At 56.1% G+C, this 90,714-nt stretch carries 67 protein-coding genes and 12 pseudogenes; 47 read left to right on the top strand and 32 right to left on the bottom strand.

The features are described 5' to 3' along the window. The first annotated feature begins 129 nt into the window (after window positions 1-129). The 17 genes from NL64_RS27255 to NL64_RS27175 all read left to right on the top strand — a co-directional run bounded on the left by NL64_RS27255 (window position 130) and on the right by NL64_RS27175 (window position 21,845). A complete protein-coding gene (locus NL64_RS27255) occupies window positions 130-777 on the top strand; it encodes a TetR family transcriptional regulator C-terminal domain-containing protein (RefSeq protein ID WP_034151160.1) in 648 nt (215 codons plus the stop codon). Between the two features lie 92 nt (window positions 778-869). Further along, window positions 870-1,586 (top strand): response regulator, encoded by a 717-nt coding sequence (locus NL64_RS27250; protein ID WP_034151159.1) that lies wholly within the window; start codon window positions 870-872, stop codon window positions 1,584-1,586. 5 nt (window positions 1,587-1,591) lie between these two features. Next, window positions 1,592-2,365 (top strand): substrate-binding periplasmic protein, encoded by a 774-nt coding sequence (locus tag NL64_RS27245; protein WP_034151168.1) that lies wholly within the window; start codon window positions 1,592-1,594, stop codon window positions 2,363-2,365. After that, window positions 2,362-4,623, top strand: coding sequence for a hybrid sensor histidine kinase/response regulator (locus tag NL64_RS27240; RefSeq protein ID WP_034151158.1), 2,262 nt, complete (start codon window positions 2,362-2,364; stop codon window positions 4,621-4,623). The genes NL64_RS27245 and NL64_RS27240 overlap by 4 nt, the downstream gene beginning before the upstream one ends. Before the next feature lie 208 nt (window positions 4,624-4,831). Next, complete coding sequence (locus NL64_RS27235) at window positions 4,832-6,244, top strand: amino acid permease (protein WP_034151157.1); 1,413 nt, start codon at window positions 4,832-4,834, stop codon at window positions 6,242-6,244. A gap of 363 nt (window positions 6,245-6,607) precedes the next feature. After that, entirely contained in the window at window positions 6,608-7,399 is a 792-nt protein-coding gene (locus tag NL64_RS27230) for an enoyl-CoA hydratase/isomerase family protein (protein WP_034151156.1), read from the top strand. A gap of 44 nt (window positions 7,400-7,443) precedes the next feature. Next, a complete protein-coding gene (locus NL64_RS27225; protein WP_034151155.1) occupies window positions 7,444-8,604 on the top strand; it encodes an acyl-CoA dehydrogenase family protein in 1,161 nt (386 codons plus the stop codon). A 17-nt stretch (window positions 8,605-8,621) separates the two neighbouring features. Continuing rightward, window positions 8,622-10,721, top strand: a complete 2,100-nt coding sequence (locus NL64_RS27220) for an acetate--CoA ligase family protein (protein WP_034151154.1) — start codon at window positions 8,622-8,624, stop codon at window positions 10,719-10,721. Between the two features lie 10 nt (window positions 10,722-10,731). Continuing rightward, window positions 10,732-12,339 (top strand): 5-guanidino-2-oxopentanoate decarboxylase, encoded by a 1,608-nt coding sequence (locus NL64_RS27215; RefSeq protein ID WP_034151153.1) that lies wholly within the window; start codon window positions 10,732-10,734, stop codon window positions 12,337-12,339. 30 nt (window positions 12,340-12,369) lie between these two features. After that, entirely contained in the window at window positions 12,370-13,560 is a 1,191-nt protein-coding gene (locus tag NL64_RS27210; protein ID WP_034151152.1) for a pyridoxal phosphate-dependent aminotransferase, read from the top strand. Then, the gene (locus tag NL64_RS27205) at window positions 13,553-14,968 is read left to right on the top strand and encodes an aldehyde dehydrogenase family protein (RefSeq protein WP_034151151.1); all 1,416 of its coding nucleotides are present in this window, start codon (window positions 13,553-13,555) and stop codon (window positions 14,966-14,968) included. The genes NL64_RS27210 and NL64_RS27205 overlap by 8 nt, the downstream gene beginning before the upstream one ends. A 97-nt stretch (window positions 14,969-15,065) precedes the next feature. Further along, a complete protein-coding gene (locus NL64_RS27200) occupies window positions 15,066-16,667 on the top strand; it encodes an ABC transporter substrate-binding protein (RefSeq protein ID WP_034151150.1) in 1,602 nt (533 codons plus the stop codon). A 170-nt stretch (window positions 16,668-16,837) separates the two neighbouring features. Continuing rightward, a complete protein-coding gene (locus NL64_RS30275) occupies window positions 16,838-17,797 on the top strand; it encodes an ABC transporter permease (RefSeq protein WP_034151149.1) in 960 nt (319 codons plus the stop codon). Between the two features lie 3 nt (window positions 17,798-17,800). Continuing rightward, a complete protein-coding gene (locus NL64_RS30270) occupies window positions 17,801-18,628 on the top strand; it encodes an ABC transporter permease (RefSeq protein ID WP_034151148.1) in 828 nt (275 codons plus the stop codon). A 2-nt stretch (window positions 18,629-18,630) separates the two neighbouring features. Next, window positions 18,631-20,277, top strand: coding sequence for an ABC transporter ATP-binding protein (locus NL64_RS27185; protein WP_155292796.1), 1,647 nt, complete (start codon window positions 18,631-18,633; stop codon window positions 20,275-20,277). A gap of 9 nt (window positions 20,278-20,286) precedes the next feature. After that, on the top strand, window positions 20,287-20,997 hold the full coding sequence (locus tag NL64_RS27180; protein ID WP_034151146.1) for an NAD(P)H-dependent oxidoreductase: 711 nt from the start codon (window positions 20,287-20,289) through the stop codon (window positions 20,995-20,997). Between the two features lie 395 nt (window positions 20,998-21,392). Beyond that, the gene (locus NL64_RS27175; RefSeq protein WP_034151145.1) at window positions 21,393-21,845 is read left to right on the top strand and encodes a YMGG-like glycine zipper-containing protein; all 453 of its coding nucleotides are present in this window, start codon (window positions 21,393-21,395) and stop codon (window positions 21,843-21,845) included. A gap of 116 nt (window positions 21,846-21,961) precedes the next feature. On the opposite strand, the gene NL64_RS27170 is transcribed toward NL64_RS27175, so the two are convergent. From NL64_RS27170 to NL64_RS27160, 3 genes are read right to left on the bottom strand one after another with little or no spacing between them, the layout of a single operon-like run. After that, window positions 21,962-22,993 (bottom strand): DUF2955 domain-containing protein, encoded by a 1,032-nt coding sequence (locus NL64_RS27170; protein ID WP_034151144.1) that lies wholly within the window; start codon window positions 22,991-22,993, stop codon window positions 21,962-21,964. Next, window positions 22,983-24,104 carry an HlyD family secretion protein gene (locus NL64_RS27165; RefSeq protein WP_034151143.1) on the bottom strand — a complete coding sequence of 374 codons (1,122 nt, stop codon included), beginning with the start codon at window positions 24,102-24,104 and terminating at the stop codon, window positions 22,983-22,985. Before NL64_RS27165 ends, NL64_RS27170 begins: the two co-directional genes overlap by 11 nt. Beyond that, entirely contained in the window at window positions 24,101-25,630 is a 1,530-nt protein-coding gene (locus NL64_RS27160; RefSeq protein ID WP_034151142.1) for an efflux transporter outer membrane subunit, read from the bottom strand. The genes NL64_RS27165 and NL64_RS27160 overlap by 4 nt, the downstream gene beginning before the upstream one ends. Window positions 25,631-25,894: 264 nt before the next feature. On the opposite strand from NL64_RS27160, the gene NL64_RS30930 reads away from it, so the two are divergent. From NL64_RS30930 to NL64_RS30795, 5 genes are all read left to right on the top strand, one after another. Continuing rightward, entirely contained in the window at window positions 25,895-27,898 is a 2,004-nt protein-coding gene (locus tag NL64_RS30930) for an aminotransferase class I/II-fold pyridoxal phosphate-dependent enzyme (RefSeq protein WP_034151141.1), read from the top strand. Window positions 27,899-27,924: 26 nt separating this feature from the next. After that, the gene (locus NL64_RS27150; RefSeq protein ID WP_034151140.1) at window positions 27,925-28,713 is read left to right on the top strand and encodes a transporter substrate-binding domain-containing protein; all 789 of its coding nucleotides are present in this window, start codon (window positions 27,925-27,927) and stop codon (window positions 28,711-28,713) included. 152 nt (window positions 28,714-28,865) lie between these two features. Further along, complete coding sequence (locus NL64_RS27145) at window positions 28,866-29,579, top strand: ABC transporter permease (RefSeq protein ID WP_034151139.1); 714 nt, start codon at window positions 28,866-28,868, stop codon at window positions 29,577-29,579. A 5-nt stretch (window positions 29,580-29,584) separates the two neighbouring features. Further along, window positions 29,585-30,283: an ABC transporter permease subunit gene (locus tag NL64_RS27140; RefSeq protein ID WP_034151167.1), complete on the top strand. Its 699-nt coding sequence runs from the start codon at window positions 29,585-29,587 to the stop codon at window positions 30,281-30,283. Then, the gene (locus tag NL64_RS30795; RefSeq protein WP_052321319.1) at window positions 30,283-31,290 is read left to right on the top strand and encodes a DMT family transporter; all 1,008 of its coding nucleotides are present in this window, start codon (window positions 30,283-30,285) and stop codon (window positions 31,288-31,290) included. Before NL64_RS27140 ends, NL64_RS30795 begins: the two co-directional genes overlap by 1 nt. Here NL64_RS30795 and NL64_RS29920 read toward each other — a convergent pair. Further along, window positions 31,246-31,674 (bottom strand): annotated as a pseudogene (locus NL64_RS29920) (TetR family transcriptional regulator C-terminal domain-containing protein); the annotation flags it as partial. The gene NL64_RS30795 and the pseudogene NL64_RS29920 sit on opposite strands and share 45 nt — an antisense overlap. 222 nt (window positions 31,675-31,896) lie before the next feature. Here NL64_RS29920 and NL64_RS27125 point away from each other — a divergent pair. Continuing rightward, a complete protein-coding gene (locus tag NL64_RS27125) occupies window positions 31,897-32,913 on the top strand; it encodes a succinylglutamate desuccinylase/aspartoacylase domain-containing protein (protein WP_034151137.1) in 1,017 nt (338 codons plus the stop codon). 120 nt (window positions 32,914-33,033) lie between these two features. Further along, entirely contained in the window at window positions 33,034-33,657 is a 624-nt protein-coding gene (locus NL64_RS27120; RefSeq protein ID WP_034151136.1) for an NIPSNAP family protein, read from the top strand. A 1,929-nt stretch (window positions 33,658-35,586) separates the two neighbouring features. Here NL64_RS27120 and NL64_RS27115 read toward each other — a convergent pair. From NL64_RS27115 to NL64_RS27090, 5 genes are all read right to left on the bottom strand, one after another. Next, window positions 35,587-36,045, bottom strand: a complete 459-nt coding sequence (locus NL64_RS27115; RefSeq protein WP_034151135.1) for an RES family NAD+ phosphorylase — start codon at window positions 36,043-36,045, stop codon at window positions 35,587-35,589. Further along, complete coding sequence (parS, locus tag NL64_RS27110; RefSeq protein ID WP_034151134.1) at window positions 36,045-36,521, bottom strand: type II RES/Xre toxin-antitoxin system antitoxin; 477 nt, start codon at window positions 36,519-36,521, stop codon at window positions 36,045-36,047. The genes NL64_RS27115 and parS overlap by 1 nt, the downstream gene beginning before the upstream one ends. A gap of 150 nt (window positions 36,522-36,671) precedes the next feature. Then, window positions 36,672-37,607, bottom strand: coding sequence for a DNA-binding protein (locus tag NL64_RS27105; RefSeq protein WP_253277120.1), 936 nt, complete (start codon window positions 37,605-37,607; stop codon window positions 36,672-36,674). A gap of 541 nt (window positions 37,608-38,148) precedes the next feature. Continuing rightward, window positions 38,149-38,376: a type II toxin-antitoxin system Phd/YefM family antitoxin gene (locus NL64_RS27095; protein WP_034151131.1), complete on the bottom strand. Its 228-nt coding sequence runs from the start codon at window positions 38,374-38,376 to the stop codon at window positions 38,149-38,151. Between the two features lie 477 nt (window positions 38,377-38,853). Beyond that, window positions 38,854-39,381, bottom strand: coding sequence for a hypothetical protein (locus tag NL64_RS27090; protein WP_253277119.1), 528 nt, complete (start codon window positions 39,379-39,381; stop codon window positions 38,854-38,856). Between the two features lie 84 nt (window positions 39,382-39,465). Between NL64_RS27090 and NL64_RS27085 the strand changes: the two genes are divergently transcribed. Both NL64_RS27085 and NL64_RS27080 read left to right on the top strand, forming a co-directional pair. Next, complete coding sequence (locus NL64_RS27085) at window positions 39,466-39,756, top strand: helix-turn-helix domain-containing protein (protein WP_034151130.1); 291 nt, start codon at window positions 39,466-39,468, stop codon at window positions 39,754-39,756. 109 nt (window positions 39,757-39,865) lie between these two features. After that, on the top strand, window positions 39,866-40,315 hold the full coding sequence (locus NL64_RS27080; RefSeq protein WP_034151129.1) for an antitoxin Xre/MbcA/ParS toxin-binding domain-containing protein: 450 nt from the start codon (window positions 39,866-39,868) through the stop codon (window positions 40,313-40,315). Window positions 40,316-40,630: 315 nt separating this feature from the next. Here the strand turns inward: NL64_RS27080 and NL64_RS27075 are convergent, their stop codons facing one another. Next, window positions 40,631-41,386: a hypothetical protein gene (locus NL64_RS27075; protein ID WP_155292795.1), complete on the bottom strand. Its 756-nt coding sequence runs from the start codon at window positions 41,384-41,386 to the stop codon at window positions 40,631-40,633. Window positions 41,387-42,038: 652 nt separating this feature from the next. Here NL64_RS27075 and NL64_RS27065 point away from each other — a divergent pair. After that, on the top strand, window positions 42,039-42,371 hold the full coding sequence (locus NL64_RS27065; RefSeq protein WP_034151127.1) for a hypothetical protein: 333 nt from the start codon (window positions 42,039-42,041) through the stop codon (window positions 42,369-42,371). Between the two features lie 76 nt (window positions 42,372-42,447). Here the strand turns inward: NL64_RS27065 and NL64_RS27060 are convergent, their stop codons facing one another. The 6 genes from NL64_RS27060 to NL64_RS27030 form a co-directional block, all read right to left on the bottom strand. Then, a complete protein-coding gene (locus NL64_RS27060) occupies window positions 42,448-43,683 on the bottom strand; it encodes a Zn-dependent hydrolase (protein ID WP_034151126.1) in 1,236 nt (411 codons plus the stop codon). Further along, window positions 43,680-44,171, bottom strand: coding sequence for an L-2-amino-thiazoline-4-carboxylic acid hydrolase (locus NL64_RS27055; protein ID WP_034151125.1), 492 nt, complete (start codon window positions 44,169-44,171; stop codon window positions 43,680-43,682). Before NL64_RS27055 ends, NL64_RS27060 begins: the two co-directional genes overlap by 4 nt. A 52-nt stretch (window positions 44,172-44,223) precedes the next feature. Beyond that, a complete protein-coding gene (locus NL64_RS27050) occupies window positions 44,224-44,541 on the bottom strand; it encodes an ABC transporter substrate-binding protein (protein WP_301281653.1) in 318 nt (105 codons plus the stop codon). 259 nt (window positions 44,542-44,800) lie between these two features. Next, window positions 44,801-45,022 carry a hypothetical protein gene (locus tag NL64_RS27045; RefSeq protein ID WP_034151123.1) on the bottom strand — a complete coding sequence of 74 codons (222 nt, stop codon included), beginning with the start codon at window positions 45,020-45,022 and terminating at the stop codon, window positions 44,801-44,803. Continuing rightward, entirely contained in the window at window positions 45,022-46,449 is a 1,428-nt protein-coding gene (gene ccoN / locus NL64_RS27040; RefSeq protein WP_034151122.1) for a cytochrome-c oxidase, cbb3-type subunit I, read from the bottom strand. Before ccoN ends, NL64_RS27045 begins: the two co-directional genes overlap by 1 nt. A 1,585-nt stretch (window positions 46,450-48,034) precedes the next feature. Beyond that, window positions 48,035-48,901, bottom strand: a complete 867-nt coding sequence (locus NL64_RS27030) for a LysR family transcriptional regulator (RefSeq protein ID WP_034151120.1) — start codon at window positions 48,899-48,901, stop codon at window positions 48,035-48,037. Between the two features lie 103 nt (window positions 48,902-49,004). Here NL64_RS27030 and NL64_RS27025 point away from each other — a divergent pair, with 103 nt between their 5' ends. Next, window positions 49,005-50,549: an MFS transporter gene (locus tag NL64_RS27025; protein ID WP_034151119.1), complete on the top strand. Its 1,545-nt coding sequence runs from the start codon at window positions 49,005-49,007 to the stop codon at window positions 50,547-50,549. Between the two features lie 53 nt (window positions 50,550-50,602). Here the strand turns inward: NL64_RS27025 and NL64_RS27020 are convergent. The 5 genes and pseudogenes from NL64_RS27020 to NL64_RS27005 form a co-directional block, all read right to left on the bottom strand. Beyond that, window positions 50,603-50,794 (bottom strand): annotated as a pseudogene (locus NL64_RS27020) (response regulator); the annotation flags it as partial. A gap of 471 nt (window positions 50,795-51,265) precedes the next feature. After that, window positions 51,266-51,916 (bottom strand): response regulator transcription factor, encoded by a 651-nt coding sequence (locus NL64_RS27015; RefSeq protein ID WP_034151117.1) that lies wholly within the window; start codon window positions 51,914-51,916, stop codon window positions 51,266-51,268. Between the two features lie 173 nt (window positions 51,917-52,089). Further along, a pseudogene (locus tag NL64_RS31245) lies at window positions 52,090-52,362 on the bottom strand (lecithin retinol acyltransferase family protein). Window positions 52,363-52,707: 345 nt separating this feature from the next. Then, complete coding sequence (locus NL64_RS27010; RefSeq protein ID WP_034151116.1) at window positions 52,708-58,191, bottom strand: trifunctional serine/threonine-protein kinase/ATP-binding protein/sensor histidine kinase; 5,484 nt, start codon at window positions 58,189-58,191, stop codon at window positions 52,708-52,710. Between the two features lie 266 nt (window positions 58,192-58,457). Continuing rightward, window positions 58,458-59,380 (bottom strand): annotated as a pseudogene (locus NL64_RS27005) (LysR substrate-binding domain-containing protein). A gap of 376 nt (window positions 59,381-59,756) precedes the next feature. Here NL64_RS27005 and NL64_RS27000 point away from each other — a divergent pair. Both NL64_RS27000 and NL64_RS26995 read left to right on the top strand, forming a co-directional pair. After that, window positions 59,757-60,149 carry a response regulator transcription factor gene (locus NL64_RS27000; protein ID WP_034151115.1) on the top strand — a complete coding sequence of 131 codons (393 nt, stop codon included), beginning with the start codon at window positions 59,757-59,759 and terminating at the stop codon, window positions 60,147-60,149. Between the two features lie 230 nt (window positions 60,150-60,379). Further along, on the top strand, window positions 60,380-61,579 hold the full coding sequence (locus NL64_RS26995; RefSeq protein WP_034151114.1) for an NAD(P)/FAD-dependent oxidoreductase: 1,200 nt from the start codon (window positions 60,380-60,382) through the stop codon (window positions 61,577-61,579). Window positions 61,580-61,954: 375 nt separating this feature from the next. On the opposite strand, the pseudogene NL64_RS26990 reads toward NL64_RS26995, so the two are convergent. Next, window positions 61,955-62,158: pseudogene (locus NL64_RS26990) on the bottom strand (group II intron reverse transcriptase/maturase); the annotation flags it as partial. A 338-nt stretch (window positions 62,159-62,496) separates the two neighbouring features. Between NL64_RS26990 and NL64_RS31240 the strand changes: the two are divergent. Together NL64_RS31240 and NL64_RS26985 are read left to right on the top strand one after the other, a co-directional pair. Beyond that, a pseudogene (locus tag NL64_RS31240) lies at window positions 62,497-62,618 on the top strand (hypothetical protein); the annotation flags it as partial. Window positions 62,619-62,829: 211 nt separating this feature from the next. Further along, window positions 62,830-64,263 carry a catalase gene (locus NL64_RS26985; protein WP_034151112.1) on the top strand — a complete coding sequence of 478 codons (1,434 nt, stop codon included), beginning with the start codon at window positions 62,830-62,832 and terminating at the stop codon, window positions 64,261-64,263. Between the two features lie 417 nt (window positions 64,264-64,680). On the opposite strand, the pseudogene tnpC reads toward NL64_RS26985, so the two are convergent. Together tnpC and tnpB are read right to left on the bottom strand one after the other, a co-directional pair. Then, window positions 64,681-65,865, bottom strand: a pseudogene (gene tnpC / locus NL64_RS26980) (IS66 family transposase); the annotation flags it as partial. 16 nt (window positions 65,866-65,881) lie between these two features. Beyond that, window positions 65,882-66,289 carry an IS66 family insertion sequence element accessory protein TnpB gene (tnpB, locus tag NL64_RS26975; protein ID WP_253277118.1) on the bottom strand — a complete coding sequence of 136 codons (408 nt, stop codon included), beginning with the start codon at window positions 66,287-66,289 and terminating at the stop codon, window positions 65,882-65,884. Between the two features lie 34 nt (window positions 66,290-66,323). Between tnpB and NL64_RS26970 the strand changes: the two are divergent. Continuing rightward, a pseudogene (locus NL64_RS26970) lies at window positions 66,324-66,713 on the top strand (IS630 family transposase); the annotation flags it as partial. Between the two features lie 364 nt (window positions 66,714-67,077). On the opposite strand, the gene NL64_RS26965 reads toward NL64_RS26970, so the two are convergent. Both NL64_RS26965 and NL64_RS26960 read right to left on the bottom strand, forming a co-directional pair. Next, the gene (locus tag NL64_RS26965) at window positions 67,078-68,334 is read right to left on the bottom strand and encodes an OprD family porin (RefSeq protein WP_034151110.1); all 1,257 of its coding nucleotides are present in this window, start codon (window positions 68,332-68,334) and stop codon (window positions 67,078-67,080) included. A gap of 297 nt (window positions 68,335-68,631) precedes the next feature. Continuing rightward, window positions 68,632-69,609 (bottom strand): IS5 family transposase, encoded by a 978-nt coding sequence (locus NL64_RS26960; protein WP_034151109.1) that lies wholly within the window; start codon window positions 69,607-69,609, stop codon window positions 68,632-68,634. A 342-nt stretch (window positions 69,610-69,951) separates the two neighbouring features. Between NL64_RS26960 and NL64_RS26955 the strand changes: the two genes are divergently transcribed. The 8 genes and pseudogenes from NL64_RS26955 to NL64_RS31235 all read left to right on the top strand — a co-directional run. Then, window positions 69,952-70,149, top strand: a complete 198-nt coding sequence (locus NL64_RS26955) for a hypothetical protein (RefSeq protein ID WP_034151108.1) — start codon at window positions 69,952-69,954, stop codon at window positions 70,147-70,149. An 850-nt stretch (window positions 70,150-70,999) separates the two neighbouring features. Next, window positions 71,000-71,275 (top strand): ABC transporter permease subunit, encoded by a 276-nt coding sequence (locus NL64_RS26945; RefSeq protein WP_080758150.1) that lies wholly within the window; start codon window positions 71,000-71,002, stop codon window positions 71,273-71,275. Window positions 71,276-71,281: 6 nt separating this feature from the next. Further along, complete coding sequence (locus NL64_RS29905; protein WP_080758148.1) at window positions 71,282-73,087, top strand: dipeptide/oligopeptide/nickel ABC transporter permease/ATP-binding protein; 1,806 nt, start codon at window positions 71,282-71,284, stop codon at window positions 73,085-73,087. Continuing rightward, window positions 73,084-74,064 carry an ABC transporter ATP-binding protein gene (locus tag NL64_RS26935; RefSeq protein ID WP_034151106.1) on the top strand — a complete coding sequence of 327 codons (981 nt, stop codon included), beginning with the start codon at window positions 73,084-73,086 and terminating at the stop codon, window positions 74,062-74,064. Before NL64_RS29905 ends, NL64_RS26935 begins: the two co-directional genes overlap by 4 nt. Beyond that, on the top strand, window positions 74,065-74,811 hold the full coding sequence (locus tag NL64_RS30525) for a M81 family metallopeptidase (protein ID WP_216594586.1): 747 nt from the start codon (window positions 74,065-74,067) through the stop codon (window positions 74,809-74,811). It begins immediately after the preceding gene. Next, on the top strand, window positions 74,705-75,565 hold the full coding sequence (locus NL64_RS30520) for an MlrC C-terminal domain-containing protein (RefSeq protein ID WP_216594585.1): 861 nt from the start codon (window positions 74,705-74,707) through the stop codon (window positions 75,563-75,565). The genes NL64_RS30525 and NL64_RS30520 overlap by 107 nt, the downstream gene beginning before the upstream one ends. A 1-nt stretch (window position 75,566) precedes the next feature. Next, window positions 75,567-76,700, top strand: coding sequence for an NAD(P)/FAD-dependent oxidoreductase (locus NL64_RS26925; protein ID WP_034151105.1), 1,134 nt, complete (start codon window positions 75,567-75,569; stop codon window positions 76,698-76,700). 253 nt (window positions 76,701-76,953) lie between these two features. Beyond that, a pseudogene (locus NL64_RS31235) lies at window positions 76,954-77,133 on the top strand (phage infection protein); the annotation flags it as partial. Window positions 77,134-77,477: 344 nt separating this feature from the next. Here the strand turns inward: NL64_RS31235 and NL64_RS26915 are convergent. The 3 genes from NL64_RS26915 to NL64_RS26905 form a co-directional block, all read right to left on the bottom strand. Next, window positions 77,478-78,368, bottom strand: coding sequence for a LysR substrate-binding domain-containing protein (locus NL64_RS26915; protein WP_034151103.1), 891 nt, complete (start codon window positions 78,366-78,368; stop codon window positions 77,478-77,480). Window positions 78,369-78,805: 437 nt separating this feature from the next. Next, on the bottom strand, window positions 78,806-79,768 hold the full coding sequence (locus tag NL64_RS26910) for a PDR/VanB family oxidoreductase (protein ID WP_034151102.1): 963 nt from the start codon (window positions 79,766-79,768) through the stop codon (window positions 78,806-78,808). A gap of 188 nt (window positions 79,769-79,956) precedes the next feature. Continuing rightward, complete coding sequence (locus tag NL64_RS26905; RefSeq protein ID WP_034151101.1) at window positions 79,957-81,633, bottom strand: cytochrome b5 domain-containing protein; 1,677 nt, start codon at window positions 81,631-81,633, stop codon at window positions 79,957-79,959. A gap of 1,383 nt (window positions 81,634-83,016) precedes the next feature. Between NL64_RS26905 and NL64_RS26900 the strand changes: the two genes are divergently transcribed. From NL64_RS26900 to NL64_RS26885, 4 genes and pseudogenes are all read left to right on the top strand, one after another. Then, a complete protein-coding gene (locus NL64_RS26900) occupies window positions 83,017-83,898 on the top strand; it encodes a SphA family protein (protein WP_034151100.1) in 882 nt (293 codons plus the stop codon). 554 nt (window positions 83,899-84,452) lie between these two features. Further along, a pseudogene (locus tag NL64_RS26895) lies at window positions 84,453-85,208 on the top strand (DODA-type extradiol aromatic ring-opening family dioxygenase). Next, window positions 85,201-85,875, top strand: coding sequence for an alpha/beta hydrolase (locus NL64_RS26890; protein ID WP_034151099.1), 675 nt, complete (start codon window positions 85,201-85,203; stop codon window positions 85,873-85,875). Before NL64_RS26895 ends, NL64_RS26890 begins: the two are co-directional and overlap by 8 nt. A gap of 461 nt (window positions 85,876-86,336) precedes the next feature. After that, window positions 86,337-86,807, top strand: coding sequence for a hypothetical protein (locus tag NL64_RS26885; protein ID WP_034151098.1), 471 nt, complete (start codon window positions 86,337-86,339; stop codon window positions 86,805-86,807). A 701-nt stretch (window positions 86,808-87,508) separates the two neighbouring features. On the opposite strand, the gene catA is transcribed toward NL64_RS26885, so the two are convergent. The 3 genes and pseudogenes from catA to NL64_RS29895 form a co-directional block, all read right to left on the bottom strand. Then, window positions 87,509-88,438: a catechol 1,2-dioxygenase gene (gene catA, locus NL64_RS26880; RefSeq protein ID WP_034151097.1), complete on the bottom strand. Its 930-nt coding sequence runs from the start codon at window positions 88,436-88,438 to the stop codon at window positions 87,509-87,511. A gap of 41 nt (window positions 88,439-88,479) precedes the next feature. Further along, window positions 88,480-88,662: pseudogene (locus tag NL64_RS29900) on the bottom strand (muconolactone Delta-isomerase family protein); the annotation flags it as partial. A 7-nt stretch (window positions 88,663-88,669) separates the two neighbouring features. Next, window positions 88,670-88,885 (bottom strand): annotated as a pseudogene (locus NL64_RS29895) (muconate cycloisomerase); the annotation flags it as partial. Window positions 88,886-89,833: 948 nt separating this feature from the next. On the opposite strand from NL64_RS29895, the gene NL64_RS30920 reads away from it, so the two are divergent. Both NL64_RS30920 and NL64_RS29235 read left to right on the top strand, forming a co-directional pair. Then, window positions 89,834-89,959: a hypothetical protein gene (locus NL64_RS30920; protein ID WP_301281652.1), complete on the top strand. Its 126-nt coding sequence runs from the start codon at window positions 89,834-89,836 to the stop codon at window positions 89,957-89,959. A gap of 153 nt (window positions 89,960-90,112) precedes the next feature. Further along, entirely contained in the window at window positions 90,113-90,400 is a 288-nt protein-coding gene (locus NL64_RS29235; protein ID WP_301281651.1) for a methyl-accepting chemotaxis protein, read from the top strand. Window positions 90,401-90,714 lie beyond the last annotated feature (314 nt).

Genomic DNA, 90,714 nt, shown 5'->3' with positions numbered 1-90,714 from the left:
CAAGCGAGCTTGCTCGCGATGCAGGCGACGCGGTTTTCAGGCTTACGCCACGCCACGTTCTTGCTGTACAGTCGTTCAGCTCGCCCGCACAACGCGAGCCCCATGATCGAATCCAGGAGCGAGTCGCCGATGAATCAGGAAGCCCGTTTTTCCCGCATGGAACCGGAGTTGCGCAAGGCCAATCTGATCGAGGCGACGTTGGTGTGCCTCAAACGCCACGGTTTCCAGGGGGCGTCGATCCGCAAGATATCCGCCGAAGCCGGCGTTTCGGTGGGGCTGATCAGCCATCACTATTCCGGCAAGGACGAACTGGTGGCCGAAGCCTACATGGCAATCACCGGGCGGGTCATGACCCTGCTGCGCGACGCCATGGAACAAGCCGCACCGAACGCCCGGGAACGTCTTTCTGCGTTTTTCCGCGGTTCGTTCTCCGCCGAATTGCTCGACCCGCAACTGATCGATGCCTGGCTGGCGTTCTGGGGCGCGGTGAAAACTGCCGAGGCGATCAACCAGGCGCACGATCATTCCTATGGCGAGTACCGCGGCATCTTGCGCAAAGTGCTGACGGAATTGGCGCAGGAGGAGGGCTGGGAAAACTTCGACGCCGATCTCGCCGCCATCAGTCTCAGCGCCTTGCTTGATGGTTTGTGGCTGGAGTCCGGACTCAACCCCGGCACGTTCACTCCGGAACAGGGCATGCAGATTTGCGAGGCCTGGGTCGACGGTTTGCAGGCCGGTGGACGGCAGCGCTTTTGCGTGCAGACGAGCAGCTGTTGATCGCCCGTTCAACAGTGGCTACTCTCTGGCGCTGACGCAGCAAAACACTCTAATAAGAAATGCGCCTTCGGGCATTTGCAGGACTCCAAGTAATGACGCCTCGGGTACTGATCGTCGATGACGATCCGCTGATTCGTGAACTGTTGCAGGCCTATTTGTCCCAGGAAGGCTACGAGGTGCATTGTGCCGCCACGGCGGAACTGGCCGAAAGCTTCCTGGCGAGCCAGACCGTGGACCTGGTCATGCTCGATATCCGCTTGCCGGGCAAGGACGGCCTGACCCTTACTCGCGAACTGCGCGTTCGTTCCGAAGTCGGAATCATCCTGATCACCGGACGCAATGATGAAATCGACCGCATCGTCGGCCTCGAATGCGGCGCCGATGACTACGTGATCAAACCCCTCAACCCACGCGAACTGGTGTCCCGGGCGAAAAACCTGATCCGCCGGGTTCGTCACGCGCAGACACCGCAACCGGTCGCAGCTGTCTCCAAACCAGTCAAACAGTTTGCCGGTTGGGCGCTGGACACCGACCGTCGCCGCCTGATTGATCCCGACGGTAGCGAGACCCTGCTGACCCACGGCGAATACCAGTTGCTCAGCGTGTTCCTGCGCAACAGCGGCCACACCCTCAGTCGCGACCAGTTGATGGACCAGATCCGCAACCGCGAATGGGTGCCTAACGACCGCTCCATCGACGTCCTGGTGGGTCGATTGCGCCGCAAGTTACACGACGACCCGGCCGAGCCGCAGTTGATCATCACCATCCACGGCGCCGGTTACCTGTTCACCGCCAGCCTGGCGGCGTGACGATTGTGGGGCGATGGCTCTGGCTGATGTTGGTGCTGCTGGCGGGCAGCACCTCGGCGGCAGAAAAGGTCCGCTATTGCGACTATCCGGTGTACCCACCGATATCCTGGAGCGACGGCAAGCAGGTGCGTGGCCTGGCGCCCAGTGTGGTGCAAAAACTGTTTGGCGAACTGGGCTACGACGTCGAGATCGTGGTGCTGGGCAACTGGAAGCGTTGCTTGCTTGACGCGGCCGAAGGTCGAGTCGATGTGGTGCTGGCCTACAGCAGCGCACAACGGGAACAAAGCATGCTGTTTTCCACGGTACCGGTGCTGCGCGAAGAGGTCGCGCTGTTCATCAATCGCCAGCATCCGGTGCAGTTCGAACGTCTTGAAGACCTGGCCAAGTACCGTGGTGGACTGCTGTTTGGGGAAAGCTATGGCGTGGAGTTCGATCGCATGGTCGCGCAAAACAACAACATCGAATGGGTTTCCGACAGCCGCCAGAACTTCGGAAAACTGATTCGCGGGCGCATCGATTTCATCACCCAGGAACGCCGCACAGGGCAGTTGTACATTGAAAGCCTGGCAGGGGCGCAAGACATCGTGGCGCTGCCCAAGGCATTGAGCGTGGACTATCTACGGGTGGCGGTGTCGCGCCTTTCGCCACTGGCCACCCGAATGCCGGAAATCAATGCGAAATTGCAGCGCATGGTCGATGCCGGCGACATCGAGCGCCTGCTCAATGAAAGCGAGGTCACCTACCGCGACATGATCAACCTGCCGGCGAACGCGCCATGATCCGCGCTCGCCCCGGTGGACTGTTGCGGCGTCTGCTGCTGTTCATTCTGTTGTTCAGCCTGTGCTTCACCGTGCTCGCCAGCACCGTGCAGTTGTACATCGAGTATCGTCGGGAAATGCGCGAGATCGATTCGCGCATGGAGCTGATCCGCGCCGGGTATCTGGCGAGCCTGGAGCGCAGTCTATGGGATCTGAACCAGGAGCAATTGAATGTTCAGTTGCGTGGTCTGGTGGATTTTTCCGACGTGGCGCGGGTGCACTTGACCAGCCCTGATTTTGACCTGCTGCAGGGTAATCCGGACCCGGTCGGCCCTTTACGCATCGAGCGATTCGCCTTGGACTACCAACCGCCGTCCGGTCCGTTGCGGCATCTGGGCGAGCTGGAAGTCAGCACCGATCTGGGCGCGGTGTATCAGCGCCTGTACACCACGGGGTTGACCAGCCTGCTGTGGATGAGCGTTTTCCTCTGTGGCCTGGCGGTGGCGCTGTCCGGGTTGTTTTACCGTTTGGTCACCCGTCACCTGCAAGTCATGGCCGACTTTGCCCGACGCATCGCCGCCGGTGAATGGCACGAGCCGTTGCGCCTGGAGAAGCGTCGTGGCGTCTTTCAGGACGAAATCGACACCGTGGCCCACGCCCTCGACGACATGCGTCGGGCGATCCTCAGCGATATCGACCGCCGGGAAACCGATCGCCTGGCCTTGCAGGACAACCGCGATGAATTGGTGCGCATGGTCGAGCGCCGCACCGCCAGCCTGATGCGCGCCAAGGATGAAGCGGAAGCGGCGAACCAGGCCAAGTCGAGGTTCCTGGCAACCATGAGCCATGAATTGCGCACGCCGCTCAATGGCATCCTCGGCATGGCCGAGTTATTGCGCGGTGCGAGCCTGGACCGACAAGACAGTAAACGCCTGGACGCCCTGCACAAGGCCGGCGAAGGCTTGCTCTCGATCCTCAATGAAGTGTTGTATTTCGCCAAACTGGAGGAGGGCGTCAGTCAGCCGGAGCCGGTGGATTTTTCGCTGCGTCAGTTGCTCGATGAGGTTCTCACGCTGCTGGAACCCAAGGCGCTGGACAACGACACGATCCTGCTTTGTCGGGTCGATCAGCGAGTGGCCGGGCATCACCATGGCGCGGAGCAGTTCTTGCGCCAGGTCTTGAGCAACCTGTTGGCCAACGCGATCAAATTCACCGAGGGCGGGGAAGTCAGCGTCGAAGTGGCGTTGCTCGCGCAGTCCGAAGGTCAGAACGGGCAATGCCTGCGGGTGAGTATCACCGACAACGGCATCGGCATTGCGCCGGCCATGCAAGCGAAGATTTTCGAACGCTTCACCCAGGCTAGCGAAGCAGTCGCACAGCGCTTTGGCGGCACGGGATTGGGGTTGGCGATCTGCAAGCATCTGGTGCAGAAGATGGGCGGCAGCATCGGCGTCAGCAGTGAAGTGGGGCGCGGCAGTTGTTTCTGGTTCGAACTGACGTTGCAGCCGGCCAGCGGCGTCGTTGAGGTGGAGCCGGTGCGTACGGCGGGGCCGGCGCTGGACATTCTGGTGGTTGAAGACGTGGCGCTCAATCGCGAAGTGGCCGAGGGCCTGCTACAACGGGACGGGCATCAGGTGTGTCTGGTTGAAGACGCTGAACAAGCGTTGGCGCAATGCGCTGTGCGGACTTTCGATCTGATTCTGCTGGATGTGCATTTGCCGGGCATGAGTGGCGTCGAGTTGTGCAAACAGATCCGCAACCACCACGGGCCGAACCAGCAAACGCGCATCTTCGCCCTGACCGCCAGCGTGCAACCGGCGCTGGTGCGCGGGTATCTGGACGCGGGCATGGATGGCATCCTGGCCAAACCGTTGAAGCTGGCTAATCTGCGTCAGGTGTTGGCGGGGCAGGCGACTGCCGCCGAGTTGGAGCCGGGCGACGACGCGGTGGACTGGCCGCTGCTGCAAACCCATCGCACCTTGCTTGGCGAGCAAAAAGTACAGGGGCTGCTGGCGGTGTTGCGCGACTCGATCCTGCAACACCGTGACGCACTGAGCGAAGCCATAGAAGCCGACGATTACACTGAAGTCGCACAACTGGCGCATCGCTTGGCCGGCAGCAGCGATTCGCTGGGGTTTCGTGCATTGGCGTCGGTGTTGCGATCGCTGGAAGCGGCGGCGTTACTCAACGATGAATCGGCTATCCGCTCGTTGCTGCCGTCCGTTCAAGCGCAAATAAATCGCTCGCTGCACACCCTCAAAGGCCTGTTGCAGAGCTGACGTACAGTTTTGTTACGACTTTCTACAATTTCGATCTTTACGTACAACGTGACCTTACATGGCTTTCCAATAATCGACGCAACCGCCGCAGCGCGGTCTTCGAAGCTTATTGGAGATAATAATAATGAATTGCCGTAAAGCTGATCCTTCCCTGCGCCGTGACGACCTGTCATGCGCTGCTCACCTCACCGACTGCTGAGGTGCCGACATGAGCGAAAACATTGACCGTAAAGGCATCCAACTGACCCGAGCCCTGAAGAGCCGGCACATTTTCATGCTGTCGCTGGGTGGGGTGATTGGTACTGGCCTGTTCATGGGCTCCGGCGTCACCATCAATCAGGGCGGTCCGGTGGGGGCGATTCTGGCCTATCTGGTCGCCGGGTTCCTGATGTATCTGGTGATGGTCTGCCTCGGCGAACTGTCGGTGCAAATGCCGGTGTCCGGTTCGTTCCAGACCCACGCCACCAAATTCATCGGCCCGGCCACTGGCTTCATGATTGGTTGGGTTTACTGGATGAGCTGGGCCACCACCGTGGGCCTGGAATTTACCGCCGCGGGCATGCTGATGACGCGTTGGTTTCCTGCAGTGCCGATCTGGTACTGGTCGGCGTTGTTCGTGGTGGTGCTGTTCGGCATCAACGCGATGGCGACCCGTGCTTTCGGTGAGGCGGAATACTGGTTTTCCGGGATCAAGGTTGCGGCGATTCTCGGGTTTATCGTGGTCGGTGTGCTGGTGATCTTCGGCGCAATCCCGCTGACCAGCGGCGCACCGGCGCCGATGATGACCAACCTGATCGGCGACTCGTTGTTCCCCAACGGCCTGTCCGCCGTGTTCGCGGTGATGATGACCGTGGTCTACGCCTTCCAGGGCTGCGAGATCATGGGCGTGGCGGCCGGCGAGACCGATCAACCGGAAAAAAGCATCCCGCGTGCCGTGCGCAACGTGGTGTTCCGCGTGCTGATTTTCTACGTGCTGGCGATCATCGTGCTGTCGGCCATCGTGCCGTGGCAGCAGGCGGGCCTGATGGAAAGTCCGTTCGTGCAGGTGTTCGACATGGTCGGCATCCCGTTCGCCGCCGACCTGATGAACTTTGTGATCCTCACGGCGATCCTGTCGGTGGGTAACTCCGGGCTGTACGCCTCGACCCGCATCCTCTGGGCGATGTCGAAAACCGGCATGGCGCCGAAGAGTCTTTCGCCACTGAGCAAGCGCGGCGTGCCGTTGCGCGCCTTGAGCATCACCTTGTGCTTCGCCTTGGTGTCGCTGATGACCAGTTTCGTCGCTGCGGACACCTTGTTCATGGTGTTGATGGCGGTCAGCGGCATGTCCGGCACGGTGACCTGGATTGTCATCGCATTGGCGCAGTACAAATTCCGCAAGGCCTACTTGCGCGATGGCGGCAAACTCAGCGATCTGAAATATCGCGCGCCGTGGTTCCCGGTGTTGCCGCTGATGTGCATCACCCTGTGCTGCTCGTTGTTCGTGTTCCTGGCGCTGGATGAAACCCAACGGCCATCGCTGTACTGGGGCTTCGGGTTTATTGCGCTGTGCTATGGCGCGTACTTCCTGGTCCATCGCAAGCGTGAGGTCGAGTTGGCGCCGAGCTTGCCGACTGCTTAAACGCCAATGCAAAGAGAAAACGCGGCAGGTGACTGTCGCGTTTTTTTATGCCTGCGAAAAATCGACAAGATCAAAAGATTGCAGCCTCTGTAGGAGCCGCCTTGCTGGCAATGGCGCCCTTGTGATCGCCATCGCCAGCAAACCGGCTCCTACAGTTCGAATGTCGGCGTTTGTTCGAAGTTGTAACAACCAATCCTTCGCCAAACCTAAATCAGTCAATTAAGTCAATAAAATCAACGTGTTATCGAATTATGTAGCTTGTTACAGCTCATTTATTCCACGATTGCCGCCTTACTGAACACTCGTTTAGTATGGCCGCAAGTCGCATCACCTCAAGACAAGCAAAATAATTCGAGGACCCGCATGACTACTCACGATTCTCTGCTCAGCCAGGTCGAAGCAGGCGTTGCCTGGATCACCCTCAATCGCACCGCTCAGCGCAATGCGCTGGACATCCCGACGCTGAAAAATCTTCACGCTTTGCTCGACGCGTTCAACGCCGATCCTGCGGTACGGGTGGTGGTGTTGACTGGCAGCGGCTGCAGCTTCTGCGCCGGCGCCGACCTGGCTGAATGGGCCGAAGCCGAAGCCCGTGGCGCACTGGAAACCTACGGCTGGACCGAAACCGCCCACGCCCTGATGACGCGCCTGCACAGCCTGGACAAACCAACCATCGCCGCCATCAATGGCACCGCCGTCGGCGCGGGGATGGACCTGACGCTGTGCTGCGACTTGCGCATCGCCGCGCAATCGGCACGCTTCAAGGCCGGCTACACCAGCATGGCCTATTCGCCAGACGCTGGCGCCAGTTGGCACTTGCCACGGCTGATCGGCAGCGAACAAGCCAAGCGTCTGTTGTTCCTCGACGAATTGTGGGGCGCCGACCGCGCATTGGACGCCGGCCTGGTTGGCGACGTTTGCGCCGACGATCAATTGTTGAGCGTCACCGGCGAACTCGCCGCACGCCTGGCTGCCGGACCGACCTTTGCCTTTGCCCAAACCAAGAAACTCATGCGTGAAGGCGCAGACCGCAGCTTGCCCGAGCAACTGCAAGCGGAACTGGCCGCCGGCCTGTTGTGCGGTCGCAGCGAAGACGGCAAAGAAGCCTTGCGCGCCGCCATGGAAAAACGCCCGGCACGTTTTATCGGTCGCTAAGCCCCGGCAAAACCTCTATCCGCACACGAACACAGGTAGCACCCATGAATTTCCAACTGACCCAAGAACAAGAAATGTTGGTGGACTCGGTACACAGCTTCGTCGAGAAGGAACTGCTGCCCTATGAAACCGAGGTGGATCGCGCCGACGAAGTCTCCCCGGAACTGGCCGCGCAGATTCGCGGCAAGGCGATTGCCGCCGGTTTCTACGCCTTCAACATGCCGGAAGAGGTGGGTGGTGGTGGCCTGGATTACCTGTCCCAGGCGCTGATCGAGCGTGAGTTGTCGAAAGTGTCATGGGCACTGCACGTGTTTGTCGCGCGGCCTTCGAAAATCCTCATGGCCTGCACCGGCGACCAGATCAACGACTACCTGTTGCCATGCATCCAGGGCGAGAAAATCGACTGCTTCGCCCTCACCGAACCGGGCGCCGGCTCCGACGCCAATGCGATCAAGACCCGCGCCGTGCGTGAGGGCGACGACTTTGTGCTCAACGGCAGCAAGCACTTCATCAGCCACGCCGGTCATGCCGATTTCGCCATTGTCTTCGCCGTGACCGACACCTACGAACACAACGGCCGCAAACGCAACGCCGTGACTTCGTTCCTGGTCGACCGCAACACGCCCGGCATGACCATTCGCCGTGGGCCGAAGTGCGTGAGCAACCGTGGTTACCACACCTTCGAAATGTTCTTCGACGACTGCCGCGTACCAGCCTCCAAAGTGCTCGGTGAAGTCGGCAAGGGTTGGGAAGTGGCCAACGCCTGGCTCACTGCCGGACGTGTCATGGTCGCCGCCAACTGTGTCGGTCAGGCGCAACGCGCACTCGATTGCTCGCTGCAATGGGCGGCGGACCGCAAACAGTTTGGTCAGGCCATCGGCAACTTTCAGGGTGTGTCGTTCAAGCTCGCCGACATGGCCACGCAAATCCGCGCGGCGGAACTGCTGACCCTGCACACCGCCTGGAAAATGGATCAGGGCACCATGACTGATGGCGAGGCCGGCATGGCCAAACTGTTCGCCAGTGAAGTGTTGGGTAGAGCGGCGGACGAGGCCGTGCAGATCTTTGGCGGCATGGGCCTGATGGATGAAAGCCCGGTGGAACGCATCTGGCGTAACGCGCGGATCGAGCGGGTCTGGGAAGGCACCTCGGAAATCCAGCGTCACATCATTTCCCGCGAACTGCTGCGGCCGCTGTTGCGCTGATTGCCCGGAGAATTCCTATGTCGCAGTCGATTCGTGACAACCTCAAACGCATGCTCGCGCCACGCCACGTCGCGTTTGTCGGTGGCCGCAGCATGGCCCGCGCGCTCAAGCGCTGTGCCGAGGGCGGTTACCTTGGGCAAATGTGGCTGGTCAATCCGCAGCACGACAACCTTGAAGGCGTGCCGTGCGTACGCAGCATCGCCGAACTGCCGTGCGGGCCGGACGCGGTGTTCATCGCGACCAATCGTGACCTGACCCTGACCTGTGTCGCCGAACTCGCTGCCATCGGCACCGGCGGCGCCATTTGCTACGCCTCGGGGTTCGCTGAAACCGGCGCCGAAGGCCAGGCCCTGCAACAGCAACTGCTCGAAGCGGCCGGCGACATGGCGCTGCTCGGCCCCAACTGTTATGGCCTGCTCGACTACCTGCACAGCGCCGCGCTGTGGCCGGTGGCCCACGGCGGCAAAGCGGTGGAGAAGGGCGTCGCGGTGCTGACCCAGAGCGGCAACTTCGCCTACAACCTGTCCATGAGCGACCGCTCGCTGCCGGTGGCCTACATGGCTTCGGTGGGCAATCAGGCGCAACTGGGCGTGGCCGAATTGATGGACGTGTTGCTCGACGAGCCACGGGTTACCGCCATCGGCCTGCACCTTGAAGGCCTGAAAAATGTCCCGGGTTTCGCCCGAGCCGCACACAAGGCGCTGGAGAAGGGCATTCCGATCATTGCCCTAAAAACCGGCGTGTCGCAGATCGGCGCTGAACTGGCGTTGAGTCACACCAGCTCGCTTTCCGGTTCCGATGCGTTGTACGACGCGTTGTTTGATCGGCTCGGTGTAATTCGCGTCAGTGGCCCGGTGAGCTTCGTCGAAACCTTGAAAGCCGCGGCGTGTGGAAATCTTCCAGCCGGCAACAGCCTGATCGCACTGGCCTGTTCCGGTGGCGATGCCGGGTTGATTGCCGACTACGCCGAACGCAATGACTTGAGCCTGCCGAAACTCGACGACGGACAAATCGGCGAACTGGCCCAGGTGCTGCCGAGCTACGCCAACCTGGTCAACCCGCTGGATTTCACCACCGCCATTTGGGGCGACGCTGAAGCCTTGGACCGCATGCTCGACAGCGCCCTGCGCACCGAAGCCGATGCGGCGATGCTGGTACTCGATTACCCGGCGGAATTCACCGGTGAGCGCAAGGAATGCGACCTGCTGCTGGACCTGTACTGCAAGGCGCTGGAGCGTCATGGCAAGACCGGTTTCGTCACGTCAGCGTTCCCGGAACTGTTGCCGGCCCACGCCCGTGAGCGTCTGCATGCTCAAGGCGTGGCGGCCTTGCAAGGCGTCGAAGACGGTTTGGCGGCCTGGGGCCGCATTGCCGGTTATCAGCGCAACCGTCAGGCCTTGTTGGCGCTGGGCGAATCGGCCTTGGTGCCGCTGTGCCCGCAAGCGCTGGAAGGTGAAGGTCAGTTGCTCAACGAATGGGATTCCAAGCAGGCCTTGCGTGCGTTTGGCCTGCCAACCCCCAACGGCAAACTGAGTACGCTGGACAACGCGCTGCAGGATGCTCAAGCACTGGGTTATCCGCTGGTCCTCAAAGCCGTCAGCGCGCAACTGCCGCACAAGACTGAAGCGGGCGCCGTGGCCCTGAACCTCAAGGACGGCTCGGCACTGAGTGCTGCCCTGGAAAAAATGCGCACGAGCATTGCCGCGTATGCGCCCGACGTGTCTTTCGATCAATTGCTGCTGGAACCGATGGCCAAGCCACCGCTGGCCGAACTGATTGTCGGCATCAAGCGCGAAAACGATTTCGGCCTGGCCCTGGTGATTGGTGCGGGCGGCATTCTGGTCGAGTTGCTCAAGGACAGCCGCAGTCTGTTGCTGCCGACCACCGACGGCGCCATTCGCAATGCCTTGCTCAGCCTGCGCAGCGCCCCCTTGCTGCAAGGTTTTCGCGGTCGCGAGGCGGCGGATCTGGATGCGTTGGTAGCGGCAATCCGCGCCGTGGCCGACTACGCCTGCGAAAACGCCGCGCAGTTGCTCGAACTCGATGTGAACCCATTGTTGGTCGGTGCCGATGGCACGACGGCGGTCGATGCGTTGATTCGCCTCGGCCATGAATGAGGAACTGAACATGCAAAGCAAACCCTTGACCGGTGGCCAGGCGCTGGTGCGCCTGCTGGCCAATTACGGCGTCGATACCGTGTTCGGCATTCCCGGCGTGCACACCCTTGAGTTGTATCGCGGCTTGCCCGGCAGCGGTATCCGCCACGTGCTGACCCGTCATGAACAAGGCGCCAGTTTCATGGCCGACGGTTATGCGCGGGTCAGCGGCAAACCCGGCGTGTGCTTCGTCATCACCGGCCCCGGCGTGACCAACGCCGCCACGGGTATTGGCCAGGCTTACGCTGACTCGATTCCGATGCTGGTGATTTCCAGCGTCAACCACACGGCCAGCCTCGGCAAGGGTTGGGGCATCCTGCACGAGTGCCAGGATCAGCGCGCCATGACCGCGCCGATCACCGCGTTCTCGGCCGTGGCCCTGACCGCTGAAGACCTGCCGGAACTGATCGCCCGTGCCTACGCGGTGTTCGACAGCGAACGCCCGCGCCCGGTGCATATCTCGGTGCCGCTGGACGTGCTGTCGGCACCGGTCGCCCGCGACTGGAGCAACGACGTGGTGCGCCGCCCTGGTCGCGGCACGCCTGCTGTCAGCGAGTTGGATCAGGCAGTCGCCAAGCTGCACGGCGCCAAACGGCCAATGATCATTGCTGGCGGCGGCGCACTTAATGCCGCTTCAGAGCTGCAAGAACTCAGTACTCGACTCGCAGCGCCCCTGTTCACCAGCGTCGCCGGCAAAGGCTTGCTACCACCGGACGCACCGCTGAACGCCGGTTCGTCGCTGTGCGTGGAGCCGGGCTGGAACCTGATCGCCGAAGCCGACGTGGTACTGGCGGTCGGCACCGAAATGGCCGACACCGATTTCTGGCGCGAGCGTTTGCCGCTCAACGCCGAGCTGCTACGGGTGGACATCGATCCGCGCAAGTTCAACGACTTCTATCCGTGCGCCGTGGCGTTGCACGGTGACGCGCAGCAGACGCTGGCGGCCTTGCTGGATCGCCTGTCATCGGATGTGCGTGACGCCGGCGCCGCCATCGGCAAAGTGGCCGCATTGCATGACGCCATTCAGTCGGGCCATGGTCCGTTGCAGTCGATTCATCAAGCGATTCTGCAACGCATTGCCGCCGAACTGCCGGCCGACGCATTCATCAGCACCGACATGACCCAACTGGCCTACACCGGCAACTATGCCTTCGCCAGCCAGGCCACCCGCAGCTGGTTGCACCCGACCGGCTACGGCACTTTGGGCTACGGCTTGCCGGCCGGGATCGGCGCCAAGTTCGGCGCGCCGCAACGGCCGGGCCTGGTGTTGGTGGGCGATGGCGGTTTCCTCTACACCGCGCAGGAACTGGCGACGGCGGTCGAGGAACTGGACAGTCCGCTGGTGGTGTTGCTGTGGAACAACGACGCCTTGGGGCAGATTCGCGACGACATGATCGGCCTGGATATCGAGCCCATTGGCGTGCTGCCGCGCAATCCGGATTTCGCTGCACTGGGTCGCGCCTTCGGTTGCACCGTGACGCAGCCGCAGAACCTCGCGGAACTGCAGACTGACTTGCGCCACGGCTTCAATCGCAACGGCGTCACCCTGATCGAACTCAAGCATGCCTGCGTTCGCTGACGTTCAACCTTCATTACGGGGAATAGGGCCATGCGCTTTTCCGATCTGACTCAACGTATTGCCGGTGACGGCGCTGCCGCCTGGGACATTCACTACCGCGCGTTGGCCTTGCGCGAGCAGGGCCAGGATATTTTGCTGCTATCGGTGGGCGACCCGGATTTCGACACGCCGCAACCGATCATCCAGGGCGCCATCGACAGTCTGCTGTCCGGTAACACTCACTACGCCGAGGTGCGTGGCAAACGTGCCTTGCGTGAAGCCATCGCCCAGCGCCACCGGCAACGCAGCGGCCAACTGGTTTCGGCCGACCAAGTCACGGTACTGGCCGGTGCGCAATGCGCGCTATTCAGCGTGGCCCAGTGCGTGCTCAATCCGGGCGATGAAGTGATCGTCGCCGAACCGATGTACGTCACCTACGAAGCCGTATTCGGCGCGTGTGGCGCCAAAGTGGTGCCAGTGCCGGTGCGTTCGGAAAACGGATTCCGCGTGCTGCCCGAAGAGGTCGCCGCCCGCATCACCCCGCGTACCCGCGCACTGGCACTGAACAGTCCGCACAACCCATCGGGTGCGAGCCTGCCGCGAAGCACTTGGGAAGCCTTGGCCGAACTGTGCATCGCCCATGATCTGTGGCTGATTTCCGACGAGGTCTACAGCGAGCTGCTGTTTGACGGCGAACACGTCAGCCCGGCGAGTTTGCCGGGCATGGCTGAACGCACCGCGACGCTCAACAGCCTGTCGAAATCCCACGCCATGACCGGTTGGCGCGTCGGTTGGGTGGTGGCGCCGCCATCACTGTCCGCGCACCTGGAAAACCTCGCGCTGTGCATGTTGTACGGCTCGCCGGACTTTATTCAGGACGCCGCCGTGGTGGCGCTGGAAAGCAATTTGCCGGAACTTGAAGCCATGCGCGAAGCCTATCGCCAACGCCGAGACCTGGTGTGCGAGAGCCTGGAGGATGTTCCCGGCGTATGTGCGTTGAAGCCCGATGGCGGCATGTTCGTGATGGTCGATATCCGCGAAACCGGGCTCAGCGCCCAGGCGTTTGCCGATCGGCTGCTTGATCGCCACGGCGTCTCGGTATTGGCCGGTGAGGCCTTTGGTCCGAGCGCGGCCGGGCACATTCGCCTCGGGTTGGTGGTGGGGGCTGCGCCGCTGCGTGAGGCCTGCCAGCGCATCGCCCGTTGCGCCGAAGAATTGATGGAGGCTCAGGTACATGCTTAATCACACCGCACTGTTTATTGATGGTCGCTGGCAGATCCCGTCGGGACAGGGCATCGCCGAGGTGATCAACCCGGCCACCGAAGAAGTGGCCGGCAGCGTGCCGTTGGGCGATGAGCGCGATGTCGACAACGCTGTGGCCGCGGCGCGCAAGGCTTTCGCTTCATGGTCACGCACGCCATCCAGCGTGCGCGCCGGTTTCATCCGCGCGTTGGCGGAACAACTGAAATTCCGAGCCGATGAAATGGCCACCGTGATCACCACCGAACTGGGCATGCCGGTGCAGTGGTGCCGTTCGGTGCAAGTGGACGGGCCGATCATAGGCCTGGAGCAGTACGTCGAACTCGCCGGTTTGATGGACGAAGTGCGTGAAGTCGGCAACTCGCTGGTGATCCGCGAGGCCGTCGGTGTCTGTGCCTTCATCAACCCGTGGAATTACCCGTTGCACCAGTTGATCGGCAAACTCGCTCCAGCCTTGGCGGCGGGTTGCACGGTGGTGGTCAAGCCGAGCCAGGAAACGCCACTGCATGCGTTCCTGTTGGCCGAAATGATCGAAGCGATCGGCTTGCCCGCCGGGGTCTTCAACCTGGTCAGTGGTCCGGGCTCGAAGGTCGGCGAAGCGTTGGCCAGGCACCCGGACGTGGACATGGTGTCGTTCACCGGTTCCACCGGCGCCGGGGTGCGCGTTGCGCAGGCGGCGGCTCCGTCAGTGAAACGCGTGTGCCTGGAACTGGGCGGCAAGTCGCCGCTGCTGATTGCCGAAGACGCGGATCTGGCGGCCGCTGTGCGTTATGGCGTGCAGGACGTGATGATCAACTCCGGGCAGACCTGCACCGCGTTGACCCGCATGTTGCTGCCGGCCAGCCGTTATGCCGAAGCACTGGATATCGCACTGGAAGAAACCCTGAGCCTGCGCATGGGCGATCCGCTCGATCCGCAAAGCTTCCTTGGCCCGATGTGTTCGGCGGGGCAACGCCGCACGGTACAGGATTACATTCGTGTGGGTCAGTCCGAAGGCGCACGCCTGCTGTGCGGCGGCGATTCGGCGCTGGCTTTCGAACGCGGCTTTTACGTCAGCCCGACGCTGTTCGCCGACGTCGACAACCGTATGCGCATCGCCCAGGAAGAAATCTTCGGCCCGGTGCTGTGCCTGATTCCCTACGCCGATGAGGCGCAAGCGATCCAGATCGCCAATGACTCGCCATTCGGCCTGTCCAGCGGTGTCTGGGCCGGCAGTGCCGAGCGCGCCTTGCAATTGGGGCGACAACTGCGCGCGGGCCAATGCTTCCTCAACGGCGCGGCGTTCAATTATCAGGCGCCATTCGGCGGCTACAAACAATCCGGCAATGGACGTGAATGGGGGGAAGAGGGGCTCAGCGAATTCATCGAAGTGAAGGCGATCCAGGTGTGACGGTTAACGATTCAAGGGTTGTTCGCACCGGGCCATGGCCCGGTGTCTTGCGTGGTTTTGAACGGGTATTTCCTTAGGTTTTCACAGGGGCAATGCAATGAGCGATAACAAAAACAAGATTACTCAAGCGAACCATGAATTCAGCTTTCCGCGTCGCGACTTCTTGAAGTACAGCGCAGCGGCAGCAGCGTTGGCAGGCGCGTTTTCCATAGGCCTGCCGTTTGGCGCGATGGCTGCCGAAGCGACGCCAAAACCAGGTGGCGTGCTGCGATTGGGGCTGGCCGGCGGCAGCACCACCGACTCGAAAGACCCCGGTTCCTGGGTCGATACGTTCACCTTCGTCGGGTTCTCGGCGATCTATAACACCCTGACCGAAATCGCCGTCGATGGCACGGCGATCCCCGAACTGGCTGAAAGCTGGACCTCGACCCCAGACGCGCGTGTCTGGACCTTCAAACTGCGCCAGGGCGTGACCTTCCACAACGGCAAGACCCTGACCGCCGACGATGTGGTCGCCTCGATCCAGCATCACCTTGGCGATAAATCCAGCTCGGCGGCCAAAACCGTGTTGGGCGATGTGGCCAAGGTCAGCGCCAACGGCAGCGACAGCGTGGTGTTCGAGCTGAAATCCGGCAACGCCGATTTCACCTACGTGGTCGCCGATTACCATCTGGTGATCATGCCGAGCAAGGACGGCGTGCCCGACTGGCAGGCCGGTGTCGGCACGGGTGGTTATCGTCTCAAAGACTTCGAGCCGGGTGTGCGCATGACCCTGGAACGCAGTCCGGATTACTGGAAAGCGGGGCGGGCGCACTTCGCCGGCGCCGAGCTGATCGCCATTGGCGATGGTGCCGCGCGCATCAATGCGTTGGTCACCGGGCAAGTGGACGTGATCAACAAGGTCGACCTGAAAACCGTGGCGCTGCTCAAGCGCAACCCGAACCTGGTCATCGAAGAAACCAAGGGCGCGCAGCACTACACCTTCCCGATGCTCACCGACAGCCAGGTGTTCCAGAACAACGACGTGCGCCTGGCGATGAAGCACGCGATCAATCGTGAAACCCTGCTGGCCTCGGTGCTGTACGGCTATGGACTGGTCGGCAACGATCACCCGATTCAGCCGGGCAGCCGTTTCATCAACACCGCCCTTGAACAACGTACCTACGATCCGGACAAGTCGCGCTTCCACCTGAAAAAGGCTGGCCTGGATTCGCTCAAGGTGCGCCTGCAAGCCTCCGATGCGGCGTACAGCGGCGCGGTGGATGCGTCGGTGCTGTTCAAGGAACAGGCGCGAGCGGCGGGGATCGACATCGATGTGGTGCGCGAACCGGCCGACGGTTTCTTCACCAACGTCTGGATGAAGCAACCCTTCACCACGTCGTTCTGGTACAGCAGCCTGACCGCCGACCGCATGTTCAGCATCGGTTATGCCAAGGGTGCTGCATGGAACGAAACCCACTGGGACAACCCGCGCTTCAATCAACTGCTCAACGCCGCCAGAGGTGAGATGAACGACCCGCTGCGCCGCGAGATGTACAACGAAATGCAGTCGCTGTGCCGCGATGACGGCGGGGCGATCGTGCCGTTGTTTGCCAGTTCGGTGGCGGCGCGTTCCAACAAGGTCGCTCACGGTGGGCAGACCGCGCCGTATGGCGAACTGGATGGATTGCGGGTGATTGAGCGGTGGTGGCAGGCCTGACACCGGGATCTATCAAACAATGAAGACCCACTGTAGGAGCGAGCCTGCTCGCGATGGCGGCGGCACAGTCAAAATTGATGTTGGCTGATCCACCGCCATCGCGAGCAGGCTCACTCCTACAGGAGTAGTACGCAGTCTTAAAAGGCGTGCCCAATTCAAGGAACTGCACGATGAGAAGTATTTTCAAGCTGTTGGGGCAGCGTCTGGCCCTGGGCCTGCTGTCCCTGTTCGCCGTTTCAGTGATCATCTTCCTCGCGGTCGGCCTGCTCCCGGGCGACATCGCCCAGGCCATGCTCGGCCAGTCCGCCACCCCGGAAACCGTGGCGGCCTATCGCGCTCAACTAGGCCTGGACTTGCCGCCGCTCACCCGTTTCGGGCACTGGATCTGGAACCTGCTGCAAGGCGACCTCGGTGTGTCGCTGGCCAACCAGCGGCCGATTTCCGATCTGGTCGGCGCGCGACTGGGCAACACCTTCAGCCTGGCGCTGCTGGCGGCACTGGTGTCGGTGCCTTTGGCATTGTTGCTGGGGATGCTCGCCGCGTTGTACCGCAATAGCTGGTTCGACCGCTTGCTCAACACCTCGGCGCTGAGTGCAGTGTCGTTCCCGGAGTTTTTCGTCGCCTACATCCTGATTCTGGTGTTCGCGGTGAAGCTCAACTGGTTCCCGAGCATCTCCAATCTTTCACCGAACGCCACGCTGGGTGAAGTACTGGAACGCTCGGTGCTGCCGGTGGCGACCCTGAGCCTGGTGGTGATCGCGCAGATGATGCGCATGACTCGTGTCTCACTGATCAATCTGCTGGCCAGTCCGTACATCGAAATGGCTCGACTCAAGGGCATCAGCCAGTCGCGAATCATCTTCCGTCACGCCTTGCCTAACGCCCTTGCACCGATCGTCAACGTGGTGGCGCTGAACCTCGCGTACCTGGTGGTGGGCGTGGTGGTGGTTGAAGTGGTGTTCGTCTATCCGGGCCTCGGTCAGTTGCTGGTGGACTCGGTGGCCAAGCGCGATATCCCGGTGGTGCAGGCCTGCAGCCTGATCTTTGCCGCGACCTACATCCTGCTCAATACCAGCGCCGATGTGCTGTCGATTGCCAGCAACCCACGCCTGATGCATCCAAAGGGGTAGACCATGAGCCTGCTTAAACAATTGCTCCGGGCGCCGCTGAGTGCCAAGTTCGGATTGCTGGTGATCGTTGCGTACATTTTGGTGGCGCTATTCGCCCCGGTGTTGGCGCCGTTCGGCGAAACCCAGGTGGTGGGCGAGGGTTTCGCGCCGTGGGGCGGGCAGTTCCTGTTGGGCACCGATAACCTCGGGCGCGACATGTTCAGCCGTCTCGTTTACGGCGCGCGCAATACCCTGGGCATTGCCTTCCTGACCACGGTGTTGGCGTTCCTGCTCGGCGGATTGAGCGGTCTGGTCGCAGCGATCAAGGGCGGTTGGGTCGATCAGGGTTTGTCGCGGGTGGTGGACATCCTGATGGCGATTCCGCAATTGATCTTTGCCTTGCTGATTCTCAGCGTGGTCGGCACTACTGCCACTTCGCTGGTGTTGGTGATCGCGCTGTTGGACGCGACTCGGGTGTTTCGCCTGTCTCGGGCGGTGGCGATGAACGTCGTGGTGCAGGACTTCGTCGAAGCGGCGCGCCTGCGCGGTGAAGGCCTGTGGTGGCTGGTGACCCGCGAAGTGTTGCCGAACGCGGCGGCGCCGTTGATTGCCGAGTTCGGCCTGCGTTTCTGCTTCGTGTTCCTGTTCATCAGTGCGCTGTCGTTTCTCGGCCTGGGCATCCAGCCGCCCACCGCCGATTGGGGCAGCATGGTGCGCGACAACGCCGTACTGATCACCTTTGGCGACATCAGCCCGTTGCTGCCCGCCCTGGCCGTGGCGTTGATCACGGTCAGCGTCAACTTCGTCGTCGACTGGATGCTGCACAAATCCAGCGGCCTCAAGGAATGCTGAACATGACGACATCAAAACCATTGCTGGAAATTCGCAATCTGCACATTGAAGGTCACTACGAAGACGCGTGGCATCCGCTGATCAAGGGCATTGACCTGACGCTGCAACGCGGTGAGGTGCTGGGGCTGATCGGTGAGTCCGGCGCGGGCAAATCGACCCTCGGTTTGTCCGCCATGGGCTACACCCGTGACGGCTGCAAAATCACCGGCGGCTCGGTGCATTTTGACGGGATCGACCTGCTGAACGCCAAACCTGAAGCCCTGCGCAAGTTGCGTGGCTTGCGTATTGCCTACGTGGCGCAGAGTGCAGCCGCTTCGTTCAACCCGGCCCATCGGTTGATTGATCAGCACGTGGAAACGGCAGTGAAGAACGGCGGCATGAGCCGCGCCCAGGCCATGGCCGAAGCGGTGGCGTTGTATCGCGTTTTGCGCCTGCCCAATCCCGAGCAGATCGGCCAGCGTTACCCGCATCAAGTGTCTGGCGGTCAGTTGCAGCGCGTAATGACGGCCATGGCGATGGCCTGCCATCCGGACCTGATTATCTTCGACGAACCGACCACGGCGCTGGACGTCACCACCCAGATCGAAGTGCTGGCGGCGATTCGCGATGCGGTGAAGACCTACGGCAGCGCGGCGATCTACATCAGCCACGACCTGGCGGTGGTGGCGCAAATGGCCGACCGGATCATGGTGCTGCGCCACGGCAAACTGGTGGAAGAAGCCGAGACCCGCAAGATGCTCGGCGATCCGCAGGAGGAATACACCAAGTCGTTGTGGGCGGTGCGCAGTTTCCGCACCGAACCCAAGGCGTGTCCGCAGCAGGAACAGCCACTACTTGAACTGCGCAAAAGTTGCGCCAGTTACGGTCAACAACCGGTGCTGCATGACGTTTCGCTGAAGCTCTATCGCGGTCAGACCTTGGCGGTGATCGGCGAATCGGGTAGCGGCAAAAGCTCCACGGCGCGGCTGATCACCGGTTTGCTGCCACCGACTTATGGTGAGGTGCTGTACGACGGCCAGCCACTGCCGGCGGACTTTCGTCAACGCAGCAAGGAGCAACTGCGGCGCATTCAGATGATCTACCAGATCCCCGACACGGCGCTGAACCCGCGCCAGCGCATCGTCGATATCATTGGCCGACCGCTAACGTTTTATCTGGGGCTCAAGGGCAAGGCCATGCGCGCGCGGGTGGCCGAATTGCTGGAGATGATCGAGCTCGACCCGGCGACGTTCATGGAGCGTCAGCCGCGGGAATTGTCTGGTGGGCAGAAACAGCGGGTTTGCATCGCGCGGGCGTTGGCCGCCGACCCGCAGTTGATCATCTGCGACGAAGTCACCTCGGCCCTCGATCAACTGGTGGCCGAAGGCGTACTCAAGTTGCTCAACCGTATCCAGCAACAACTCGGCGTCGCCTACCTGTTCATTACACACGACGTTGCCACGGTGCGGGCGATTGCCGATGAAGTGCTGGTGATGCAACGGGGCAGGGTGGTCGACCATGGTTCGCGCAGCGCCATTTTCACCCCGCCGCACCAGGATTACACCGGACTGCTGTTCTCCTCCGAACCGCAAATGGACCCGGACTGGCTCGACCGCTTGCTGGCGAGCCGCGCCATCCCGAATTCAAACCCTACGCTGGAAAAAGTCTAAGGAATCACCATGAAAGTACTGATCGTCCACGCTCATCCAGAGCCACAATCCTTTACCGCTGCCTTGCGTGATCAGGCGATTGCGACGCTTGAAGCCCAGGGTCACGAAGTCCAGGTCAGCGACCTGTACAAAATGAACTGGAACCCGGTGGCCAGCGCTGATGACTTCTCTTCGCGGGAAAACCCCGAGTATCTGGTCTATGCACTGGAACAACGTTTGGGTGTGAAGAGTCAGTCGCTAGCGGCAGACATTCAGGCCGAACTGGACAAACTGCTGTGGGCCGACCTGCTGATCCTCAACTTCCCGATCTTCTGGTTCTCGGCACCGGCGATGCTCAAGGGCTGGATTGATCGGGTGCTGGTGTCGGGCATCTGCTATGGCGGCAAGCGTTTCTATGATCAGGGTGGTTTGGCCGGCAAAAAGGCATTGGTGACCGTGACGTTGGGTGGGCGTGAACACATGTTTGGCGAGGAAGCGATCCATGGCCCGTTAGAGGACATGTTGCGGCCGATATTGCGTGGGACGTTGGCGTATGTTGGCTTCGACGTGCTGGAGCCGTTTGTGGCGTGGCATGTGCCGTATATCAGTGACGAGGCGCGTCGGCAGTTTCTGGTTGATTACAGCCAGCGGCTGCAGCATCTGAGTGATGATCAGCCGTTGGTGTTTCCGAAGCTGGCGCAGTTTGATGACAAGCTCTATCCGCTGCCTACGTATGCCTGATTACCACCACAAAACTTGTAGGAGCAAGCTTGCTCGCGATGAGGCCAGCACATTCAACATTGATGTTGCCTGACCAACCGCCTTCGCGGGCAAGCCACGCTCCTACAGGGGATTGGGGCATACCCCCAATCGCGAACCGGCACAAAAATCATTTGGGAGCGGGCTTGCTAGCGATTCGGCCTGCACATTCAACATCAATGTTGCCTGATCCGACGTCATCGCGAGCAGGCTCGCTCCTACAGTTTGGACTCCAACACATTCGAATCCCCGCGACATTGTTCTGAATGCGCAAACACGGAAATCGCTGAGGGTAGAAAACTGTCTGGTGATGGAAGTGGACGAGTAGGGCTGATCTACACTCTTTCAGGGTGAACCACGCCCATCAGGAGGTCATCATGAAAAGGTTGTCGCCCATCGGGCTGTGCGTCGCATTGTCGGTTGTCAGTGTCCAGGGATGGGCGCAAACCGTGGTGCCGATGAAAGGCCAGACTTCGCAACAGACTCAACTCGACATCAACGAATGCAACAGCATCGCCGCCAGCAGTGCATCGACCAGCTCGACACCGTCGGGCGGACGGGTGAAGGGTGCCGCCGTGGGCGCTGCTGCCGGTGCGGCCGGGGCCCAGGTGCGCGGGCGCCAGCACGACGAGTTTTACGATCGCGCCGACGAAGATAACAAACAGGACTACCGCCAGGACCGCGCCAAAGAAACCGCTGCGGTGGGCGTGGTAGTGGGCGGTTCGCGCCAACGCCAGGATAGACGCGAACAGGAGAAAACCAGCGCCTCGACCACTTCGACGGCGTACATCAGTTGCTTGCAGGGCAAGGGTTATCAGGTCAATCCATAAACCCATCACGCAACCCTTTGTGGCGAGGGAGCTTGCTCCCGCTGGACTGCGCAGCAGTCCCTTTAAAGAAGGGGGGCGCTTCGCGACCCAGCGGGAGCAAGCTCCCTCGCCACGGGTTATTCGGTGATCACAGTGGATCGTGCCGATTGCCGCTGCTCAAGGAGATAAACCATCAGGCAGGCATACAACGTCACTGCAATGAACAGCCCCATGCGCACCGCAAACGCGGTGTAGACGTCTTTGCCCGCCAGACTGTCCTGGACCGATTGGCCCAACAGGATAATCAGCGTGACCAGGGTGTTGAGCCAAAAACCAGGGCTGAACCGGCCTGGGCTCAGGCCATAGAGCTTGCGTGCAATGATCAGGGTAAACAGCAACATCCACAGGAAGAACATCCACAGGTGCACAAACAATGTCAGTGCGGTCCAGAACAGGATCGCCAACAGGCCGCCGAGCAAGGTCGAGCCAATCAACTCGCGGGCGGCATCACGTGCGTTAGTGGTGGAGCTCTGTTGGCCGAGGCTCACGGCTTTTAGCACGATGGGCATATAGCTGGCCGGATCGATCAGTGCCAACAGAAACGTCGGCATCACGATCAGGGTTGCCCGTAGCGCCACCCGGTCGACGTTTTCCACCGATAATGCCGGGGCGGGCGGAGGCGTCGGCGCATTGTCCGGCTCCGGGAACAGCCAGTGACTCAATCGGCCGATCAGGATTGCCAGCAGCAACCCGCTGGTCAACGCCTTGATTACCGTCGCCGCCAGACCGAAATCGGCGACCCCGGCGGCAGGGATCATGGTCAACCCGATCACCAGAAAGGTGACGACCAGGTTGTTGCCGCCACGCTGGCCGTATCGAAAAACCATCAGCAGGCAGAGGCCGATCAAGAGCACGCCGCTGAAAGCGTAGTAACGCAGAAACGGGATCAGCAGCAGGCCGATGCCAGTGGTGAGCATCGCGGTCAGGGCCAGCACCAGGGTGGCCTTGAATGGCAACGGACGATTTACGCTGATCAGCAACAACGCACCCAGCACCGGTGCCAGAAACGGGATCGGCATCCCCATCCCGAAACTGGCGGCCAGGCACAGCGCTGTGCCGCTGGCCAGACGCAGTGCGCGCTGTACCCTCGGCGAGCGCTTAGTAGGCATACGACAGCCAGCTCATCAGCCACAAAAATAGCCGGCCCAGCGGGTTCAGCACGTTGCCTTCGGAAGGGAAGGCCATGACTTCGGCCTGGCCACCGGAACGGATGGCGCGGTTATCCTTGAGGATGGACACGGACTCCGGCGAGAACTCGATGATTACCGGAAAGCGTTGCGCCGGACGCAGCCAGTCCCGGCTGTTCTGCACTGTAGGCAGGCTGCCGGGAGCGGCGGGTTGGCCGACGCTGACACCGTAGCCGACACTGCGCACGCGTCCTTGGAACACTTCGCCGGGCAGCGCATCGAGGGCAATGGACACCGGGGTTTCGGGTTTGACCAAGGCGAGGTTGTTCTCGGTCATGTCGGCGCTGATCCACACATCGTGGATCGCAATCAGGGTCATGACCGGGTTGCCGGCCGCGGCGAATTGGCCAACATCCGTACGCAAGTCGGTGATCAGACCGGCAGAGCGTGCGCGGACCTGCGTGTTGGAAAGATCCAGCTCGGCTTTCGACAACGCTGTGGCAGCGCTGCGCAGCAGGGCGTTGTCTTCCTCTTTGCCACCTTCCTGCTCCTTCGCACGCTGAACTTCGGCACGGGCTGCGGCGACCTGGCTGATGGCCGCATCGCGGCTGGCGCGGGAGACCTCGAGCAGGCGTACGGAAACGGTTCCAGGGTCTTCGCGGTACAAACCTTCAAGCCGCTGATTGTCCTGCCGCGCCTTGAGTTCGTTGGCTTGCGCCGCGCGTAAACTGGCTTGCGCCGAGGCGATACCCGCGGTGCTGGCGCCGATCTGCCGGCGGGTGGATTCCAGGTCGGCTCGCGCCCGGTCAACCGCGATCTGGTAGGGCTGCGGGTCGACTTCGAAAATCACCTCGCCGGCCTTCACATCCTGGTTGTTGCGCACGTTGACGCGGATCACCCGGCCCGCCACTTCCGCGGCCACCGGAATCACAAACGCACCCACGCGTGCCTGTTGGGTGTACGGGGTAAAACGGTCAGCCAACAAGTACCAGGCCAGGCTGAACACAATCAACACTAAAACCCACGTGATGCCTTTTTTCGCTGGATCGGCGGCAGGCTGCGCTGGCTGAGGGGAGGGCGCGGCTTCAGTCATGGTTTTTTCACCTGATTGGGCAATGGGGAGGCGGGCTGCTCAGCGGTCGGGTCGTTGAGCAGGTCGCCCCAGTCAGTCCGTTGTTCCATCTGCTGGCGCGTGGCGGAATCAACCTTGGGCTGGGCGCTGTACCAACCGCCACCCAACGCCTTGTAAAGAGCAATCACATTGCTCACCGCGTCGCCACGGCTGAGCAGGTAACTGTCCTGAAGTTCGAGCAGCGCTCGCTGGGCATCCAGCACCCGCTGGAAGTCTGAATAACCTTCGCGGTAGAGCGTGTTGGCCAGCGCCAGCGAGCGTTTCGCGGCGTTTTCGGCCTCGCGCAGGATGCGTTCCCGTTGCAAGGAGCGGGTCAGGCCGTTGGCGGCGTCATCTGCCTCGCGTGCGGCCTGGCGCACTTTGTCGCGATAGGCTTCGATCAATTGCTGCAAGCGCGCGTCCTGCACGCGCACGTTGTTGCTGATGCGGCCATAGTCGAACACGTTCCAGCGCAGGCTCGGACCACCGATCAGGTCGAGGCTGCGGGAGGTTCCGCTCAAGGAATCGGTGGACCAGACAATGCTGCCCAGCAACGTCAACGCCGGGTAAAAATCGGTTTCGGCCACGCCGACCAACGCCCCCTGCGCCGCGACATTCAACTCCGCAGCACGAACATCCGGCCGGCGCAGCAAAAGATTGGCCGGAACATCCTGAAGCACGGCGCGATCCACCAGCGGGATCAATGCGGTGTTGTCGACCACCAGTGGCAGCGCACCGGGTGGCTGGCCGATCAACACGGCTATCGCATTGCGGGTGCGAGACAGCTGGTCTTCCAGGCCGGGGATGGTGCTCAACGTGCCCAGGTATTGAGTCTTGGCTTGTTGCAGGTCGAGTTCGGCGGTCTGGCCACTGTTGAACAGCTTCTCGGTGATCTCGTAGTTGCGATATTGCTGCTTGGCGTTTTCATTGGCGACGCGCAGGCGCGCCTCGGTGGTGCGCAGGAAAAAATAGCTGTCGGCGACCTGCGCCCGCAGCAGGACCAGCACGTCGTCATAGTTGGCTTCAGAGGCGAAATAACTCGCATCGGCAGCCTCGATGGCACGGCTGAAACGGCCCCAGAAGTCCAGTTCCCAGCCGATATCGAACCCGGCGCTGTGTTGCCACAAATGGCTGTCCACCGGGTTGTCCCCGCCGGATTGATGGCGGTCGATGTACACACTGTCAGCGGCGATCTGTTGCAGCTGCGGGTAGCGCCCGCTCTCGGCGATGCCCAATTGCGCGCGGGCTTCCATGACGCGCAGGCCGGCGATCTTCAGGCTGGAGTTGTGCGCATCCGACTCGGCGATTAACCGGTCGAGCACCGGGTCATTGAAGATATGCCACCACTGACGAATATCCGGGTACTGCGCGCGTTGACTGGCGTGTTCGAGGGCGGGGGTGTTCCAGTGGTCGATCCAAGGCTCAGCGGGCGGCTGAAAGTCCGGCCCGAGCCGTACACAACCGCCGAGGACCACTGCGCCGAGCAGCAGTATCCGGTTGCACCGCATCCGTGTGGATGTACCTGATTGCATTGGGCGCGTTCCAACCAAAAGGACATCACAGCAGCATAGCCGTCCGTATGCCTTCTGCATGGTCTGGCGTAGCAAAACGCAAAAACGCCGCGACTGTCGTAAAAACGACCTGTTTACGCTGAACACGCACCTTCATCAGTTTTCTGTTGAACGAGTGTTCAGCTTGGATTATGTTTCGTTCCACCTTCTCTCCCGGCTGGTTGCGGGCTTGCGTTTCTTCATTTCGAACGAGGCACTGGCATGCGGTTTTCACCCTTTGTTGAGCGGATCTCAGGTCAAGGCGTTGCGGCTTGGGATATTCACAATGCGGCGTTTGAAGCGAGGCGCGGTGGCGAGGATGTGATCATTCTCAGCGTTGGCGATCCGGATTTTCCAACGCCCGACTTCATCACCGACGCCGCCATCGAGGCGCTGCGCGAAGGGGATACCCACTACACCGAGATCGCCGGTCGCCTGGCACTGCGCGAAGCCATCGCAGCACGTTACGGCAATCTGTTCGACCGCGAGTTGCAAGCCTCCAATGTAATCACCGTTGCCGGCGCGCAGAACGCGTTGTTCGTCACTTCGATGTGCCTGCTCAGCGCGGGCGACGAAGTGATTGCGCTTGATCCGATGTACGTCACCTATGAGGCAACGCTAAAGGCCTCCGGCGCCACGCTGGTACGAGTGCCGTGCTCGGCGGACGATGATTTTCGCGTCGACGCAGCGGTGCTGGCGAAAGCTATTACCCCGCGCACCAAAGCGATTTTCCTCTCCAACCCCAACAATCCAACCGGCGTGGTGCTCAACCGCGAAGAGCTGCAAGCCATCGCCGACCTCGCCATCGCCCATGACCTGTGGGTGGTGGTGGACGAAGTCTATGAAAGCCTGGCGTTCGAACGCGAGCACCTAAGCCTGGCGGCATTGCCGGGCATGGCCGAGCGTTGCGTGGTGATCGGCAGTCTGTCGAAATCCCATGCCATGACCGGTTGGCGCACCGGCTGGATCGTCGCCGACCCGACGTTGGTAGCGCATGCCGAAACCCTGGTACTGAGCATGCTTTACGGCTTGCCGGGGTTTGTCATGGAAGCCGCACTGAAAGCGGTGGAAGCCCACGACGAAGTCACCCACGGCATGCGCGACATTTATCGGCGTCGGCGTGATCTGGTGGTGGCGGGGCTGTCGGACTGTGCGGGGATTTCAGTGCTCAAACCCGACGCCGGCATGTTCGTGCTGGTGGACGTGCGCGGCACTGGCCTGACGTCGCTGGAGTTCGCCTGGCGGTTGTTGCGCGAAGCGCGGGTGTCGGTGCTGGATGCCGCCGCATTCGGTGAACCGGCCCAGGGTTTTGTGCGGCTGTCGTTCACCCTCAGTGAAGAGCGGTTGGCCGAAGCGTGTCAGCGGATTCGCGATTTTGTTTTGGTGCTGAAAGGCGAAGCGCCACGGCCTGTGATCAGCCGCGTCACCAGCGAAGCGACGGTTCAGCCGAATGCCGCCCGGACCATGATCGAAGTCGATCGCCTGCACAAACGCTTCGGCAATATAGAAGTGCTCAAAGGCGTGTCCCTGACGGCCCGCGAAGGCGAGGTGATCTCGCTGATCGGCGCCAGCGGCTCGGGCAAAAGTACCTTGCTGCGCTGCATCAACATGCTCGAAGTCCCGGACCAGGGGCGGATTCTGGTGGACGGCGAAAGCATCCACCTGAACCACACCCGACCCGGCGCGCCGCTGGTGTCCGATGCCAAGCAGCTGGTGCGCATCCGTTCGAGCCTGGGCATGGTGTTCCAGAACTTCAATCTCTGGCCCCATCGCACGGTGCTGGAAAACCTCATCGAAGCGCCGACCCAGGTCCTGCGCGAGAGCAAAGCGGAGGCCACTGAACGGGCCGAAGCGTTGCTCGAACGCGTGGGGCTGGCGGCAAAGCGCAACGAATACCCGGCGTTTCTTTCCGGGGGACAGCAACAACGGGTGGCCATCGCCCGGGCTTTGGCCATGCGGCCCAAAGTCATGCTGTTCGATGAACCCACCTCGGCACTCGACCCGGAACTGGTCGGGGAAGTGCTGCGGGTGATCCGCTCTCTCGCCGAAGAAGGCCGGACCATGATCCTGGTGACCCATGAAATGGCTTTCGCACGTGATGTCTCTTCCAAAGTCGCCTTCCTGCATCAAGGCCTGATCGAGGAAACCGGTTCGCCGGACGAAGTGTTCGTACACCCACGCAGCGAGCGTTGCCGGCAATTCGTCAACGCTCATCAAACTCGCTAACACCAATAAAAAGACGGGAAAACAACATGGGAAATCGACGTTTTGCACACTGGTTGACTGGCGCCGCTTGCGTATTGCTGGCTGGCATGAGCGCGGCCCAAGCCCAACCGATCCGCTTCGCGGTCGCCGCCGAACCCTATCCGCCGTACACCGAGAAACAGGCCAACGGTGAGTGGAAGGGCTTTGAAGTCGACCTGATCCACAAGCTGTGCAGCGAAATGAAAGCCGAATGCGAGATCAAGGAAGTGGCGTGGGACGGGATCATTCCGTCGTTGCTGGCGAAGAAGATCGACGTGATTTTTTCCTCGATGTCGGTGACTGAAGAACGGGAAAAACAGATCGCCTTCAGCAAGGCTTATTACGATTCGGTGATTGCGATTGTCGGCCCCAAAGGCACTTCCGTGACCAAATATCCGGATGATCTCAAGGGCAAAACCATCGGCGTGCAGAACTCGACGGTGAGCGCCAGCTACCTGAAGACCTACTACGAGAAAATTGCCGACGTTAAGTATTACGACACCCAGGATTCGGCCAACGCCGACCTGATTGCCGGCCGCATCGACCTGATGATGGCGGATGGCACGGCCATGGCGGCCTTCGTCAAAACCCCAGATGCCACCAACAGCAACCTCGAATACCTCGGCGCCGTGCCATACGACCCGATCTTCGGCAAGGGTGTGGGCGCGGGCCTGCGCAAGGGCGACACCGAACTCAAGGCCAAACTCGACAAGGCGATCCAGGAACTGCTGGCGAGCAAGGACTATGACGACCTCTCCCAGAGCTATTTCGGTACCAGCGTGAAACCGGCGTTCTGAGTAGGAGCCAGCTCCTTCAAGGTGAGACGGTGTTTTCACAAAATGTAGGAGCCGGCTTGCTGGCGATGGCCACGACGCGGTGCGTCTGACACACCGCGATCGCTAGCAAGCCAGCTCCTAAAAGGGATCGCGTTTGCCAACTGGAGATTCTAATGCCAGCAATGTTCGATTTGATCAATTTCAGCGAACAAGGGTGGGGCGGGGCGCTGTTGAAAGGGCTCTTGATGACCCTGCAGATATCGGCCGGGGCCTTTGTGGTCGGGTTGGCCATTGGATTGGTGGTGGCCTGTCTCAAACTGAGTGCACCGAAACCGATTGCGGCCGTGGCCCGTGGTTACACCACACTGTTTCGCGCCGTACCGGAGCTGCTGCTGATCCTGCTGCTTTATTACGTCGGTTCCATGCTGCTCAACTCGTTCATGGCCTGGCTCGGTTACGACACGATCAATGTCAGCGGCCCACTGGCGGCGATCGTGGTGCTCGGTCTGGTGCAGGGCGCCTACGCCTCGGAGATTTTCCGCGCTGCGATCCAGGCGATTCCCTACGGCCAGATCGAAGCGGCCAAGGCTTTCGGCCTGCACGGTTTCGGCCTGTTTCGCCGCGTTACGCTGCCGATCATGGCGCCTTACGCGATCGCGGGGATGGCCAACCTGTGGATCAACCTGATCAAGGACAGTGCGTTGATCAGCGTGGTCGGCACCAACGAACTGTTGTACACCGCCAAGCAAGGCGCGGGTTCGACGCGTCATTATCTGTTGTTCTACCTCACGGCTGCTGCGCTGTATTACGCAGTGACGTTGGCGTCGAACTATCTGTCGGGAAGGCTTGAGCGACGCATTCGTCGCTGGATGCCTTTGGCTGAGTGAGCGAAATGATTCCAACGTGGATAGTTGAATATGCGTCGCTGTTGGGCCGAGGGTTGCAGACCACCGTCGTCATTCTGTTGATTTCCAGCGTCTTCGGTTTTGCATTGGCGGTGTTGGTGGCGTTGGCGCGTATCTCCAAAAACAAGGTGATCGCCAAGGTCAGCCTGTTCTACACCAGCGTGACCCGTGGCACGCCGCTGCTGATCCAGATCTACATTTTCTACTACGGCCTCGGCAGCCTGTTTGCGCAGTTCCCGCTGATCCGTGGCAGTTTCCTCTGGCCGTATCTGCGCGACGGTTACTGGTACATCGTCTTCGCCCTGGTTGTGTCGGTGGGCGCCTATGTCGGCGAAGTGATTCGCGGTGGCCTGCTGGCGGTGCCCAAAGGTGAAATGGAAGCGGCCTCGGCGTTCGGCATGACTGCGCGCCAATCACTGTTTCGAGTGAGATTGCCCCGGGCGTTGCGATTGCTGCTACCGACCTTGGCCGGGGAGACCGTAATGCTGCTCAAGTCCACGGCGCTGGCGTCGACCATCGCCGTGATCGACTTGCTGGGCGCAGCCAACGTCGTTCGGGCCCAGACCCTGCAAGTCTATGAGCCGTTGCTGCTGGTGGCGGGGGTGTATGTGTGCCTGACATTCCTGATCGAGGCGCTGTTTGCCTTCTTCGAGCGGCGCGGCACGCCCGTGCGCAGGTCGGCGTAATGAGCACGCCACGGACGGTTGACCGCTCGTTGCAAGGCATTGGCCTGTGCACTTTGGGATACGCGTTCCTGTCCTTGCAGGACGCGGGCATCAAGTGGCTGGTGGCTGATTATTCAGTGTTCACCATCCTGTTCTGGCGCGCGCTCGTGGTGGTGATCGCGTGTTTGCTGGCGGGACGTTTGCAACTGGTGCAGCGCGCCTGGCGTTCGTCCAGTCGGCGTTTGTTGGTAGTGCGCGGCTTGCTGTCGATTGCCGCGTGGCTGCTGTACTACACCGCGGCCCGGGACCTGACCTTGGCGGAAATGACGACGCTGTATTTCTCAGCGCCGATAATGGTCACGGTGCTGGCGACGGTCATTCTCAAGGAACAGGTCAGCGGTTGGCAGTGGTTGGCCTTGATCATCGGTTTTGTCGGCGTGGTGATTGCCTGCCGGCCCAACAACATGAGCGATCCGCTGCCGATTGCGCTGACGCTGCTGGCCGCGATGTGCTGGGCGTTCACCTACATCCAGTTGCGCCAGGTCGATAACCAGACCTCGGTGCTGGAGCAAATGCTGATTAGCAACGTGGTGTTTGTCATCTGCATGATGGTGGCGCTGCCCTGGACCCACACACCGGCACCCACGCCTGCCTGGCTGGGCATGCTCGTCGCCGGGGTGATGGGCGGCGCTGGTCAGTTCCTGTTGTTCGCCAGTTTCCAGCGCGCCACGGCCACGGTGCTGGCGCCGTTCGAATACACGGGATTGATCTGGGCGTTCCTGCTGTCGAGCCTGATCTGGGGCACGCTGATGGATGTGTCGTTGATGATCGGTGCCGGTTTGATCGCGGTCAGCGGCACCCTGGCGATGATCTTCGGTCGGCATCCATCACAGGATGTCGTGGGTGCTGAATGCTCCGTGTCGCAATCCCTTTACCCAGCAACGGCAGATATGGAGCCCGTTGGCGGGGCTGAAGGTCTCGGGGTTGAGGCACCACTCGATCCAGAGCCCGTCGAGCATCGCCGATAAGCCGATGGCGGCGAGCCGGGTGTCGTGGATCACGAAGTCTTCGCTGGCCGCCAGGTCATCGAGCAACTGACGCAGCAGATCGAGGTAGGCACCGTAGCTTTTTTCATGGGACTGGCTGACGTGTTCGGAATGGCGGATCAGGCTCCAGAACACCACCCAGGCACCGAGCAATTGCGGATCCATGACCCGCGGCGAAAAAGAACCAACCAGAAATGCATCTATTTTTTCCGCTGGTGTGCCGACCTGCTGGATTTCGTGGAGGAGGGCAGTGGTGAGTTCGCTGGCGAGCTTTTGGTACGTGTCGGCGATCAAGGCATCGATGCTGCCGAAATGATGATTGAGCAGGCCAACCGAAACCCCGGCTTCGGTGGCGATGCGCCGCACGGAGATACCGGCATGGCCGTCACGGACCAGGCAACGCAGCGTCGCGGCAACTAGCAGTTCGCGGCGCTCATCCGGTTCGGCGCGGCGGTTTTTCGGGGCATTGCTTGTCACAGGCGTTTCCTTGGCTGCGGTTCCACGTTGGCGAGCTTAGTTGAACAGATGTTCAATCTCCAGTCTCGACAGCGACGACGTTTTTAACGCTCATGAAGGGAGGGGAAGCAGATGGCGCAGGATGTTTCGTTCAACGTTCGTAATAACAACGGCGATTCGGTGCAGGTCGGTGCCTGGCGTTTCGAAGGCGATGCTCGCGGGCCGAACGTGCATTTGCAGGCGGGGGTGCATGCCGATGAGATCGCCGGGATGCTGGTCCTGCATCTATTAATGCAGCGTCTTCAGGTGGCTGAGGCTGAGGGTCGACTCAACGGCAGTGTGACCGTGGTACCGCAGGCGAATCCATTGGGCATCGGCCAGTTTCGCCAGGGGCGGATCCTTGGGCGTTACCACGATGCGACCGGGCACAATTTCAACCGTGGCTTCGACCAGTCCGCCGCAATGGTGCGACCTTCAACCAACGTTCAGCAATGGCAAAAAAGCCTGGTGCAACTGGCGGCTCCCGCAGATGTGATGCTCGACCTGCACACCGATGACGAAGCACTGCCATATGTTTATGTGCATCGCAGCTTTTGGCCCCGTGGGCGCGAACTGGCCGCGGCGATGAAAATGGACGTGGCAATCATCTGGGACGACGGCGGTGACGGCTCGTTCGAAGAAACCATCATCGCGCCGTGGCTTCGCGACGGCGCGACCGAGCAACGCATGGCAGCGACCCTGGAGCTTAGAGGGCAGGGCGACGTCAACGATCGGTTCGCCGAACAGGATGCCGAAGGACTGTATGCCTGGCTGTGCCGCTATGGCGTCATCAACGAGGCGCGGTCGCTGGCAGACTGGCCTGTCGAAGCGGTGGAGATGGGCCACATGGAGACCATTCTCGCGCCGCAGCCCGGCGTGCTGATCTTTGAAAAAGAACTCGGTGATGTCGTCGAAGAAGGACAACGCTTCGCACGGATTCTGCGCCGGCCGGGTGACCCGTCATCTGAAGTGGTGCTGCATGCCGAGCAAACCGGGCGACTGGTCACGCGGTATCGGGATCGATTGATCTCCCAAGGCATGGGCGTGGCGAAGTTTACCGGCAGTCGTTTGTCGCGTAACTGGAGCGGTGGTTTGCTCGACCCGAACTAAAACGCAGCCATAAAGAAACTACCTAGCGCGATGGTGATCGCTTGAATAGCTCGCGGCTCGACGCTGCCATAGGCTTCAAGCTACGAAGCCTATGTTGGCTGAAAACAGCCGGAGTCACTCATGCGGTTTTTTGAAATGATCACCTTCACCGTGCGGGTTCGCACTGTTGCGCAGGCATTGGCACGCATCGAGAAAGCCCTGGCCGCGCCAGAGGTCGGAGGCGAGCTGATGGGCTGCTGGGCCTCGGAAATCGGCCAGTTGAATCAGATTGCGCTGTTGCGTGGTTATGCTGATGAAGTCCAGCGGCAAGCGGAGCGCGAGCGCTTCCTGCTGGGTGGCGAAGCATTCGGCATCAACGAGTTCATTACTGACCTGCGGATTGAGAACTACAGTTTGTTTCCGTTCCTCAAGCCCTTGAGCGCCGGCAAACTCGGACCGTTCTACGAGATGCGTGTTTACGACCTGGTCAGCGCAGGGTTGCAACCGACGCTCGATGGTTGGGCCAAGGCGATAGAAGCGCGAACAGCCGAGCAGTACTCACCGGTTTACGCGGCGTTTTATGCCACTGACGGAGCGTTGCCGCGTTACCTCCACATCTGGCCGTGGGCAACCCTGGAGCAGCGATTGGAAGTGCGAACCCAAGCGGTAATGGATGGCGTCTGGCCTCCGGAAAACTCCGGTCCGCAACTGTGTGACATGCGATCGACGATCTATTTGCCTGCGGGATTTTCGCCATTGCAGTGATTTTTTGACTGACGGGAAGGGTGTGGAAGGACATTTTATAGATGCTAACATTATAACTACGCTAAATGACTGTTTAGTTGAGTTGTAGGTTTCGAGTTACCAATTTGCACCTTGAAGAGACCTAAAGTTCCGGTTTGCAAGCGATGGTATCGCTAAAGCGCACGTTATCACCAGCATGGAACTCACAGCTAAGAGCTTTCTTGCTGGCTTCAAAGGCGTCGATCTCTAGCATCCTGTAAACCTGTTTTTTGATCTGTTAACTACAGTGGTTAACAAGTCAAAAAACAGGTTTACAACGCTAACCGCACTTCTGGGCCTACGTGATGAGGCCGGACGTGTGGATGCGGTTTTGGGGCGGGGACAGGCCGAGGACCAGCGCACGTTACTGAGCTTTTCAACAAACCAAATTCTGGAGCAGCTCCCAGGGAAGCTAGTGGCCGCAGAAGCTCTACGGCCTATCGGCATGTAAATCAGCCGGACTGTTCATTTCCGCGAATGGCAGCCCTTGAAATCCGTGCACCAACTCCATGCTGAACGCTGTAGATTTCACACAGCGTCGTGCTAGTAGGTGGACGCTGCAATACCAGTAATACCGTAAACGAACAAGCTGTCTCCAAAAAAATTACTCAAATCAAACGAATAGGCGAATTCGTATACGGTGCACGATCAGCCGATCAAGGGTGACATATCTGGATTCGCTGCTCATGACGTAAAATCGGGCAAGATAGCGGCCGCAAAGGCCTCGCCAGAGCCTGTAGCGCGCAGATGATTGCCGGACAGGTGATCTGTAAGCAAATCCGTGAACGTGAGGCGAAAGGCATGATTTACACGATTACTTCCCATTTTTTTACACGATTACTTCTGAGAACTGCTGTTGCACAGATTGAAAACCACCTCGGCAGAGCCCGCCATTGATTATATCGCGCTACGTGTAATGTATATTATGTTAAACCAGATGTGTAAAAGCTGTTTAGCTGTTCTTGTGTGACTCTCTAGCTCTCCGAACTAGTTCTGTGAATTTTTGCGAACTAATTTGTAGATTTTCGACCGATGCTTCAAAGGCTAATTTTTAGTTCTCGCGGTGCGCCCACAGAAAGCACGCCGAAGGAGATCTTTAAATAAAACTGGAAGGAAGTTGAAGCCTTACAACCCCGCGGAATTGAACTTTTTGCCCCCAAATCGCCTTTGGACATCCTGTTGTGAAGGTAAACTTGATACTCCCGCGTGGATTGGTATGTAAATATGAAATTTTTTGGATTCGCTCCTACCTTTCGGCCGTACAGTAGCCCTGCATCGTAGCTTGCGAATCGCTAGATGTCGGAACTCCTGCAGTACAGAGATGGTTGCTAGTCGTCATACGCCGGCAACCAGCCGTCCTTTATATCTTTCAGAACGCCCGTTGCTTGCTGCTCTGGACTTTGATTTTGGTTCGAGAACCGCTTCTCGATCTGCAGCGCTTCGATGCCGATTTCAAATTTTTCTTAACTAGGTTGGCCGCTCTAGAACAAGCATGTCTGAGATTTTTAGCGAGGGTTCCTCACATATTTATTCATTTAATCTCAGAATGTAGTCTCGACCTTTTTTGGCGAATATTGCATAGCTAGAACTGGAGAGTTCTTGTTTAGAAGGCCGACTGAAATAGCTGAACCTTTCAGACCTCTCAGGTAATCACTCGTACATCGTCGGGTCAACAACCCAACACCATGGGTGTCCTTACAGGTATGACCGGTCCCCTCCCCCAGTCAGTCTCTGGCCATGGCCATGATGCAACCCGAAGAAAAAATCAGCCCGATACAAGCGCCTGGTTCCAGCGAACGGGATGCGGCGATGTGTATTGCGAAAAACGTTGATCTGACGCGAGGCGTTGAACCGTTACACCTTGCGCCCCATCAGTCATTGAAGTGATTGCCTAGCGATTTCAGAACAGTTTTATTTGAACATGCGTGGGTCGTACATGAAGTCAAACACATCCACCACCTTGATCTCCTTGACGGCCGGGTGACTGGGATTGATTACGACATTGCGCTCCAGCACCATCACAGCGGAAGGCACGATCAATCCCAGGTGGGTGTTCGCCTTTAACCAATAGGTTCCGAAATCCATGCTAGGCCGGTCAGCAGGGAGACTTGCCCAACCCTCTGGCAAGGTTTTCGGATCAGGCTCCAAATAAAGCGTTGGATCAGCAGGCAGTTCGAAACAGGTGATCTTCATCGGGAACGTGGGCTCGCCCCCGGCATGTACGAAGGTTTCCAAGCAGCAAATCGCAGGTGTCAGCCCCATGTAAACGGCTGCTACATCCTGATCACTCCACCTCCCGCCTTCGATTGCCGCGCCCATTCCTGACAGATCGTTCGCACGTTTAGCCTTCGCGATTCGCCACGCCTTCATCAGGCAGCGCCTCCCCACTCAAGCGCATGAAGGACACGGCGGACTTGTTTGGCGCCTATCTCAGTTTCGCAGAGCATAATCGGCGCGCTTCCACCGAGCGCTTTATTGGCCGTCGACATCCAATGAGCAGCATTCTCTTGGCTTTCAAAAACCTCTTCGGCCAGGTGACTGACTGTAGCAATCCGATCCAGGCGTTCAGACGCAACGGGATCAAGATTCTTTTGCTCACGCCGCCGTCTTTCGAGCGTGGAGATGGATGCATTTAGCAGCGTCTCAACGTTACGCTCTTGAAGATCGAAGGTCAGACGAATGGCGTGCACTAGATGGGCAGGAAACCCTTCCTTGATCTGGTGAATACGTTCAGAGTCCTTGAGTGAGTCCCGACCGTAACTAAAATGCCAAAATGCAGCGATCCCCATTTCGCGAGAGTCATCTTTCTTTTTGGCTGGCAACTGGGCAGTTGTTGGAGCGACCATCAGCAGTTCCTCCAAATGAATTAATTTTTATGTCAAATGAACTATATGGTATCTGTTTGCTCAGCGGTACTACCACTGAGCAGCAATATGGCGCTAGTCCAGCGTCGACGGGTGGCGTACCTGGCAACATGTCCCGACCTACTGATTCAGTTAATGCTGGAGCTGCATGAGCTCTGCGGAGGACTCCTTCAACTGGCTCTTCACTTGGGCCAGTTCGGCAGATGACAGCTTAATCACCGCTTCAAGCCGTTTGGCTGAGTCAGCGAGTTGCTCCCGCAACATCTCCCTGACCCCCTCCTCCTTGGCGACCGCAGTTTTCATGGCGTTGAGTTCGCCCGTCAGGCGCTGCATGGAATCTTCCTGCTCCAACATGGCTTTGCTCTGCTGCCGTGCTTCAATCAGTAAGCGTTCGTTATCCCGGTTCAAGTGTGTGAGCTCATCCTGCTTGAGCATGAGCGTTTGCTGGAGCTGGCGCAGCTCAACCTGAAGTTGCTGCACCTGGCCCTTGTGCCGGCGCTGCTCCTGCTCACGCTGTTCCTTGAAGGCGCTGCGGTAGTGCTCAAGTGCATCCCGCGCGTGCACGTGCTTTTCCTCCAAGGATCGAATTCGCTCATCCTTCTCCTGGACGCGCAGCTCCAAGGCACTGCAGTTCTGACTGAGATGTGCATTGCGGGTGATCTCGGCTTGCAGGATGGTCTGGCTGGTCTGTAACTCGGCCGTCTGTACCTCCAGCGCGCTGCCCTCGCTTTCATATTGACGTCGCAGCGCCGTAAGCTCTAATTGCGACGATTCGAGCTGCACTTCCAGCTCGGCGCGTTTTTGATCGTACGTCTCCTTCGCTTGGCTGGCGGCGGCTCCCGATTCCTCCATCATCCGGTCCAGCATGCGCGACATGAAGTGCTGCAATTCGGCGCTGAAGCGCTCGCGTGGCTCCAGTACAGGGCCTGAAAGCTCCTCGATCTCCTTCAAATACCGACTGATCGTGGTTCGGGACCCGGTGTTTCCCAGCTCGACCCGTACGGCGTCGATACTGGGGTGTTGGCCGCGGGCGAGGATCGCGCTGCGCGCATCCTTGACTACAGTCATGTTTATTCCGACGCGTCCCATATCTTTCCCCTCCTACCCCGCACCGACAGAAATCTTGAACTATTGGTCATTTTAAAGTCTCCAGAATCCGACCAAGGCAAAAATGTGGACTTTTCGTCGCAACAGCGCGGAATTCATGTGATTTCCCATGGATGCATCCCAAAGTAGACTTTTAGTCGTGAGATTGTCGACTTCGTGCTGCTTTGCTGCTCCAATTTCCATTTGGTAGAAATGTGACGTCATTTCCGTCTGGCTAAAGGGGCGCCTGTGGGGTGCGGTAGGAATGGCAGTGCCTACCACCATCCGCACTGGTCCGTACGTGCGGAACTACCGCATACGTCTCCTACCCCAGGTACGTGACGCGAAGCGTTCCTCTGGGTAAGGGGGGACTGGGCACCTAAAAGCGAGTTAGCAGCCCAAAGCGTGACCATTGAAGCAGGTGACGTTGGGTGTGACGCGTGAGCCCTTGCCGCCAAAGCCGAAATACAGCGTCTTTAAACCCATTAAGACGACTTAGGTTTCTTGGCACTGCGTAGGAGCTCTACTTCCCACCCTCAAACAGATTAGCAATGCCATTATCTAGCGCATCCGATGCTTCGGCATTAAATTCAACATCCGATAGCATGTCGCGCCGTTTAACATTCGTTACAGGAGAAAGCTTGGCTACAGGTATGCCACCATCGGTGAAGATGATTGTTTCCCCGCCCACCACCGCATCGATGAGTGTAGAAAAATACAATTTGGCAGCTTGTATATCGTGAGTCTGCATTCCGTTATCTCCCCCCTGCCTTTTCTGGCCTTACACGTCTATCACCGCCGCAATAAGCGCTGCCTGATCGGCAAGTCAGAACTCAATCATCTTGAGGTGCGGCGGGGTTCGAACCGCCCGCGAGATGCCCTGTTGGCTCGTACTCAGCTCCGAACTGTAATGCGGCATCAAGAAATCTGTTTGCTACATTGTTTGATCTGCTTGCGCTTATTCGTTGAGCTTCGGCCTCAAATTTAGCCTTCAAGAACCACTTGGATGTACTGACTTTACGCCTTCCTTTCATGACAGCTCTCTCGTGGATGCTGTGAGTTACGGATGCTCCTTCCACCGCACTCATTGTGGCTTATTGCTAGCAATCGTGAAGTATTTAGTCATCGCACCGAATATCGACTCGCGTAGATTTTCTTGACCGTCGAGGAATACCTCTTTCCCCTACTTCATAAAAGTTGAGTTATGTCACAGCTTCAAACCCGAACATTACTCAGAATCTTCCGCTTCGTCAGGTAGATTTACAGCATTGACCAACCGAGTGATGACGATGGATAGCCACGTTTGATGGGCGACAAGTTCCGAGTCGACGTTGCCACCCGCGTTGGACGTTTCGTAGAGTGACCTCCAGTCAAGAATATCCGCTGGGTCGACTTGGGCGTTGTCCCGGAACACTGCTTGTGATGCAAGTCGATATGCGTATGTATCCAAAGAAACCTCCCCCCTCCCCCTGAGCTTGACCCGAGCAAAATCAAACACATTCTCGGCGACCCATCGTGAAGAGCCATTGAGTTTTGGAGGAATCGCTAATAGGACGCCAACGATGGCCTTATCTGACTCAGGTCGATCGATTTCGTTGAAGAGATCAACCAATTTTTGGCCTGACAGGCATTTTTCCATCTCGATGCCCTGCTCCGGCTGAGCAATGTTCGCCACCGCGACAATCAGCATGGTTGAAGGGCTGTCCTCGTCACCCGTCGTAGATAACTGACTGGCGCTAATCTGTAGTGCGGGCATAAACCCCTCCCAAAATGAACACTATAGATTGTAGCTCTATAGAGTTCAAAAAGGCTTCATCGTTCCTTTTGTGAGTGAAACAAAATGGAACTGAGGGAAGCGTTCGCTATTGCGTTACGTAACACGCGTCTTCGTCGCGGTTTGACCCAAGAAGATTTTGGAATCGTCAGCAGCAGGACATATCTCAGCACCCTTGAACGTGGCCTTAAAAATGTCACGCTGGAGAAGGCATCGGAGCTTGCAGGTAGAATGGGAGTACACCCGCTTACCCTCCTACTTGAGAGTTTTTTGCTGCTTGAGCCTGATACAGATTTAGACTCATTGCTTGAACGGATCCGACAAGAGTCCACTTCGGGCCAGTCCCGCGACTCGTAGATTGGGGTCGGTAACGGAGCTCTCGAAGGTGTGGCCGACAAACATACAGCCCCAAGCTGATGCCTTAGCCAAATGCTATGTTGCAAAGGTCGAACCCAGAAGGTGACCCATGTTTGCTGAAGTCATGCTCGATAGTGCTTATCGAACCTACCGGATCCGACTGGAGGTGCTGCTCAATATACCTGCGAGCGCTTCAGATCAAGACATCCACAATCTGATCGTGGCGGGTTTCTCGGCCGACACCATCAAGACTCTTTGCGACCTTGGCACCCTCAACCCGACAGCGCGAAATCAGATCATTGCACTCAAAACTCTCAAAGCGAGGTTGGCACGCGGACAACGATTGACGCAGAACGAGAGCGATCGACTGTTTCGCATCGTTCACATCATAGCTATGTCCGAAGCGATCTTCGGAGATGAAGTGAAGGCTAAGCGATGGCTGTTAAAACCCAAAGATTGTTTTTTTGGAAAAAGCCCAATTGCAATGCTTTCCACCACCCACGGCGCTCGCCAAGTTGAGCAGGTGCTGATTCAGATAATAGAGGGAATGGCATTTTGATCCGGTAATGTTGACGTTGAATTGACCAGTGTGCTGAGCACAAGTGAACGACCGCCAAATCAGCAAAACTCCAGCACAGGCAAAAATCCGCGAGGGATAAGGCTGAGCCAGTACCAGTTCGGTAACTGGGTCAATTCGGAATGGGCCCCAACACCAAAGCAGCGATTAACAACTCAAGACCTGTAATCGGTCGCGGTAGGGACGGCAGTTACCTCCCGCCCCGCACAGATCCATACGTGCGGAACTACCGCATACGGTTCCTGCCTCGGATAGATGGCTTCTCCGGATGCCTACCATCTTCGAAAAGGCGGACGATCAAGATCGAATGCCACTGAATATCCAACATGATTGCTTGTCAGGTGTAACTCGGTGCCTAGGGTGTTTGGGGTTGATGACTAAGCCATGGGTAATGCCAGCTACCTCGTCCTTTGCTGCTTCAATAACCCGCTGCGGATCTGTGACTAGCAGGTCTTGTGGTCGCTTGCCTCCAAGCAGGCTGCTCACTGAGGCAAACCAGTAAGCCAGGCCCCAACTGCTCTTCTTGGTTGCCAAGATGTTGATGACTTCCCGCATCGCTGGTAGCGGGCGATACGCTGCGTCCTTGTCGAGCCCGTAGACTGGGAAGTAATCGCTACCGTTGTGTCGGATCGCGAATAAGCGATTGTCTCGTTTCCATTTGTTGGGGCCCGAGCTTGGGTTGTTTGTCGTGAATTCGCCCAGTTTGGCGATATCTGAAGCAGTCACCCAGTCGCCACTCTCCAACACCGCCTTCTTGGCCTTGGCGAGCATCTGAGCCTCGCGCATCAGATTGGAACTGACCGGGACCTTTGGCAAAAATAGGGATACGATCTGATCGATGGTTTCTAGACCTGCCTTCTGCATGTTCTGGGAGAACACATGGGCCAACATCTCAATTGATTTACCTAGGGCATCCAAGGTTTCGGGCGTTACGCTCTCCACGATGATCACAACCGCTTGTTCATCGGCATGGGCGTTAATGCGTGCAGAGATCGCCTTCAAGTCGCCAGTGAGGACGGGGCGAATGTCGAATTTCTCAGCTTTAATTGCCATTTGTCCTCCGAAAAGGCGAGGTATGATATCTATTAGATACATAATCAATCTATCCCTTCTTGGAAAAACTGGCCAATACGGCACCGCTTCATGCGACCACTGGCTTCGATTCGCCAGCACGCTTCTTGAAGTACCAAAACAGACCACCGATTTCAGGTGAGTCCGTCGTTTTTAAGGTCATTCCGTTAGCCTTCGGTAAAGGTATCTGGCCCGAAGTCGGGAATTGGTGCAACAGCCTATAGCTTCCTTTACCCCATTTCGGCGTTTCGATTACCGGAGAGCGCAAACGCGTCGACGAAGCAATCGCGAGAAGATAGCGAGTAAATGCGATTAGAGCTCGATGTTGGAAACAATGTCAGGAATGCACCTGGAGATGAAGAAATCGACATTGTCTTGCAGGATCTCTCGTCGCTCAAAACGCGACTGATAGCCCCCCCCCGGAAAGCTGAAGTTGGTGGTGAAGACCACGCTGGCGTACTCGTACTGCTTGGACAGCAGGTGAAATAACAGGGCACCACCTATGTCCAAACAACCTTGAATACATTAATGTTCACCAGTGAGTGGCGAATAGCCATCATCTGTACCCTATTCATTCGTAGTTAGATCCGAAAGCCGGTCCTCTTAGCCTTTTTGCATCTGACAAGGTGCAGTTATGTTTCCCCCTGAAAGCATTCTTACAATCCTAGGTTCTCTTTTCATCGGCCTATGCTGTGGCATCACAAACCGCTATCTGTTGAACCTGGTTCTGAGCACTATTCTTGCCTTGATAGTCGAGTCCTATGCTGCGAGTCATACTCTGTTCTATAGCTTCGGTGATCATCTCTTCAAACATCTGATGATCGCGCTTATTTTATCCAGTTTCGTTTTTGGGGTGCTTCGTTTTTTGGCAAATATCAAAACCTCTGAAAAAATCAGCGGTGATACCCACGGCGCTCACCAAGTTGAGCAGAAGCTGATTCAGTTAATAGTGGGAATGGCATTTTGATCCGGTGGTTTGCCGCTCCATTCACGACTGCACAATCGGATGAATACTCCCCTCCCCTCAAATCAGTGGGCAGCTGTCAAACGTCCGCTTTGGCTAATACCGCCTGCAATAAAACATTGGCCCCCGCGGTCGACCAATGAGGATGGATTTCTTCCGCCTCGTTGTGGCTCAAGCCATCCACACAGGGTATAAAAATCATTGCGGTCGGTGCTACACGGCTCAAATAGCAGGCGTCATGGCCCGCCCCTGAAATCATCGACCGATGGCTATACCCCAACGCCTCGGCGGACGCGCGTACAACCTCCACGCAGTTTTTATCGAACGCAATCGGCGCGTATTGGAAAATTTCCCTGACGCTGTGCTGCAGTCCAATCTGCTCGGCAATACGCACCACTGCGTCATACAGTTGCTGATCCTGGTGCGCCAACACCTCTTCATCCGGATGACGAAACTCCACACTAAAAAATACGCGTCCTGGCACCACATTGCGCGAGTTGGGAAAAATATTTGCCATGCCCACTGTGGCACGCCCTTCGGCGCCATGCTCTAGCCCCAGCTGATTGACAGCCTCCACCACTCGGGCGAAACCCAGCAGCGCATCTAGGCGATGATCCATCGGCGTGGTGCCAGCGTGAGCGCTGCGCCCGGTCAATTCCACCTCGTACCAACGCTGGCCCTGCGCACCCGTGACGACACCGATAGTAATGTCCTGAGCTTCTAGTATGGGACCCTGTTCGATGTGCAATTCAAACGACGCGTGCACTGACTGGCCTCCCACCGGATGAGACCCGGCATAGCCGATATGCTGTAAAGCCTGGCCAATACTGACGCCTGACTTGTCCTCTCTGGAGAGCCCAAACTTTAGATCAAACACCCCGGCATACACTCCCGAGGAAATCATCGCAGGCGCAAAGCGCGAGCCCTCCTCGTTAGTCCAGTTGACCACTTCGATGGGCCGGTCAGTTTTGATCCCGAGGTCATTCAGGGTACGCAGTACTTCCAGTCCGGCAAGCACACCGTATATGCCGTCGTACTTGCCACCAGCGGGTTGAGAGTCCCCGTGGGAGCCGACCAACACTGGGGCCAGATGATCTTGGAGTCCAGGACGCCGAGCAAAAATATTGCCCATGGCGTCGATACGAATAATACATCCAGCCGCCTCGCACCATTGCACAAACAAGTCACGCCCTCGGCGATCCTCGTCGGTCAATGCCAACCGCGATACGCCACCCTTCTCAGTACCGCCGATCTGGGCCATTTCCATTAGAGAGCTCCATAGGCGCTCGCCATTGACCCGCGCGAGATCGCTCATGAATTTGACTCCTGTGGCTTGGCCCGATAACGGAAGTCGCAACTAGGTGCGCCACTCATGATGGTCTGAGTGCGAGTCAACTCGATATCAGGGTTGTAGCCGACAATAAACAGTTCGTCGCGGTTACATGAAAGCAAGTGGCCGATTTCTGCTAGCCCCATATCGTGGTACATCTCGGCGTATCGGCAACGCTTGACGTCATAATCATAGTTTTGCGCATCACTGGCGATGATCTCAACCTTCAGCGCATCGTCCTTTTCCCACAACACTTGAAGCTCGACAAAGCTTTTTAAGTCGGCCCCCTTTTCTTCAAGCGCGGCGAAATGCTTGCCGGCCTGGATTGCAGCATTTCCTACCGCCTCCCCAATCACAGCAGCAGCGAAGGCCTTGCCCTGCTCACGCACCAGTATCTCGTAAATCGGCTTGATGATTTCGGCTTCGATACGCCGACGGGCAAGAATGCCCAACTCCCCTTCCAGCTTGCTCATTGTGTGCCTCCGAGGCCAGGCGAATTTCCACGCGCCCAGCGTTTAATTAAGGTTACTTAACACCTGCCACACTTACCGGCTGCCATTGGTTAGCCTTGACCTGATAAACAGTGAACGACGGCAGCTTCAAATTACCTTCGGCATCAAACTCGATGATGCCGGTCACGCCTAAGTAGCTGATGGAGGGAAGCACTGGGAGATATTTTTGCGGGTCGGTGGCGCCCGCTTTTTCAATAGCCGCTACCAGCACACCGACACCGTCGTAAGCAAACGGGGCATGCAACTCGATATTGGTCTTGAAGCGTTCTCTGTAGTCCTGCTCGAACGCTTTGCCACTAGGCATTTGCGAAATCGCCACGCCCGGCTCCAAGGTAATGACGCCCCTTCATCCCACCAACAGCATGGACTGCAAACTTTCATTGCCAAAATGACTGCACTCGATCATCTCAGCATCGTTTGGCATCGTCTGGTTACCTCGTCATCGCATCGATCAATTGTTCTTTGAAAAGATCAGTTGAAAGATGAAAAGAACGTAATGGAGTACGTTGTGAAGCTGTTACCAACGGTGAGGCTTTATGCTCTATATTTGGGGGTTCGCCGAGTGAGGGGCGTCAGTCACCCTCCCCCATTTACATATCCAGATTTATCCACCCCGGCTTGGGTTCTTCCGGTGCCACTGCATTAATGGACTTGCCAGTAGCTTCTTCAACTCGCCGCGCCATTTCTGGATCGTCTGCGAAAGGAATCAGACTGGCCTCATCGAAGCTTTTCGACGTGTACCCCTTCAAACAGTACTCGACGCCGAGCCAAAGGCTCACGGCACAGAGAATATCCAGTGCGATTTCGATCATCAGGCTATCTGCGCCTCCCGCTCGGCCATTGCCACATCGGCCACCCGAACCGTACGCCACACGTTGTACGCCATCAGCAACATGCCGCAGAGGAAGAACGCGCCACCGACAAACCGCACCACAAACCCTGGATGGCTGGCTTGCAGGGCTTCGACAAAGGAGTAGGTCAGCGTACCGTCGTCGTTGATCGCGCGCCACATCAAACCTTGTGTGATGCCATTGACCCATAACGAAGCGATGTACAACACCGTGCCGATGGTCGCCAGCCAGAAGTGCAAATTGATCAATGAAGTGCTGTACATCTCCTGGCGACCGAAGATTTTCGGCACCATGTGGTAGGTCGCACCGAAAGTGATCATCGCCACCCAGCCGAGGGCCCCAGCGTGAACGTGACCAATTGTCCAGTCGGTGTAGTGGGAAAGTGCGTTGACGGTCTTGATGGCCATCATCGGCCCTTCAAAGGTGGACATACCGTAGAAGGCCAGCGACAACACCAGAAAGCGCAGGATCGGGTCAGTGCGCAATTTATGCCAGGCGCCAGAGAGCGTCATCATCCCGTTAATCATCCCGCCCCAACTCGGTGCCAGCAGAATGATCGACATCGCCATGCCCAAGGATTGAGCCCAGTCCGGCAGTGCGGTGTAATGCAGGTGATGAGGGCCTGCCCAGATGTACAGGGTAATTAGCGCCCAGAAATGCACAATCGACAGTCGATAGGAATACACCGGCCGGTTAGCTTGCCTAGGCACGAAGTAGTACATCATCCCGAGGAACCCGGTGGTCAGGAAGAACCCCACCGCGTTGTGCCCGTACCACCACTGCACCATGGCGTCGGTTGCTCCGGAGTACACCGGATAGGACTTGAACCAGTCCACCGGGATTGCCAGGTGGTTGACAACATGGAGCATGGCGATAACCACGATGAACGCGCCAAAGAACCAGTTGCCAACGTAGATATGCTTGGTCTTGCGTTGCACCACGGTGGTGAAAAACACAATGCCGTACGCGACCCAGACCACCGTCATCCACACGGCGCCGGAGAACTCGATCTCGGCGTATTCCTTGGTCGTGGTGTAGCCCAGCGGCAGGGTAATCAGCATGATTACGATTACAGACTGCCATGCCCAAAAGGTGAACGCGGCGAGTTTGTCCGAGCATAGCCGCACTTGGCAGGTACGCTGCACAGTGTAGTAGCTGGCGGCGAATTGCGCGCTACCGGCAAAACCGAAAATAACCAGGCTGGTGTGTAATGGTCGTAGCCGACCGAACGTTGTCCATGGCAGGTCAAGGTTCATTTGCGGCCACACCAGTTGCGAGGCGATCCACACCCCCATGGCCATGCCCACGACACCCCAGATAATGGTTGCCACGACGAATTGGCGGACGACCTTGTAGTTATAGGGTTGTCCGATTGTTGCTGTGATCATGGGCAGTGCTTCCATGGTTGCTATGTCTTGCCACACCTTTTGGTATGACATTCGATGCACTTTAGAAACCCATGCACAAACAAAACAGATTCAGGCAAATCTCATTTATGCAGATCAGATTGGGCGGCGATTCGAATCCATGCGCCTAATGAAAGTTGAATACCCCCCCGCACCCATTCCAAAACATGACGACTCAAAGCGTTCAGCACCTAGCACCAGGAATGTGATTTCACTGGTATTGAGTTTCAAATGTCCGCTTAAACTGAGGTCGAACTACTCGTCAATTTCATACCGGTAAGACTGTTCCTTATCCGCGCTTGAAAAGATTCAATAGCTCGCCTCTGTAATTTGCTAATGAAAGTCACCTTGATTGATTTTTATACCTCGCTCAAGAATGGAAGGCACTTTTTCACGGGATAATTTCAGAAGGGCGGACTCACCACCAACTGGCCCAGATCGACCCTATATATACCCAACAAAAAATGTGGGCTCGCGAATCCCTGTTAGGCTCCTTCCCAATCGGTTTTCTAATGACAATCCTTATATTCTTGAAACCACTTTAGTGCTCGAGACAAATTTCCACGCAGAAATAGATGCAATCGTATTATTCCCAGGTCGCGACTTTTTGGTTTTTCGAAGTAAAGACTCTAGAAATTTATCAGGCCCTATGTTCGTGAGGATAGCAGTGAGCTGCTAACCAAAACGCTAAAGCAGCTGTACCGAGGTACTGGCGCGACATATTTTGGCGAAACTCAAAATCCCTTTGACATTCGTAGAACTTGGAGTACCTACCCGAATAGTAACGTGGATTTCCTCAGATCGGATACGCTCAATCCATGAAATTACTGCAGTCACATCAAATGAAAGCTGGGAGGTGATCTCCTCCCTAAAACCCAACGGTAGTAACGCATCGACTTTCAGCTTCAGACAGCCTAAAAATACCCGGTCATTGTTTTACTCATGACTGGAAAAGATCGACCCTCGAGTTAAAATTCATGGGATCTTCCAAATAGAGAAGATACCCTAGAAAAGGAGAGGGCACGTGTGTTGACGATGGGATCTCGTTGTTTATTTCCGGCATACAATACGATGGAACAAATCTATCCATAGCTCCGCTTAGCAACAAGGTTCTGGTGCGAACATTAAAAAGGTCAAGGCGCAGATCTATATCAACTATCTGCATAATGATGTGCTCAGCATCCATGGCATTGACAGTGGCCAAGAACTCCTGTGCTATATTGGTATTCGCCTCTAGCCCCATGATGTCTATAAGTGCTCGCGCCCACATAGTTACGCCTTTCACGTCAGACAACATATTGTATTAATTGACTCTGATATCGCGATTTACTTTTAAAAAATAAGCCAAAAACATTAACCACCTCTAATCTACGAACACCGCTCTGTATGCCACATAGGCAGACGCTTCTTAAATTCAATTATCCATCAGTGACAAAACAACATCTCGACTCTGAAAAAAGTGAAGATTTTTTTCCTTCGGAGACATCGTCTCCAAGTAGGTGTTTACCGCTGCCGACGCAATAGTTACCGTAGACACCTCCCAGACGCTCTCTCGCAAACATTGCTCTCAGCCATTCTTCAACCGCTCAATGTAACGCACTACTGCCGGAGACTTCTCGAACCGCCGATGAACCAACGCCAACCACGACGATGCATCGCAATCCTTTAGCTGCCGATAAACGACGTTTGGCAAACTCACGCTGCCGACTACTGATTCGGGCACCACCGCAACGCCCTGCCCGAGAGAAACCAAGGCAATCACTGCCACCAAGCTACCCGGTTGTGCTCCAAGTTTTGGCACGAAACCTCCTTGGCCAGCAACCTGCAAGGTACCGACCACTTGTTCAGGCAGAATGAAATTTTCGTTTTGCAAATGCATGCAGGCGATAACAGGCAAACGGTTGAGCCATGAGTCGTCCGGAAGCGCCAAAACAAAACCTTCGGTACTCAAGCGAAGAGCTTCGATACCTTCGGGTAAAGTCATTGGACAGCGGATATAACCCAGATCGAAACGCCCCTCGATGATCATCATCGGGAGGCTTGCCATAGGGCTTTCTCGCACGTTGAGACTGACATCAGGGTGATCACCAACAAATTCCTGCACCTGTTTTTGCAGCAACCCTGAATACACTGCCGAGGCAACATAACCGAGCTCTATGTGACCAATGTCGCCACGACTAGCGCGTCGAGCGTTGCGTTGCGCAGACTCGAACTGGCGAACGGTAGACTCAGCCTCGACCAGCAGAGTTGAGCCAGCCTCAGTCAGGCTCACATCTCGGGCTTGTCGTAGAAACAAGCGCGCACCTAGCTCAGCTTCCATGTCTTGAATCTGCCGCGTCAGAGTCGGAGGTGCAATGCCCAACTGCTCAGCAGCCCGGGTGAAGTTACGATGGCGGGCGACAGCGAGAAAGTAGCGGAAATGGCGGATTTCCATTGTTGGATTAGCTCAAAGGTAATGAAGTGGTATGGCGCACCTAATCAAGAGGCAGCGAGTCAGGGATAAGCTACAACTTTCGTTACAGTAGAGAACCCTCACCATGCCCGTCAAACCTAGCGTAAGTCCACGCCAGACCTTGCTAACTGCTTCGGCCGTGTGCTCACTGATCGTGCTAGATACCAACATCGTCGCCGTTACCTTGCCCAGCATCGCTCGAGACTTTGGGGCGAGTTTTACTGACATTGAATGGGTGGTGAGCGCTTACATGCTGGCGTTTGCGGCATTATTGCTGCCAGCCGGCAGTCTGGCCGACCGCTTTGGTCGTCAGAAGACCTTAATGTGGGGCTTGAGTATTTTTATTCTCGCCTCATTGGGATGCGGTGCCGCACCGTCCGTTCTGCTGCTTGATATTGCGCGCGCCATCAAAGGCGTAGGTGCCGCGTTGCTGCTCACCTCAGCACTTGCGTCCATTGGTCATACATTTCACGACGAAGCCGAGCGGGCAAAGGCCTGGGCATTTTGGGGCGGTTGCATGGGGCTGGCGATGACCGCCGCGCCAACCCTAGGTGGCATAATCACCCAGTACATCGGCTGGCGCTGGATCTTCTATCTCAATCTGCCAGTAGGTTTGCTTTTGATGTATTGGGTCTGGGTCGCAATACCGGAATCGAGCGATGCAAAATCAGCGCGGCTTGACCCTTGGGGCAGTATGGCCTTTAGCGCCAGTTTGCTGTTCCTGATTTGGGGTTTAATCGAAGCCAACCGGGTCGGCTGGAGTAACCCAATCACCTATGCTCGCTTGGGGGGCGGGGCACTGCTGATGGGACTGTTCGTAGTGATCGAACGCGTGCAGCAGCGGCCGATGATAGACCTCCAATTATTCAGGCACCCTCGTTTTATTGGGGCTTTGCTGGGAATGTTTGCTTACGCGGGATGCGCCCAAGTAATGATGACGTGGCTGCCCTTCTACTTACAAAATGGCCTGGGCTTCAGCGCCATTTTCGCAGGATTGGGCATGCTGCCCTTTGCCATCACCATGCTGGTATTTCCTCGAATCGGCGCCAGATTGGCGGGGCGCTTGACCCCTGCCACCATGATGGCCGTCGGGCTAACTCTTGTAGGCTGTGGCAACTTGCTCAGCGGCTGGGCCGTGCACGGTGGCAGTTATCTTCCCTTTGCTTTGGCAATTGCAGTGACCGGTGCTGGCGCTGGCTTGCTCAACGGTGACTCACAGAAAAACATCATGGCCTGCGTGCCCCGTGAACGCACGGGAATGGCATCCGGGATGAGTACCACCATGCGTTTCAGTGCTGTGATGCTAGCCATCGGAGTGTATGGCGCCCTCCTCGCCAGCCAAACCAACCAACTGTTGCAGGTCTCCCTGTCCGCATCACCCTTTGCGTTGGTCGAACAATCCGAGGACATTGCATCGCGAGTCGTTGCCGGTGACATGACTGCTGCCCTTAGCCTGTTACCCGAAGAGGCGCGTCCGCTGATTGAACCGCTGGCTAGAGAAGCGTTCGTTGGCGGATTCAGTCGGCTTTTGTGGGTCGCTGGATTGCTTGCCCTGCTGGGGGCATACGCCGTCGGCACACTGATGCGCAATCCCATCCCCGGGTTTAAGCCCGACCTAGTACTTAAATGACGTATTCACCAGTTCAGCATTCTCATAGAGAGTGATGCCTTCGGGCGATGCATCAGCAACTCCTGAAAGTCCAGGCCACTGCTACCCTTGAGCCGCACATCTAAAACCAGGCAACTGACCGTATCCGGACGATTAAACTGCATGAAATCCGCGACGCAGGAAAACAGTTCGACCCGGAACCCGATTGAGCGCATCAGGCTACCCAACGCTTCTCGTAAAGGCCCATCGTCATCGACGATAAACACGAAAAGTTCAAAGTCAGTAGAGGGGGGGCTGGTTTCTTTGCAGGCTCATGCCATATTCCGTAGAAGGGTTTGTCCTGAATCACCTAGAATTGCTGTAGCGAGTAGTGGCAAGGGCAAACAAAATCGAGATGCTGGCACACTGTTAAGAAACGGTACTGGCCGTATGAAACGGGCGTAGACCGACCACACAAGCAATGGATGCCGTACCCGACGCCTGCGCGAAAAAGTGACTGGCAATCTACGTTCATATTGGTCATAGAGTTTAGCGTCGAAAGATTATCGCTGACAACGCGTCGGGATCCACCCGCCAACTCAATCGAGCAGTCATCAGCGTGCGAAAGTTGGAATTGCAGAAGTAACCATCCAGGTCCTCTACACGCGAGAGGCTTTGACCTCAATGCTAGCTAAGGATGGGTAAATAGGGTCATTGGGATGGACAAAAAATTAGATATGACTCAAAACTGAGATTGATTAGCGACCATGCCCTGCCCCGAGTAGCTCCGCCATTCGAACCAGGTCAGCAAAGGATTTTGCATGCATTTTTTTCATTGAGTGAGCACGGTGAATTTTTACGGTAATCTCGCTCAAGTTCATTTGCCCTGCGATCTGCTTATTCATCAGGCCTTTGGCCGCAAGGGCCATCACTTCTTTTTCGCGAGCTGTCAGTGATTGATAATTGTTATGCAGTTCTGAACGCTGATGCTCGACTTCCCGGCGTCTGACATCGGCTTGAAGTGCGCCCGAAACCGCGTCTAAAAGATCCTGCTCACGGAATGGTTTTGCCAAAAAATCCACGGCACCAGCCTTCATCGCTTTGACGGACATCTCCATGTCCCCATGGCCGGTAATAAAAATAATGGGTATGTGCGTGTTTGATTCAGCTAGTTGCCTTTGGAAGTCCAAACCGCTATTGCCTTGAAGTCGCACATCAAGGACCAAACAGTTGGCGCTATCGGTCTTCGGTTGCCGAAGAAATTCCGCGGTGGACGCGAACGTCTCAACTCGTATCCCGGCCGATCGCAAAAGGTTGCTTAATGCATCGCGAATGGAAGCATCGTCATCTACCACGTAAACAATAGAGCCTTTACTGCCCGGCTCACTGGATGAGTGACTGCCGCTCATGCGCGATCCTCGGTAGAAATGGCTTGAGAAAAGTGTAGCACAGCCCTTCATCCCGGCAGGGAGCCAAGGCAACAACTGGATAGGAGGTCGGGAAGGTACTATACAATAAAGTTTGGTCCCAGCGCTGCAATAAAGGAAAAGAGATATCGTGGGGAACGGAAAAAGGCATTGACTTAGACGCTGTAATTTCTTCCTTCAATGCACCAACTGCAAAAATGCTCGCAGTTATTTGAGAGGATTCGGTATTTATTCTCCCCAACTCTAGAACGAGCCCTAATGACGATTTCATTGTTGGAATACTTACACTGTTTTTAATATATCCAGACGAGCTTTCCATTGGCAAAGCTTTCAAGCTCAGTCACTTCGATCGGACTAGGTCTAAAAGCGCTGCTAAATCTAGAATAATGAGCAACGCTCCCACCGCCAAGATAAATCCCATGATGCATATAAAATTTTCGCGGACTCACCAAGTGCGAGCCTATCGGCAAGCTGTTTTTTCCGCTTTCGAGATTGACCAATTGTAGTTGCTCAACGTGCAACGCCTTTCCATCTCTGAGTTTGTAAAGTGACAGCACATTCGGGCAACCGAAAAATCTGTTTTGATCAGACTCAGGCAAAAAAAGCAGCGTTACTTTAATTGATAAAAAACATCGACTGTCTTGGCTGTTAAGTTTTTCACGATCAACCCTCCGCAACCCTTGTTTGCAATATATCGCTGGGATTGCGGAGTTACATTTGTACATGTGATTAATTTAACCGCACATGAATATAAACCCTCTAAAACGTTTGTATTAATCCTGATGCCGAGGGAACATGAATTGGACGGTAGCGCCTCGGGGCTGGTTGACTCCTGCCCACATACGACCGCCATGCGCCTCGACGATCGAGCGACAGATCGACAATCCCATCCCCAGGCCTGCGGATTTGGTGGTGTAGAACGAGGCGAAAACCCGATCAGTACTTTCCGGCGCGAACCCAGGCCCCGAATCAGCCACGCTCACGAGCACACCGCCCGCCTCGCCCAACACCGTGCAAATGTTCAATTGCCGTTCGCCTTCGGTCACTGCGCTCATCGCCTCAAGTGCATTCATGATCAGGTTGAGCAGCACTTGTTGCAGTTCGACACGGTCACCGTCGATCAATGGCAACGCATCCGTGAGTTGTGTCCGGACCGATGCACCAGTCTTTGTGATCTGGCCACGGGTGAACTCGATCATCTCGCGGATTGCCGCATTGATATCCACCAGCCCCTTTTGCGGTGGCACTTTGCGGATATGCTGACGAATCCGTCCCAACACATCTGCCGCGCGATTGGCATCGGAGATGAGACAACCGATTACCTTCCGGACCTCGTCGATTTCAGGCGGTTGGGTGCTCAGCCAACGCAGGGCGGCATTGGCGTTGAGGATTGCCGCGGCGATCGGTTGATTGACCTCGTGGGCAATCGAGGCCGCGAGTTGCCCCATGGTTGCAACTCGGTTCGCGTGTGATAAATCTGCCTGTACCTCTCGATATTTCCGTTCGCTGTCGCGAAATTTCTCCTCCGCCTGCTTGCGCTCCGTCAAATCGAGCATGAACGCGACACCTTCCTTGCGGCTCGCTTCGAACGAGGCCAACCCGACGATGACCGGTAGGCGGCTGCCATCCTTCCTGAAGTATTCCTTCTCGTACGGACGGGCGTAGCCGGTCTGTACTGCCTGCGCCAGGGAGCGCTCGCTGAGCTCACGAAACTCCGGCGGAGTCAGATCGTTCCAGCGCAGGCGGCTAGATGCAAGATCCTCTCGCTCATATCCCACCATACGGAGAAATGCGTCATTGGCCTCGATAATGTCACCGTCGGCATTCCAGAAGAGGATCCCGATGATGTTGGCGTCTACAAGGCGCCGGATCTTTGCTTCACGCTCTGCAACCTCGCGGTACAAGCGAGCATTTTCCAGCGAGATAGCAGCCTGTGAGGCCACCAGCTTCAACACGGCCATTCGGGCCGGGCTAAACACGCGGGCGGTGAGGTTGTTTTCGAGGTAAAGGGCGCCAACGAGCTTGGCCTGGTTCATCAGCGGCAGGCAGAGAATTGAGCGGGCGCGATGCTGATGAATATAAGGGTCTGTGGCAAACGGGGACCCGGCGACGGCATCATCCAGCACCACGTTCTCCCGGGTGCGCAGCACATGATAAAGAATGGACTCCGGCAGCAGCACCGCACTGACTGGTGTATCGCGCAGCTGTATTGAGTTGTCACCGGCGGTCACTTGCGCGGCTATTCGATGCCCGCCACCATCCGAAAAAATCAACAGGCCGCGTTCCGCTCCGGCCTGTTCAATAGCTGTATGCATGATCATGTCGATCAGCTTTTCCAGAACGATTTCGCCCGATACGGCCTGAGACACCTTGAGTACAGTGGCCAGATCGAGATGTTCGACTGGCGCTGCCATCGTAGTCGTCGGGGCGAGTGCGTGCTCTTCGGCCCTGAGTAAAGGATATTTCGCCTCAAGCTGTCGCACCTTGCCATCGGCACCCCAGCGTCGGTAGCCGTAACGGGCATCCTGCAAATAGACGAGGGCGATTTTGCCAAGACCACGCGCCGCGTAGAAACGTGATGCGAGCTCATTGGCCAGCGCCTCGATATGGACAAAGCCGTTCTCTTGCGCCGAATTTATGGCTTGTTCGTATAGCAACTCGGCTTCAATCACGCGTCCTTCAATCCGGGCGATTTCGGCACCGACCAACGCAGACCGACTGGCGAAATTCTCCGAGCACTGTTGCGCCCAGACTTGCATTTGCTGATGATCTGCCTCCATTACAATTAGGTGCTGCGCATGCTCGTCCATCGGGACGCGGTCGCACCAGGCCGCCCTGGCTAGCGCGTCATAGAAGAAATACTCGGCTTCTTCGTAGAATAGGTAGGACGTCCAAAGTAACTGATGTGCCTTTGCAGCCGCTTCCAGGGCTGCGCCAGGATCATCGGCCATGTAACGGGCCTGTAACTTCCGGACCCAGTACCAACATTCGGCCAGGGCAAGGTCCGGGTTGCTGGCCAGATGAATTTCGAAATCCATCTCAGTAAACGCTTCATCGTCAAAGTACCCAAAAGTTGGTGTCAAGCCTCGCAGCATGCGTATCAGAGCGAGTTGCGTACCGATGAAATCGACGACCAAGCCGAAGCGCACCTTCTGAGCGTAAGCCAGGCCACGTTCAGCCTCGCTTTGCACCTGTGGCAACGGCTCACCGGCAAAAAGTGAGTCGGTTGCGAGGCTGTTGCCCGCATAAGCACCATACGGCAGATCGCCCGACCGGTTTGCCGCAACAAAGGAACGAAGCAACAGATCGCGACATTGCCCCACGGGCTTCATCCAACGTACGGCAAAATTCGAAAAGCAAAGATAGGTGCTGGCTTCGAATCGATTCAGCCCCCGTCGTTCGACAAGATCACAGCCGAGTTGGCCAAAGCGGAAGCCATCCTGATAATCACCGAAACGTCGCCCGGCGACTCTGAAGGCATTGGCGTAGTGCACACAGGAGGCATCGCAGTTGCCCCATTCGAGGCTGAGACTGATCGCCTTGCAGATCAATAGGCACGTCAGATTCGCATCCGTCTGTAACGCCGGAGGAAAAAGCTTGCTCAACGCGCTGATGGTCATGAGGTGAGCCACATTCTCCATCAGCGGCAAATCGATGAGATCTTTAATTGCCCGTGCCCCCAGTTTCGACCAGATTTGCTCGTACTCCTGACGCACTTCGTCGTCGTCCGGATGGGCTGACCAATCGATACCGACATGCCGCAAGTAATCCAGGCAGACAGCTACTGCGCCATCACTCCGATCGAGGAGTAAGTAAACGTCCATTTGCAGGCACACGACGCTGGCTCTTTCGATAGTGCTCGTGGCGCGCTTCGATAGCGCCGTCAGGCGCATGTCAGCAGCCGAAAGTTGCCCGGTCAGGAGCTCGCACTCGGCCCGGTTCAACCCAAGAGTGAAGACAAGTTCATGTCGATGCTTCCAGCAGTCTTCGTCCAACAATTGCGCGCCGATGGTGAGATAGTTCAGTGCTGATGCATAAGCTGTTGATGCCTTGGCGCGCTGACCGGCAATCAGGTTGAACTCAGCTAACTGCTCCCGCTCGCTCTGATCGGTGAGCAATCCGGCCCCTCGATTGAGCTGGCCGACGATCTCAAAGATCGCCGCCTCCCGTCCTTGCACGGGCGTTTGCGCCGCGAGCAACCGCCCAATCCGTAGATGTGCTTCGGCCCGAAATTCCTCGGGGATCAGTGAATAAGCGGCTTCGTGAATACGGTCATGGACAAAACCATAAGTGCCCTCCAACCTCTCGACCAGTTCCAGGCGAATCGCTTCCCACAGTACCGTGCGGATCTTGGTCTTCGGGACGCCCAGAACAGTTGAAAGCGTGGAGATCCCTGCGACGTTTCCCAGGCAAGCCAGCTGCTGCAATGCTCGCTGTGTTTCTGTGGGTAAGCGGGTCAGCTTGTCGACCATCAGGTCCACGACATTGTCGGTGTAACCCTTGGCATGGATGCGATCCGGATCCCAGCGCCACTGTCGGGTGTCATGGTCGAAGGACAGCAACTGCTCATCAGCGAGGGCCTGCAAAAACTGGATCACGAAAAACGGATTGCCTGCCGTTTTGTCTAGCACCAACTGCGCGAGAGGCTCGATGCGCCTCAGCTCATCATGTAGAGAATCGGAGACCAACTGCTCAATATGCGCCTTGGCGAGTGGTGCCAGCATGATCTCATCAATTCGCCCACCCGCGTTGCGAATGGCGTGAAGTTTTTCCGTAAGCGGGTGTAATGCATCCACCTCGTTGCTGCGGTAAGCCCCCACCAGCATCAGGTGCCGTACATCCGAGCTGACCAATAGATCCTCCAATAGATCGAGCGTTGCCGCATCAAGCCACTGCAGATCATCGAGAAACAGGGCAAGAGGATGCTCTACACGGGCAAATACGCCGATAAACTGCCGGAACACTAGCAGGAAACGCCGTTGTGCCTGCTGAGGTTCAAGTGGCGGAACCGGTGGTGGTTCGCCAATGATGAGCTTCAGTTCGGGAATGAGATCAGTCATTAGTCGCGCATTAATGTCCAGTGCGCTGTGCAGTGCTTCGCGCCATTGCGCCAGTTCCTTATCGGGCTTACCCAACAACATGCGCACCAGACTTTGGAAAGCCTGAACCATCGTCGAATAAGGAATGTCGCGCCGGTATTGATCAAACTTACCGGTAGCAAAAAGCCCTCGCGGCGGCACCAATACCTTGTGCAACTCATTGACCACCGAGGATTTGCCGATTCCCGAATAGCCGGTGACCAAAACAAGCTCCGGAGTGCTGCTCGATATGATCCGATCGAACGCAGCGATCAGGGTATTTACCTCACGTTCGCGACCATAGAGCTTCTCGGGAATCAGCAGGCGATCGGATTGACCGTGCTCGTCCAAAGTGAAGGCATTGATCTGGTGAAACCGCTGCCAGTCTGCCAAGCATCGTCGAAGATCATGTTCAACACCAGCGGCCGTCTGATAGCGGTCTTCAGCGGTCTTGGCCAGCAGTTTCATGACGATATCGGAGAGTACCTCGGGGATGGATTCGATCCGTTCGCTGGGGGACAGCGGTTTTTTGGCGATATGGCAGTGCACCCACTCAATCGGGTCCGAAGCCTTGAATGGTAACGAGCCGGTCAGCATCTCGTAGAGCGTGATACCGAAGGAATAGAGGTCACTGCGCGAATCAATCGAGCGATTCATCCGCCCGGTTTGTTCAGGTGCCATATAGGCAAGCGTGCCTGCGATGGTTTCGGGCACGTGACGCTCGCGTGGCAACCGTGAGGTCAGACCGAAACCGGTGAGCCGAGCCTGCCCATCGGTGCAGTTCACCAGGATATGGCTGGGCTTGATATCTTTGTGGACGAGCCCGCGCTGGTGGAGTTTGCCCAGCGGCGCTGCAACGCTGATTGCAAGCCGCAAAAAAGTGGCCGTCTCCATGGGCGAGTCAAGCAACTGCAGCAGCGGAATGCCACCAGGATCCTCGAGCACCAATTGCACCTGCCCGCCTTCGCGTACTAACTCAATCGGTCGTACCGCCCAACTGGCCTCGAGCTCTTCCTTCAGATCCAATTCATGAGCGAGACGACCAAGGCAGGCGGGAGACGGTTGATCAACAACTGGCCGAGTAACTAGGACACTGCAGTCGCAGTCTGGATGCGGATGTTGCTGCCGGCAGAAGATACGCTCACCGTCATCCCATAAAATCTGCGCGTGGTTATTCATAGGCGTGTGAACAATAAGTGGTTTCTTATATGCCGCACTTTGCCGTCGGGCTATCGTCCAGTGTCACGCCGAAAATGCCGATACCGCTCCATGAGGGCGGCTTCCGTGGCTGCGGTTGGATGCCTGATGTTTGTGATTTCCCAAAACATCCAGAACGGGCCGTTTTACCACGAAGAGTGTAGCTCTTCGTGGAAGCCCTTCAAGTTACTTCATTGTTCTACTCGTATGTGACAGACCGCAGCACGCAAAACACTGTGCCGCCGTGTTCAAGCCAGGGCCACGGAGGGCCTCTGCTGCTGGCCAAGATGACGACAGAAATACGAGCGTAGCCAGCTTTCGCGCGGATCGTTGTGAAATGCGCCACGCCAGGGTATGGACAAGTCTGGCGCCGGTAGCTCCACCGGAGCAATCTCTACGCGTATTCCTTCCAGTCGCTCAACGGCGTGGGCGACGTAGTCCGGTACAATCGCAAGCATGTCGCTTCCCTTTAACAAAGCAGGCAAGGCACTGAACTGCGGCACTGCCAGCACCACTTTTCGCTGTCGCCCTACCAAACCCAAGGCATGATCGGCATCATCGATGATATTGCCCATCGAAGACACCACCATAAGAGGTCGTCTGCAAAACTCATCCAGATCCAAGGGGCCCGGGGCGAGTCGGCGCGAAGGAGCATCGGCAGCATCGGCCGAAGGCACTTGCAATGAGCGCTGGCTGGTAACTCCTGCACCAGACTGATGCCCGATTTCGCCGGAGGCAAGCAATTGCGGCAATTACCGCTGATCCACCCTACGCACCAGAAGCGTGATATTCGGCGCCTCATCCCGCAGATGCCTCATCAAGGATGGAAGTAGCGCGTACTCGACATCATCGGAAAGTCCGACATGGAAAGTCCCATCGCTGGTCTGCGGATCGAATGTCTGAGTGCAACTCTCGCCACGGCGGTCCCTTCCAGAGCAGGTGCCAGTCGCGCGTGGATCTCCTCTGCCCCGCCAGTCGGCTCCATCACCCGACCAGCGCGAATGAACAGTGGATCGTTGAACATGGAACGCAGTCGTCCGAGCGCGCAACTGATGGTGGTCTGCCCGAGGAACAATCGCTCTCCGGCCCGGGTGACATTGCGTTCACACATCACCGTTACAAAAAACACAAGCAGATTGATGTCAGCATGTCGCTGGTCATTTCTGTGCACTTTGTTCGCCGCTGGGGTAGTGGAAATCGAACAACAACTCGCCGTGCATCCAGAGCCGCTGGAGGCCAGCGATGCAACTCAAGTTCATTCAAGCCAACGGTGAGAGGTCACTTGCACCTGGGTACAGCTTGGGTATCCCTTGGTTGGGCGCCGTAGCACCAGGGTATGCCGCTTGAAGGAGAGGCTGTTGCTTGATCCGTGCCATCAACAACACCTAAGCAGGCGATAGCAATGGCGAAGCACAGGCGTTGGATCGATTGGTAGCGTTCAATATCAACCCTTTGGTTTTAGTGAACTATACATAGGTATAACTATTCCACCTTATAGGACCGCGTATCTTGTAAAAACGACATGCTCTGTCATGGAGCTCTTTAAAATGGATAAAGATATCAACATGCGCAAGACAACATTCATTGCAATAGTCGATGACGAAGACTCATTTCGAAAAGCCTTGGAAACTTTACTACGTTCCAGCGGGTATAGCATACGAGCCTACTGCAACGCGCGGGAGTTTCTGAGCTCCACCAACTCTGGCGAAATACACTGCCTGATTTCTGATATCCAGATGCCGGAGATGAGCGGTGTAGAGATGTGTGAACAGCTCATTGCGATGGGCATACGTATCCCTACGATTTTCATCACTGGTTACCCCGCAGCGGCGCCGCATATTACTGCTGCCACTCCTAATCTGATTGCCTGCTTACCTAAGCCGTGCGACGCGGATAGACTCCTGAACTGCGTAGAAACCGCCCTCCGCCAACAGCCCTGAAATCAGAGCAGCCCCTCTTGTAACACCTTCGTATATATCAACCCCACTGACGTATGGTTTGGTTGAACCGATGTAGAAGTGAGCCGAGAAAAATAGTCCGTATCATGAATTCACAGCGGACGACTCGCTGCAACGAAACAAAGTATCTTCATTTTGGTACCCGGATATCGTCCCGCCAAACCTGAAGAACAACTTCATGTTTATTGACCACTTCTTCTGAGGAACAAACCGTGAAACAGCAAATTCTGGTTATTGGCGCGGGGTTCGGTGGTGTATGGAGTGCGTTAAGTGCCGCCCGCTTGCTGGACATGCACAATCGCAAGGACGTGGAAATCACCCTAATGGCACCTCAAGCGGAATTGCGTATTCGTCCCCGGTTCTACGAACCTGACGTGCACAAAATGTTCGCACCGTTGGATAACTTGTTCGATCTGGTCGGGGTGCGCTTCATTAAAGGTTCTGCCGAGCTTATCGACGAACAGGCAAAAGTCGTTGGTTACCGTGATGAGGCAGGTCGCCAAGGTACGGTTGCCTATGACCGATTGGTGCTTGCATCGGGCAGCCAGTTAGCTCGCCCATCCGTGCCAGGTCTTGCTTCTCATGCCTTCGACGTTGACCAGATTGAAACGGCGGTGCATCTCGAGAACCATCTGAAATCCCTCAAGAACAGGCCCGAGAGCGTAGCCCGAAATACCATAGTAATCGCTGGCGGAGGTTTTACCGGAATCGAGACTGGCACCGAAATGCCAGCACGCCTGCGATCCATGCTGGGTAACGATCAGGCCATTCGCGTGATCATCATCGACCGTGCGCCTGAGATTGCCGCAACGCTGGGTGACGGAATTCGGCCTTCGGTTATAGAAGCGTCTAAAGAACTGGGTATCGAATGGGAGGTCAACGCGAGCGTCGCTGCGATTGACGCCAATGGAGTCACCCTCGCTGATGGTCGCCGTATTGAGAGCCAGACTGTGATATGGACTGTTGGTTTCCGTGCCAGTCCGTTAACCGAACAGATGACCAGTGCCCGCGACAACTTGGGACGCCTGCATGTCGACGAGAACTTGAGGGTGTTGGGCCAAGACCACGTATACGCGGCCGGCGACGTTGCTTATGCAGCAACCGACGATATTGGCAATTTCGCGGCAATGTCCTGTCAACACGCGATTTCCCTGGGTCGATATGCCGGGAACAACGTCGTCGCGGATTTGATCGGTGTCTCGCCAGTTCCCTACCGTCAACCCAAGTATGTGACTTGTCTCGATCTCGGTGCCTGGGGAGCGGTATACACCGAAGGCTGGGATCGCCAGCTTTCGTTGGTGAAGGAGCCAGCCAAGGAGTTGAAAACGCAGATCAATACCCAATGGATCTACCCGCCAGCTGATCGTGCCTCCGCCTTGGCTGCTGCCGATCCGCTGATCCCGGTAGCCTGAGGCCCAATCCTGTATAGGGAGTCCGTGACAGCATAACGGGCGCCCTTCTTACAATCTCGCGACCATTTGAGAGAGCTGACCATGTTCGCTTTGCTCAGCATCCCCCAACGTATCCTCAAACTGACCAGATACTTGCTGATTGGAGTCATGGTGTTGGCGCTGATTGAAAACTGACCCTGCCGATTGAAAATGTGAATAAGCTTAGCAGTAGTGTCTTGGTTGAAGACGCATCGGGCCCCACCGCACGCAGGCATGCGGCAGGGTGTTTATGGTGCAGATCAAAACGGTTCATCGTCCTCGATACCCTCTTCATCCTTGCGCTTTCGTTCACGCGATTTACGTTTGCCACCTGTGTTCGACAGCTGCGGCGAAATGCGGCTTCCCTTTCTGCTGTCGGCATACGAGTCCACCTGACATCGTCCCCGCTTCGAGATAGCGACTGATCAGCATGAGCACCCGCATGTCTTCGATTTGACGTTCGATATACGCCAGCAATACATCGTATTTGACCCGATCAAAGAAATTCTCCAGATCGTGCTCTAAACACCAGCGCTGACCCGCTGCGACTTGGTAGCGAGCAAAAGCGCCAACAAGGGGCACATTGAGACCGCCATCATTGATGGCCCCCATTGGGCATTTGATGTTTATCATGCTTGAACTGATGTTGTTGTTTGAAAGTACGACGCGCAGGTGGCCGCGGGAAGGTAGCTACAACAAAGCCAATCCGGTTTTGAGATGGAAAAATCACGCCCAATTCACAACTTTTAACATGCCTACCCATTAAATTTTTACATCTTTTAACGCGCATGTTTCGCGAAATCTCGTGATTATTCCTGTAGAGCACAACGAGTGGTCGCCAGATGAACACCGTGATTAAAAGCCCAGCCTAGAACTACAAGGATGTCCGCCAATTCGTTGTGGCGACAGTGAGCTGGGGCGTCGTGGGGATGGCGATGGGGTGTGGATCGCCTTAGAAGTGGTATGGCCCGAGAGGAACCTCGGCCTGCCGTGGACTACGTTCGGCCGCTTGCGCCCGTTGCTCGCCACTGAAATTCACCCCAAAAAGCGCGAACAAGGGGTCCATTGAGACCGCCATCACTGATGGCCCCCATTGGGCATTTGATGTTTGTCATGCTTGAACTGTTGTTTGTCTCGATTGGGTGGTTTTCAGCCATTGAGAAGACGAAGTTCTTCATCGTTGTCGATCGCTGGCACCACCGGTACACACTCTGATACTTAAAGGTGGCCACATGAAAAAGCTCACAACCGCGTTTGGCGCTCCTGTTGTTGACAATAACAATACTCAAACGGCAGGCCCGCGCGGCCCTGCCCTTCTACAAGACGTTTGGTTGTTGGAAAAACTCGCTCACTTCGACCGTGAAGTGATCCCCGAACGCCGAATGCACGCCAAAGGCGCCGGTGCCTATGGCACCTTCACTGTTACGCACGACATCACACGCTACACCAAAGCAAAACTGTTCTCGCAAATTGGCAAGCAAACACCGATGTTCACGCGCTTCTCGACGGTCGCCGGCGAGCGCGGCGCGGCAGATGCGGAACGTGATATCCGCGGCTTTGCCATGAAGTTCTATACCGAAGAAGGAAACTGGGATTTGGTGGGCAACAATACTCCAGTGTTCTTCATACGTGATCCGCTGAAATTCCCCGATCTGAACCACGCCATCAAGCGCGACCCGCGCACCGGACTACGCAACGCCAACAACAACTGGGATTACTGGACTTCGCTACCTGAAGCGCTGCATCAGGTCACCATCGTTATGAGTGACCGTGGCATACCTTCCAGCTTTCGACATATGCACGGTTTCGGCAGCCACACCTTCAGTTTCTTGAATGCCGCAAACGAGCGCTTCTGGGTCAAGTTCACACTCAAGACCCAACAAGGCATCAAGAATCTTTCTGACGCCGAAGCTGCGCAGCTTGTTGGCGGTGATCGTGAAACGCACCAGCGCGATCTGTATGAAAGTGTCGAGCGCGGCGACTTCCCGCGCTGGACTTTGTTCATCCAGATCATGCCCGAGAACGAAGCCAGCACCTACCACTTGAACCCATTCGATCTGACCAAGGTGTGGTCGCATAAGGACTACCCGCTGATCGAAGTTGGCGTAATGGAACTGAACCGTAACCCGGAAAACTTTTTCGCGGAGGTGGAACAGGCCGCGTTCAACCCCGGCAATATCGTGCCAGGTATCAGCTTCTCGCCAGACAAAATGTTACAAGGCCGGCTGTTCTCCTACAGTGACGCGCAGCGTTATCGTCTAGGCGTAAATCACTCCCAGATCCCAGTCAACAGTCCGAAGTGTCCTGTTCACAGCTATCACCGCGATGGCGCAATGCGTGTGGACGGCAACATGGGCGGCTCAATTTCTTATGACCCGAATAGCTACGGAGAATGGATAGAACAACCTGAGTTCGCTGAGCCGCCGCTGAGCATCGAAGGTGCTGCCGATCACTGGAACCACCGAGTGGACGAAGACTACTACTCGCAACCGGGTAGTCTGTTCCGCCTCATGACACCAGAGAAGCAACAGTTGCTGTTTGAAAACACCGCGCGGGCCATCAACGGCGCCTCACTGATGGTGGTCGAGCGGCACATATCCAACTGCAACAAAGCTGATCCAGCCTATGGTGCAGGAGTTGAGGCTGCGATTGCTCGTCTGGGGTAAAATCTGAGTTACAATTTCTAGGCGCCGGGCCAAAAGCATGGCGCCTTGTTTTTTACAAACCCCGCGTCTCACACCGAAGTTCAACCACTGATCTGACCACGAGGTCTGGAGTCAACGGCATACCCCCTCTGTGGCCAAGCCTGTTTATACCTAAGGCGCCAGTTCAAAACGAACCATATCGTCGCCCCGGAAATGGCCGATGCCGGCTGCAGGAAAAGATAATTAGCAAAAAGAGGATCATTAATATTTGATTACAAGTAGTGGCTTTTGGCTTTTATCATAGAAATCATACGACCCTTCTCCAATGAATGGATTCAAGAAATAAAATGGGAAGCGCTATGCGCTCCCACCCACGCTCACCATGCAGATCAGGCAAGCGGATAATCAAATTCCTCTAGGGAAGGTCTGAAGTACGGCGTTTTTCAACTGGGATAGGATCGGTAGGCTCTTTTCCTGGCGATTAATAAAACGCTGTTCATCGCTGGTGTCCTTGAGTTCGCGCTCAATGCCGTACAGCTTGTTGATCATCGTCAGCGCGATATCAGCACGTCCCGTCTTGCCCTTGGGTTGCACTTTTTGCGCGTCGACGAACTTGCGCCGGGCATGGGCCATGCACGCCAAACGTTCCACGCCCGGTTGCAATGCCAACGCGTTATATCCCGCGTAATCATCGGTCATGACATAGCCGCGATAACTTTCCAGCAGGCGCAACGGCACGTCCTGCGCACGGCTGGACGTGTAGTCGAACAGCACGACTTTTCGGTCTGGCGGCCCGCTGGCCTGCACCCACATCCAGGATTGGCTGGTAGGGTCTCGATCCGGTTCCTTCAGTACCTGGACGCGGGTTTCATCACAGTGGATGACCGGGCTTTCCAGCAATCGGTCGCGCATCAAATTCAGCAACGGTTGTAAATGCTCTCCGCACTGGATAACCCAGCGAGCGAGGGTCTGACGCGGGATATCGATACCGTGTCGGCTCAGCACCGTTTCGAAACGATGCAGCGGTAAGCCATCAACATACTTGGTGGTCAGCAACATTGCCAGTACGCTCGGACTGGCCATGCTCTTTTCGAACAACTGAGCAGGTTTATCAGCAGTGACCGGAGCCGTTTCACAACCACGGCAGCCGTAGACTTTGCGGATGTGTTTGATCACTCGGATCTGCATCGGCACGATGTCCAGCTGTTCGCTGGTTTCTTCACTGATCACATGCTTGCGGCAACCGCAGACACAGGTCAGTTCATGTTGTGGCAGTTCGTGGATGACTTCGATACGCGGCAGATCAGCCGACAGTGGCTTGCGTTTGCCACGACGTGGAGTCGGAGCAACCACTTCTTCGTCAGCGTCGCCGATTGAAGGCATCGGCTCGCTTTCGGGCTCGTTGAGCAAGGCCAACTGCGGAGTGTTGGGCTCAACCGTTTGCTCGGACTTACGACCAAATATACGGTCACGCTACAATTTGATCTGTTCTTTCAGATCAACGATATGAGTCTCGTAAGCCTCTTTGACTTCCTGATCACGTGCGCGCGCTTCGTACGTATCAAGCAGCATCTGCTTGAGAAGCACTGGGTCATCAGGAAGGTTGTCGGGCATGGATGGCATGCCCGGATTATACCTGTCAGGCGACAAATCTTGGAGTCAAAACCTGATGTGGACGGTTGCGCCACAGGTCAAAACCGTCAAGCAACCAGTTCAACTCCTGGACGCTAAGCACGATGACTTCGTCGGTGGCCTCAGGCGATGTTTTAAATCGCTCGGATTCCAGGCGCTTGAGCCAAAGGCAGAAGCCGTTGCGGTCCCAGTAGAGAATTTTCACCCGGTTACGGTGGCGATTCAGAAAAACAAAAAGCACCGGGTCGAACACAGCGACTTTGATATCCAGCTCGACCAGAGCAGCCAGCCCGTCGATGGATTTTCGGAAGTCCACGGGCTTGGGGTAGAGGTACACCTTTTCGACTTTGGCGTCGGGTCGCATCATGAGCTGCTGGCTCCAGAAAAGAATCGGGAGCAAAGCATTGCGGATCAACAGTTGGCTTTGAATGTGGTGTTCATGGATCGGATACCGTCATCAAGAGTGGTTGGCCTTCCTCAAGAAGATCAACAAGCAGACACCCAAGCATCTCCAGCTTCATCTGATCGTCGATAACTATGCGACGCACAAGCACGCCGCCGTGAAAGCCTGGCTGGCAAAGCACCTACGTTTCCATATGCACTTCACACCGACGTCGAGCTCTTGGATGAACATGGTCGAACGGTTTTTTCGAGACATTACGGTGTATCTACGAGACGGTAGTTTTGCCTCGGTGCGCGAGCTGGAGGGCTCGATAACAACGTTCCTGGCACTACGAAATGCTCAGCCGACCCGGTACGTTTGGAACGCAAAGGGAGAGGAAATATTGAGCAAAATCCAACGGGCTCGCGAGGCGCTTGAGATCATGCAAATAGAGTAAGTTATTTCGAGAACAGCACACTAGTATTATCCCGATCCTAGCCACAATACAGGCGATGATGGTGGCATGACGGCCTTGGGCTGATTACCCGGATATTGATCAGCAAATACCTCGATCACCTTCCGTTGTACCGACTTGACCAGATCGTCAGCCGAGCTGGGTGTGTGGCTGACGAATATCGATAGCAAGGTATCATGACTCAAATGCTTGAACCTTTAAAAGGCAAGTATCCCCCATATTGCACTTGGCTGTGTCATCAACAAAATTTCAATGTGCGAAAAGAGTGTGTTGAAGGGCGCAAATTTTAATACTTGGCACCCATTCAAATTAAGGCGAAAGCGCCCGGCTAAGCCAGCGCTAGTGTTCAGAGTAGATCCAGTGGGTATTCAATAAACGCTCGGACCTCATTCAGGTTGGGGCCGACATCACGATCTGTACGGTATATTGAGTTACGCAGTTTCAGCGACAAGTCCTTTAACGTACCGTCCTGCACGACGTATTTGACCTGATTAAAGAATTCACGCTCGGTGCCATCCTGTTCGCCACCGGAATCAATGTTGCGGCCCCTTACATAGGCGGTTTTATAGGTGAGACCTGGAAGACCGAAATCCGCAAAATCTAACTCGTAGCTCAACTGCCAAGACTCTTCGTCTTTCAAGTTGAAGTCAGAGTAGTAAGAGTTGGCGACGTAAATAGTGCTACCACCATCGCCATAGTCATAGGCGTAGCCTGCATCACCACTATTACGCTGATGAGCGACGATGAAGGCATGAGCGCCAATACTGTACTTAGCTGCCAAGCTCCAGATGGTGTTGGTATCGTTGGTTCCATCACCACCAAAATCCAATGCAGCCTGGGCCCCATCATCATAATCCGTACGGTAAATGTTGAAGTCGAAGTTCAGAGACTGAGCTTCAGCAACGGGTGCCGTATAGTTGATGTTACCGTAGTACTTCTTGTAGGTGTCCTCTACATCTGAGTGGTAAACAGCGACGCTTAATGCATCATTGACGATGTAGCTACCGCCGACTACATCGATACTTTTCAGACGGTTTGGATCACGCGCTGGGTCACCCATTGGACTGTCGGCGGTGAACCGACCAGCATTCAATTCCAAGCCGTCGATTTCTTTACTGGTGATCAAGGTGCCAGTGAATGCTTGGGGTAGCAGTCGTGAGTCATCATAAGCCAGTACCGGTATTAACGGAAATTGATTACCGTACCGCAATACTGTATTGGATATACGCAGTTTTAGTAAGGCACCCGCCTCTGAAAGATCATCGACCGGTCGACCATCACTACCTGTATCGAAAAATGCTGTGTAGTTACGACCGCGCCCACTATCTAGCTTAATGCCTAGCAGCCCGTAAGCATCCACACCAACCCCGATAACGCCTTGGGTAAAGCCAGACTGGAAGGTACTAATGAATCCTTGGCCCCAAACCTTGGCATCGTTAGTATGATTTTTGTAATCTCGATTGAAGTACGCATTGCGTAACAGCAATTGAAGATTACTATCTTCAAAAAACCCATTAGAATCGGATTGTTCACTAGCAAACGCGGAAGACGTGCTTGCGGAAAACACAGCGCACGCTATTGCGAGATGTTTACGATTTAACATGAGTGCTCCTAGTAACGACTTACATAATAATTGGTTTTGGTAGGGGCTAAGTTTTTTTAGAACAGCGGTTAAACTGCTGCTGGGGAGCTCTTATTTTTAAATCTAGCCTTGAACGCGGCAAAGCAGAGAATATAAAAAATATTCCGCCTCTAAGGAAAGTCTGAAGTAGTCACCGATGTTTTGATCCCCCTTCATTGGGCGCTCAAAAAATCGGTAACCTGCCAAAAATCAGGCTTTGGCGCTTTTTAATTCATGTCTTTTCCTTGAATCGCACCTTTTCTCGGTGCATTTCGCGCATCACGGGCGCACCTCTCCTGCATTCAACAACCGCTTTCGCACCATCCACAGATTCGACAGCGCGAACAACGTCGTCTGCTGAGCGATGTTTTTCGCCAGACCACGAAAGCGCACTTTCGTATAACCGAACTGGCGCTTGATGACCCGAAACGGATGCTCAACCTTGGCCCTGAGCTGGGCCTTGGTGTATTCGATTTTGCGACGCAGACGACCGATCAAACTCTCCTTGTCGTGCTTTCTATAGGTGCTGGGCCGCGCCGCAATCGACCAGATCATCTTGCGGTTCTGGTGCTCTGGACGCTTGTCCACGCCCGTGTAACCCGCATCGCCAGACACGTACGTTTCCTCGCCGTGCAACAACTGATCGACCTGGGTCACATCCGCGACATTCGCCGCCGTGCCCACCAGGCTATGGGCCAAGCCGGATTCGGCATCGACACCGATGTGCGCCTTCATTCCAAAATAGTATTGGTTTCCTTTCTTGGTTTGATGCATTTCCGGATCACGTTTGCCGTCCTTGTTCTTGGTCGAACTCGGCGCGTGAATGATCGTCGCATCGACCACGGTGCCTTGGCGCAACAGCAAGCCTCGATCGCCCAGATAACCGTTGATGACCTGCAAAATCCCACCGGCCAGTTCGTGTTTCTCCAGCAGGCGGCGAAAGTTGAGGATCGTTGTTTCATCGGGAATCCGATCCAGATGCAGCCCCGAAAACTGGCGCAGGATCGTGGTCTCGTAAAGGGCTTCTTCCATCGCCGGATCGCTGTAGCCGAACCAGTTCTGCATCAGATGAACCCGCAACATGGCCAGCAACGGATAGGCCGGACGACCACCGTCGCCCTTCGGATAATGCGGCTCGATCAAGGCAATCATACCCTTCCAGGGCACCACCTGATCCATCTCGATCAGGAAGCGCTCGCGGCGGGTCTGCTTACGTTTTCCGGCGTACTCGGCATCGGCGAAGGACATTTGTTTCATCGGGCTCAACCGTTCAGTTCGTGTGAGGCGAGTATTTCACCAAATCTGGAAGTCTTTTTCAGAGTTTCCTTAGATCTCGGTATATGCAAGTTGAATGCAACTACTGAACAGTGATAATGTCATCAGTCAGTGATTAGGTTGCGTCGATACGATAGGTTTTTAGGCGGTCACTTGAAACATCCAATTCCTTATAAAATCGCCATACCAATATCTTTAATGGGCTCGAAAAAATAAAATTTGGTCACCTTGTTTTTTTAGGTATTGGGCGTTTCATGGTGGTGTTCATACGAATATCCTGACAACTCAAGCCACATATCGTGGCGCTACTAGGAAGGCGTTCTCATGAATAAACTTATCGTTGCATGCAGTCTTTTCTTGTCCGTATTGAGTTCTTTGGCTTTTGCTGAGGATGGCGCCGATAGATTGCATGAGAAAAATGAAATTCACGTGCAAGAAGCCCAGGCCGCAAAACAAAAGGCCAAAAACGAGACTCAAAACACAGCAAAATCTTGCGTTGAAGCTAATTCTAAAAACAGCTGATAAAAATTAGCTTAAGCTTCATAAACCACAGCCTAGCCCTTGCAATGATGTGCGAGGGCTTTTTGTTGGGCCCATTAATTAGCTCGTACGGCTCTCATAGATCCCTGTTCGCACTTCGATAGACATATAAACCATCCAATCTCAGCCTAGCTTGTTTTATAGTCGACAAACAGTATCTGTACATTTTCGGCAGAATTTTTTTTGCCACAAACAGTTCAACTATGATGGGCCAGTTATTTATTTACGGTCTAATTGGCGTTTTTTTAGGACGCGTGCTTAATTTTCCAAAAAAAAGACCCGCTAAGGCAAGCCGGGTCGAAGGGAGCAACCTTGTAGTACTACCGGCAGTATTTCGCTGATAATTTGTGCGGGAATATCAAAAATCGCTGCGCAAGCTTACTCGGTAGTAGTGGCATAAAAACAGATCGCTTAAACGCCGCTCGCCTCAAGTTACTCGCCGACGCCTCCCAACTCAAACCCCAATATGACATTTTTTTACTAGTCCAATGACAACGCACTAAATATTGCAAAAAAACCGGCGCCCGGTGAGGTCGGCGCTAATTGCTGCGCGGCAGTGCATCACCTTGGACAGGTGCACCCTGGAATAACCGAGGTGTTTGGCCAATGCTGTCACGATCATTTTGATCTCAGACAGTACGTCCTCGCGGAGCCCCTTCCCTGGGTGGGGAGGATTTTGCTTAGGCATCTGTCGTTGTCCTGTGAGTGGTACTCGGGGTAATTGATCTGCTTCACATCAGTGCCAATATCCCCCCAGTTGACTGACACGCTGCCCCACCAGAAAGCGGTCAACTCACCCTTGAACGGGCACAGGCGCATACCCGGTTCATACATGTTACCTGGCACCTTTGCGATGTCCTGCGCGGACCTGTTGACGATTCTGAGTTTGCGTATCGGCCTTATCGTCGGCGGCTCGGTGACGGTGGAGTATGTATTTGCCCGGCCGGGATTGGGGTCACTTCTGATCCGCGCTTTGGCGCAGCGTGACTATCCGCTGATCCAGGGCTGCCTGCTACTCCTGGCTATTGCCGTCATGCTCGGCACGCTGCTGGGTGATCTGCTGCAAGCCGCGATGGATCCGGGCCAACGCGAGGACTCCACACAATGACCTCCCTTGCCTCGCAGCAACATCGCGGCGCTGATGCCAACGTTCAGTTCAGCACTCTCCGGTGTAGCGCTGCTGATCCTGATCCTCATTGCTTGCACCGCCTCCTGGCTGGCGCCCTACCCTTATGACTTGCAAAACCTTTCCATTACCGCCCAGGCACCTTCTGCCGCACATTGGTTCGGCAACGACGAATTCGGCCGGGACATGCTTTCGCGGGTCATTTTTGGTGCCCGGACCTCGCTCAGCGTTTCACTGGTCGCCATTAGTCTTTCAGTCACCGTCGGCATACTGATCGGCGCCATTTGCGGCTATGTCGGCGGCCGCCTGGATCGGATCGTAATGTCGATCATCGATCTGACCTGGAGCTTCCGGGAAATTGTCCTCGCGTTGTTGATCGTGGCCATCATCGGCCCCGGCTCGTCCAGTACGGTCCTCGCAATCAGCATCGCCTACCTCGCGCAATTCACGCGTCTGACCCGCACCCAGATCAAAAGCTTGAAACGCCAGACATTCGTGGAGGCAAGCCTGAGCTTGGGCGCAGGACCCACTCATATCATCATGCGGCGATTGCTACCGAACGTGGTAGCCCCGGTGATCGTCGTTGCCATGTTGTCGACCGGCAACGCGATCCTGCTTGAGGCGACGCTTGGCTTTTTTGGCATGGGCGTGCAACCGCCGGTTCCTAGTTGGGGGGCCATGATGAGCACCGGCTCCGCACAATTGTTCAGCGCGCCCTGGGTCATTTTATTGCCAGGTGCACTCATCGCCCTCTCCGTGATTTTCATCAATTTTTTTGGAGAGGGTGTGCTGCATGCCTTGGATATCAAGGCACAAACGAGGAGTCACTTAGCCCATTCTATTGACCAAAAAAAATTAAAGATCGGTTTCGGGCCGTACGAGCCGTTGTCCGGGGTCGACCTGGACCTCGATAAAGGTGAGATCGTCGGGCTCGTCGGTGATTCCGGCTTGGGCAAGTCCATGACAGCGATGAGCATCATGGGTCTGCTGCCGCTGATAGGTGGACGGGTCAAGTCCGGCAGCATCCGCTTCGACAGCATCGAGCTTACGACTCTGGACGAACGTGGTTATCGCGCGTTACGCGGCGGGCGGCTCGCGCTCATCACGCAAAACCCCATGACGTCCCTCGACCCGGTGGTTCGCGTCGGCAGGCAAATCGACCAGGTCTCACAATTGCATTTGCACCTCAATCGGCACGCCGCGAAAGCTCGCTCAGTCGAACTGATGGATCGCATGCGCATTCCCAATCCGGCGCTCGCCTACGACCTGTTTCCACACCAACTGTCTGGCGGAATGCGCCAGCGAATCGTGATCGCCATTGCCCTCGCCGGTTATCCCGATCTACTGATTGCCGATGAACCGACCACTGCGCTGGATGTGACTGTCCAGGCCCAAATCATTCGGCTTCTGGTCCAGCTCGTTCGGGAACGCGGCCTTGGTTTGGTGTTGATCAACCATGATATGGGCGTCGTTGCCCAAACCTGCGACCGCGTCGCCGTGATGTATTGCGGGCAAGTAATCGAATACGGCCCGGTGGCGACCATTTTCGACAACCCGCGACACCCTTACACCAGCGCGTTGATTGGCTGTATCCCGCGACCGGACATGCTCCCTGGAAGTCTGGCGGGAATTCCCGGAATGGTGCCATCGGCCGGCAACATGCCTAAGGGCTGCCGTTTCAACCCGCGGTGCAGCAGGGTAATGGATATTTGCCGCCAGTCGATGCCCCTGCCGATGAGTGAGGCCGGACGCAGCGTCTCTTGCTTCCTGCACAGCACAGGACAATTGGCATGAAACCGATCCTGTCAGTACGCGGCGTCGGACGAACCTTCACGAGCGGCGGTGGGTTTCTCAAAGCGCGTCGCCACTTTCGCGCCGTCAGTGACGTCTCTTTCGACGTTAAACGAGGGGAAGTGTTGGGCGTTGTCGGAGAGTCGGGCTGTGGAAAATCGACCCTGGCCCGTCTCATCATGCGACTATTGAAGCCCACCTCCGGCGAAGTGTTGTTTGTTGGTGCCGATATCGCCAGCCTCTCGGTAAAGGCCTTACGACCCCTTCGCCGACACTTTCAGATGGTGTTCCAGGACCCCTATTCCTCGATCGATCCGCGACAAAAGGTGCGCGATACGCTGCTTGAACCCTATCAAGTGCAGGGCATACCCCTGACATCGGCACAAGCCAGTGCCAAGGTCGATGCGCTCTTGACTATGGTCGCACTGCCGCTTCACCTGGCTGACAGCTATCAACATCAAATGTCCGGCGGACAGAAACAGCGGGTAGGCATCGCCTGGGCACTCGCGCTGGAACCATATCTGATCGTGCTCGACGAATCGACGGCCTCCCTCGACGTGTCGATACAGGCGCAAGTCATTGGCCTGCTGCAGGACTTGCGGGATCGGCTCGACCTCACCTACGTCTTCATCTCCCATGATCTAGCGCTGGTGCAGTATTTCTGCGATCGCACCCTGGTGATGTACCTCGGCCGAGTGGTTGAGGTCCTCCCCCGCGGCGCTACGCCGATCCACCCCTACACCAAGGCGCTGATGGCCAGCGTTCTGGTGCCAGATCCTCACAAGCGACACGAGATTGTGCGGATCACTGGCGAAATGCCGAGTGGCTACGATGAGCCGCTCGGTTGTGCATTTGCCGGGCGCTGCCCACATGTACAACCGCGTTGCCGTGAAAGCCTGCCCATCCTTCGCCCCCAGACTGACCAACATGCCGTGGCGTGCCACGTTCATGAATCGACGGTCCTTGCCCCGGAGTTCTAAATGTCAGCCGAATTCATGCACGAGTCCAACACCTTCAGCACCCACAAAACCGGTCTGCCCGAGTTCCGGCGCGAGACCCTGATGCTGGGCGAAGAAGCGGTGAAGAAACGTGGCAATTCCAATACCGGTCTGGCGGGAGCACTGAGTTGGGCGGCCGAATTTGATTGGGATATGCACCATGTCGTCAGCGCCTGGAGCGAGCCTGCGGGACCGGTAACGGTCGAGGCCTTCGAATACCTGGTGGGTTTGATTGTCGAGGCAGCCAAGGCGCATACCTTCGACGGTATTTTGCTGTGCGTGCATGGCGCCATGGTTGCCGAGCACAGCGACGATGGCGACGGAGAGATTCTGGCGCGATTGCGCGCGGTCGTCGGTCCGGACCTGCCTGTTGCCCTGACCATGGACCTGCACGCCAATGTATCCGAGCGTATGTGTGAGCTGGCGCAGATTCTGGTTTTCTACAAGACCTATCCGCACATTGATCTCAAAGAGACCGCCTGCCACGCCGGCAACCTGCTGCAGCGCGCAATGAAAGGTGAAATCCAGCCGCGTACCTTGCGCATTCATCTGCCCATGCTCGAGGAAGCTAACGGTGGACGGACCGATGTCGGGCCGATGATCGACCGCATAGCCAAGGCTCGTGCCTGGGAAGCTGAACAGCCGGGGGGCGTTCGCCGTCAGCATCAATGGCGCCTTCCCAGAAGCCGATATCGCCGAAGTCGGGCCTACTGTACTGGTCACCTATGAAGGCGACGACCACCTGCATCGTGCCTTTGCCCAAAGCCTGGCAGATGACATCTGGAACCGCCGGGGCGAAGTGATCAATACCTACCATACCGTGGACAATGTCGCGCAAATCGCCCGGACTTACCCCCGTCAAAACGGTCCGTTGATCATCGCTGACTATGCCGACAACCCTGGCGCCGAGTCCTATGGCGATGCCACTGAGTTGTTACGTGCCCTACTCGCTGCCGGCGTCGAGGGTGCCTGCTTCGGGCCGATGGTCGACCCAGAGATCGCCGCCCTTCTGTGCGAACAAGGTGTCGATGCCACGGTGACGGTATCCGTCGGTGGCAAGAGCGATCCGCGCTTCGGCGGCGAACCGCTGACCGTGACCGGGCGTATCCTGCGAGTCAGCAATCGTGTCTTCATCGGCGATGGTCCTATGATTGGTGGCTTGGAACAGAGCTTCGGCCCGAGCGCGGTTTTGCTAGTCGATGACATAGAAATCCTTGTGACCAGCACTGCCTTGCAAATGCTCGATCTCCAGCAATTTCGTGCTTTCGGCATTGACCCGGCGAAAAAGCGAGTGGTTGCGCTGAAGTCGATGCAGCATTTCCGAGCAGCATTTGAACCGATAGCCAGCAGCGTCGTGGTCTGCGACAGCGGTGCGCTTTGCACACTGGATTATGGACGTCTGCCCTTCGGTAAAATACCGCGCCCCATCTACCCCCTGGACCGCAATATGACTCGCGTCACATCACCGCGCCCCGGAGTTTAATATGCCGCACATTTTTAACGTCGCTGTCATCGGTGGCGGCATTGCCGGTGCCTCCTTCGCCTATAGAGTGGCGGGACATCGCTCACTGATCCTGCTTGAGCGCGAAAACCAGGTGGGTTATCACTCCACGGGCCGCTCGGCTGCGGAGTTTTCCAGCCAGTTCCAAAGCCCGTGGGTCAGTACCCTTGCCGAAAGCTCCTATCACTTTCTGATCAATCCGCCTGCCGGGTTCACCGACATCGGTCTGCTGATTCCGCGTGGAAGCCTGGTCATTGCGACGCGCGAACGGGCACATCTGGTAGCGCCTGCCTTCAACCATATACTGTCCACATCACCCGCGTCGCGCCTGCTGCACCCAGACGACGCCTTGGCGATGGTGCCATTCCTAAAGGCTGACTATGTTGAAGCCGCCTTCTACGACCCGATGAATTGGGACATGGAGGTCGACAGCCTGCTGCAAGGCTACCTTCGGTTGGCTCTCCGTGCCGGAGCGCAAGTGCAGCTCGCAAGCCCGGTCACCTCGATTCATCGTGAAGGCGGTATCTATCACCTGCGAACCCCGGTGGGTGAAGTACTTTACCGAAAAATCGTCAATGCTGTGGGCGCTTGGGCAGATGATTTCGCCGCGAAGGCCGGTCTCGACCGGTTGCGTATCGTGCCCTACCGTCGAACGGCGATCACCGTCGACGGCCCTAAAGACATAGACCTTTCCACCCTGCCCGCCGTCAACGAAGTCGGCGAGGCGTTTTACTTCAAGCCCGCATCCGGACGGATTATGGTCTCACCCGCCGACGCGACCCCGAGCGGGGCTTGCGACGCACAGCCTGAAGAACTGGACATCGCCTATGCGGCAAACTTTCTCTCGGAATCGACGACACTGCCCATCAACCAAATCACCCACAAATGGGCAGGACTGCGCAGCTTCGCTCCAGACAAACGGCAGGTCGTAGGTTTCAGTCCGCAGGACGAAAATTTCTTCTGGCTCGCAGGGCAAGGCGGCAGCGGCATCCTGACCTCCCCAGCGCTCTCTGCGTGGGCAGCCGGTTTGTTTTTGGAGGGTGCCCCGCCGGAAGAGCTCTGCAAAGCTGGGCTCCAGCCCGATGTCTTTTCTCCCGGTCGGTTGTCGGGCGGTTAAGCCGTTGGGACGGACTTGGCGCACGGTGAGGGGATCCTGTGTTGAAAGACCGTCCAAACAGTGGTTATGTGCGGGTTCCCTGCCCACGATTGGCACCGAATTTTCCACCAGGGACCGTGCTGGGCCAGTTTCCTTAGTGCCCGTTGAGCACGTTCCCCATTACACGCCGCCACTAGATAGCTTGCTCGCAAACCTCTTTGCCATTTAGCGGACGATTACGAGTTGGTTCTTTTGCGGACACCAGTTCAATTCACTGGTTGAAAATCGTATCGCTGAAGGTGGCGCCGACCGTGTGCGTGAGCGTCGCCTTGCAGAAGGTAGCTCTAATCGTCTGATTCATAATCGCGTCGCTGAGGATGGTTCGGATCGCCTGATGGAACGCCGTGTCGTTGATAGCGGTTCGAACCACCTGCTCGAATACCACGTAGTCTAAATAATCGGCGGTACGTCTGAACGCGCTTCCTGACTTAGATGACGGCGAATACCACAGGCAGTAATCGGCCAGAAGCAACTGCTTGGCAACTTCGCCGAATAGCAGTCATATCACTGATTTTCCTACGTTAACTGCAATGCTCGCTTCAATTCAGGCGCATCGGATTTAACCATAACGGCCGAGTGCTTTTCGGTGATGCGTTAATGGAACTTCACCTACCTGCCGCCCTGCCCCAAAACTCGCCAGCAAATCCGGAAGTGGCACCTCCGCCGCGGCCTCTAACACTGCCGGCACGGAAATATTGAATTCGGCACCGTACTGTTGCGTACCGTAATTCCTGACATTCAACTGTTGCTCGTATCCTGGCGGAGATTTTTTATCACATCCAGAAAGGCTTTTAAAATCGGCGACTCGTCATCACGTCGATACATGCAACTCAGGTCGACGATCGCTTGCTTATCATTTACGGGCAGATAGACTACGTCCGGAAGCTGCAGGCTGGTCGCTGCCTCAGGCACTATACATAGTCCGAAGCCGCTAGCTACCAAGGCAATAGCCGTCACCAAATCGTTGACCTCTTGCGATACTCTTGGTGTAAAACCGGCGCTGCGACATAGATCTGTTAGAAAATCGATATAGTTTCGCGCGCTAGTCGGATAAAGCACCAACGGGCGATCGGCCATTTCGCGTAACCAAATGTTTTTTTTACCTGCAAGTGGATCTTGTTTGTTAACCGCAACCAAGAGCGGTTCGGTTTTGACCAGTTCGCTTTTGATATCCGTCATTGGGTCCAACATGCGATGGAAACCTATCGTTAGCCTACGTTGCCGCAAGGCCTCGATCTGTTCGCCTCTAGTCAACGTATGGATCACAATGTTGATGCCGGGGTTGGCGTTGCGGAAATTTAGCAGCAGACTGGGGACCGTATGGATCCCAGAACCGAAAATCCCGACATCGATTCGACCGATTTTACCCTGTCCCGCACTATGGATTCGCTCGGTTGTTTGTGCAACTAGCGAAAGTATATTCAACGCTTCCTGCAACAGTAACTCACCGGCCTGTGTTAGTTCTACACCCTTGGTTTTTCTAATGAACAACTGAGCGCCCACTTCTTCCTCAAGTTGCATGATTTGGCGCGTCAACGGAGGTTGAGAAATATTGAGACGGATAGCTGCCCGCCCAATACTTTGCTCTTGCGCAACAGCGACGAAGTATTTAAGGCGGCGAAGGTCCATGAGGACGATATTCTCGATCAGGGGTTGATCAGGTGAAACAAAAGCTGTAGGTCACTTCCAGCGATTGTAACACAAATTGTTGCAGGGGTACCAGCAGGTGCCCCTACAACACCTGTTAGAAGAGCGTCAAACGCGAGCGTGCCTTGTCGTCCCTGACCAGAGATCCGAACGCTTACGGGTGATTCTTTCGGTGTGCATGCTCGGTAGAACCCGAGCGCCCGCTACCATTAGAGCGCATGAAACGTATCTTCTCCCTGCTAGGTTTAAGAAACTTCTGCGGCTCCAACAATAGAATTTTCCAAAACCCGTAAACAGAATGAGTACTAATGACGATATCTGATGCTCGCTTCTCAATAAAACATACCCTGGCGATTAGGCCTCGCCATTCGATATGCGACCGCGTAGCCAACTTATGCTGCCTCAATAAATCGTTAAATTCACAGATCGAGAACCAAGACAGGGGTCTTCGAGCGAGAGCAGCATGGTGTGAACTGATCGTTCTTCTCTTTCTCTTCTTCGTTGAAATAGAGATCGCGGTGGTCCGGTACACCTTCGAGCACACGGGTGACGCACGTTCCACAGATGCCCTCCTCGCAAGATACCGATATCTCGACACCGTTCTCCAAGAGACTGGCGACAATCGATTTGTCTGCAGGTATGTCGAAGAGCTGACCAGTGCTGAAAATCTTGACCTGGAAGTTGGTATTTTCAAGGCTATTTGCTGACTGACCAGCAAAGTATTCAAGGTGGATCTGCCCGTCGGGCCAGCCGAGGTGCTTGGCTGAATCGATTACAAAGTCCATGAAACCCTTTGGACCGCAGACGTAAAGATGCGTGTCGGAATTCGGCGCGGAAAGAACTGCCTGAATGTCAAATTTTTGCGCCGGCTCGCCATCATCAAAATGGAAATGAACTCGGTCAGAAAAAGCTGAGGACCGGATCCGTTGTGCGAACGCAGTTGCAGAGAGGGAGCGGGTGCAGTAATGCATTTCGAAGTCTGCTCTACTGCTTTTAAGGTGGTCAGCCATACACAATATAGGGGTGACTCCAATTCCACCCGCGATCAGGATTGAGTGTTTTGCCGGGGTAAGCGGAAAGTGCTGGCGTGGCTCGCTAATACGAATGATCTGATTCTCTTTAATATCGCCGTGCACACTCGCTGATCCACCGCGTGTGGCAGGATCCAGCAACACGGCAATTTGATAGCGATGTTGCTGGGAACTATCGTTACATAACGAATATTGCCTAATCATTCCATTAGGTAATTCAACGTCAATGTGTGAGCCCGCACTGAAACTTTTAAGTGGATCTCCGGAAGCTAAAACCAGCTCGAGGCTTACTATATTATCTGCCTCCATGGATCGGCTTGCCACCCTGACCTCTATCCAATTATGGCCCATATAATTTTCTCCAGAACAGTATTTATTTATATGATCGCATTAATAAACATAGACTATATTAGGTGTGCTACACATACAGGGTCATGCTTGATGACTCGCGCAAACCGTGCAGAATCATACAAAATGGTTTGCGCAAATCATGTCAGACGAGAGAATGCCGTTAGCTTAATATGCCGATATTCCGGCGATCAATCATTTGCTACAAGCTCACCAACGCAAAAATGCACCATGTGTTTCTCGGCGAGAGGGCTGTGATATTCGCCAAATTCGGCCGTTGCATCTTTACCAGCGAACATCCTAGCCACATATGGCCCACCCGGGTGACGATCCTTCCATTCAGTGAAGTCGTACACTTTGTTGCGTATGATAATCCAGCAGTCATCGTAGGTGTTGTGAAGAGCTACCTCCGCTCTCGTAACTGTTCGATCTCCCATGAGAGGCACTGGTGGCATCCACAGGTTGAGTGCCACTTCTCTTCTTGCCGCCTTAGTTAACTCATGCGGTCGAAAGTCCCAAGGTCCAAGTCTCTTAGCGGGCAATTTATCGCCTACGTTTCGAGCATCGTACGCGTAGATCCAATTCATATCGGAACCTGCACGATCTTCATGGTCGAACGCTGGGTAGTCCCGCTCGTTCGCCGCCTTCAAGATTGCCCTGCGCTGCGGCGAATCCTCAGGCTCGAGGTGTTTGAATGCGAACTTGGAGGAGAATTGGAATCGGGAGGCACGATAGTGGCGTACGCGTTCGTAATGCAGAAGTGCCTTCTGCACGTCGGCACCGTGCAACTTGAAGCAACTGCTAAGTGCGGCTCCATCCTCGAACGCCTGATTGACGCCCTGGCCAAATGTTGGCAGCATTGGATGAGCTGCATCGCCCAACAAACCTATACGGCCTTCGTGCCAATGCTCGAACGCATCACGGTCATATAACCCCCATTTGCTGGGGTTCTCCATGGCACCTGCCAGCGCGGTTACATCATCCCTACGTGGATCACCAATGAAGGCCTTGTTCATCTTCTCCTGAAACTCAGCAGGATCAGCGGAAAACCAGTCACCCTCGTCTCCCTCAAACTCCGCCGCGTTGGGCTCGTAGTACGCCAACCACACGTTGAGCAACTCGCCACCTCGTACCCAATAGTTCATCGCCCAAGCGGTAAGGTGTTTGCGCGAATCCATACTAAAGGAGTCGATAGGATTGTGGTCTAGTGGACTCCCGTCGGCTTTCCTGAGTGCTGCGACCTTGTCGCGAGGAATCAGACCTCTGTAACACGTCACTTCAGTCCAGCGCCGCGCAGGTGTTTCGGGCCATACCAGCCGCAGGACTTTCGAATTGATACCATCTGCGCCCAGTAGTAAGTCTCCTTGGGCACTACTTCCATCTTCGAACGTCGCGGTAACAACGTCATTATGCTGCTCCAGCGAATTCAGACGTTTTCCCATATGTACCTGTATAGGGCAGTCCACCCCCGAATCTGGCCCTACCTCCCTGACTCGTTTGTGCAGACACATCAACAGGTCAAGGCGGTGCATATGATGGAACCCGGCTCCATCATTTGCGGAAGTGTTGTGATCGATGGGATTAGTCGAGACGACTCCATCTGGACCAATGTTTCTAGTGGTTTCCAAGATCGCGGCGCGCCCGCCATCAATGGCACCAGATGGACCTTTCGGGTCACCGCCATCAAGATCAATACCGAGCCATTTGCAGAGTCGAGCGCCATTCGGCGCGACGTTCAGTCCAGCTCCCGCGGTGGCCGGAGTTCTGGTCTGTTCGTAGACATGGATCGATTTGAACACTCCCGACTCGCGCAAGGCTAATGCGGTAAACAACCCTCCCATTCCTGCGCCAATAATGATAACTCGCATATCTCACTCCAATATTATGGATACATCTCTTCCCCGTTCTTATTTCGTTTGCTGGGGACATCACGACATTAGTTTCTGCCTACGCATACCGTCCAATACCTTATTTATGAACTTGTTTACTATTTAGGTATGTCTTATCCTTTGCTCATCAGCGACATCGATAACAAACGTCAAACACCTCGTGTCCCTATCGGGAGCACAGGATGCCGGCCTGCGCGTCTATGGATCCCGCTCAATTAAAAATCTGAGTAATAAACAGCTAGCGTTGGTATTTAGCGTTGAACAGGGCAAAGCTCACGCTTTCAGAGTTAAAAAAAGAGAGTCGATCGCGAGAGGGGAATCGCAACTGGGTAAAGGCTGACCAGGAACGCAAGCTGAAGATCTAAGGCACGAAAGCTGTGGTAGTTCTCCACGTGCCGCGCCCTACTTGTATGCCAGTGCGTGGGCCAGCCGGTACAACCGCCTACTGTTAACTGGCTTGCATGCTGTGGCGGTGCGGATAATCGCCGCACTAGTACTGCTACAGGCAAGGGCTGCGCAGCCATAAGTGCGGTAATCACCGACGTGCGCTCGGCATGACGGTAGCAGTGGCGGGTCGAGTAACTGAAGGCACGCCCGCAACATCGACGCCTTCACCTCGATATGCAACTGTTCGCTAAGCTCTTAACCCATGCGGGGCGGGGCGTGCGTCTGTGCAGCATGGAAAAATTCCCTGTTAATCGGCTGGGTCGTTTTCAATCCCCCTGGCGTGGCAAGTACCCCTTCAGCGGCTTGCCGTCGCGCCGGTGCCAATGCGATCCGAGTGCATATGGCAGGCAAGCATCGTGCAGGGCGAATGTGTCTTTAATACCCCCGGTGCCATAGTCGGGTTGGGTAGCGGCTGTCTGTTCATCCTCCTCGAAGCCTGATGCTGAGCTTCTCGCTTCGGGGGGGGGGAGCGCTTGCTCCGTGCCAGACGGTCTACCTCAAGGCGGGAGTCACGTTCATATAACATGACGCTGAATTAGCTTCCCGACTCAAAAATTCAATCGGTGCGGTAGATTAAGTTCAGTCAGTGCGGACAGTATAAGGCATACCTAAATAGTAAACAAATTAACAAACAAAGTATTGGACGGTATGCATATGCGGAAACTAATGTTGTGGCACCCACGCTAGCAAATAAAGTGCGTACGGGGATTAATATATACGAAAATTGGAGCGTTATATACGAGCCGCCATTATTCTCTAAGGGATAAGCGGATGTTTGTTTTACGTAATGTCCGCTCTAGATACCCCCGCGACAATTCCCAAATTTGCATCACGTTCGCCATGAAGCTGGCAGTAATTCACGCCGGAAGCGAAATCGTTTAATAAACATAAAATAAAAACAATAAGGCTAATTCGATGAAAATCCCGAGCTTTCGTTTGGCAATTGGATTTGCTGCTTGCATGGCAGGAAATCTGGCAGTAGCGACCGAAAATGGCACCGATACCTTTGGCCTCGGTGCTGAGGGTTTCAAGACAGGTAATCTACCTCCTCCGGGCGTTTACTTGCTGGCATATTATGAGAATTATCACGCCTCTCGCTTTAATGACAAACACGGAAAATCCCTGATTCCTGGTTTTGGCGTGAATGTAGATGCGATAGTGCCGCGTATTGTCTGGATGACTGAAACGACCATCATGGGAGGGCTACTAGGCTTCAGTGCAGTCCAACCGATGTTGGACCTACGTGTCAGCCAAGTCGGAATGACCGATCAACGCCACGCGATGGCAGACTTCATCCCGGCAGTATTCCTCTCTTGGCACAACGGAAATCACCATTGGGCTACAGTCATGGAGGCGGTAGTTCCAACTGGCGATTACGACAAAAACCAGATGGCGAATGCCGGCAAAAATTACTACACCTTGCGGCCGCTCATTCTATATAGCTACATCCAGCCCAACGGCTGGGAATTTTCCACAAAAGCGTCCTACAACTTAAATTCAACCAACCACGCCACTGACTACCACTCTGGTCAGTATTTCGCCGCGGATTATGCAGCGGGCTATGAGATCATCCCACACTTGACAATTGGTCTTGAGGGGCATGCCTTTAAACAGTTAACTTCCGATCGAGTAGACGGCTCCGATTTAGGATTTCGAGGGCAGGAAGTTGCATATGGACCAGGAGTGCATTACCAAGGGCAAGGCTGGTCTTTGGAAGCGAAATATCTCAAAGAAGCCTTAGTAGAAAACAGGCCAGAAGGGACGTCGACTTGGGTCAAATTTGTTTGGGCATTCTAGTCCAATCAAGCTTCGCAGGCCTGCTCTCCAGATGGATGAAACCGGTTCAACGGCTACTTATGGTTGGGTCTATATGAGTTTCAGGTGTGTATAGAACGTAACAGCAGGCTTGCGACGGAGCAATGTATTAATGAGAGCAGGACTTGTCTGTAAATATCGTTTAAATATTAAAGTAGTTTTAAAGTGCGAACAGCCATGTTGACGCAACACCAAAAAATCTCGGCTGATCGACAAACTACCCAAGCATAAGACCACGCAGGCCTCACGCGTTTGATGTTACTTTTCAAACAAAAAACCTGCCAGGGTCCGAAGTCCTAGAACAGGACACAACGGCAGACATAAAAATTATCAAGTGGGCAGTATCGTAGAAAAACTACATCGTTTCACAAGTTCCTCCCGCGTGCAAATATCGGTAGTTCATTGTTTGAGTATTATCAATGAAGTCTGTTGTACCTGCGAGGCAGGCAATTCCCCTAGTCGGCATCCGGATGACCATGAATAGCGCAACAATCAGCAATAACGAAAGTAAAGTAATTACTTTGGAGCTTTTCACCATGAAAACTTCGTTTCCCTGTTGTTAGGGTCGCAGGGTGCTCCAATGTTTGCCATCAAACGCGGGGCTGGCTGGTCAGCGGCTGGCTGAGCTCGGTCGCGAAATGACGCGACCTGATGCGATCGTCATTGTCTCCCTTTGTTTGTTGACGCGTGGCGAAATCAACGTCACGGGGAGCGGCGCCCTTGAAATCATCCATTATTTTGGAGGGTTTCCAGACGCGCTGTACCAATTGAACTACGCACCACCTGGTGCGCCGGGTCTGGCCGCCCACATCGTGGATCTGCTACCCAGCGGGATGGAAGTCCAGGCTCGACCTCCATCGAGAACTGGACCATGGTGCCTGGGCACCTCTGTTGCCTCTGGCCCCCGATGCGGACATTCCCTTGGTTCAGGTATCGATGCCTGCCAGCCTCGACACGTACTAGGCCTGGACATTGGGCAAAGCCCGAGGGGGCCGATTACGTGAAAGAGTTTGCTGCCTGGACAGCCCATACCCATGCAGGCATGCAACACTGATTTTCTACTGGACTATATGCAGCACGCTCCTTCAGCCGAACGTGCCCACCTGACGGAGGAGCATTTTTTTCCGTTGCTCATTGTCCTCAGTGCGGCCGACGAACGCTATGAGGCGCGTGTCCTGGAGGGCGGAGTGAGCTGCGGGGTGCTGGCGATGGGCAGCTACCTGTTTACCTCGAACGACAATGCCGGATTTCAATCCACTCAAATCAATCAAGGCAATACAGACCATGCATGATACGACTTTTTTTTCTGAAGCGGCCCGCGCGCCGCAAACAGGCCTGTTTTTCCGCAGAGGATGCAGTACGTCGGCGCCCAAGGGCCGCCTGCTTCTGCTGCACGGCGTCGGTACAAATGAAACGAATCTCGCATCATTGGCCGCATTGCTACCCGAGGAACTGGAAGTGATTCTACTTCGCGGTCCGCTGCAAGTTGGCCCACAAGCCTACGCTTGGTATCAGGTGAACTTCACCAGCGCCGGTCCTTCGTTCAATCAAGAGCAGGCAGAGTCCAGCCGGCAAATGCTGCAGCGCTTCATCGAAGCATTGCCCAATCTTCCGACCGTGATCGCTGGCTTCAGCCAGGGCGGCATCATGAGCGCGAGCCTTGGGGTCACCGAGCCAGAGCTGGTTGCCGGTTTCGCAATATTGAGCGGCCGAATGTTGCGGGAGATTGCCCCGCGAGTCGCTTCAGCCGATCGTCTCAAGTCGGTCCAAGCCTTCATCGCTCACGGACACCAAGACGGCGTCCTGCCTGTGGATTGGGCGAAAGAAGCAGACGCTTGGCTGGATCGAATCGGCGTAGTTCACGAAACCCATTTCTACAAGATGTCCCACGAAATTGTAGGTGAAGAACTGATCGACTTCTCTAAATGGCTGACCCAAACGCTGTCGCTCACCGAGTAACAAAAGGACCTTTACCATGATTGACTCTCGTACTGCTCCAAACGCAGCATTCATTCAGTAATGACTGGAGCGTCACCGATGTTAACGGTGGATAGGAATATCCTGTCTAGCTGACTGTGACCGCGCTGGTTGTAGCACTGCTAGGTGAGGGTGACTTGGCAGCGAAGGTTTCCAACCAGGCATAGCCAACTGAAGGATCGAAAAACCGCCGACGGTTTAGCATTTTCTCGGAGGCCGGAAATCTGCACTCAGGGAAACCGGACTCAATCGCGTACCTATGAAAAGGAAAAAAGGTATGTCCACCCGCTATCCCCAAAGTGGGGTGTTTATGCGCTTGATCGGTACAGAGCGGCGCTGGTACCCCACCATGATTGAAGGCTTTGGCAGTACCAGGACACAGGTTTCAAGTTGCAGAAGAACCAGGTAATCGACAGTGCCCTATCGAATATTTAGGAGAAAACATGGAAGCAACCAATGAAGTTTATCAGATCCTGCGAGAAGCTCAGGCTCTGGCCAGACGCTATTACCACATCACTGGCAAGCCTATGGGTGTCACTGGCGAGATTGCACAATACGAAGCGGCACGGATTCTTAATCTCGAATTGGAGCTTGCCCCGCAAGTCGGTTACGACGCGACGGAGATCCAGGACGGATTGAAACTCAAAGTCCAGATCAAGGGTCGATGTTTGCCCAATGCTCGACTCCACGGGGGCCGGCTCGGTGCGATCGACTTAAAGCAACCCTTCGATACAGTTCTTCTAGTGCTGCTCGATGCCGATTACAACGCGTTCCAGATTTATGAAGCACCTAGGTCTGCGGTTGAGGCCCTTCAGACTTGGCCTGGATCAAAATCCAGGCATGAAGGAAGATCAGTCGGTATCAGCCAATTCAAAGCAATCAGCTCGTTGCGATGGGTGCGGACGGGGTCATAGGAAATAAATTGGGCAATTTCAACATTTCTCGCGTAGAGACGGATGCCCTGTAAGGGGTCGACTCCGAGGTGTTTAGATAAGCACATCGTGAGGAGTTTGTACGAGGACCGAGCACTTTTCATTATCTTGAACTCGCGAATCGCAGGTTGTTCGTTGCGTCACACGTTCGTGATTTCGAGTAGACGCTGGCGGAGCACGGCAAGGTGAAGTCGGCAAAAAATGTGCGGAGACAAAGATCACGTCCGACACGGTGGCAGTGACCTGTACATGCAGTCCGGCCTCCGCCTCATGCAATTCCCCAGCACCAGGTCAGTAACAGGCCCGTACTCCGTCTGGTACCTACTACGACACAGCACGCCACGCTTCAAAACAACATGGCACCGCTGGACGCTGTTGATGTGCAGCCTGAAGATGAGAAGTTACAGCCTGACGAACTGGCCTTTTTATTCAGGATCGCTCCGCGCAAGGTGTTCGTGGCTTCACACGCGGCGAACAGATTCTGTTGATAGAAAAAACAGCTGCCACAGGCAATCACTAACGGGACAACTTAGCCGATCACCTGTCTTGACCGCCGTCACCTGCAAACCAACTCTAGGCAATGCCCAAAAATTCATGGCCAAAAATATCGTCATGTTCCCCGACGAGGGACCAAATAAAAACAGACGCCGAAGCGCCTGAGAGTAATTATTCCAATCCGTCCATCAATTCTCTAAGGCACGCACGCGTTCCATGCGTTTCTGCTCCTCAGCAGAGCCGGAGGACTGGATGGCGAAGTCAAATTCGATTTCAGCGAAACGGCCTTCTATGCCGTAGGCGCGGGCAGCGGCCTTGTCATCGAAGAAACGGATTTCGGCTATGAGTTCGTTCCGCGTGGCGTAGGCAAAATCGTCATGCAGGTATTCTTCGCCCGACAGGTTGATCTGGGTTGTCAGGTGACGATACCCAGGGGCCGATATGAAGAAGTGGATATGCGCTGGACGCTGACCGTGGCGGCCCAACTGATCGAGCAGTTTCTGGGTCGGGCCATCTGGAGGACAGCCGTAGCCGGACGGCACAATGCTGCGGAAGCGGTAGTTGCCCTGGGCATCGGTCTCGATGCGACGACGCAGGTTAAACTCGGTTTGCGCAGGGTCGAAGTACGAATAAGTACCACTGGTGTTCGCGTGCCAGACATCGACGATGGCATTGGCCACCGGATTGCCGTCCAGATCCTTGACCTGACCTTTCATGAACAGCACGATGCCGTCGGATGAGCCATCGTCCAGACGCGCTTCGTTTTTGCTCAGCGGTGCGCCGGCAACATACAGCGGGCCTTCGATGGTGCGCGGCGTGCCGCCGGTCTTGCCGGATTCTTCGTCTTTGGCGTCCATCAACAAGTCGAGGTAGTGCTCCAGACCGAGACCAGCTACCAGCAAGCCGGCTTCCTGACGCGAACCTAGTTCATTCAGATAGTTGACCGCTTTCCAGAACTCTTCCGGGGAAACGTTCAGGTCTTCCATGATCTTTACCGTGTCTTGTAGGATGCGGCGGACCAACGTCTTGGCTCGCGGGTTGCCGGCATCATTGAGCTGGCCACTGGCTTCTTTGAAAAACTGCTGGACGCTTTGGGTCTGGGAGATTTTGACAGTCATTATTAATTTCCTCATCGTTATACTTATTAATGGGCACGCAGTTACAGGTGCCGGTCAGGGTCGTCTTCGCGAACTGATGATGGGTGACGGCACATGGCGATGATTTCGATGACCATGTACTGTTACAACGTAACCTGCATCAGCAGATCGTGGAGCTCCTGAACGCTGTCGACATTGAACACGCTGTAGTTTGCGTACAGCCAGGCGATACGCCAGAGATGCCGTCACTTGATTAGTTTTGATGCTTTCCGGGTTCTCGATACCGTAGCTCAACCCACCGATGGTAGTGGACTCGCCAATGCCTTCGACACTGTCGGAACAGCGCACGCGAATCATCACAAGGGTCTGGATCTGCATGCTGTGCATCGCCAATTTGTGCGGGAGGATGGTCGGCAGGTCAACGATGTTCGTCTCGAGCGACGCAATCACTGTAGAAGTCGTTTCCATACCCATTAGGTTCTTTGTTGTCATGGCTTGATGTTGATCCGACCTTTTCCTTGTTTCAAATACAAAATTGGTTCGTATCGATACCAAAAAGGTATGCGATGCTGATCCTTGGCCGAGCAGCCGGGAAGCCCGTCAACTGTGATACTTCCAGGTGTTCCACCGAGCCTCTGAACTTCACCCGTGCCGTAGTGCGTTCCACATTGCTCAGTCGCCCTTGATCGGACTGGTTCAACAGCTCGAAGACGAACTTGGGGTCGTACAGCTCCTACGTTCAGCCGTTGCGCCTGATCTTTGTCGGCGCTATTCCTAGCGACACTCCCCTACCCCAACGGGGCATGGTTTGCGACAGTACCCGACTCAACGGGTTGGTGAGTGAACCAACGTAATGCAGACAGTGATCGGTCTGTTGGCCGCTGGAGTCGGCGTGACCATGGCGCCTGAGTCGGTGCAATTGCTGACTCGGGTAGACATTGGCTAAACCACGTTACTGGAGCCAAACGCCAACTCGCCGATCATTCTCAACCATCGAACCGGCGGCGTCGCACCGGGCATTACTCACAGCATTAGCTTGATCGACCAATTGCTTGACCGGTAAAGAGTGCGAATGTCGCCGGCAATTTGCCATCTCTGAACTTGAGTTTTTCGAGGGTGGCAGTCGCCGCGGACACGGACGTACGACCGTTGATGTCCCGCCACATCAGCGTTTCGGTTTGCCTTCGCGGGGAACATACACGTCGATTAAAATCAATAAGAAGATCTAAAAATGATCAGCCAGCGTGCCCTCCTGTCGCTCATCAATCCCTCACGCAGCATCGCCTCATGATCCGCGCTATTGGAGTCGCCGCCGCAACGCGGGTCATGGCCCGTGTTGAACTTCCCACCTCCAGAATCGACAGCCTGGGCCGACCTCTCTGTTCAAACATGGCCCCCCTCAGCCAGAGAATGCGCATGCGCACGGTCATGGGGCGCATCCAGACCACCGGCGAAATTCTACGCAACCGTACCGCAAAATCATCGTCCATGGTCGAGACCCAGGCCAGTCAGCTTGATCGGCAATTGCAAGAAGCCGAGTAGTCCGCCACCGCGATTCATCAGATGAGTGCGACGATTCAGGAGCTGTCGCGTAACCTTCTGCATGCCGCGCAAGCGACCCAGGCGGTGGATCAGCTGGCGCACAATAGCGACCAAATCGCGTTAAAAAGCTAGGATTCCACCTAGGCGTTGTTCGTGCCCGTAGGAGACATCAACCGCGCCGTCAGGCAACTGGCCGAGTCCATCGCATCTATCAGCGGCACTACCGACGCGATCCCCAGCATCGTCGAGCAAACCAACCTGCTGGCCATCAATGCTGCTATCGAGGCCGCCCGTGCCGGCGGGTCCGGACGCGGCTTTGCAGTGGTGGTCGATGTGGTACGCCCCCTCGCCTCACGCACCCGCCAATCTACCGAACAGATCCAGCGCTCGGTCGAGCAACTGCGCGAAGGCAGCGCCCTGGCCACCGCACAGCGCGGCTAATCCGCAGCCCGCCAATCCAGCGCCGACGTGATCCCAAGTACCACAAACCATTCGGCATATTTGTGAAAAAGTAGGGCAAACCACCGGACTGGCCGAACAAAGCAGCGAACAGGCCAAGCGCAGTACTAAACCCGGTTATGAGCTGCATCAATTGGCGAACGCGCAACTAGAACTGGCGCACAGGTTTCGGGATGGTCGAGATCCTCAGCGCCTGACATAAAGTCCTTCGCGAACAAGTTCGCTCACACCGGATCCTCGCCTACCATGAACTAGGTGCCTGCTAAACATCCATCGTGGGAGATTCTATGTTTGGG

Origin of the sequence: Pseudomonas fluorescens, from assembly GCF_000802965.1 — a bacterium.
GTDB lineage: Bacteria > Pseudomonadota > Gammaproteobacteria > Pseudomonadales > Pseudomonadaceae > Aquipseudomonas > Aquipseudomonas fluorescens_A.
The sequence above is the reverse complement of the archived record's forward strand: the minus strand, read 5'-3'. Positions and strand labels throughout refer to the sequence as shown.

Excerpts from the sequence above, each read along its gene's own strand:
- NL64_RS27255 (WP_034151160.1), top strand. The coding sequence starts at position 130 with ATGAATCAGGAAGCCCGTTTTTCCCGCATGGAACCGGAGTTGCGCAAG.
- NL64_RS27250 (WP_034151159.1), top strand. The coding sequence starts at position 870 with ATGACGCCTCGGGTACTGATCGTCGATGACGATCCGCTGATTCGTGAA.
- NL64_RS27240 (WP_034151158.1), top strand. The coding sequence starts at position 2,362 with ATGATCCGCGCTCGCCCCGGTGGACTGTTGCGGCGTCTGCTGCTGTTC.
- NL64_RS27235 (WP_034151157.1), top strand. The coding sequence starts at position 4,832 with ATGAGCGAAAACATTGACCGTAAAGGCATCCAACTGACCCGAGCCCTG.
- NL64_RS27230 (WP_034151156.1), top strand. The coding sequence starts at position 6,608 with ATGACTACTCACGATTCTCTGCTCAGCCAGGTCGAAGCAGGCGTTGCC.
- NL64_RS27225 (WP_034151155.1), top strand. The coding sequence starts at position 7,444 with ATGAATTTCCAACTGACCCAAGAACAAGAAATGTTGGTGGACTCGGTA.
- NL64_RS27220 (WP_034151154.1), top strand. The coding sequence starts at position 8,622 with ATGTCGCAGTCGATTCGTGACAACCTCAAACGCATGCTCGCGCCACGC.
- NL64_RS27215 (WP_034151153.1), top strand. The coding sequence starts at position 10,732 with ATGCAAAGCAAACCCTTGACCGGTGGCCAGGCGCTGGTGCGCCTGCTG.
- NL64_RS27210 (WP_034151152.1), top strand. The coding sequence starts at position 12,370 with ATGCGCTTTTCCGATCTGACTCAACGTATTGCCGGTGACGGCGCTGCC.
- NL64_RS27205 (WP_034151151.1), top strand. The coding sequence starts at position 13,553 with ATGCTTAATCACACCGCACTGTTTATTGATGGTCGCTGGCAGATCCCG.
- NL64_RS27200 (WP_034151150.1), top strand. The coding sequence starts at position 15,066 with ATGAGCGATAACAAAAACAAGATTACTCAAGCGAACCATGAATTCAGC.
- NL64_RS30275 (WP_034151149.1), top strand. The coding sequence starts at position 16,838 with ATGAGAAGTATTTTCAAGCTGTTGGGGCAGCGTCTGGCCCTGGGCCTG.
- NL64_RS30270 (WP_034151148.1), top strand. The coding sequence starts at position 17,801 with ATGAGCCTGCTTAAACAATTGCTCCGGGCGCCGCTGAGTGCCAAGTTC.
- NL64_RS27185 (WP_155292796.1), top strand. The coding sequence starts at position 18,631 with ATGACGACATCAAAACCATTGCTGGAAATTCGCAATCTGCACATTGAA.
- NL64_RS27180 (WP_034151146.1), top strand. The coding sequence starts at position 20,287 with ATGAAAGTACTGATCGTCCACGCTCATCCAGAGCCACAATCCTTTACC.
- NL64_RS27175 (WP_034151145.1), top strand. The coding sequence starts at position 21,393 with ATGAAAAGGTTGTCGCCCATCGGGCTGTGCGTCGCATTGTCGGTTGTC.
- NL64_RS27170 (WP_034151144.1), bottom strand. The coding sequence starts at position 22,993 with ATGCCTACTAAGCGCTCGCCGAGGGTACAGCGCGCACTGCGTCTGGCC.
- NL64_RS27165 (WP_034151143.1), bottom strand. The coding sequence starts at position 24,104 with ATGACTGAAGCCGCGCCCTCCCCTCAGCCAGCGCAGCCTGCCGCCGAT.
- NL64_RS27160 (WP_034151142.1), bottom strand. The coding sequence starts at position 25,630 with ATGCGGTGCAACCGGATACTGCTGCTCGGCGCAGTGGTCCTCGGCGGT.
- NL64_RS30930 (WP_034151141.1), top strand. The coding sequence starts at position 25,895 with ATGCGGTTTTCACCCTTTGTTGAGCGGATCTCAGGTCAAGGCGTTGCG.
- NL64_RS27150 (WP_034151140.1), top strand. The coding sequence starts at position 27,925 with ATGGGAAATCGACGTTTTGCACACTGGTTGACTGGCGCCGCTTGCGTA.
- NL64_RS27145 (WP_034151139.1), top strand. The coding sequence starts at position 28,866 with ATGCCAGCAATGTTCGATTTGATCAATTTCAGCGAACAAGGGTGGGGC.
- NL64_RS27140 (WP_034151167.1), top strand. The coding sequence starts at position 29,585 with ATGATTCCAACGTGGATAGTTGAATATGCGTCGCTGTTGGGCCGAGGG.
- NL64_RS30795 (WP_052321319.1), top strand. The coding sequence starts at position 30,283 with ATGAGCACGCCACGGACGGTTGACCGCTCGTTGCAAGGCATTGGCCTG.
- NL64_RS27125 (WP_034151137.1), top strand. The coding sequence starts at position 31,897 with ATGGCGCAGGATGTTTCGTTCAACGTTCGTAATAACAACGGCGATTCG.
- NL64_RS27120 (WP_034151136.1), top strand. The coding sequence starts at position 33,034 with ATGCGGTTTTTTGAAATGATCACCTTCACCGTGCGGGTTCGCACTGTT.
- NL64_RS27115 (WP_034151135.1), bottom strand. The coding sequence starts at position 36,045 with ATGAAGGCGTGGCGAATCGCGAAGGCTAAACGTGCGAACGATCTGTCA.
- parS (WP_034151134.1), bottom strand. The coding sequence starts at position 36,521 with ATGGTCGCTCCAACAACTGCCCAGTTGCCAGCCAAAAAGAAAGATGAC.
- NL64_RS27105 (WP_253277120.1), bottom strand. The coding sequence starts at position 37,607 with ATGACTGTAGTCAAGGATGCGCGCAGCGCGATCCTCGCCCGCGGCCAA.
- NL64_RS27095 (WP_034151131.1), bottom strand. The coding sequence starts at position 38,376 with ATGCAGACTCACGATATACAAGCTGCCAAATTGTATTTTTCTACACTC.
- NL64_RS27090 (WP_253277119.1), bottom strand. The coding sequence starts at position 39,381 with ATGCCCGCACTACAGATTAGCGCCAGTCAGTTATCTACGACGGGTGAC.
- NL64_RS27085 (WP_034151130.1), top strand. The coding sequence starts at position 39,466 with ATGGAACTGAGGGAAGCGTTCGCTATTGCGTTACGTAACACGCGTCTT.
- NL64_RS27080 (WP_034151129.1), top strand. The coding sequence starts at position 39,866 with ATGTTTGCTGAAGTCATGCTCGATAGTGCTTATCGAACCTACCGGATC.
- NL64_RS27075 (WP_155292795.1), bottom strand. The coding sequence starts at position 41,386 with ATGGCAATTAAAGCTGAGAAATTCGACATTCGCCCCGTCCTCACTGGC.
- NL64_RS27065 (WP_034151127.1), top strand. The coding sequence starts at position 42,039 with ATGTTTCCCCCTGAAAGCATTCTTACAATCCTAGGTTCTCTTTTCATC.
- NL64_RS27060 (WP_034151126.1), bottom strand. The coding sequence starts at position 43,683 with ATGAGCGATCTCGCGCGGGTCAATGGCGAGCGCCTATGGAGCTCTCTA.
- NL64_RS27055 (WP_034151125.1), bottom strand. The coding sequence starts at position 44,171 with ATGAGCAAGCTGGAAGGGGAGTTGGGCATTCTTGCCCGTCGGCGTATC.
- NL64_RS27045 (WP_034151123.1), bottom strand. The coding sequence starts at position 45,022 with ATGATCGAAATCGCACTGGATATTCTCTGTGCCGTGAGCCTTTGGCTC.
- ccoN (WP_034151122.1), bottom strand. The coding sequence starts at position 46,449 with ATGATCACAGCAACAATCGGACAACCCTATAACTACAAGGTCGTCCGC.
- NL64_RS27030 (WP_034151120.1), bottom strand. The coding sequence starts at position 48,901 with ATGGAAATCCGCCATTTCCGCTACTTTCTCGCTGTCGCCCGCCATCGT.
- NL64_RS27025 (WP_034151119.1), top strand. The coding sequence starts at position 49,005 with ATGCCCGTCAAACCTAGCGTAAGTCCACGCCAGACCTTGCTAACTGCT.
- NL64_RS27015 (WP_034151117.1), bottom strand. The coding sequence starts at position 51,916 with ATGAGCGGCAGTCACTCATCCAGTGAGCCGGGCAGTAAAGGCTCTATT.
- NL64_RS27010 (WP_034151116.1), bottom strand. The coding sequence starts at position 58,191 with ATGAATAACCACGCGCAGATTTTATGGGATGACGGTGAGCGTATCTTC.
- NL64_RS27000 (WP_034151115.1), top strand. The coding sequence starts at position 59,757 with ATGGATAAAGATATCAACATGCGCAAGACAACATTCATTGCAATAGTC.
- NL64_RS26985 (WP_034151112.1), top strand. The coding sequence starts at position 62,830 with ATGAAAAAGCTCACAACCGCGTTTGGCGCTCCTGTTGTTGACAATAAC.
- NL64_RS26965 (WP_034151110.1), bottom strand. The coding sequence starts at position 68,334 with ATGTTAAATCGTAAACATCTCGCAATAGCGTGCGCTGTGTTTTCCGCA.
- NL64_RS26960 (WP_034151109.1), bottom strand. The coding sequence starts at position 69,609 with ATGAAACAAATGTCCTTCGCCGATGCCGAGTACGCCGGAAAACGTAAG.
- NL64_RS26955 (WP_034151108.1), top strand. The coding sequence starts at position 69,952 with ATGAATAAACTTATCGTTGCATGCAGTCTTTTCTTGTCCGTATTGAGT.
- NL64_RS26945 (WP_080758150.1), top strand. The coding sequence starts at position 71,000 with ATGTTACCTGGCACCTTTGCGATGTCCTGCGCGGACCTGTTGACGATT.
- NL64_RS26935 (WP_034151106.1), top strand. The coding sequence starts at position 73,084 with ATGAAACCGATCCTGTCAGTACGCGGCGTCGGACGAACCTTCACGAGC.
- NL64_RS30525 (WP_216594586.1), top strand. The coding sequence starts at position 74,065 with ATGTCAGCCGAATTCATGCACGAGTCCAACACCTTCAGCACCCACAAA.
- NL64_RS26925 (WP_034151105.1), top strand. The coding sequence starts at position 75,567 with ATGCCGCACATTTTTAACGTCGCTGTCATCGGTGGCGGCATTGCCGGT.
- NL64_RS26915 (WP_034151103.1), bottom strand. The coding sequence starts at position 78,368 with ATGGACCTTCGCCGCCTTAAATACTTCGTCGCTGTTGCGCAAGAGCAA.
- NL64_RS26910 (WP_034151102.1), bottom strand. The coding sequence starts at position 79,768 with ATGGGCCATAATTGGATAGAGGTCAGGGTGGCAAGCCGATCCATGGAG.
- NL64_RS26905 (WP_034151101.1), bottom strand. The coding sequence starts at position 81,633 with ATGCGAGTTATCATTATTGGCGCAGGAATGGGAGGGTTGTTTACCGCA.
- NL64_RS26900 (WP_034151100.1), top strand. The coding sequence starts at position 83,017 with ATGAAAATCCCGAGCTTTCGTTTGGCAATTGGATTTGCTGCTTGCATG.
- NL64_RS26890 (WP_034151099.1), top strand. The coding sequence starts at position 85,201 with ATGCATGATACGACTTTTTTTTCTGAAGCGGCCCGCGCGCCGCAAACA.
- NL64_RS26885 (WP_034151098.1), top strand. The coding sequence starts at position 86,337 with ATGGAAGCAACCAATGAAGTTTATCAGATCCTGCGAGAAGCTCAGGCT.
- catA (WP_034151097.1), bottom strand. The coding sequence starts at position 88,438 with ATGACTGTCAAAATCTCCCAGACCCAAAGCGTCCAGCAGTTTTTCAAA.
- NL64_RS30920 (WP_301281652.1), top strand. The coding sequence starts at position 89,834 with ATGCGCACGGTCATGGGGCGCATCCAGACCACCGGCGAAATTCTACGC.